Origin of the sequence: Simplicispira metamorpha (assembly GCF_004341365.1) — a bacterium.
GTDB classification, from domain to species: domain Bacteria; phylum Pseudomonadota; class Gammaproteobacteria; order Burkholderiales; family Burkholderiaceae_C; genus Simplicispira; species Simplicispira metamorpha.
This window is the reverse complement of record NZ_SLXH01000007.1, coordinates 1-114,347: the sequence shown is the minus strand read 5'-3', so window position 1 is coordinate 114,347 and position 114,347 is coordinate 1. Positions and strand designations below refer to the sequence as shown.

Annotated in this window: 95 protein-coding genes, 1 tRNA gene, 1 pseudogene and 1 riboswitch (1 of these 98 running past the window's edge); of the genes and pseudogenes, 64 read left to right on the top strand and 33 right to left on the bottom strand. The window is 65.8% G+C overall.

Translation table 11 applies throughout. The features are described from left to right. Positions 1–2,214: the 3' portion of an efflux RND transporter permease subunit gene (locus EV674_RS05685; protein ID WP_119012939.1), read on the top strand. It extends 942 nt beyond the left edge of the window; only the last 2,214 of its 3,156 coding nucleotides appear in the window; the start codon falls outside the window, past its left edge; its stop codon occupies positions 2,212–2,214. A 17-nt stretch (positions 2,215–2,231) separates the two neighbouring features. Next, positions 2,232–3,647 (top strand): efflux transporter outer membrane subunit, encoded by a 1,416-nt coding sequence (locus EV674_RS05680; RefSeq protein ID WP_119012940.1) that lies wholly within the window; start codon positions 2,232–2,234, stop codon positions 3,645–3,647. A 38-nt stretch (positions 3,648–3,685) separates the two neighbouring features. Here EV674_RS05680 and EV674_RS05675 read toward each other — a convergent pair whose 3' ends face one another. After that, entirely contained in the window at positions 3,686–5,641 is a 1,956-nt protein-coding gene (locus EV674_RS05675; protein WP_119013012.1) for an EAL domain-containing protein, read from the bottom strand. A gap of 187 nt (positions 5,642–5,828) precedes the next feature. Here EV674_RS05675 and EV674_RS05670 point away from each other — a divergent pair, with 187 nt between their 5' ends. Further along, entirely contained in the window at positions 5,829–6,452 is a 624-nt protein-coding gene (locus EV674_RS05670; protein ID WP_119012941.1) for a Crp/Fnr family transcriptional regulator, read from the top strand. Between the two features lie 265 nt (positions 6,453–6,717). Beyond that, positions 6,718–8,796 (top strand): sensor domain-containing diguanylate cyclase, encoded by a 2,079-nt coding sequence (locus EV674_RS05665; RefSeq protein WP_341539453.1) that lies wholly within the window; start codon positions 6,718–6,720, stop codon positions 8,794–8,796. A gap of 85 nt (positions 8,797–8,881) precedes the next feature. On the opposite strand, the gene EV674_RS05660 is transcribed toward EV674_RS05665, so the two are convergent. Further along, on the bottom strand, positions 8,882–9,190 hold the full coding sequence (locus EV674_RS05660) for a DUF4148 domain-containing protein (protein WP_119012942.1): 309 nt from the start codon (positions 9,188–9,190) through the stop codon (positions 8,882–8,884). A 326-nt stretch (positions 9,191–9,516) separates the two neighbouring features. Here EV674_RS05660 and EV674_RS05655 point away from each other — a divergent pair, with 326 nt between their 5' ends. The 6 genes from EV674_RS05655 to EV674_RS05630 all read left to right on the top strand — a co-directional run bounded on the left by EV674_RS05655 (position 9,517) and on the right by EV674_RS05630 (position 16,750). Further along, positions 9,517–11,142: an ABC transporter ATP-binding protein gene (locus EV674_RS05655; protein ID WP_119012943.1), complete on the top strand. Its 1,626-nt coding sequence runs from the start codon at positions 9,517–9,519 to the stop codon at positions 11,140–11,142. Continuing rightward, positions 11,129–12,211 (top strand): ABC transporter permease, encoded by a 1,083-nt coding sequence (locus tag EV674_RS05650; protein WP_119012944.1) that lies wholly within the window; start codon positions 11,129–11,131, stop codon positions 12,209–12,211. The genes EV674_RS05655 and EV674_RS05650 overlap by 14 nt, the downstream gene beginning before the upstream one ends. A 1-nt stretch (position 12,212) precedes the next feature. Beyond that, positions 12,213–13,133 carry an ABC transporter permease gene (locus EV674_RS05645; protein ID WP_119012945.1) on the top strand — a complete coding sequence of 307 codons (921 nt, stop codon included), beginning with the start codon at positions 12,213–12,215 and terminating at the stop codon, positions 13,131–13,133. Positions 13,134–13,184: 51 nt separating this feature from the next. Continuing rightward, a complete protein-coding gene (locus EV674_RS05640; RefSeq protein WP_119012946.1) occupies positions 13,185–14,336 on the top strand; it encodes a BMP family ABC transporter substrate-binding protein in 1,152 nt (383 codons plus the stop codon). Between the two features lie 104 nt (positions 14,337–14,440). Further along, positions 14,441–15,607: a BMP family ABC transporter substrate-binding protein gene (locus tag EV674_RS05635; protein WP_119012947.1), complete on the top strand. Its 1,167-nt coding sequence runs from the start codon at positions 14,441–14,443 to the stop codon at positions 15,605–15,607. Between the two features lie 90 nt (positions 15,608–15,697). Next, complete coding sequence (locus EV674_RS05630; RefSeq protein WP_119012948.1) at positions 15,698–16,750, top strand: adenosine deaminase; 1,053 nt, start codon at positions 15,698–15,700, stop codon at positions 16,748–16,750. Here EV674_RS05630 and EV674_RS05625 read toward each other — a convergent pair. Then, a complete protein-coding gene (locus tag EV674_RS05625) occupies positions 16,744–17,208 on the bottom strand; it encodes an HIT family protein (RefSeq protein WP_119012949.1) in 465 nt (154 codons plus the stop codon). The genes EV674_RS05630 and EV674_RS05625 overlap by 7 nt on opposite strands. A 270-nt stretch (positions 17,209–17,478) precedes the next feature. Here EV674_RS05625 and EV674_RS05620 point away from each other — a divergent pair, with 270 nt between their 5' ends. The 5 genes from EV674_RS05620 (at position 17,479) to EV674_RS05600 (ending at position 23,809) form a co-directional block, all read left to right on the top strand. Then, positions 17,479–18,600 carry a BMP family ABC transporter substrate-binding protein gene (locus EV674_RS05620; protein ID WP_119012950.1) on the top strand — a complete coding sequence of 374 codons (1,122 nt, stop codon included), beginning with the start codon at positions 17,479–17,481 and terminating at the stop codon, positions 18,598–18,600. 98 nt (positions 18,601–18,698) lie between these two features. Further along, positions 18,699–19,274, top strand: coding sequence for a dCTP deaminase (dcd, locus tag EV674_RS05615; RefSeq protein ID WP_119012951.1), 576 nt, complete (start codon positions 18,699–18,701; stop codon positions 19,272–19,274). A 118-nt stretch (positions 19,275–19,392) separates the two neighbouring features. Next, entirely contained in the window at positions 19,393–21,723 is a 2,331-nt protein-coding gene (locus EV674_RS05610) for an esterase-like activity of phytase family protein (RefSeq protein ID WP_119012952.1), read from the top strand. 53 nt (positions 21,724–21,776) lie between these two features. Continuing rightward, the gene (gene kynB / locus EV674_RS05605; RefSeq protein WP_119012953.1) at positions 21,777–22,403 is read left to right on the top strand and encodes an arylformamidase; all 627 of its coding nucleotides are present in this window, start codon (positions 21,777–21,779) and stop codon (positions 22,401–22,403) included. A gap of 212 nt (positions 22,404–22,615) precedes the next feature. Continuing rightward, positions 22,616–23,809, top strand: a complete 1,194-nt coding sequence (locus tag EV674_RS05600) for an MFS transporter (protein ID WP_119013014.1) — start codon at positions 22,616–22,618, stop codon at positions 23,807–23,809. Positions 23,810–23,871: 62 nt separating this feature from the next. Here EV674_RS05600 and EV674_RS05595 read toward each other — a convergent pair whose 3' ends face one another. The 3 genes from EV674_RS05595 to EV674_RS05585 all read right to left on the bottom strand — a co-directional run bounded on the left by EV674_RS05595 (position 23,872) and on the right by EV674_RS05585 (position 28,527). Beyond that, on the bottom strand, positions 23,872–25,080 hold the full coding sequence (locus tag EV674_RS05595; protein ID WP_119012954.1) for an FAD-dependent monooxygenase: 1,209 nt from the start codon (positions 25,078–25,080) through the stop codon (positions 23,872–23,874). Positions 25,081–25,111: 31 nt separating this feature from the next. Next, positions 25,112–28,042, bottom strand: coding sequence for an aconitate hydratase (locus tag EV674_RS05590; protein WP_119012955.1), 2,931 nt, complete (start codon positions 28,040–28,042; stop codon positions 25,112–25,114). Positions 28,043–28,239: 197 nt separating this feature from the next. Continuing rightward, a complete protein-coding gene (locus tag EV674_RS05585; protein WP_119012956.1) occupies positions 28,240–28,527 on the bottom strand; it encodes an H-NS histone family protein in 288 nt (95 codons plus the stop codon). Positions 28,528–28,831: 304 nt separating this feature from the next. On the opposite strand from EV674_RS05585, the gene EV674_RS05580 reads away from it, so the two are divergent. Further along, positions 28,832–29,674, top strand: coding sequence for a symmetrical bis(5'-nucleosyl)-tetraphosphatase (locus tag EV674_RS05580; protein WP_119012957.1), 843 nt, complete (start codon positions 28,832–28,834; stop codon positions 29,672–29,674). 100 nt (positions 29,675–29,774) lie between these two features. Here the strand turns inward: EV674_RS05580 and EV674_RS05575 are convergent, their stop codons facing one another. Further along, positions 29,775–31,250: a DEAD/DEAH box helicase gene (locus EV674_RS05575; RefSeq protein WP_119012958.1), complete on the bottom strand. Its 1,476-nt coding sequence runs from the start codon at positions 31,248–31,250 to the stop codon at positions 29,775–29,777. 194 nt (positions 31,251–31,444) lie between these two features. Continuing rightward, positions 31,445–32,326, bottom strand: a complete 882-nt coding sequence (gene ypfJ, locus EV674_RS05570; RefSeq protein WP_119012959.1) for a KPN_02809 family neutral zinc metallopeptidase — start codon at positions 32,324–32,326, stop codon at positions 31,445–31,447. A 222-nt stretch (positions 32,327–32,548) separates the two neighbouring features. Between ypfJ and EV674_RS05565 the strand changes: the two genes are divergently transcribed. After that, positions 32,549–34,228: a sensor domain-containing diguanylate cyclase gene (locus EV674_RS05565; protein WP_241524914.1), complete on the top strand. Its 1,680-nt coding sequence runs from the start codon at positions 32,549–32,551 to the stop codon at positions 34,226–34,228. On the opposite strand, the gene EV674_RS05560 is transcribed toward EV674_RS05565, so the two are convergent. Genes EV674_RS05560 through EV674_RS05550 form a run of 3 tightly spaced genes read right to left on the bottom strand, consistent with a single transcriptional unit; the run spans position 34,225 to position 36,731 of the window. Continuing rightward, positions 34,225–34,533, bottom strand: a complete 309-nt coding sequence (locus EV674_RS05560) for a YkgJ family cysteine cluster protein (RefSeq protein WP_119012961.1) — start codon at positions 34,531–34,533, stop codon at positions 34,225–34,227. The two genes, EV674_RS05565 and EV674_RS05560, sit on opposite strands and share 4 nt — an antisense overlap. A 57-nt stretch (positions 34,534–34,590) precedes the next feature. After that, positions 34,591–35,511 (bottom strand): ornithine carbamoyltransferase, encoded by a 921-nt coding sequence (argF, locus tag EV674_RS05555; protein ID WP_119012962.1) that lies wholly within the window; start codon positions 35,509–35,511, stop codon positions 34,591–34,593. A gap of 23 nt (positions 35,512–35,534) precedes the next feature. Continuing rightward, positions 35,535–36,731, bottom strand: a complete 1,197-nt coding sequence (locus EV674_RS05550) for an aspartate aminotransferase family protein (protein ID WP_119012963.1) — start codon at positions 36,729–36,731, stop codon at positions 35,535–35,537. Positions 36,732–36,985: 254 nt separating this feature from the next. Between EV674_RS05550 and EV674_RS05545 the strand changes: the two genes are divergently transcribed. Then, complete coding sequence (locus tag EV674_RS05545) at positions 36,986–37,312, top strand: DUF3579 domain-containing protein (protein ID WP_119012964.1); 327 nt, start codon at positions 36,986–36,988, stop codon at positions 37,310–37,312. Between the two features lie 232 nt (positions 37,313–37,544). Here EV674_RS05545 and rpsT read toward each other — a convergent pair whose 3' ends face one another. After that, a complete protein-coding gene (gene rpsT, locus EV674_RS05540) occupies positions 37,545–37,844 on the bottom strand; it encodes a 30S ribosomal protein S20 (RefSeq protein WP_119012965.1) in 300 nt (99 codons plus the stop codon). Between the two features lie 95 nt (positions 37,845–37,939). Here rpsT and murJ point away from each other — a divergent pair, with 95 nt between their 5' ends. From murJ to EV674_RS05525, 3 genes are all read left to right on the top strand, one after another. Then, positions 37,940–39,505 (top strand): murein biosynthesis integral membrane protein MurJ, encoded by a 1,566-nt coding sequence (murJ, locus tag EV674_RS05535; RefSeq protein WP_119013015.1) that lies wholly within the window; start codon positions 37,940–37,942, stop codon positions 39,503–39,505. 48 nt (positions 39,506–39,553) lie between these two features. Continuing rightward, entirely contained in the window at positions 39,554–40,408 is an 855-nt protein-coding gene (locus tag EV674_RS05530) for a SirB1 family protein (RefSeq protein ID WP_119012966.1), read from the top strand. Positions 40,409–40,608: 200 nt separating this feature from the next. After that, positions 40,609–41,751: an extracellular catalytic domain type 1 short-chain-length polyhydroxyalkanoate depolymerase gene (locus EV674_RS05525; RefSeq protein WP_119012967.1), complete on the top strand. Its 1,143-nt coding sequence runs from the start codon at positions 40,609–40,611 to the stop codon at positions 41,749–41,751. A 61-nt stretch (positions 41,752–41,812) separates the two neighbouring features. On the opposite strand, the gene EV674_RS05520 is transcribed toward EV674_RS05525, so the two are convergent. Continuing rightward, positions 41,813–42,895 carry an AI-2E family transporter gene (locus tag EV674_RS05520; RefSeq protein ID WP_119012968.1) on the bottom strand — a complete coding sequence of 361 codons (1,083 nt, stop codon included), beginning with the start codon at positions 42,893–42,895 and terminating at the stop codon, positions 41,813–41,815. A 26-nt stretch (positions 42,896–42,921) separates the two neighbouring features. Beyond that, positions 42,922–43,968: a phosphoribosylformylglycinamidine cyclo-ligase gene (gene purM / locus EV674_RS05515; RefSeq protein WP_119012969.1), complete on the bottom strand. Its 1,047-nt coding sequence runs from the start codon at positions 43,966–43,968 to the stop codon at positions 42,922–42,924. A 273-nt stretch (positions 43,969–44,241) separates the two neighbouring features. Between purM and hda the strand changes: the two genes are divergently transcribed. Genes hda through folK form a run of 4 tightly spaced genes read left to right on the top strand, consistent with a single transcriptional unit; the run spans position 44,242 to position 47,850 of the window. Continuing rightward, on the top strand, positions 44,242–44,931 hold the full coding sequence (gene hda / locus EV674_RS05510) for a DnaA regulatory inactivator Hda (RefSeq protein WP_119012971.1): 690 nt from the start codon (positions 44,242–44,244) through the stop codon (positions 44,929–44,931). 46 nt (positions 44,932–44,977) lie between these two features. After that, the gene (locus EV674_RS05505; RefSeq protein WP_119012972.1) at positions 44,978–45,679 is read left to right on the top strand and encodes a histidinol-phosphatase; all 702 of its coding nucleotides are present in this window, start codon (positions 44,978–44,980) and stop codon (positions 45,677–45,679) included. After that, complete coding sequence (gene pcnB / locus EV674_RS05500) at positions 45,676–47,268, top strand: polynucleotide adenylyltransferase PcnB (RefSeq protein WP_119012973.1); 1,593 nt, start codon at positions 45,676–45,678, stop codon at positions 47,266–47,268. The genes EV674_RS05505 and pcnB overlap by 4 nt, the downstream gene beginning before the upstream one ends. A 30-nt stretch (positions 47,269–47,298) precedes the next feature. Next, complete coding sequence (gene folK / locus EV674_RS05495) at positions 47,299–47,850, top strand: 2-amino-4-hydroxy-6-hydroxymethyldihydropteridine diphosphokinase (protein WP_374761676.1); 552 nt, start codon at positions 47,299–47,301, stop codon at positions 47,848–47,850. Positions 47,851–47,922: 72 nt separating this feature from the next. Here the strand turns inward: folK and EV674_RS05490 are convergent, their stop codons facing one another. Continuing rightward, positions 47,923–48,900 carry a Bug family tripartite tricarboxylate transporter substrate binding protein gene (locus tag EV674_RS05490; RefSeq protein ID WP_119012975.1) on the bottom strand — a complete coding sequence of 326 codons (978 nt, stop codon included), beginning with the start codon at positions 48,898–48,900 and terminating at the stop codon, positions 47,923–47,925. A 77-nt stretch (positions 48,901–48,977) separates the two neighbouring features. Here EV674_RS05490 and EV674_RS05485 point away from each other — a divergent pair, with 77 nt between their 5' ends. From EV674_RS05485 to EV674_RS05465, 5 genes are all read left to right on the top strand, one after another. Next, positions 48,978–49,337 (top strand): DUF2946 family protein, encoded by a 360-nt coding sequence (locus EV674_RS05485; RefSeq protein ID WP_119012976.1) that lies wholly within the window; start codon positions 48,978–48,980, stop codon positions 49,335–49,337. A 363-nt stretch (positions 49,338–49,700) separates the two neighbouring features. Continuing rightward, entirely contained in the window at positions 49,701–50,207 is a 507-nt protein-coding gene (locus EV674_RS05480; RefSeq protein WP_119012977.1) for a copper chaperone PCu(A)C, read from the top strand. Positions 50,208–50,289: 82 nt separating this feature from the next. Continuing rightward, positions 50,290–51,225 carry an MbnP family copper-binding protein gene (locus EV674_RS05475; protein WP_119012978.1) on the top strand — a complete coding sequence of 312 codons (936 nt, stop codon included), beginning with the start codon at positions 50,290–50,292 and terminating at the stop codon, positions 51,223–51,225. After that, entirely contained in the window at positions 51,222–52,415 is a 1,194-nt protein-coding gene (locus EV674_RS05470; protein WP_119012979.1) for a methanobactin export MATE transporter MbnM, read from the top strand. Before EV674_RS05475 ends, EV674_RS05470 begins: the two co-directional genes overlap by 4 nt. Further along, the gene (locus tag EV674_RS05465; protein WP_119012980.1) at positions 52,366–53,622 is read left to right on the top strand and encodes a hypothetical protein; all 1,257 of its coding nucleotides are present in this window, start codon (positions 52,366–52,368) and stop codon (positions 53,620–53,622) included. Before EV674_RS05470 ends, EV674_RS05465 begins: the two co-directional genes overlap by 50 nt. A 148-nt stretch (positions 53,623–53,770) precedes the next feature. On the opposite strand, the gene EV674_RS05460 is transcribed toward EV674_RS05465, so the two are convergent. Then, the gene (locus tag EV674_RS05460; protein WP_119013016.1) at positions 53,771–54,838 is read right to left on the bottom strand and encodes a CDP-6-deoxy-delta-3,4-glucoseen reductase; all 1,068 of its coding nucleotides are present in this window, start codon (positions 54,836–54,838) and stop codon (positions 53,771–53,773) included. 162 nt (positions 54,839–55,000) lie between these two features. Here EV674_RS05460 and EV674_RS05455 point away from each other — a divergent pair, with 162 nt between their 5' ends. Then, complete coding sequence (locus tag EV674_RS05455; RefSeq protein WP_119013017.1) at positions 55,001–55,987, top strand: NAD-dependent epimerase/dehydratase family protein; 987 nt, start codon at positions 55,001–55,003, stop codon at positions 55,985–55,987. A 23-nt stretch (positions 55,988–56,010) separates the two neighbouring features. Here the strand turns inward: EV674_RS05455 and EV674_RS05450 are convergent, their stop codons facing one another. Both EV674_RS05450 and EV674_RS05445 read right to left on the bottom strand, forming a co-directional pair. Next, a complete protein-coding gene (locus EV674_RS05450; RefSeq protein WP_119012981.1) occupies positions 56,011–56,751 on the bottom strand; it encodes a DUF4124 domain-containing protein in 741 nt (246 codons plus the stop codon). A 24-nt stretch (positions 56,752–56,775) separates the two neighbouring features. Beyond that, positions 56,776–57,309, bottom strand: a complete 534-nt coding sequence (locus tag EV674_RS05445; protein ID WP_132750374.1) for a hypothetical protein — start codon at positions 57,307–57,309, stop codon at positions 56,776–56,778. 251 nt (positions 57,310–57,560) lie between these two features. On the opposite strand from EV674_RS05445, the gene EV674_RS05440 reads away from it, so the two are divergent. Then, a complete protein-coding gene (locus EV674_RS05440; protein WP_119012983.1) occupies positions 57,561–59,288 on the top strand; it encodes an AMP-binding protein in 1,728 nt (575 codons plus the stop codon). A 111-nt stretch (positions 59,289–59,399) separates the two neighbouring features. On the opposite strand, the gene EV674_RS05435 is transcribed toward EV674_RS05440, so the two are convergent. Next, positions 59,400–60,359 (bottom strand): chemotaxis protein, encoded by a 960-nt coding sequence (locus EV674_RS05435; protein ID WP_119012984.1) that lies wholly within the window; start codon positions 60,357–60,359, stop codon positions 59,400–59,402. 191 nt (positions 60,360–60,550) lie between these two features. On the opposite strand from EV674_RS05435, the gene EV674_RS05430 reads away from it, so the two are divergent. Together EV674_RS05430 and EV674_RS05425 are read left to right on the top strand one after the other, a co-directional pair. Further along, positions 60,551–61,030 carry a hypothetical protein gene (locus EV674_RS05430; protein WP_119013018.1) on the top strand — a complete coding sequence of 160 codons (480 nt, stop codon included), beginning with the start codon at positions 60,551–60,553 and terminating at the stop codon, positions 61,028–61,030. Between the two features lie 72 nt (positions 61,031–61,102). After that, positions 61,103–61,271, top strand: a riboswitch (FMN riboswitch). Positions 61,272–61,393: 122 nt separating this feature from the next. Further along, entirely contained in the window at positions 61,394–61,933 is a 540-nt protein-coding gene (locus EV674_RS05425; RefSeq protein WP_119012985.1) for a 6,7-dimethyl-8-ribityllumazine synthase, read from the top strand. Positions 61,934–62,187: 254 nt separating this feature from the next. On the opposite strand, the gene EV674_RS05420 is transcribed toward EV674_RS05425, so the two are convergent. From EV674_RS05420 to EV674_RS05410, 3 genes are all read right to left on the bottom strand, one after another. Further along, on the bottom strand, positions 62,188–63,720 hold the full coding sequence (locus EV674_RS05420) for a methyl-accepting chemotaxis protein (RefSeq protein WP_119012986.1): 1,533 nt from the start codon (positions 63,718–63,720) through the stop codon (positions 62,188–62,190). A 242-nt stretch (positions 63,721–63,962) separates the two neighbouring features. Beyond that, positions 63,963–64,820, bottom strand: coding sequence for a MipA/OmpV family protein (locus EV674_RS05415; protein ID WP_119012987.1), 858 nt, complete (start codon positions 64,818–64,820; stop codon positions 63,963–63,965). 10 nt (positions 64,821–64,830) lie between these two features. After that, positions 64,831–65,655: an undecaprenyl-diphosphate phosphatase gene (locus tag EV674_RS05410; RefSeq protein WP_119012988.1), complete on the bottom strand. Its 825-nt coding sequence runs from the start codon at positions 65,653–65,655 to the stop codon at positions 64,831–64,833. Between the two features lie 197 nt (positions 65,656–65,852). Between EV674_RS05410 and EV674_RS05405 the strand changes: the two genes are divergently transcribed. From EV674_RS05405 to EV674_RS05395, 3 genes are read left to right on the top strand one after another with little or no spacing between them, the layout of a single operon-like run. Then, the gene (locus tag EV674_RS05405; RefSeq protein WP_119012989.1) at positions 65,853–66,401 is read left to right on the top strand and encodes a DUF6622 family protein; all 549 of its coding nucleotides are present in this window, start codon (positions 65,853–65,855) and stop codon (positions 66,399–66,401) included. A gap of 40 nt (positions 66,402–66,441) precedes the next feature. Further along, entirely contained in the window at positions 66,442–67,494 is a 1,053-nt protein-coding gene (locus tag EV674_RS05400; RefSeq protein ID WP_119012990.1) for a sensor histidine kinase, read from the top strand. Continuing rightward, the gene (locus EV674_RS05395) at positions 67,491–68,306 is read left to right on the top strand and encodes a LytR/AlgR family response regulator transcription factor (RefSeq protein ID WP_119012991.1); all 816 of its coding nucleotides are present in this window, start codon (positions 67,491–67,493) and stop codon (positions 68,304–68,306) included. Before EV674_RS05400 ends, EV674_RS05395 begins: the two co-directional genes overlap by 4 nt. Before the next feature lie 51 nt (positions 68,307–68,357). Here the strand turns inward: EV674_RS05395 and EV674_RS05390 are convergent, their stop codons facing one another. Beyond that, complete coding sequence (locus EV674_RS05390; protein ID WP_119013019.1) at positions 68,358–68,987, bottom strand: ABC transporter ATP-binding protein; 630 nt, start codon at positions 68,985–68,987, stop codon at positions 68,358–68,360. A gap of 102 nt (positions 68,988–69,089) precedes the next feature. Here EV674_RS05390 and EV674_RS05385 point away from each other — a divergent pair, with 102 nt between their 5' ends. Together EV674_RS05385 and EV674_RS05380 are read left to right on the top strand one after the other, a co-directional pair. Further along, complete coding sequence (locus EV674_RS05385) at positions 69,090–69,473, top strand: hypothetical protein (RefSeq protein WP_119012992.1); 384 nt, start codon at positions 69,090–69,092, stop codon at positions 69,471–69,473. Positions 69,474–69,623: 150 nt separating this feature from the next. Further along, positions 69,624–71,072, top strand: coding sequence for an ATPase domain-containing protein (locus tag EV674_RS05380; RefSeq protein ID WP_119012993.1), 1,449 nt, complete (start codon positions 69,624–69,626; stop codon positions 71,070–71,072). 151 nt (positions 71,073–71,223) lie between these two features. On the opposite strand, the gene EV674_RS05375 is transcribed toward EV674_RS05380, so the two are convergent. The 3 genes from EV674_RS05375 to EV674_RS05365 all read right to left on the bottom strand — a co-directional run bounded on the left by EV674_RS05375 (position 71,224) and on the right by EV674_RS05365 (position 80,354). Beyond that, complete coding sequence (locus EV674_RS05375; RefSeq protein WP_119012994.1) at positions 71,224–79,536, bottom strand: GH36-type glycosyl hydrolase domain-containing protein; 8,313 nt, start codon at positions 79,534–79,536, stop codon at positions 71,224–71,226. Between the two features lie 13 nt (positions 79,537–79,549). After that, a complete protein-coding gene (locus EV674_RS05370; protein WP_132750373.1) occupies positions 79,550–79,756 on the bottom strand; it encodes a hypothetical protein in 207 nt (68 codons plus the stop codon). 145 nt (positions 79,757–79,901) lie between these two features. Then, positions 79,902–80,354: a hypothetical protein gene (locus EV674_RS05365; protein ID WP_119012995.1), complete on the bottom strand. Its 453-nt coding sequence runs from the start codon at positions 80,352–80,354 to the stop codon at positions 79,902–79,904. 218 nt (positions 80,355–80,572) lie between these two features. Between EV674_RS05365 and EV674_RS05360 the strand changes: the two are divergent. The 10 genes and pseudogenes from EV674_RS05360 to EV674_RS05315 all read left to right on the top strand — a co-directional run bounded on the left by EV674_RS05360 (position 80,573) and on the right by EV674_RS05315 (position 91,435). Then, positions 80,573–81,353, top strand: a pseudogene (locus tag EV674_RS05360) (Crp/Fnr family transcriptional regulator). A gap of 62 nt (positions 81,354–81,415) precedes the next feature. Further along, positions 81,416–81,697, top strand: a complete 282-nt coding sequence (locus EV674_RS05355; RefSeq protein ID WP_119012996.1) for a DnaJ domain-containing protein — start codon at positions 81,416–81,418, stop codon at positions 81,695–81,697. Further along, positions 81,694–82,251, top strand: coding sequence for a hypothetical protein (locus EV674_RS05350; protein ID WP_119012997.1), 558 nt, complete (start codon positions 81,694–81,696; stop codon positions 82,249–82,251). The genes EV674_RS05355 and EV674_RS05350 overlap by 4 nt, the downstream gene beginning before the upstream one ends. A 13-nt stretch (positions 82,252–82,264) precedes the next feature. After that, positions 82,265–83,008 (top strand): hypothetical protein, encoded by a 744-nt coding sequence (locus EV674_RS05345; protein ID WP_119012998.1) that lies wholly within the window; start codon positions 82,265–82,267, stop codon positions 83,006–83,008. Positions 83,009–83,019: 11 nt separating this feature from the next. Next, complete coding sequence (locus EV674_RS05340; RefSeq protein WP_119012999.1) at positions 83,020–84,309, top strand: hypothetical protein; 1,290 nt, start codon at positions 83,020–83,022, stop codon at positions 84,307–84,309. An 18-nt stretch (positions 84,310–84,327) separates the two neighbouring features. After that, complete coding sequence (locus EV674_RS05335; RefSeq protein WP_119013000.1) at positions 84,328–86,682, top strand: glycoside hydrolase family 9 protein; 2,355 nt, start codon at positions 84,328–84,330, stop codon at positions 86,680–86,682. Positions 86,683–86,796: 114 nt separating this feature from the next. After that, on the top strand, positions 86,797–87,786 hold the full coding sequence (locus EV674_RS05330; RefSeq protein ID WP_119013001.1) for a TRAP transporter substrate-binding protein: 990 nt from the start codon (positions 86,797–86,799) through the stop codon (positions 87,784–87,786). A 94-nt stretch (positions 87,787–87,880) separates the two neighbouring features. Then, positions 87,881–88,396: a TRAP transporter small permease gene (locus EV674_RS05325; protein WP_119013002.1), complete on the top strand. Its 516-nt coding sequence runs from the start codon at positions 87,881–87,883 to the stop codon at positions 88,394–88,396. 21 nt (positions 88,397–88,417) lie between these two features. After that, entirely contained in the window at positions 88,418–89,701 is a 1,284-nt protein-coding gene (locus tag EV674_RS05320) for a TRAP transporter large permease (protein WP_119013003.1), read from the top strand. Between the two features lie 9 nt (positions 89,702–89,710). Further along, positions 89,711–91,435, top strand: coding sequence for an ABC transporter ATP-binding protein/permease (locus tag EV674_RS05315; protein WP_119013004.1), 1,725 nt, complete (start codon positions 89,711–89,713; stop codon positions 91,433–91,435). Between the two features lie 19 nt (positions 91,436–91,454). Here the strand turns inward: EV674_RS05315 and EV674_RS05310 are convergent, their stop codons facing one another. From EV674_RS05310 to EV674_RS05300, 3 genes are read right to left on the bottom strand one after another with little or no spacing between them, the layout of a single operon-like run. Beyond that, positions 91,455–92,282: an ABC transporter substrate-binding protein gene (locus EV674_RS05310; RefSeq protein ID WP_119013005.1), complete on the bottom strand. Its 828-nt coding sequence runs from the start codon at positions 92,280–92,282 to the stop codon at positions 91,455–91,457. Beyond that, on the bottom strand, positions 92,279–93,007 hold the full coding sequence (locus EV674_RS05305) for an ABC transporter ATP-binding protein (RefSeq protein ID WP_241524916.1): 729 nt from the start codon (positions 93,005–93,007) through the stop codon (positions 92,279–92,281). The genes EV674_RS05310 and EV674_RS05305 overlap by 4 nt, the downstream gene beginning before the upstream one ends. A 20-nt stretch (positions 93,008–93,027) precedes the next feature. After that, entirely contained in the window at positions 93,028–93,765 is a 738-nt protein-coding gene (locus EV674_RS05300; protein WP_119013007.1) for an ABC transporter permease, read from the bottom strand. Positions 93,766–93,814: 49 nt separating this feature from the next. On the opposite strand from EV674_RS05300, the gene EV674_RS05295 reads away from it, so the two are divergent. The 3 genes from EV674_RS05295 (at position 93,815) to EV674_RS05285 (ending at position 97,566) form a co-directional block, all read left to right on the top strand. Further along, positions 93,815–94,942, top strand: coding sequence for a substrate-binding domain-containing protein (locus EV674_RS05295; RefSeq protein WP_119013008.1), 1,128 nt, complete (start codon positions 93,815–93,817; stop codon positions 94,940–94,942). 213 nt (positions 94,943–95,155) lie between these two features. Next, positions 95,156–95,758, top strand: coding sequence for a TRAP transporter small permease subunit (locus EV674_RS05290; RefSeq protein ID WP_119014759.1), 603 nt, complete (start codon positions 95,156–95,158; stop codon positions 95,756–95,758). Between the two features lie 14 nt (positions 95,759–95,772). Then, positions 95,773–97,566 (top strand): TRAP transporter large permease, encoded by a 1,794-nt coding sequence (locus EV674_RS05285; RefSeq protein WP_119014758.1) that lies wholly within the window; start codon positions 95,773–95,775, stop codon positions 97,564–97,566. A gap of 103 nt (positions 97,567–97,669) precedes the next feature. Here EV674_RS05285 and ppc read toward each other — a convergent pair whose 3' ends face one another. After that, entirely contained in the window at positions 97,670–100,477 is a 2,808-nt protein-coding gene (gene ppc, locus EV674_RS05280) for a phosphoenolpyruvate carboxylase (RefSeq protein WP_119014761.1), read from the bottom strand. A 103-nt stretch (positions 100,478–100,580) separates the two neighbouring features. Here ppc and hemC point away from each other — a divergent pair, with 103 nt between their 5' ends. The 10 genes from hemC (at position 100,581) to galU (ending at position 111,700) form a co-directional block, all read left to right on the top strand. After that, positions 100,581–101,537: a hydroxymethylbilane synthase gene (gene hemC / locus EV674_RS05275; protein ID WP_119014757.1), complete on the top strand. Its 957-nt coding sequence runs from the start codon at positions 100,581–100,583 to the stop codon at positions 101,535–101,537. 8 nt (positions 101,538–101,545) lie between these two features. After that, entirely contained in the window at positions 101,546–102,352 is an 807-nt protein-coding gene (locus tag EV674_RS05270; RefSeq protein WP_119014756.1) for a uroporphyrinogen-III synthase, read from the top strand. Continuing rightward, complete coding sequence (locus EV674_RS05265; RefSeq protein ID WP_119014755.1) at positions 102,349–103,485, top strand: uroporphyrinogen-III C-methyltransferase; 1,137 nt, start codon at positions 102,349–102,351, stop codon at positions 103,483–103,485. Before EV674_RS05270 ends, EV674_RS05265 begins: the two co-directional genes overlap by 4 nt. Before the next feature lie 22 nt (positions 103,486–103,507). Next, the gene (locus EV674_RS05260) at positions 103,508–104,785 is read left to right on the top strand and encodes a heme biosynthesis protein HemY (protein WP_119014754.1); all 1,278 of its coding nucleotides are present in this window, start codon (positions 103,508–103,510) and stop codon (positions 104,783–104,785) included. A gap of 204 nt (positions 104,786–104,989) precedes the next feature. Continuing rightward, positions 104,990–105,574 (top strand): cytochrome b, encoded by a 585-nt coding sequence (locus tag EV674_RS05255; RefSeq protein ID WP_119014753.1) that lies wholly within the window; start codon positions 104,990–104,992, stop codon positions 105,572–105,574. 54 nt (positions 105,575–105,628) lie between these two features. Beyond that, positions 105,629–106,204 carry a YceI family protein gene (locus tag EV674_RS05250; protein ID WP_119014752.1) on the top strand — a complete coding sequence of 192 codons (576 nt, stop codon included), beginning with the start codon at positions 105,629–105,631 and terminating at the stop codon, positions 106,202–106,204. A 50-nt stretch (positions 106,205–106,254) separates the two neighbouring features. Beyond that, positions 106,255–106,833, top strand: coding sequence for a YceI family protein (locus EV674_RS05245; RefSeq protein ID WP_119014751.1), 579 nt, complete (start codon positions 106,255–106,257; stop codon positions 106,831–106,833). A 131-nt stretch (positions 106,834–106,964) separates the two neighbouring features. After that, positions 106,965–107,591: a VOC family protein gene (locus tag EV674_RS05240; RefSeq protein WP_119014750.1), complete on the top strand. Its 627-nt coding sequence runs from the start codon at positions 106,965–106,967 to the stop codon at positions 107,589–107,591. Between the two features lie 175 nt (positions 107,592–107,766). Then, the gene (locus EV674_RS05235) at positions 107,767–110,685 is read left to right on the top strand and encodes a valine--tRNA ligase (protein WP_119014749.1); all 2,919 of its coding nucleotides are present in this window, start codon (positions 107,767–107,769) and stop codon (positions 110,683–110,685) included. Between the two features lie 118 nt (positions 110,686–110,803). Further along, positions 110,804–111,700, top strand: coding sequence for a UTP--glucose-1-phosphate uridylyltransferase GalU (galU, locus tag EV674_RS05230; RefSeq protein WP_119014760.1), 897 nt, complete (start codon positions 110,804–110,806; stop codon positions 111,698–111,700). A gap of 16 nt (positions 111,701–111,716) precedes the next feature. On the opposite strand, the gene EV674_RS05225 is transcribed toward galU, so the two are convergent. The 3 genes from EV674_RS05225 to cysM form a co-directional block, all read right to left on the bottom strand. Continuing rightward, on the bottom strand, positions 111,717–111,944 hold the full coding sequence (locus tag EV674_RS05225; protein ID WP_119014748.1) for a sulfurtransferase TusA family protein: 228 nt from the start codon (positions 111,942–111,944) through the stop codon (positions 111,717–111,719). 27 nt (positions 111,945–111,971) lie between these two features. Then, positions 111,972–112,541 (bottom strand): NUDIX hydrolase, encoded by a 570-nt coding sequence (locus EV674_RS05220; RefSeq protein ID WP_119014747.1) that lies wholly within the window; start codon positions 112,539–112,541, stop codon positions 111,972–111,974. A gap of 72 nt (positions 112,542–112,613) precedes the next feature. Continuing rightward, positions 112,614–113,516: a cysteine synthase CysM gene (gene cysM, locus EV674_RS05215; protein ID WP_119014746.1), complete on the bottom strand. Its 903-nt coding sequence runs from the start codon at positions 113,514–113,516 to the stop codon at positions 112,614–112,616. 38 nt (positions 113,517–113,554) lie between these two features. Between cysM and EV674_RS05210 the strand changes: the two genes are divergently transcribed. After that, positions 113,555–113,639: transfer RNA gene (locus tag EV674_RS05210), tRNA-Leu, on the top strand. 184 nt (positions 113,640–113,823) lie between these two features. Next, a partial coding sequence (locus EV674_RS05205; protein WP_132750372.1) for a tyrosine-type recombinase/integrase occupies positions 113,824–114,347 on the top strand: 524 nt, incomplete at its 3' end.

Sequence of the window (114,347 nt, the reverse complement as noted above, 5' to 3'; positions counted from 1 at the left end):
AAGTACTTTCCGCCCGGCGTGACCTGGACAGTGCCTTTTGACAGTTCCGACTTCGTCAAGATTTCTATCCAGCAGGTGGCGATGACGCTGCTGGAAGCCATCGTGTTGGTGTTCCTGGTGATGTTTCTGTTCCTGCAAAACATCCGCTACACCATCATCCCTACCATCGTGGTGCCGGTGGCGCTGCTGGGTACCTTTGGCGCACTGCTGGCCATGGGGTTCTCGATCAACGTGCTGACGATGTTCGGCATGGTGCTGGTGATCGGTATCGTGGTGGACGATGCCATCGTGGTCGTTGAAAACGTCGAGCGCATCATGAGCGAAGAGGGGCTGCCGCCGCTGGAGGCCACGCGCAAGGCCATGGGCCAGATTTCCGGTGCCATCGTCGGTATTACCGTGGTGCTGATATCGGTGTTTGTGCCGCTGGCTTTCTTTGCTGGCTCGGTGGGCAACATTTACCGCCAGTTCTCGGCAGTGATGGCCGTGTCGATTGGTTTTTCTGCCTTTATGGCCTTGTCGCTTACGCCAGCGCTGTGCGCCACGCTGCTCAAGCCTGTGGTGGCAGGACATGCACATGCCAAAACCGGTTTCTTCGGTGGCTTCAACCGGGGCTTTGCGCGCACCGCCAAGGGCTACGAGGGCTGGGTGGCCAAGCTGCTGCGCCGGGGTGGCCGGATGATGGTGGTGTACGTGGCACTGATCGCTGCTGTGGGTGTTTTGTATATGCGCCTGCCGACCTCGTTCCTGCCCAACGAAGACCAGGGCAGTTTGCTGGTCAATATCCAATTGCCGCCAGGTGCAACGCTGGAGCGTACGCAGGCCGTCGTGGAAAAAGTGGAAGGCTTCATGCTCCAGCAGCCTGAAGTCAAGAGCATGGTGGCGGTGATGGGCTTCAGCTTCTCGGGCCAGGGACAAAACGCCGGGTTCTCTTTTGTGACGCTCAAGGACTGGAGTGAGCGCAAAGGTGCCGGCCAGACCGCTGAGGCTTTGGCTGGCCGTGCCATGGGGGCGTTGTCGGGTGTCCGCGATGCGTTTATTTTTGCGCTCAGTCCGCCACCCATTCCGGAGCTGGGTGTCAGCTCTGGCTTCACCTTCCGGCTGCAAGACCGCGGTGGCAATGGCCATGATGCTTTGGTGGCCGCACGCAACCAGATGTTGGGCATGGCCTCCAAGAGCAAGGTGCTTGCCGGTGTGCGTCCCGACGGTCTGGAAGATGCACCACAGTTGCAGGTGGATATTGACCGCGACAAGGCCAGTGCCCAGGGGGTTGGTTTTGCCGCCATCAACAACGCCATCTCTGCGGCGCTGGGCTCCGCTTATGTGAATGACTTTCCCAACGCTGGGCGCTTGCAGCGCGTGGTGGTACAGGCCGAGGCGCAGGCGCGCATGCAGCCTGAAGACATCCTCAAGCTGACGGTGCTCAACAGCCAGGGCAAGGCCGTACCGTTGTCGGCGTTTGCCAGCACCCGCTGGGTCAGCGGCGCCATGCAGACGGTGCGCTACAACGGCTACCCGGCCATGCGTATTTCTGGCGGTGCAGCCCCCGGTCACAGCACCGGTGAGGCCATGGCCGAGATGGAGCGCCTGGCAGCGCAGCTGCCCGCAGGCTTTGGTTTTGAATGGACGGGCCAGTCACGTGAAGAAAAACTGGCAGGCTCGCAAGCGCTGGTGTTGTATGGCTTTGCCATCCTGGCGGTGTTCTTGTGTCTGGCTGCACTGTACGAGAGCTGGTCGATTCCGCTGGCGGTGATTCTGGTGGTGCCGCTGGGCGTTCTGGGTGTGCTGCTGGGCATTACCGGACGTGGCATGGCCAATGACGTGTATTTCCAGGTCGGGCTGATCACCATCATTGGCCTGTCCGCCAAGAACGCGATTTTGATCATCGAGTTTGCCAAAGACTTGCAAGCGCAGGGCCGTGGCGTAGTCGAGTCTGCCTTGGAGGCCGCGCACCTGCGGTTCCGTCCCATCATCATGACCTCGCTGGCCTTCATTTTGGGTGTGGTGCCGTTGGCGATGGCCTCGGGCGCCAGCTCGGCCAGCCAGCGGGCCATTGGCACCGGCGTGATCGCGGGCATGGTGGTTGGTACCTTCCTGGCGGTATTTTTTGTGCCCACGTTCTTTGTGGTGGTGCGCAGCCTGTTCAAGGGCAGCGAGCGCCAGCGAAAAATGCACGCAGAGCATGCCAAGGCCGCAGGTATCGAGGCCCACCAATGACAACGAAGGTAAAGCCCATGCGCAATAGCAATGCCCGGATTCCCCGGCTCCTGTCCCTGAGTGTGCTGGCTCTGCTGGCGGGCTGCTCCATGGCACCCATCTACGAGCGTCCCCCGGCGCCTGTGGCCGCACAGTGGCCCGCATCCAGCGCCGATAACACCGCTGCCACCACAGCAGCGGCAGACATGGCTTGGCAGGATTTTGTGGGTGATGCCCGTCTGCGCGAGCTGGTCACGCTGGCGCTGGCCAATAACCGCGACCTGCGTGTGGCGCTGGCTGCCATCGAGCAGGCACGTGCCCAGTACCAGATTCGCCGCGCCGATCAGCTGCCCACCATCAACGCTGCGGTCGCAGGCAACCGCCAGCCCAGCAGCGATGGTGAGTCCATCAGCAGCGCCTATACCGCTGGCTTGGCCATGGCCTCATGGGAGTTGGATCTTTTTGGCCGGGTGGCCAGTCTGAAAGACGCTGCCCTGGCCCAGTTCCTGGCCACGCAAGAGGCGCGCAATGCGGTACAGACCAGCCTGATTGCCTCCGTCGTCAGCACCTGGTTGAGCCTGCAAACCAACAACGAACTGCTGGCCCTGACGCAGCGTACGTTGGCTACACGCCAAGACTCGCTGCGCCTGAACCGCATGCGTTTTGAGCAGGGCGTGACCTCGGCCCTGGATTTGCGCCAGGCTGAATCGCTCACTGCCGCAGCGCAGGCCACGCTGGCACAGCAGCGGCGCCTGCGGGCACTGGATGTGAACGCGCTCACGCAATTGGTGGGACAGCCTTTGCCTGAAGCCCTGCTGGCGGCGCCCGCCATCCCGGCAGCGCAGTCCCTGCACGATGTTCCGGTAGGCATGCCGTCGGATTTGCTGGAGCGCCGCCCCGACATCCGCCAGGCCGAGCAACAGCTGATAGCTGCCAACGCCAACATCGGCGCCGCGCGGGCCGCATTTTTCCCGCGCATTGCGCTCACGGCCAGCGCCGGAACGGCCAGTGGCGCGCTCTCGGGCTTGTTCCAAAGCGGCGCTTGGGGTTGGACGTTGGCGCCCCAGGCGGTACTGCCCATTTTTGATGCCGGGCGCAACCAGGCGGCGCTGGAGTCAGCACAGGCCGGGCGCGATATGGCATTGGCCCAATATGAGAAAGCCATCCAGGGTGCGTTCCGTGAAGTGGCCGATGCCCTGGCAGGCCAAGCCACGTTGGGCGAGCAGGTGCGCGCCCAGCAAGCCCAGGCCGATGCTGAAGCTGACCGTTTTCGCCTGGCCGATCTGCGCTACCGCAACGGCGTAGCCAGCTACCTGGATGTGTTGGATGCGCAGCGCGCCCTGTTTGCTACCCAGCAAGCGCTGGCCCAGACACAGCTGGCGCAGCAGCAAAACCGGGTGGCGTTGTACAAGGCGCTGGGAGGCGGTTGGAGCGCGCAGGCGCCGCAGCTGTAAGCAAGAGCCGGGGGGCTTCGGCTCTCCGGGTGGGCTGTTCAATAGGCAGTCAGCACTGGCGCAATCGGGCTGTGCGCATGTGCATGGCCGTGTGCGTGGCCGTGGCAGTGAAGGTGTGCAGGACTGCGGGTGGCAATGCTCTGGGGCGTTGGCGCCTGTGCGCTCTCGTGCACCACGATGGGCAGTGCGCGGTGTTTGGCATCGTGCTTGGCCAGCGCCGCCAGGTTCGCCACGTCTTCGGCCTGTAGTGTCTGATCTGGGGCAATGCAGGCAGCGCCCACCGACACCGTGGTGCACGGAAAAAATCGCTCCACGCCATACCGGTCCTCAGCGTGGATGCCCCCTGCGGCTTGGGCATCTGCATCAAACAGCAGCCGCGCCTGCTGGCCAAACTCCTCGACGATGGCCTGGCAGCGTGGCAGCCAGTCCTGGCTTTGGAACAGCACCAGAAAATCATCCCCTCCCACATGGCCGACAAAATCGCGCTCCGCGTTGGCGTGGGTGGTGATGACGCGCGCTAGCAGCCGGATCATTTCATCGCCGCGCCAATAGCCGTACTGGTCGTTGAATGGTTTGAAATGGTTCAAATCGGCATAGCAGGCGACAAAGCTCACCTGGTTTTCCAACAAGCGCGTGATGTGCAGGCTGATAGGGATATTGCCCGGTAAAAAGGTCAGGGGGTTGGCGTGGCGGGCTGCTTCGATGCGTGCCTCGGTCACGGTGCGCACCAATTGCTCGCCTGTGCCCAAGCCTATGTAGCGGCCATTGGCCGTGACGATGAAGCCATCGCTCAGGTAGCGCTGGTCTTGTGACGTCAGAATGCCCAGCAACTGCTCAACGTCGCAATCGCGCTCCACCACGCGCGGCTGCACATTCGCAAAGCCCAGGCAGGGTTTGCGGCCATGCACCTCCCGAAAGTACAGCGTGGCGTAGTGCGTCATGAACTGCTGGCGATTGATCAGTGCGACCGGGCGTCCATCTTCCACAATGGCCAGCGCATGCAGGTTTTCATGGTTTTGAAAGCAGGCGGCTACGGTGTCGTTGACGGTGTCGGGGGTGAGCGTGGGCGCCTGTAGCACCGGCACATGGCGCAGGATGCCGGGGCGCGCACTCTGGTGCGCCAGTTGCGGCAGCACCGCCACACGGCGATCTTGCAGTGCTGTGAGCGCCTCGGCAGGCAATACACCGACCGGCTGGATGTCTGGATAGCCCAGCAGCCAGCCCTGGCCGTAGGCGATGTCCAGGTCGCGCAATGCACGCAAATCAGCGGGTGTTTCAATGCCCTCTGCCACCAAGGTGGTGCCAAACACCTGGGCAATGCTCTTGATGGCTTGCACCATTTGCAGGTTCTGGGGCTGCGCACTGATGTTGCGCACGAAGTATTTGTCGATTTTGACGAAGTCGGGTTTGACCTCAGACCACACCCGCAGGCTGGAGCGCCCATCGCCAAAATCGTCCAGTGCCAGTCGCATGCCTGCACCATGCACGCACTGTACGGCTTGGCGCAGCCGGGCCATGTCGCTCACGCGCTCGTGTTCTGTGATCTCCAGCACCACCATGCGCGGTTGTACGCCGAAGGTGCGCACTGTACGCGCCAGCGTATCGGCACCACACAATGCCACGGCCTGTACCAGCGCATCGGCGCTGATATTGATGAATATCCGACCCGCTGCGCGGGCGGCGCCCCAGCCTTGCAGTGCGGTGTAGGCACATACCAGCTCAAAGTCTTGTAGCAGGTGCTCCTGGCGTGCCATGTCCAGCAAGACATCGGGTGTGTGCCAGGGCGATCCCTGCGGCCCCCGGATGAGTGCCTCGTGGGCGTATACCGTGCCCTCGCGCAGATCGGCCAGCGGCTGAAAAACGCAATACAACTGCCCCGACCGCACCAACTGGGCCAGTGGCCCTTGCCCTTGCTGTAGCGCGGGCGACAGCGCCGCCAGCACCCGTGGACAGGGTGGGCGCACGAAGGGCAGCGGGCGTCTGGTGCGGAGCATGGTCATTGCTGGCAGCGTAGCGATCCGCGGTGACAGTCGTATTACAGCAGTGCGTGTGTGGCCCCGCAGGTGCTGCGCGGGGCATCCTGTGGCCGGGTGTTTTGCACGGCAGTTTGGTGGCCGCCGCACATCGCACTTTTGATATTGCGCAAAACACAATTGCAACCACCCCTGCACAGTCGCCGTCATGTTGAACCACTTCGATTCTGGCCTCTCCATGGTGAGCGATGAAGCCGCTGCCGGTACCGTGTTGCGGCTGCGCCAGCAGCGGCTGACCTCTGTGCTGTACCTGGACAGTGGGCGGGTGGTCATGGGCGTGCGTGAAGGTGGCCAGATGCGCCACCAATTGGGCAGCGTCGAAGGGCCGTCCTGGCTGGATGCCGCTTCGGCCTTGTTGGGGCTGCCCTGTCCCGTGGACATGGTCGCTGAAACCCGGGTGCAATTGCGGAGCCAGCCTCTGGAGGTTTTTCTGCGCGAGGTGCAGGCCATGGCGCCAGCCATGCAGGGGTTGTTGCGCGATATGGCCAGTGGCTACCGCCAGCAAACCGAACTGGCCATCAGCCGCTTGGCCCAGGACGCAGAGGCGCGCTGTGCCCAGTGGTTGCTGCACCACGCTCAGCAAGATGGCAGTGGCGCCCTGAGCGTCACCTTGCAACAGCGCAAGCGCCTGATCGCGGCGCAGCTGGGCATCGCTCCGGAGACGTTCTCGCGCGTACTGCGCAGTCTGCGCGAACATGGGTTGATTGCAGGAACCGGCAACGTGCTGCGCTTGCCGCAGCCGGGCGTCTTGCAGAACATGGTGGGCGGTTGATGGGTCTGGTGGACTGAAGGTCATACCCCTTCTCAGGGTTTTTACCCCGGTTCAAGCGAGGGTTCCACCCAAGGTCGGGGTGCCAATGGCTGCGTATATTGGCCTCTTGCCTCCGGTAAGTCGCTGCCACCATGTCCATTTTTCCCGTTCTGGATGCCAGGCGCTGGCGTGTTTGCTGTCGCCTGTGCTGTCCGCCCCGTCCACTGCCCGTTCGCTCCAGGCGCAAGGCCTCCTGCGTGGGGTACGCATGAGTGCGCATGGGCCCGTGCGATCCGAGGGCGATGTGCAGCGCTGGCCACTGCCCGGCCCTTTGGTGTGGCAACTGGTGTGCCTGGCCTTGCTGGCGATGGTGCTCTCGGGTGTGGTTTCGGCGTGGCTGCTGGCCCGCTCCGCAGGCCAGCAAGCCCTGGAGCAACTGCAATCGCAGCAAACCGATGAAGTGGAAATGGTGGCGCGGCTGCTGGCCAGCAAAATAGAACAAAGCCAGAAAGTGCTGCGCACGCTGGCCGCAGGCATCACACCAGCCATGCTGGACTCGCCTGCGCTATTGCAGGGGCTGCTGCAACAAGGCCTGCCCGCAGTGCCATTTTTTGATGCGGTACAGGTGGCGCGCCAAGACGGCCAGTTGCGCGTGAACCTGCGCAATGGCCGTTTTGAGTCGCTGGCTGGGGTGGAGCCCGTCGAGCGCGATGCCTTGCGCCGCACGTTGGTGAGCGGCAAGCCCATGGTGTCCGAGCTGGTCGCCGGGCGTGCCAGCGAGGCGCGTGTCCTGTTCACCATGCCCTTGTTGCGAAGTGATGGCGCTGTGCTGGGGGTGGTGGCTGGGGCGTTGCGGCTGCAATCCCAGGGGCTGCTGCCCGCCTCCATGGCACCGCCCCAGCGCGGCCACTCGCGCCTGGTGGTGTTCACGCGCGATGGCACGATCTTGTTGCACTCCGATCCCGCCCGTACCCAGACCCTGGTGCGTGATGAGCCAGGTCTGGCCCAGGCCCATGCCCGGTGGCTGGCCGAGGCACAGCCCATCACGGGTGCTGGCAGTACACAGCGCCTGCCAGGTTACATCGTGAGCATGGCTGGCATCCCGCTGCCGCAGTGGATGGTGGCCCGGGTGACGGATTCGGGTGCGGTGCTGGCACCGCTGCAAGAGGCGCAGCGCCAGGCGTGGTGGCTGGCCACCGCCAGCATGGCGCTGTTGGGCGCGCTGGTCGTGTTGACCATGCTGTGGCTGGCGCAGCCTCTGGCGCATTTGTGTGAGCGTGCGCAGGCGCTCTGGCCCCCGGCGCCCGGGCCTGCGCCAGACTGGCCGCGCGCTGGTGGCGAGGTGGGCGCACTGGTGCAGGTGTTTCAGTACCTGGAGCAACAACGTGCCCATCACCAACAACAGCACCAGGCCTTGGCTGGGCGCTTTCAGGCCATTCTGGAGCACGCCTCGGTGGGCATTGTTATCACCCGGGGTGGGCGCCTGAAGGTGCTGGGCCGCCAAGCTTGCCAGATGCTGGGCTATACAGCGCAAGAACTGCAAGGCCAGCCAGCACGCATCCTTTATCCCTCTGAGGCGGATTACGCCGAACTGGGTGCGCGTGTACAGGCGGGGTTTGCGGCACATGGCGCTTTCGAGGGCGAAGTGTGCTTTCGGCGCAAGGATGCCAGCCCGGTGTGGGCACGGGTGCAAGGGCGGGCGGTGCAAGCCCACAGCATGCGGGGCGGCACGGTCTGGATTTTGGAAGACATCACGGCCCTGCGCGCGGCCCGCCAGCATGGCGCCTGGGCCGCCACACACGACAGCCTGACTCAGCTACCCAATCGCCAGGGTCTGGAGCAGCGCCTGCACCTGCTGCTGGCCGAGCGGGCACAGCGCCTGAGCGTTGCGCCGCCAGTGCCTTCCCCCGAGCCTGCGCCCGCGGGTCAGGGCTGCGATGGCGTGGTGCTGTTTCTGGATTTGGACCACTTCAGTGTGGTCAACGACGTGGCCGGCCATGGAGCGGGCGACGATGTATTGCGCCGCGTTGCGGGTCTGGTGCAAGCGCAGGTGCGCCAGATTGGCTGGGCTGCCCGCCTGGGGGGAGATCAGTTTGTGGTGGTTCTGCCCGGTTGTACGCTGGCGCATGCCCAGGTGGTGGCCGAGCAATTGCGCGCCACCGTGCAGGCCTGGGCCCCTGCCTACCAGGGCCGCAGCTTTGCCTTGGGCGTGAGCATCGGGCTGGTGGTGCTGGACACGGCACGCGACCAGGTGCAGTCCGTGCTGCATGCTGCGGACATGGCCTGTTATCAGGCCAAGCGCGCCGGGCGCAATCGCGTGGTGGTGGGGGACCGGCACAGCCCGCACGGCCCCGACACGCCGTGACCCGGCCCAAAACACAAAACCCCGCAGCGGCACGGGCCTTGCGGGGTTGGACGGATCACCTGCCGCAGCAGGCGCTCCCGTGTTATCAGCTGCGGATGCCCGAAGCCAGCGTGCCCGAGCGCACGGCAGTCACGGCTTCAGCGCGCACGGTATCGCGGCTCAGTGCGGTGCCCGCAGTGGCTGCCTGGGCGGCGGGGGCGCTGCCCACCACATCGTTCTTGAAGTGGGCGACGGCCTGCACCGCTTCGGCGTTCACTTCGGCGCGGGTGCGCTCGGATTGGGTCTGGGCTTGGTAGTTGATGCCGTAAACGGTGTCAAACTGGTCTTGTGCCTGGGCGCCCAGGCTGGAGAGAGCGGCGATGGCGGCGATGGAAAGGATGCGAGCGGTGTTCATGGCAGTGTTCCTGTGCAAAAAAAGTGACTTCAAAAATTGGTCGATGCCAGCCCGGGTAACGGGTTGCTTATCGAGTGAGTGAACTTTATTCCTTATTCGTTTAAAGAAAAACTATCCAGTCGCAAACTGACTGTTCCAGTTCTTGGTGCAATCAAGGGGGAACTTTTGCGACTGTGTCGTCAACTGGCATGGGCTGCACGGTACAGACCTGTTATCCAGCTGCTCTGTGAAAGCTATCAAAACGATAGCTGCTAGCGCACGACCACATTGCGCTAAAGCCTAATTTGGTTCATAAAGCCAAAGCAAACTGAGAGACAATCGCGCGCATGAGTTCTACCGTACCTCCTTGCGCGCCTGGGGCGTCGCCGCTGCCTGAGCCGCCACCGCCACGGCTACAGTTGACCGGCATCACCAAGCGCTACCCCGCCGTGGTGGCCAACAGCGGCGTCTCGCTGACAGTGCAGCCGGGCGAAATCCACGCCGTGCTGGGCGAAAACGGCGCTGGCAAATCCACGCTGATGAAGATCATTTATGGCGCTGTCCAGCCTGACGAGGGCAGCGTGCAGTTCAACGGCCAACTGGTGCAGGTGCGCAACCCGCAAGAGGCGCGTGCGTTGGGCATTGCCATGGTGTTCCAGCACTTCAGCTTGTTTGACACGCTCTCGGTGGCCGAGAACGTCTGGCTGGGGCTGGACAAAAGCCTGCCCCTGTCGGAGGTGACGCGGCGCATCAACGCCAAGGCCGCCGAGTACGGGCTGGACGTGGACCCGCTGCGCCCGGTACACACCCTGAGCGTGGGCGAGATGCAGCGCGTGGAAATCATCCGCGCCCTGCTCGCCGAGCCCAAGGTGCTGATTCTGGACGAGCCCACTTCGGTGCTCACGCCGCAGGCCGTCGAGAAGCTGTTTGTGGTGCTGCGCAAGATCGCCGCAGAGGGCTGCAGCATTCTCTACATCAGCCACAAGCTGCACGAAATCCGCGCGTTGTGCAGCGCCTGCACGGTACTGCGCGGTGGCCAGGTGACGGGCGTGTGCGACCCGCGCGAGGAGTCCAACGCCTCGCTCTCGCGCCTGATGATTGGCGCCGAGCCGCCCGCGCTGGAGTACCGCGCTGCGCACACGGGCGCACCGGTGCTGCGTGTGCAGGGCCTGAATCTGGCACGCGCCGACCAGTTTGGCGTGGATCTCATCGACCTGGACTTGGAAGTGTGTGCGGGCGAGGTGGTGGGTATTGCCGGTGTTTCGGGCAACGGGCAAAAAGAACTGCTGTACGCCCTCTCGGGCGAAGATTTGCGTCCAGCACCGGAGATGGTGCAGGTAGCAGGCCACCGCGCTGGCCGCCTGGGCCCGCGCGAACGGCGTGCGCTGGGCCTGCACTTTGTGCCTGAAGAGCGGCTGGGGCGCGGTGCCGTGCCCAGCATGGGGCTGGCGCACAACCTGCTGCTCACGCGCAGTGATGCCGTGGGGGCGCTGGGCTGGATCGACATGGGCAAGTTGCAGGCGCAGGCACAGCGCATCATTGAGCGCTTTCGCGTCAAGGCGGGCGGGGTGAATGCACCGGCGCAGTCGTTGTCGGGGGGCAACTTGCAAAAGTTCATCGTGGGCCGCGAAATCGACGCGCGCCCCCAGCTGCTCATCGTCTCGCAGCCCACCTGGGGCGTGGACGTGGGCGCGGCGCAGCAAATCCGCGCGGCCCTGCTGGCGCTGCGCGATGCGGGGTGCGCCGTGCTGGTGCTGAGCGAAGAGCTGGAGGAGCTGTTTGACATCAGCGACCGGCTGTACGTGATCGCCAAGGGGCACCTGTCGCCGCCGGTAGCGCGCGAGCAGGCTACGGTCGAGCGCATCGGCGAGTGGATGAGCGGCCTGTGGCACGCCGATGTGCAGGCCCACCTGGCCCGCAACCGCGATCAACTGAACGCACTGGACCAGGAGGCACACCATGCTCAGGCTTGAACCGCGTCCGCAGGCCTCGCGCCTGTGGAGCTATGGCTCGCCGCTGCTGGCGCTGGCGATTACGGTGCTGATCGGCATCGCCCTGTTTGCCGCCCTGGACAAAGACCCGGTGCGCGCTTTGCAGGTGTTTTTCTGGGAGCCGATCAAGTCGCAGTACGCCTTGGGCGAACTGGTGGTCAAGGCCACGCCGCTGCTGCTGATTGCGCTGGGGCTGGCGGTGTGCTTTCGCTCCAACGTCTGGAACATTGGTGCCGAGGGGCAGTTTGTCATGGGCGCCATTGCGGCCGGTGGCGTGGCGCTGCTGGCCGACAAGAATACCGGCGCCTGGATCGTGCCGGTGGTGCTGCTGGCCGGGGTGCTGGGCGGCATGGTGTGGGCGGGCCTGGTGGCCTGGCTGCGCGACCGCTTCAATGCCAACGAAATTCTGGTCAGCCTGATGCTGGTCTATGTGGCCACGTTGGTGCTGGGCTACCTGGTGTTCGGGCCCTGGAAAGACCCCATGGGCTACAACTTTCCGCAAACCAAGACGTTCGAGAAAGTGACGCAGATTCCGCGCCTGATGGCCGGTTCGCGCATGAACATCGGCTTGCTGCTGGCGCTGGCCGGTGCGGCGGCGCTGTGGGTGTTTTTGTTTCGCACCCGCGCCGGTTTTGCGCAGCAGGCCGGCGGCATGGCACCGGCGGCGGCGCGTTACGCGGGGTTCTCATCGCGCCGGGCGCTGTGGACGGCGCTGTTGGTGTCGGGCGCTGCGGCCGGTCTGGCTGGGGCGCTGGAAGTGGCCGGGCCGCTGGGCCAGCTCACGCCGTATGTGCCCACGGGCTACGGTTTTGCCGCCATCATCGTCGCCTTTGTCGGGCGGCTGCACCCGGTGGGCATGGTGTTTTCAGCCATCTTGATGAGCATGTTTTATATCGGCGGTGAGCTGGCGCAGTCGCGCCTGGGGTTGCCCAAGTCGCTCACGGGGGTGTTCCAGGGCCTGCTCTTGTTCGCGCTGCTGGCCTGCGACACCTTGATTGCCTACCGCATCCGCTGGGTGCGTACCCCCACGGCCCTGAAGGGAGGGCGCTGACATGGAATCTTATGCATTGCTGATGGGCGCCACCCTGAGCGCGGGCACGGTACTGGCGCTGGCCGCGCTGGGCCTGCTCATCAACGAGAAAGCGGGCATCGTCAACCTCGGGGCCGAGGGCATGATGCTGTGTGCTGCGCTGGCCGGGTTTGCCACCACAGTGGCCACGGGCAACGAGTGGCTGGGTTTTGCCGCCGGCATGGGCGCCGGGGCGCTGCTGGCGGGCATTTTTGGCTGGCTGGTGATTTGGCTGGGCACCAACCAGTACGCCACGGGGCTGGCGCTGTCTTTGTTTGGTGTGGGCTTTTCTGCCTTTGCGGGCCTGGGCTATGTGCAGGCCAAGCTGCCCGCGCTGGCCGAAGATGGCATTCCCTTTCTGCGCGATGTGCCGCTGGCCGGGCCCGCGCTGTTTGCGCACGACCCGCTGGTCTATGGCGCTATCGTGCTGGCGCTGGCACTGGCGTGGTTTTTGCAGCGCTCACGCGCCGGGCTGGTGCTGCGCGCGGTGGGCGAATCGCCCGCCTCGGCCCATGCGCTGGGCTACCGTGTGCGCTGGATCCGCTGGGCTGCCGTGGTGGCGGGCGGCGCACTGTGCGGGCTGGCGGGCGCTTTCATCTCTTTGGAATACACCCCGCTGTGGGTAGAGGGCATGGTGGCCGGGCGCGGCTGGATTGCGCTGGCCTTGACCACTTTTGCCACCTGGCGCCCGGCGCGCGTGCTGCTGGGGGCCTATTTGTTTGGCGGCGTCACCATGCTGCAGTTTCACTTGCAGGCCAGTGGCGTGGCGCTGCCCAGCCAGTTGCTGAGCATGTTGCCCTACCTGGCCACCATCGTGGTGCTGGTGCTGATCTCGCGCAACCCGGCCTGGATTCGCGCCAACATGCCCGCCTCGCTGGGCAAGCCTTTCTATCCCGGTGCCTGAGCCCGTGGCCATGGCCCTATTGCTTTTTTTGACCCTGAAGGACTACTGCACATGACCAATTTGCACAAACGCTGGCTGCTCCAAACGGCTGCCTGGGCCGCCGTAGCGGCGGCCACTGCCGCCCTGGCTGGCTGTGGCAAAAAAGAAGAAGCTGCACCTGCGGCTGCCCCCGTGGCTCCGGCCAGTGCCAAGAGCGAGCCTTTGAAAATCGCTTTCATGTACGTCAGCCCCATCGGGGACGGCGGCTGGACGTACCAGCATGAGCTGGGCCGCCGTGCCATCCAGGACAAGTTTGGCGACAAGATCGTGACCAGCTTTGTCGAGAGCGTGCCCGAGGGCGCTGACTCCGAGCGCGTGCTGCGCGATATGGCCAGCCAAGGCAACCAGCTGGTGTTTGCCACCAGCTTTGGTTACCAGGAGTTTGTGCAAAAGTCCGCTGCCGACCTCAAAGGCGTGAAGTTCGAGCACGCCACCGGCTACAAAACCGCCGACAACGTGGCCACCTACGACACCAAGACCTTTGAGGGTGCGTACCTGGCCGGTATCGTTGCGGGTGGCATGAGCAAAACCAAGACCATCGGCGTAGTGGCCTCCGTGCCCATCCCCGAAGTGGTGCGCAACATCAACAGCTTTGTGCTGGGCGCGCAAAGTGTGGACCCCGCCATCAAGGCCAAGGTGGTGTGGGTGAACGAATGGTTCAGCCCGCCCAAAGAGTCTGAAGCCGCCACCAGCCTCATCAACGGCGGCGTCGATGTGCTCTACCAGAACACCAACTCCCCCGCCGTGCTCAAAACCGCACAAGAGCGCGGCGTGCGTGCCTTTGGCAAAGATGGCGACATGAGCGCCTTTGCACCCCAGGCACACCTGGGCTCGGCAGTGATCGACTGGGCGCCTTACTACACCAAAGTCACCCAGGACACGCTCAACGGCCAGTGGCAAGGCGGCTCTTTCTGGTGGGGCGTCAAGGAGGGCGCTATCGACCTCGTGAAAATCGCCGACGACGTACCCCAGGAGATCAAAGACCGCGTGGCCAAGGCCAGGGCGGGCCTGAAGGACGGGAGCTTCCACGTCTGGACAGGCCCGGTGCAGGACAACACCGGCAAAGAAGTGCTGCCCGCAGGCAAGGTCGGTGACAACGCTTTCCTGACCGGCATTGACTTCTACGTCAACGGCGTTGATGGCAAAGTGCCCAGCGCCAAATAAGCACTGGTTATATTGGCGCAGCCTGTCCGTGCCATGTCGGGCAGACCTGCGCTGGCACCCCTCTACCTGTGGAACACAGACCCCCCTTTAAGGAAATTACCACCATGACCGATCTTCAAAAACGCTCCCTGCTCAAGGCAACAGCCCTGTCTGCTGTGGCCGCCGCCATGCTGGTGGCCTGTGGCAAGAAGGAGGAACCCGCTCCGGCGCCCGCTCCCGCCCCGGCGCCTGCGGCAGAGGCCCCCGCCCCCAAGCCCGAGCCACTGAAGATTGCCTTCGCCTACGTCGGCCCTGTGGGCGACGGTGGATGGTCGTATGCCCACGACAATGGCCGCAAAGCGCTGGAGAAAGAGTTTGGCGACAAGATCGTGACCACCTTCGTCGAGAGCGTGCCCGAATCCGCCGACGCCGAGCGTGTGCTGCGCGATTTCGTCGGCCAAGGCAACAAGCTGGTGTTTGGCACCACCTTTGGCTACATGGAGTCGATGGTGAAAGTGGCCGCAGACCACCCCGAGGTCAAGTTCGAGCATGCCACCGGCTACAAGAGCGCTGCCAACCTGCGCACCTACGACAGCCGCACCTACGAAGGCGCGTACCTGGCAGGCATCATCGCGGGCGCCATGACCAAGAGCAACACGCTGGGCGTGGTCGGCTCCGTGCCGATCCCGGAAGTGCTGCGCAATATCAACAGCTTCACGCTGGGCGCGCAGTCGGTGAACCCCAAAATCAAGACCAAGGTGGTGTGGGTGAACGAATGGTTCAGCCCCCCCAAAGAAACCGAGGCCGCCACCAGCCTGATCAACGGGGGCGCTGACGTGCTGTTCCAGAACACCGATTCGCCCGCTGTGCTCAAGACCGCCCAGGAAAAAGGCAAGCGCGCGTTTGGCTGGGATTCCGATATGACCGCCTACGGCCCCAAGGCCCACCTGGCATCGGCCATCATCAACTGGGGCCCCTACTACATCAAGGCCACCCGCGATGCGCTGGACGGCACCTGGAGCACCGGCCAGGCCTGGTGGGGCATGAAAGAGGGCGCCATTGACCTTGTCTCCATTGCCGACGATGTGCCCGCCGACACCAAGGCCAAAGTCGAAGCCGTGAAAAACGGCCTGAAAGACGGCAGCTTCGTGATCTGGAAAGGCCCCATCGCAGGCCAGGACGGCAAGCCGGTGCTGGACAAAGACGTGGTAGCTGACGATCAGTTCCTCTCTGGCGTCAACTTCTACGTCAAGGGCGTGGAAGGCAAGATTCCCGGCGGCGACAAGCAGTAAGCGCGCGCCCGTTCGCCGCGCCTGGCGCGGTGCAGCAAGGGCCGCCGCTGTGCGGCCCTTTTTTTGTCAGGCAAACACTGGAGGTTGTCGATGTTCAAAGTTCCCACCGTGAGCGCAGAACGCTTGCCCGCGCTCTTGCGCGCCATGCCCAAAGCCGAGTTGCACATTCACATCGAAGGCTCCCTGGAGCCCGAGATGATTTTTGCGCTGGCCCAGCGCAACGGCGTCAGCCTGCCCTACGCCGATGTGCAGGCACTGCGCAGCGCCTACGCCTTCACCGACCTGCAAAGCTTTCTCGACATCTACTACGCCGGTGCCAGCGTGCTGCTGCATGAGCAGGATTTTTACGACATGGCCCGCGCCTACCTTGCGCGAGCTGCTATGGATAACGTAGTGCGCGCCGAAATCTTCTTCGACCCGCAAACGCACACCGCCCGGGGCGTGTCCATGGCGGCGGTGGTCAACGGCCTGCACCGCGCTTGCGAAGATGCCCGCGCCGAGTGGGGCATCAGCGCTGCGCTGATCCTGTGCTTTTTGCGCCACCTGAGCGAAGAAGATGCCTTTGCCACGCTGGAGCAGGCGCTGCCGCTGCAAGACAAATTCATCGGCGTGGGCCTCGATAGCAGCGAAGTCGGCCACCCGCCCGAAAAGTTTGCCCGCGTGTTTGCCCGCTGCCGCCAGCTGGGCCTGCACACCGTGGCCCACGCCGGCGAAGAAGGCCCGCCCGCCTACATCTGGAGCGCACTCGATGTGCTCAAAGTGGAGCGCATCGACCACGGCGTGCAGGCCCTGCGTGACCCGGTGCTGGTGCAGCGCCTGGCCCAAGGCGGCGTGCCGCTGACGGTGTGCCCGCTGTCCAACCAGAAGCTGCGCGTGTTCCCCGATCTGCCTGCGCACAACCTGCCCCAGCTGCTGGAGGCGGGCCTGTGCGCCACGGTCAATTCAGACGATCCGGCCTACTTTGGCGGCTACATCAACGACAACTTCACGCAGCTTTTTGCCGCTACGGGCATGACTGCACGCCACGCCTACCAGCTGGCCAGCAACAGCCTGCAAGCGAGCTTTGCCCCCGAGGCCGACAAGCGTGCCTGGGCGCACCGGCTCAAAGAGTGCTTTGAGCGCTGCTACGAGCACGACTACTGAAGCGGGGCCGGGGCGCTGCTTTCCAGCGCCCCACGCAGCTGGGCGGCGTAGCCTTGCAGCACGCTGGCCAGCGGCTCTTTGCGCGGCCAGCTCAGGGCGATACCGTCGCCCTCGTGGCGCGGCACCACGTGCATATGAAAGTGGAAAACGGTTTGATCGCCCTCGCGGCCATTGGCTTGCAGCAGCGTCAGGCCTGGCGGGTCGAACACGGCCTGCACGGCGCGGGCCACGCGCTGGGCGGTTTGCATCACGGCGCCCGCCTCTTCGGGGGTCACGTCCAGCAGCGTGGCCGCATGGCGCTTGGTGGCCACCAGCACATGGCCGGGGTTGACCTGGCCGATGTCCATGAAAGCGATGGTCAAGGCATCTTCATAGACCGTGGCGGCAGGGATTTCTCCGGCCACCAGGCGGCAAAAGATGCACTGGCCTGGCAGCGAGGTGTCAACAAACATGGGCATGGGCGGTCTCCGGTAAAGCCTGTGGGGGGATTCGGGGCGGGTTCATCATAGTCAAAATGGCTTCCGGCCCTTATGGGGTAAGCGCTGGCAGCTATGGTTTTTAAAAAAAGAGAACCCTTGCAATCGGGCAGGGCGCTGGCCCGCAGTGGCGGTACGGGCTGCGCCCGCAGCGATAATTGGCAGCGATGCCCGCCTGTGGCGGCACCCTCACCCGGCGCGTAGCCCCAGCGCCGGGTGTTTTCTTTTCTGGGGGCCATGTAGAGGAACACCATGTACAAAAACCTCGCTGCCGCACTCGCGGCCGCTTGTTTTTTCTCTCCCGCTTTTTCGCAGACTGCTGCCACGGCAGCCGCCAGCGCACCGGCTGCGGCGCCCGTTGCGGCCCCGCTCAAGGTCGGTTTTGTCTATGTCACGCCGGTGCTGGAAGTGGGCTGGACGCGCCAGCACGATGCAGGCCGCCGCGCCGTCGAGGCGGCGCTGGGCGCCAGCGTGCAAACCACCCGCATCGAGAACGTGCCCGAAGGCGCCGACGCCGAGCGCGTGGTGCGCGAGCTGGCCGCCACGGGCCACGGCCTGATCTTCACCACCAGTTTTGGCTACATGGAGCCCACGCTCAAGGTGGCGCAGGATTTTCCGGGCGTGAAGTTCGAGTCGATTACCGGCTACAAGCAAACGCCCAATGTGGCCACCGCCAACGCCCGCTACTACGAGGGCCGCTACCTGGCCGGCATTGCCGCTGGGCGCATGGCCAAGAGTGGCGTGGCCGGTTACGTGGCGGGCTTTCCTATCCCTGAGGTGTTGCAGGGCATCAACGCCTTCACGCTGGGCATGCGCTCGGTGAACCCGCAGGCGCAGGTCAAGGTGGTGTGGCTCAACGCCTGGTTCGATCCGCCACGCGAGCGCGATGCGGCCATGGCCTTGTTCAACGAGGGCGTGGACGTGCTGGCCTTCCACACCGCCACCAACGCGGCCATGGTGGCCGCGCAAGAGCGCGGCAAGCTGGCCGTGGCCTACCACTCGGACATGCGCAAAGTGGGGCCGGACGCGCAAATCCTGGCCGTCACCCACGAATGGGGTGGCTACTACACCGAGCGCACCCGCGCCGCCTTGGCAGGCACCTGGAAAAGCCGCAACACCTGGGGCGGTGTGCGCGAGGGCATGATCCGCGTGGGCGACTTCGGCTCCAAAGTGCCCGCCGACGTGCAGCAGCAAGTGCTGGCCGCGCAAAAGGCCGTGGGGGCGGGCCAGCTGCACCCCTTCAGCGCTGCCACGGCGGCGGTGCGCGACAACACGGGCCGGGTGGTCATTGCCCGTGGCCAGACCCTGAGCGACGCGCAAATCCTGCAAATGAACTGGCTGGCCGAAGGCGTGCAAGGCCAGCTGCCGCACTGACCTGCGCGCCGCCATTTCTCAAGCAAAATACGGCTTTGGCGCTTGAAGGACAAGCGCTTGCAGCTATCAAAACCGTAGTAATTCAGACAGGAGCGCGCATGAGCATCAAGAGCGACAAATGGATCCGCCGCATGGCCGAGCAGCACGGCATGATCGAGCCCTTCGAGCCCGGGCAAGTGCGCCAGGCCGCCAACGGCAACAAGGTCATCAGCTACGGCACCAGCAGCTACGGCTACGACATCCGCTGCGCACCGGAATTCAAGGTGTTTACCAACATCCACAGCACCGTGGTCGATCCCAAAAACTTCGATGAAAAAAGCTTTGTCGATTTTGAAGGCGACAGCTGCATCATCCCGCCCAACAGCTTTGCGCTGGCGCGCACCGTCGAATACTTCCGCATCCCGCGCAACGTGCTGACCATTTGCCTGGGCAAAAGCACGTATGCACGCTGCGGCATCATCGTGAACGTCACGCCCTTCGAGCCTGAATGGGAAGGCTATGTGACGCTGGAGTTCAGCAACACCACGCCGCTGCCTGCGCGCATTTACGCGGGCGAAGGCTGCGCGCAGGTGCTGTTCTTTGAAAGCGATAAGGACGATGTCTGCGAGGTGTCGTACAAAGACCGGGGCGGAAAATACCAGGGCCAGCACGGCGTGACACTGCCGCGCGCCTGAGTCCGCCCCCCCCGCCGCCCACACAGGCAGACAGCGGCGCTGGCCCCACAGCGCAAACTGTCATGCACCCGACACAGAGGCCCCCTAGATTGGGGCCTTTGTTCTTGGGGGAGCTTTCATGAAGAAATCAGCGATTGCACTGGCGGTGGGTGTGGCCTTGTCCGGGCTGTTGGCAGCCTGTGGTGGTAGCGACGATGGCCCGGTCGATATTCCCTCGGTCAGCAATCCTGGCAAGTTCTTCAACCGCACGGCCACGTTTGCGGTGTGCGCGCAGGTCGGCTCCTCGTGCGAAGACAGCACGCCCACCGCCGCAGAAATCGTGGCCGCCAGCGAAGACGGCATGGCGCTGGTCTATACCAACAGCCTCAAAGGCGAAGTCGGCTTTGTCGATATCACCGACCCGGCAGCGCCCAAGGGCCTGGGCATGCTCGCCATGGGCGGCGAGCCCACCTCGGTCACGGTGCTGGGCGGCCACGCGCTGGTAGCGGTGAACACGTCGGCCAACTTCGTCAACGCCTCGGGCAAGCTGGTGGTGGTCGATATGGCCAAGCGCAGCATCGTCACCGAAATCCAGCTTGGCGGCCAGCCCGACTCGGTGGCGCGCAGCAAGGACGGCCAGTACGTGGCCGTGGTGATTGAGAACGAGCGTGACGAGAGCCTGAACAAGGGCGCGCTGCCCCAGGCGCCCTCGGGCTACCTGACCATCGTCGATACCGTGGGCGCCCCCGCCAGCTGGAAGACCCGCAAGGTCGAATTGCAAGGCCTGGCCGCGCTCTACCCCGAGGACGCCGAACCCGAGTACGTCTCCATCAACGACGACAACGTGGCCGTGGTCACGCTGCAAGAGAACAACCACATCGCGCTGGTCGATTTGCCCACGGGCAAAGTCACCCGCCACTTCAGTGCGGGCGCCGTCACGCTGACCCAGGTGGATTTGACCGATGCCCCGCGCCCCAACAGCGTCAACCTGACCGAAACCCAGGCCAACCGCCTGCGCGAGCCCGATGGCGTGGCCTGGGTTTCCAAAACCCAGTTCGCCACCGCCAACGAAGGCGACTGGAACGGGGGCAGCCGGGGCTTTACCATTTTCAACGCCGATGGGGCCGTGGCCTACGACGCAGGCAACACCCTGGAGCACCTGGTGGCGCGCATCGGCCACACCAACGACAAGCGCTCGGACGCCAAGGGCAACGAGCCCGAGAACGTGGCCTTTGGCCGCTTTGATGGCACCGATTACCTGTTTGTGGCCTCCGAGCGCTCCAGCGTCCTGGCCGTGTACGACATGGGCCAGAAAAACCAGCCCGTGTTCAAACAGGTGCTGCCCGCCGCGCTGGCCCCCGAAGGGGTGCTGGCGATTCCGTCGCGCAACCTGCTGATCGCCGCCAGCGAGAACGACGACCGCGCCACCAGCTCGACGTTGCGCTCGGCGCTGAACATTTACCAATACCAAAACGCGCCAGCGGCCTACCCGAGCATCCAGTCGGCCAACCGTGCCGACGGCACGCCCATTCCGTGGTCGGCGCTGTCGGGTCTGGCGGCGGCGCCTACGGGGTCTGTCGTGTACGCGATTGACGACAGCTTCTTCCGGGGCAACCGCATTTTTGAGATCGACACCAGCGCCAAGCCTGCCAAGCTGCAGCGCGAAATTCGCATCACCGACCCCAGCGGCAAGATTGCTGCCCTGGCCGCCGTGCTGCCCGCCGCCAAGGACGCCAACGCCTTCGACGCCACCGATCTGGCCGCGCTGGTCAATGCCGACGGCAGCGTCAACCTCGACCCCGAAGGCATTGCGCTGGCCTCGGGCGGCGGCTTCTGGATTGCTTCGGAAGGAAGCGGCACCGTGGGCGAGGCCGCCCGCCCGGTGCTGTCGGCCAACCTGGTGTTCAAGCTCTCGGCCACGGGCGTGATCGAAGACATCATCCAGCTGCCCGCCGAGGTCAACGCCAAGCAGCAGCGCTTTGGCTTCGAAGGCATTGCCGAATCGGGCGGCAAGCTGGTGGTGGCCTTCCAACGCGCCTGGGCGGGTGATGCCCACCCGCGCATCGGTGTGTACGACCTGGCCGCCAAGACCTGGCAGTTCATGTTCTACCCGCTGGACGCGGTGGCTTCGCCCAACAAGGGCTGGGTGGGCTTGTCGGAAATCACGGCTGTGGGCAATAACCGCTTCGTGGTGATTGAGCGCGACAACCAGGGCGGCCCCGATGCCCGCGTGAAAAAGCTCTACCGCATCGACCTGAACGGCGTGGCCGATGGCGCCACCCTGAGCAAAACCCTGGTGCGCGATGTGCTGCCCGACCTGCGCAAAACCCATGGTTTGGTGGTCGAGAAGATTGAGGGTTTTGCTGTGCTGGCCAACGGCGACGCGCTGCTGGTCAACGACAACGATGGCGTGGACGAAAACAACGGCGAAACCTGGCTGCACCACCTGGGCCCGCTGAACCTGAACTGAGGCGCACGCGCCGGTGGCACTGAACGCGGGGGGCATGCGCTATCTTCGGGGCCATGCAAAAGCTCTGGGACATTTCCCCTGCGGTTCACCCCGGCACCCCGGTGTTTCCGGGGGACGCGCCTTACCGGCAGCAGTGGTGTGCCACCCTGGCGCCGGGCTGCCCGGTCAACGTCAGCGCCATCACCATGTCGCCCCACGTGGGCGCCCACGCCGATGCGCCGCTGCACTACGACGCCCACGGCGCGGCGGCGGGCGAGATGGCGCTGGCGCCTTTTATCGGGCCTTGCCGCGTCATCCATGCCATTGCCTGCGGGCCGCTGATTGAATGGCACCACCTGGCGCACGCACTGGCCGAGCTGCCCCCGCGCGTGCTGGTGCGCACCTGTGCGCAAGCGCCCACGCAGTGGGATACCCGATTGATTGCCTACGCCCCCGCCACCATAGAGCGCCTGGCCGACCTGGGCGTGCTGCTGGTCGGGCTGGACACCGCCAGCATCGACCCCGCAGACAGCCACGACCTGCCCAGCCACCAGGCCGTGCGCCAGCGCGGCCTGCGCGTGCTGGAGAACCTGGTGCTCGACGAGGTGCCCGAGGGCGACTACGAGCTGATCGCCTTGCCGCTCAAGCTCATGCAGGCCGAGGCCTCGCCCGTGCGCGCAGTGCTGCGCTCGCTGGCCTGAGCGCCGATGGCCCCAGCCCTGCGCCGTGCTCCTTGGCGACAGCGCCGCGCCAACACAGGCGCTAAGCTCCAGTCCCCCAGGAGATTTGACCCGTGCCAGCGCCCACCCATCCCACGGCCTTTGTGGCTAGCGTTCCCCCCGACACCACCGCCACCCCCCCAGCGGCACCGGCCCCGCGGCGCGGTGCGCGCCAGCCGCTGGGGCTGTGGCCCATGCTGTTGGCGCTGTTGTCGGCGTTTGCCCTGAGCCAGTCGTACCGCACGGTCACGGCCATCATCGCCACGGGGCTGCAAAGCGACTTTGGCCTGTCCTCGTCGTCGCTGGGCGCGTTTGCCGGGCTGTTCGGGCTGGCGTTCGGGGTGATGCAGTTTTTCATGGGCATCGGCATGGATTTGTATGGCCTGCGCCGCACCGTGCTCAGTGCGTTTCCGCTGGCTATTGCGGGCGCGGCGCTGTCGGCCTGGGCGCCGCAGTATGGCTGGCTGATGCTGGGCCAGATGCTCATTGGCGTGGGCTGCGCACCGGCGTTTCTGGCCTGCACGGTGTTTATTGCGCGGCATTTTCCGGCGGGGCAGTTTGCCTTCATGTCGGGCGTGGGCCTGGGCGTGGGCGGGCTGGGGCTGCTGTTTACCGGCACGCCGCTGGCCTGGCTGGTGCAGCACACCAGCTGGCGCGTGGCGTTTGCTGTGCTGGCGGGTTTGTCGGCGCTGTCGTGGCTGCTGATCTGGCGCTGCGTGCATGAGCCCGCCCTGGCCACGCCCCCCGCAGAGCGTGAGCGCTGGGGCGCGGCAGTGCGCCGCTTTGGTGCGCTGTTCACGCTGCCGCACACCTGGGGCATCTTGCTGTTGGGCATGGTGGCCTACGCCGCGTTTTTGTCGCTGCGCGGGCTGTGGATTGGCCCGCTGCTGATCGAGCGTTACGGTTTTTCGCTGGTCGAAAGCGGCAACGCGGCGCTGGCCATGTCGCTGATTTCGCTGTTCAGCCCGGCCTGCTTTGGCCACTTTGACCCCGGCCCCACGCGCCGGCGCCGCTGGGTGGTGAATTTTTCGCTGCTGGTGGCGTCGCTGTACCTGGTGCTGGGATTGAGCACGCAGCACGCCACCCTGAACGTGGCGCTGGTGCTGTTGATTGCCACGCTGTCGGGCTATTCGGTGCTGCAATATTCGGACGTGCGCGCGTCTTACCCGCCCGACCTGACGGGCCGCGCGCTGTCGGTGTTCACTATGGCCATGTTTTTGGGCGTGGGGCTGATGCAGTGGCTCACGGGCGTGGTGGCGGGCTGGGCGCAGGCGCAGGGCCACGAGCCCTACCAGGCGGTGATGGCCACCATTGCCGCCATGCTGGCGCTGGGCTCGTGCGCGTTTCGCTGGCTGCCCGCATCGCCGATGTTGCAGCAGCAAAAGTAAGTGCCAAATCGGCCTCTGGCGCCCGCCGGATAAGCGCTAGCAGCTACCAATAAAGTAGCAATTTACAGCAGGCTGGCACTGGAGCCATCGCCCCGGTACAGCCAGGGCAAGTCCAGCAGGCGCGCGCCCAGCAGGCGCAGCGACAGGTCGCGCCCCCAGCGCACCAGGCCGGTGGCGTGGAAGATGCGCCCGTTGCGCTGCGATCGCGCCTGCACACGCGCGTTGCGCTCCCAGCGGTTAAGGGCGTAGCGGCGCAGGCGCAGGGGCACTTCCAGGTCGTGCATGGCCATGGCGTGCTGCAACTGGGCGGCATCTTCAATGGCCATGCCCGCGCCCTGGGCCAGGTAGGGGCGCATGGGGTGGGCCGCATCACCCAGCAGCGCCACCAGGCCCTGGGCCATTTGTGCTGCGCTGCGCAAAGGCGGGCGGTCAGACAGCGGCCACAGCCGCCAGCCCTGGCCTGCGCCCGGGGCGGCGCGCACCACGTCTTGCAGGGCGGTGCAGGTGCCCGCCAGTGCCTGGGCCAAGCCGCTGGCGTTGGCGCTGTGGTCCCAGTTTTGCAGGTCTTCGGGGGGCTGGCCTTGCACGATCACCACCAGGTTTTGCAGCGCACCACCACGCACCGGGTACTGCACCGCGTGCAGGCGTGGGCCCAGCCAGACGGTGATTTGTGCGGTGCGCAGGCGTTTGGGCAAAGCGCCCTGGCGGGCCAGCGCGCGGTAGGCGAGGTGGCCGGTCACGCGCGGCGGGCCGTCGGCCAGCAGCTGGGTGCGGGTGCGGCTCCAGAGGCCGTCGGCGCCGATCAGCGCGTCGCCCTCGACCTCTTTGCCCGCGCTGGTGCGCACCAGCACCACGCCGTCGCCCTGCGTGTAGCCGTCAATCGACAGGCCCAGGTTCAGTTGCACTTCGGCGCTTTCCTGCACGGCTGCCAGCAGCAGCGCCTGCAAATCGGCGCGGTGGATGGTGGCGTAGGCCGCGCCGTAGCGCTGCACGGCTTGCGCGCCCAAGGGCAGCACCGCCAGTTCACGCCCCGACAGCGCACAGCGCACCTGCAACTGCGTAGGAAAAGCGGCCACTGCCTGCAAGCGCTGCTGCAAGCCCCAGGCCTGCAAGCGGCGCACCACGTTGGGGCCGATCTGCACGCCCGCGCCCACCTCGCTGAAAGCGGCGGCACGTTCGTACAACCGCACATCCCAGCCCGCGCGCGACGCGCCCAGCGCTGCCGCCAGCCCACCAATGCCGCCACCGGCCACCAACACCTGTTTCTTCATGGGGGAATTGTGCCTTGCCCGGCGCTGGCGTTCAGGCGTCCAGCAATTGGTGCAGCACGTAGGGCAGGATACCGCCCGCGCGGTAGTAGTCCACCTCGATGGGGGTATCAATGCGCAGCGTGACCAGCACGTGCTGCTGCGAGCCATCGGCACGGCGGATGACCAGGGTGGCATCGCTTTGCGGCGTGAGGGCGGCCTCGGGCAGCACGTCGATGTCTTCGTCGCCCGTCAGGCCCAGCGTTTGCCACGAATCCTGGCCCTTGAACTGCAACGGCAGCACGCCCATGCCCACCAGGTTGGAGCGGTGGATGCGCTCAAAGCTCTTGGCCACCACGGCCTTGATGCCCAGCAGCTGCGTGCCCTTGGCGGCCCAGTCGCGGCTGGAGCCGGTGCCGTATTCCTCGCCCGCAAAAATCACCGTGGGCACGCCCTGCGCCATGTAGTGCGTGGCGGCGTCGTAGATGAACATTTTTTGCCCTTGCAGTGGCCCCTCGCCCTGGAACAGCGTCACGCCGCCTTCTTCGCGGGCGCCATCGGCCAGGGGTTCGAGCATCAGGTTCTTGATGCGCACATTGGCAAAGGTGCCGCGCACCATCACGTCGTGGTTGCCACGGCGTGCGCCGTAGCTGTTGAAGTCGGCCTTTTGTACGCCGTGCTGCTGCAACCACTGCCCCGCAGGCGAGCTGGGCGCGATGGAGCCTGCGGGCGAGATGTGGTCGGTGGTGATGGAGTCGCCCAGCAAGGCCATGATGCGGGCGTGGCGCACCGATTCAGTGCTTTTTGGGGCTGTAGCGCCCGACTGGTCTGCGCTTTCAGCTATATTTTTCATAGCGAAGTGGGCGAAGAACGGGGGCTCGGCAATGTAGGTGCTGGCAGGCCAGGTGTAGGTGGTGCCCGCCACGCCCTTGATTTTTTGCCACAGCTTGCCGGGGTCGGTCTGGATCTTGGCGTAGTTTTCGCGGAAGGCTTTGCCCTTCATCGCAAACTTCATGAGCTGGTGGATTTCATCGCTGCTGGGCCAGATGTCGCCCAGGTAAATGTCGCGCCCGCCTTTGCCGCGCCCCACCGGCTCGGTCATCAGGTCTTTGAGCACGGTGCCCGCGATGGCGTAGGCCACCACCAGCGGCGGGCTGGCCAGAAAATTGGCCTTGAGGTGGGGATGGATGCGCGCCTCAAAGTTGCGGTTGCCCGAGAGCACGGCGGCGCACACCAGATCGTTTTGCGTGATGGCCTCGTTCAGCTCAGGCGCCAGGTCGCCCGCGTTGCCGATGCAGGTGGTGCAGCCGTAACCGGCCAGCGCAAAGCCGAGTTTTTCGAGGTAGGGCAGCAGCCCGGTCTCGGTCAGGTACTCGGTCACGATGCGCGAGCCCGGTGCCAGCGAGGTCTTGATGTGCGGCGCCACCGTGAGCCCGGCTTTCACGGCCTTCTTGGCCAGCAGGCCCGCCGCCAGCAGCACGCTGGGGTTGGAGGTGTTAGTGCAGCTGGTGATGGCGGCAATCAGCACATCGCCGTGGCCTATGTGCAATGCGTTGTCGGTGGCAGCGGGCACTTCGCACACGGCCAGCGCAGGTTGGGCGGCCTGTGCCGTGGCCAGGGTGGGGCGGTTGGCCACCATTTCCACCACATCGCGCGGCGCACCGGGCCGGGGCGATGGTGCCTCTGCCGCCGGGCCTCCCTCGCCGCAGCCCACGCGGTGGCGCTGGGTCAGGCGCTCGGGGGGCTGGTTGAAACCATTCTGGGCGCCGGGCTGGCTGAACAGCGTCGTGAACTGCGCCTTGACCCGGCCCAGCTCAATGCGGTCTTGGGGGCGCTTGGGGCCGGCCAGGCTGGGGGTCACGCTGGCCAGATCGAGTGTGACGACCTGCGAGTAATCGATCTCGCCCGCCAGCGGCACACCGAACAAACCCTGGGCCTGGAAGTACGCCTCGAAGGCTTCGATCTCGGCTTTGGTGCGGCCCGTGCCTTTGAAGTAGGCGATGGTTTTTTCATCGACCGGAAAAAAGCCCATGGTGGCGCCGTACTCGGGTGCCATGTTGGCGATGGTGGCGCGGTCGGGCAGTGCCAGCGTGCGCGTGCCCTCGCCAAAAAACTCGACAAACTTGCCCACCACTTTGTGCTGGCGCAGCAGCTCGGTCACGGTGAGCACCAGATCGGTGGCCGTGACACCCTCGCGCAGTTGGCCGCTCAGCTCCAGGCCGACCACATCGGGCGTCAAAAAATACACCGGCTGGCCCAGCATGGCGGCCTCGGCCTCGATGCCACCCACGCCCCAGCCGACCACACCGATGCCGTTGATCATGGTGGTGTGGCTGTCGGTGCCGACCAGGGTGTCGGGGTAGAACACGCCGTCTTTGGTTTGGTGAACGCCCCGCGCCAGGTATTCCAGATTGACCTGGTGGACGATGCCAAAACCGGGCGGCACCACGCCAAAGGTGGCAAATGCCTGCATGCCCCATTTCATGAACTCGTAGCGCTCGCGGTTGCGCTGGAACTCCAGCTTCATGTTCAGGTCGAGCGCCTTTTTGCTGCCGTAGTGGTCCACCATGATGGAGTGGTCTACCACCAGATCCACGGGCACCAGGGGTTCGATTTTTTCGGGGTTATGGCCCAGCTTGGCGGCCACACTGCGCATGGCTGCCAAATCGGCCAGCAGCGGCACGCCGGTAAAGTCTTGCAGCACCACGCGCGAGACGACAAAGGGAATTTCGTCTTTGCGCTCGGCCTGAGGCTGCCATTGGGCCAGTTGCGCCACATGCTCGGGCAGGATTTTGCGGCCATCACAGTTGCGCAGTACCGATTCGAGCACGATGCGAATGGATACTGGCAAGCGCCGGATGCCGGGAAACTCCTGGGCCAATGCGGGCAGGGAATAAAAGTGCCCCCCTTTACCGGAGGGCGTTTTCAACTTTTTCAGGGTGGCGGCAAATGCATGCGCTGCGGGGCGATGAACGGAGGTGGCCATGGAAAACTCCTGGGAATAGGGTGGTAAGCCATTTTGGCACCCTGGCGCCTGGTGGCAAGTCAGACACCGCGCCGATTAACCACCAAAGCCCGCCAATAGACCGGGCTATCGCTGCAGATAGCCCACATTGCATGGCACACATGCCAGCATGTGCTTATCAAATGCCCATAAAAAATGTCCGCCGCGGCGGACATTTTTTAAATCACGAACTGGTCGCGATTTTGGTTCTGAATCCATTTTGGTGCTTTGCCACGGCCTGTCCAGGTTTGGCCAGTAGCCGGGTCACGGTATTTGGGGGCCACTTTGGCGCCGACGTTGGCATTGCGGGCCTTGGGTGCAGAGAAAATATCTTGCGATGTCAGGCCAAACTCATCCACCAAGGCACGCACCTGCGCGATGGCACCGGCCAATTCCTGGCGGCGTGCTTCCTGGATTCGGGTTTCAAGGAGTTCACGTTCTTTGAGCAGCTCTTTGTAAGAGGTCATGGTGGTCAAGGCAATCAGGATTTAAGAAGCCATTAGTATATTGGCGACTTTGATTTTTTGCATGACAGGTTAAATAAAATGACTGCCATTCAGGGTATATCGGCGTGGTGGGCAGTGCAAGACAGCCGCTCTACCCCAATCAGTCTGCTGCGCTCTTTGCGCAGGCGGGGTTGGTGCGTTGGCCTTGAATATCCGCACCTGCGGGCAAATGGCCGGTAATTGCCGGTAATAGCGCCCCCATAATCTGGCGCAGCGCTGCGCCAGCGCACCATATTCATTTTCCAGTACCCACCCAAGGAACACCATGGCGCTTTACTGTATTGGCGACGTGCAGGGCTGCGACGGCGCGTTGCAACGCCTGCTGGACCACATGGCCTTTTCGCCCAGCCGCGATACCGCCTATTTGCTGGGCGATCTGGTCAACCGTGGCCCCGATTCCGCCGCCGTGCTGCGCCGCTGCATGGCCGCCGATGGCGCGCTGCGCCCGCTGCTGGGCAACCATGACCTGCACTTGCTGGCCACGGCGCACGGCGTGCGCAAGCCCTCGCGCCGCGACACGCTCGATGGCGTGTTGCACGCCCCCGACAGCACCGCCTTGCTCGACTGGCTGCGCCAGCAACCGCTGGCGCACGCACACACGCACGCCAACCAGACCCTGCTGATGGTGCATGCGGGCGTGCTGCCCGCCTGGAGCGTGGCCGATACGCTGGCGCTGGCCGCCCAGGTGCAGACCGTGTTGCGTGGCCCGGAATTTGTCGCTTTTCTGCACCAGATGTACGGCAACACCCCCGACCACTGGCGCGCCGACCTGGCGGGCGCCGATCGCCTGCGCGTGGTCGTCAATGCACTGACGCGGCTGCGCTTTTGCAGTGCCGATGGGGTGATGGATTTCAATAGCACCGAAAGCGCCCAGGCCGCGCCGCCGGGGCTGCTGCCCTGGTTTGACGTGCCGGGTCGGCGCACGGCGGGCACGCTGGTGGCGTTTGGCCACTGGTCCACGCTGGGCTGGCTGGATCGCCCCGATGCCCTGGGGCTGGACACGGGCTGCGTGTGGGGCGGCTGCCTCAGCGCCGTGCGTTTTGGCGCCACGTTGGCCGAGCGCGAGCGGCTGCAAGTGCAGTGCCCGCAAGCGCAAAAACCCGGCTGAGGTGCCGGGTTGGGTTGCTACTTTTTTAGTAGCTGCTAGCGCTTATCGGGCGGGCGTGAGAGGCCATTTTGACCATAAAACCACCCCGCCCACCGCTGGCTCAGGAGGGAGCGTTCTGCTCTACTGGCTTGAACAGCGCGGCCACCTTGCGCTTGGGCTTGATGTTGGCCGACAGACCGCGCACCGCTGGGGCACTGCGGGCGGCTTCCCATTGGGCCAGCGCGGCTTCGGTGGGGGCCTCATAGGGCTTCTCGAAGAACGGATCGCGCGAGGCCACGGCGGGGCGGAAACCACCGCGCGATGCCGCACGCGGCGCTGAACCTTCGTAGCGCTCGGGGCGTTCTGCCCGTGCAGGGCGCTCGAAACGCTCTGTGCGTTCGCCCCGGTCGCTGCGGCCTTCGCTGGGGCGGCTGCTGGTGCGTTCGGGGCGCGCGTCATCGTAGGCCAGCGTTTCGATGTTGAGCTTGGTTTTGAGCAGCTTTTCGATGTCGGCCACCAGGCGCGCATCGCTGCCCGACACCAGCGTCACCGCCAGTCCCGAGGCGCCAGCGCGGCCCGTGCGGCCAATGCGGTGCACGTAGTCTTCGGCGTTGAACGGCACGTCAAAGTTGAACACCGCTGGCACGTCTTTGATGTCCAGGCCGCGCGCGGCCACGTCGGTACAGACCAGCAAATCGACTTCGCCCTGCTTGAAAGCATCAAGGGCTTTGAGGCGCTCGTCCTGGCTCTTGTCGCCGTGCAGCGCGGCGGTTTTCAGGCCCTCGCGCTCCAGGCTGCGCGCCAGGCGGCCACAGCCGAGCTTGCTGTTGACGAAGATGAATGCCTGCTTGATGCCGCGCGTTTTCAGCACCTGGTGGATGGCGCGGCGCTTGTCGTCGTCACCCGCGCTGTAAAAGCGCTGCTCGACGGTGGAGGCGGTTTCGTTGGGCCGCGCCACTTCGATGGTGACGGGGTCTTGCAGGTAGCTGCCCGCCAATCGCTTGATTTCTGGCGAGAACGTGGCGCTGAACAAGAGCGTGGTGCGCTGCTTGGGCAGGTAGCTGAGGATGCGCTGCAGGTCAGGCAAAAAGCCGATGTCCAGCATGCGGTCGGCCTCGTCGAGCACCACGTACTCGACCTGGTTGAGCACCGCGTTTTTGGCCTCGATGTGGTCGAGCAGGCGGCCCGGCGTGGCCACCAGCACCTCAACGCCTTTTTTCAGCTCCAGCGTTTGCGGCTTCATGTCCATGCCGCCAAACACCACCGTGCTGCGCAGCTTGGTGTATTTGGCGTACAGCGCGATTTGCTGGGCCACCTGGTCGGCCAGCTCGCGCGTGGGCAGCAGCACCAGCGCGCGCACCGGATGGCGCGCGGGCGAGGTGGAGCTGCTTTCGTGCTTGAGCAGGCGCTGCAATAGCGGCAGCGAGAAGGCTGCCGTTTTGCCGGTGCCGGTCTGGGCGGCACCCATCACGTCCTGGCCAGTAAGCACCACCGGAATGGCCTGCGCCTGGATGGGGGTCATGGACTCGTAGCCCATCTCGGCCACGGCGCGCGCCAGCGGCTCGGCCAGCGATAAATTGGAAAAAGAACTTGTCATTTAGCCCGGTATTGTCGCACCAGCACCGGTAAAACCCTTGGTTTTGCCGCCGATGCCGGGCCGCGCTCGCGTAAAAAAGACACTGCGATAGCGCCAATCAGCTATATTTTTGATAGCTAATTGCGCCTATCCCTATTGGCTTTGATGCCATTTTGACCAAAAACTGGCGTGGGCAGCAGCGCTGGGGCAAAGACCTACAAGCTGCGCGCAGAAAACGTGTCGCAGCGCTGCACGCTGCCGTGTTGCAGGCCGTTGTTGAACCAGCGCACGCGCTGTGCGCTGGAGCCGTGGGTAAAACTCTCGGGCACCACGCGGCCCTGGCTTTGCTGTTGCAGGGCGTCGTCGCCGATCTTGGCCGCAGCGTTCATGGCGGCCTCGATGTCGCCGTTTTCCAGAATTTGCCGTGCCGTCTGGGCATGGTGCGCCCAGACACCGGCAAAGCAGTCGGCCTGCAACTCCAGGCGCACCGAGAGCTGGTTGTACTGCACCTGGCTGATGCGGCCACGCTGGCTGTCGACCTTGTCGCTGATGCCCAGCAGGTTTTGCACATGGTGGCCGACCTCGTGGGCAATGACGTAGGCTTGGGCAAATTCGCCGGGTGCGCCCAGCTGGTGTTTCAGGGTTTCGTAAAAACCCAGGTCGATGTACACCTTCTGGTCGGCCGGGCAGTAAAACGGCCCCATGGCCGCTTCGCCGGTGCCGCAGGCGGTGGGCGTGGCCCCCCGGAACAGCACCAGGCGCGGTTCTTGGTAACGGGCGCCGCCCTGGCTGAAAACACCTGCCCACACGTCTTCGGTATCGGCCAGCACGGTGGAGACAAAGCGGGCCAGCCGGTCATCGGCGGGTGGGCGCTGCGCGGGCGCCTGCTGCACCTGCGCCGGGGGGGCGCCGCCACTGAGCAGGCCCAGAATGGTCAGCGGGTTCACGCCCAGAATCCAGCCCCCCAGCAGGGCAATGACGATGGTGCCAATGCCAATGCTGCGCCCGCCAAACACCGGGCCGCTGCTGCCACCACCACTGTCTGCACCACGCCGGTCTTCGACGTTGTCGGACTCTCGGTTGCCTTCCCATTTCATGCTGCACCTCCTGTGCGCGCCCAGCAGTGCAGGCGCAAGGGTGCGCAGTTTACGCGCTGCTTTGTGTACAGTGCCGCGCATGATTTTTCTACCCCTGTTGGCTTTTTCCTCTGCACACCGTGCCAGCAATTGCCGCCTGGTTCCTGCCGCTGCCAAGATGGCATCCGGCGTTCACCTTGGCGATGCCGCCTTGCTGCGGCGGCGACGTGCATGTGCGCAAACGTGAATATCCCTGCACGCCTGCGCCGCGCCAGCCTGCGCACCCAGATTGCGGTGGTGTTTGGCCTGCTGGTCATTGTTCTGGGCCTGTTGCTGTCCACGCTGCTGAGCGATATGCTGCGCCAGCACCTGCAAAAGCAGGCCGGTGTATCCCTCGAACTGGCTGCGCGCAACGCCGCCAAAATGCTGGCCAATGGCCTGCAAGACCGCAGCCGCGAGGTGCAGGTGCTGTCGCAATCGACGCCTTTGTGGGCGCATGGCTTGCAGTCGCCAATGGTTCACCAAGCCATGGCGCGCAGCCAGGCCATACACCCGCACAGCCTGTGGATAGGCGTGGCCGACCTGGACGGCGTGGTGCGCGCCGCCACGGGCGACATGCTGCTGGGCCAGAGCGTGAAAGAGCGCCCCTGGTTCAGTCAGGGCTTGCGTGGCGTGCATGTGGGCGATGTCCACCCGGCCAAACTCCTGGCCAAGTTGCTGCCGCCCAGTGCCAGCGGCGAGCCCCAGCGTTTTGTGGATTTTTCAGCGCCCATCGTGCGCGATGGCCAGACCGTGGGCGTGCTCGCCATCCACGGCAGCTGGGACTGGACGCGCGAAGTCATCGAGAGCCTGTTGCCCCCGTGGGCTGCCGAGCGCCAGTTGCAACTGTTCATTTTTGACAGCCAGGGCCAGGTCATCTACGCCCCCCAGGGCCAGACCGAGGCTTACCGCGCCAGCGGCCAGCGCCTGCCGGGGTTGCCATCGGGCACCAGTGTCGGCGCGGTGGCTTGGCAAGACGGGCAAAGCTACCTCACTGCCCAGGCCCATGTCAGTGCGCAGGGCCCGGCCAGCAGCCTGGGGTGGTACGTCGTGGCGCGCGAGCCACTGGCGCTGGCCTTTGCCGAAGCCCGCCGCGCCCAGGGCATTGCCATCGGTGTGGGGCTGGCGGTGGCGCTGCTGGGCGCTGCCATCGCCTGGCTGGCAGCGCGGCGCATCAGCATGGATTTGTACGCGCTGGCCAAGGCCGCGCACGAGATTAGTGCGGGCACCGCAGGCGCCAGCATCGTGCCAAGCCACAGCAGCCGCGAGGTGCAAATCCTCTCCAGCGCGCTCGACCACATGACGCGGCGGCTGCTGGCGCACAGCCACGAGATGGAAGAAACCGTGCGCCAGCGCACCCAGGAGCTGCAAAGGGCCAACCAGGCGCTGGAGATGCAGGCGCGCAGCGACCCGCTCACGGGCTTGCTCAACCGGCGCGGGCTGGAGGGGCAGTTTGATTTCGCCATCGCCCTGGCCCGGCGCAGTGGCCGGCCCTTGAGCCTGCTGACGGTGGATGTGGACCACTTCAAGCGCGTCAACGACACCCACGGCCATGGCGCAGGCGACCAGGTGCTCCAGGGCTTGGCGCGCACCTTGCAGCAGCGCTTGCGCCGCAGCGATGTGGCCGCACGGATTGGCGGGGAAGAGTTCGTGGCCTTGCTGCCTGACACGGGCCTGAAAGAAGCACAGGCCACTGCCGATGCCCTGCGCCTGGCCGTGGCTGCACAAGAGTACCCCCAGGTGGGCCACATCACGATCAGCCTGGGGGTGTCGGCTTTGCGGGGCGGCGACGAAGACGGCGCCAGCGCTTTGCTGCAACGCGCCGATGCCGCGCTCTACCAGGCCAAGGGCGAGGGGCGCAACCGCGTCTGTGTGCAGGCCTAAACGGGCTGGGTCAGCCCGTGGCGCAGGCGGGCCTGGCGGCAGGCGTCGCTGCCCGCCTCGAACTCGCGGCACGGTGAGGGGCGCCATTCGTAGATGCCGCAGGCCACCTTGTCGCCCAGCTTGCCGGTGAGGGCGGCGCAGCGCGGGCTGCGGTAGTCGGTGCCGCGCATGCGGTGCAGGTGCTCGGTGATGGGGTCGGCCAGCCCGCAGGGCACGCGCCCGCCGCAGCCCTCCAGCTCCTGCACGGCAAAGTCAACACGAAAACTGGCGCAGCAGGCGCCGCAGGTCAGGCAGGGGTGGGTCATGGGGACAAAAAAGCGGCCGAAGCCGCTGTGTGGGGGAGTGGAAGGGGCGCTGGTGGCTTATGCCTGCCGACCCAGCAGCAAATATTCCATGAGTGCCTTTTGCACGTGCATTCTGTTTTCTGCCTCGTCCCAGACCACCGATTGCGGGCCGTCGATCACGTCGGCCTCGACTTCTTCGCCCCGGTGGGCAGGCAGGCAGTGCATGAACAGGGCGTCGCTCTGCGCCACGGCCATCATCTCGGCGTCCACGCACCAGTCGGCAAAAGCCTGTTTGCGCGCTTCGTTCTCGGCCTCGTAGCCCATGCTCGTCCACACATCCGTGGTGACCAGATCGGCGCCCCGGCAGGCGTCCAGCGGATTGCTGAAAAATTGATAGCTGCTCGCGCAGGCCCCGCCTGCCCCAACGGCCAATTTCTCATCTACTTCGTAGCCGCGCGGTGTGCTCACATGCACCTTGAAGCCCAGCAGCTGCGCCGCCTGCAACCAGGTGTTGGCCATGTTGTTGCCGTCGCCCACCCAGGCCACCGTTTTGCCCGCGATGGAGCCCCGGTGCTCGATGAAGGTGAAGATGTCGGCCAGGATCTGGCAGGGGTGGAATTCGTTGGTCAGCCCGTTGATGACGGGCACGCGCGAGTCGGCGGCAAAGCGCTCGATTTTGGTTTGCTCGTAGGTGCGGATCATCACCAAGTCGACCATGCGGCTGATGACTTTGGCACTGTCTTCAATGGGTTCGGCGCGGCCCAGTTGGCTGTCGCCGGTGGTCAGGTGTACCACGCTGCCGCCGAGCTGGTACATGCCGGCCTCAAAGCTGACGCGGGTGCGGGTGCTGGCTTTTTCGAAAATCATGGCCAGCGTGCGGTCGGCCAGCGTGTGGTGCTTGTCGTACGCCTTGAACTTTTTCTTGATGACCGCAGCGCGCGCAAACAGGTAGGCGTATTCGTCGGCGCTGAGGTCGTTGAACTGCAGGTAGTGTTTCATCGTGGGTGTCTCGTGGGACGGGGTCATTCCGCCAGGAAAGCTTGCACCAGCGGCGCCAGCAGGGCGACGATCTCGTCGGCCTCGGCGGTGGTCAGGATCAGCGGCGGCACCAGGCGGATCACGCTGTCGGCGGTGACGCTGATGAGCAAGCCCGCATCGGCTGCGCGGCCCACCAGCACGCCGCAGGGCTTGGTCAGCTCCACGCCCAACATCAGGCCCTGGCCGCGCACTTCCTTCACGCCCGGCAGGCTGCCCAGCGCGCTTTGCAGTGCGGCTTTGAGGTGCGCGCCCACGGTGGCGGCGTTGGCCAGCAGACCGTCTTCTTCCATGATGCGGATGGTTTCCACGCCCGCCCGCATGGCCAGCGCATTGCCGCCAAAGGTGGAGCCATGGTTGCCCGGTTGCAGCACGGTGGCGGCCTTGGGGCCCGCTACCACGGCGCCAATCGGCACGCCCGAGCCCAGGCCCTTGGCCAGTGGCATCACGTCAGGCACGATGCCTGCCCACTGGTGGGCAAACCATTTGCCGGTGCGGCCCATGCCGCACTGCACCTCGTCAATCATCATCAGCCAGCCGCGCTCATCGCACAGCTGGCGCAGCTGCTGCAAATACTCGATGCGCATGGGGTTGATGCCGCCTTCGCCCTGGATGGTCTCGAAGAACACGGCGACCACATTGGGGTTGCCCTCGGTGGCTTGGCGGATGGCCTCGATGTTGTTCACCGGCACGCGGATGAAGCCTTCAACCAGCGGGCCAAAGCCGGTGTGGATTTTGGGGTTGCCGGTGGCCGACATGGTGGCAATTGAGCGGCCATGGAAGGCTTTTTCATAGACCACGATTTCGGGCTTGGCGATGCCCTTGTCCACACCGAATTTGCGGGCGATTTTCAATGCTGCCTCGTTGGCTTCCAGCCCCGAGTTGCAGAAAAACACGTTCTGCATGCCCGACAGTTCCACCAGCTTGGCGGCCAGCTGTTCCTGGCCAGGCACGTGGTAGTAGTTGGAGGTGTGGATCAGCTTGCTGAGCTGGTCTTGCAGCGCGGGCACCAGCCGGGGGTGGTTGTGCCCCAGGGTGTTGACGGCGATGCCGCCCAGTGCATCCAGGTACTGCTTGCCGTTGACATCCCAGACGCGGCTGCCCTGACCACGCTCCAGTGCAATCGGCACGCGGCCATAGGTGTTCATCACGTGGGGCGAGGCGGCCTCAATGAAAGCGGTCATGCAGCTATTCTCCAGACGGGGCAATGGCGGGCTACCAGCGTACCAACACGTGCAGCCCTGAAAAAAGGAAAACAGATTCTAGTGGCGTGAAGCGACTGCCTGGAGCGGATGGGGCGGTGATGCGCGCATCTGCTGCGGTCCGCATCCTGCGGGAACATAACTCTTATCTCTTATATAAGAGTTAGAATAGCCTGCTGCGGCGCAACAAGCAGTGATCCTGCGCAGACCGTCCCACTACCCTTCCCTCTACCCAGATGGCGCATCCTTCCACCTCTGAAGTTTTTATCCAGGGCATCACGCACGGCGGAAAAACCTTTCGTCCCAGCGACTGGGCCGAGCGGCTGGCAGGCGTCATGAGCAGCTTTCGCCCCGGTGGCGTGCGCCCTGGCAGCCATCTGAGCTATTCGCCCTGGTGTATTCCGAAGGTGATCAATGGTGTCAAGTGCGTGGTGGTCAACCGTGCATTGCAAGGCCATGAGCCCATGGCCTGGGACTTCGTGATGAACTTTGCCCGCGATAACGACCTGCAAGTGGTCGAAGCCTGTTTGCTGCCCGACGTGGCCGCGCCCGCACAGCGCTGAATACCGCCCGCTGCCCATAGAGCGCTGGAGCGCTGGGCCTGCAATCCAACAGCCTCTGGAGTGTCAACGCCGGCGCAGCGCAGGCTGGGGCGGCCTTGGTTTGTGCCCGAAGCAGCAGCCCGCCATCCACAACAAAAAAGCCGTCTTGCGACGGCTTTTTGCTTTTGCTGGCAGCGCACCCGTTACAAACGGCGAGCGGCCGGGGCCACTCGGGCTGTTTGCCTGAAGAGGGTCAGGCGGCCAGTGCCAGGGCTTTGACCTTGGCGGACAGACGGCTCTTGTCGCGAGCAGCCTTGTTCTTGTGGAAGATGCCCTTGTCGGCCACGTTGTCCACCACGGATTGCATCTTGGCGAACAGTTCAGCAGCCTTGGTCTTGTCGCCGCTCAGAACAGCCTTTTCGACGTTCTTGACAGCGGTGCGGTATTTGGAACGCAGCGAGGTGTTGGCTGCGTTGAGCTTGATGTCCTGGCGGACGCGTTTGCGGCCCGATGCCAGGCGGGGGTTCTTTTTCTTGGGTTTAGCGGATGCCATAGTGTGTATTCCTTGTGTTCGAGGATGATGCCAGCAAAGCCCACGATTGTAGCGCAGCGCGCTGTGCGGGCCGTGCAGCGCATACACTCGGCGCCGTGTCACTGCTCAAAGCTGCCTCCACCGTCTCCTTGCTGACCCTGGCGTCCCGCGTCACGGGCCTGGCACGCGACCTGATCATGGCCTCGATGTTTGGCGCCAGCGCGCTCACCGATGCCTTCAACGTCGCGTTTCGCATTCCCAACCTGTTTCGGCGGCTGTTTGCCGAAGGCGCTTTCAGCCAGGCCTTTGTGCCGGTGCTGGCGGCTGCCAAGGCGCAGCACGGCGAGGAGGCCACGCGCGCGCTCATCCACCATGTAGCCACCGCGCTGGCCTGGGCGCTGGTGCTGACCTGCGTGCTCGGGGTGGCGGGGGCGCCCGTGCTGGTGTGGATGCTGGCCAGCGGCCTGCGCCAAAGCGGCGAAGGCTTTGAGGCCGCCGTGCTGATGACGCGCTGGATGTTTCCGTACATCGGCTTCATGTCGATGGTGGCGCTGTCGGCGGGGGTGCTCAACACCTGGAAGCGCTTTGCCCTGCCTGCGGCCACACCCGTGCTGCTGAACCTGTGCATGATTGCCGCCGCCTGGTGGGGCGCGCCGCTGCTGGCCGCGCGCGGTATCGAGCCCATTTACGCCATGGCCGGTGGCGTGATGGCCGGTGGCGTGCTGCAACTGGCGGTGCAGGTGCCCGCTTTGCACCGCCTGGGTTTGCTGCCGCGCATCGGCCTGACCTGGGGCGCCTTGCGCACGGCCTGGCAAGACGCCAGCGTGCGCCGCATTCTGGGCCTGATGGCGCCCGCGCTGCTGGGCGTGGGGGTGGCGCAAATCTCGCTGATGATCAACACGCAGATCGCCTCGTACCTGGCGCCAGGCAGCGTCACCTGGCTGTTTTATGCCGACCGGCTGATGGAGTTTCCGACCGCGCTGCTGGGCGTGGCCCTGGGTGTGGTGCTGACGCCGCAGCTGGCTGCGGCCAAGGCGGCGGGCGATGCGCAGAAGTATTCGGCCATGCTGGATTGGGGCCTGCGCATCGTGGTGCTGCTGGCGCTGCCCTGCGCCGTGGGCCTGCTCGCGTTTGCCCAGCCGCTGGTGGCCACGTTGTTCCACTACGGCGCTTTGAAGGCCAGCGATGTGCAGCAAATTGCCCTGGCGTTGGCCGGTTACGGCGCCGGGCTGCTGGGGCTGGTGGCCATCAAGGTGCTGGCGCCGGGCTACTACGCCAGCCAGGACATCCGCACGCCCGTCAAGATTGCCGTGGTGGTGCTGGTGATTACGCAACTGCTCAACATCGCCCTGGTGCCCTGGCTGGCCCATGCCGGGCTGGCGCTATCGATTGGCCTGGGCGCACTGGTCAATGCGCTGTGGCTGCTGATCGGCCTGCGCCGGCGCGGCAGCTACCAGCCCCGGCCCGGCTGGTGGCGCTACGGCTTGCAGGTGAGCACGGCCAGCGCGCTGCTGGCGTCGTTTTTGCTGTGGGCCGACCGGCACTTTGCCTGGATTGCCTTGGGCGCCCACGGCCTGCAACGCGCCGCGCTGTTGGCCGCGCTGCTGTGCGCTGCAGCCGTGCTGTACTTTGCCGTGCTGTGGGCTACCGGCCTGAAGCTGCGCGAAACGCTGCGCCGCTGAAGCCCCGCGCCCTTGACGCCTGGCGGCTGCCCCTTTACAACCCCTGTCATGTTGCCCCGCTACACCGCACCCACGCCGCTGGAATACTTTGCCTCGCTGGTGCACAGCGACGCCGAGTTTGCGCTGCTGGAGGCGGCTGCCAGCATCGCCCAGGATGAATACCCCGAGCTGGATGTGCAGCAGCTGCTGTACGACATGGACAGCTTGCAGGCGCGCCTGCAACGGCGCATCGCCGCCGATGCCCCCTCGCTGCAACGCCTGCAAGTGTTGAACCAGTTTTTCTTTGGTGACCTGGGTTTTGCAGGCAACATCAACCACTACGACGATCCGGAAAACAGCTATTTGCACACCGTGCTGCACACCCGCCGGGGCATTCCCGTGACGCTGGGGCTGTTGTGGATGGAGCTGGCGCAGGGTGTGGGCTTGCAGGCGCGCGGCGTGGCGTTTCCGGGGCACTTCATGGTCAAGGCGCTGCTGCCCAAGGGGCAGGTGGTGATAGACCCGTTCACCGGGCAGTCGCTGTCGCGGGAAGATTTGTCAGAGCGGCTGGCGCCTTACCAGCGCAGCAGTGGCCTGAGCGATGGCGATGTGTCGCTGGGGTTGTACCTGCAAGCGGCCAAGCCGCGCGAGATCATTGCGCGCGTGCTGCGCAATCTGAAAGAGCTCTACCAGGCGCAGCAAGACTGGCCACGGCTGATTGCCGTCCAGAACCGCCTGGTGGTGCTGTTGCCGCTGGCCTGGAGCGAATGGCGCGACCGGGGCCTGGCGCACGCCGAAAGCGGCCATGCCGATCAGGCCATCCCCGACCTGGAGATGTACCTGGCGCATGCCCCCACCAGCCAGGATGCCCATGCTGTCCGTGCGCGCCTGCAAGCGCTGCGCCGTGCCCGTGGTTCCCTGTGAAAAAAGCCGATGGCCAGGGCGTGTTCTGAATACCCCTTGGATGGCGCAAAAATAACAGTAAAAACCGGCTCCAGAGCTTGCGTGGTAAGCGCCTATTGCTATTAAATAAATAGCAAAATACGCGCTTGCCCGGAAACTGCTAAGGTGTCCAGCTGTTCTCTTGCCAAGGGCGTTTTGCGGTTCGCAGCGCCCTTCATATCATGCCGCGTCGCTCTGCCTTGTTCTCGCTGTCTGCGCTCACACGGGCCTACCAGCGCAATCTTAAGACCCTGGCCCGCGTTACCCGGCCCGCCCGCGCCCAAGCCACCAAGGCCGTGAAGGCGGCGGTGAAATCTGCGGTCAAGGCGGCAGTGAAAGAGGCCATCCACGAGGCAGTCCCGCCTGCCAAGACGGCGCACCGTCAGCCCACGGGCGCGGTGGCGCGCCGCAAATCCCTGGCGCCCCAGGGCGACTGGATCGCCGGTGTGGCCACCGGCCCTGCTGGTGCGCGGCGGTTTCATTTGTACGTTCCGCCAGGTCTGGCCTTGCGCAGTGCTGAAAAGCTGCCGCTCATGGTCATGCTGCACGGCTGCGACCAGACTGGTGCGGACTTGGCCAGCAGCTCGCGCATGAACCGGTTGGCAGCGCGCCATCGCTTTCTGGTGCTCTACCCCGAGCAGGAGCGGCTGGCCAATGCCCGGGGCTGCTGGAACTGGTATGGCGCGCGCAGTGGCAGGCCGGACGCCGAGGCGGCCACGCTGCTGGCCGCAGTCCAGCAGGTGGCGCTGCACCACCCGGTCGATCTGGCGCGGGTGGCGGTGGCGGGCTTGTCGGCGGGCGCCTCGATGGCGGTGCTGATGGCGGCGCGTTACCCGGCGCATTTTTGTGCCGTGGCCATGCACTCGGGCGTTGCGCCCGGCACGGCAGATTCGGCTGCCACGGCGTTGGCCGCCATGCGAGGCCACCGCGCAGGGCAATTGCCTTTGCCCCATGCCAGCGCGGTATCGCCGGGCACCAGTGCTTTATCAGCGCCTTTGCCGCCCTTGCTGGTGCTGCATGGCGATGCCGATGGCATCGTGTCGGTGCGCAATGCGGCGCAGACGGCGCAGCTGTGGGCCCAGGCGCTGGGCGCCCGGGCTGGCACCGTGCGCGCCCAGCAGCGCGGCAAGCGCTACCCGATGCGCGTGACGCAATTCAGGGCCCGGGGCCGCACGGTGGTGGTGGTGCGAGAGATTGTCGGCCTGCGCCATGCCTGGAGTGGCGGCGCGCCCGGCCTGCACTTCAGCGACCCTGCCGGGCCCGATGCCTCGGCACTGGTCTGGGCATTTGTGGCGCGGGAATTCAAGAAATCAGCAGCCAAATAGGGCTTCAAGGCCCGCAGGATGGGCGCATCCAGCTATTGATTTGATAGTGGTTGATGGCCGCTTATACCAGCCCGGCTGCGTGCAGTTCTTTTTTCAGGTAGGCGTAAAACAGGGGCGCTGCCACCAGACCGGCGGGGCCGAACACCGCCTCGGCCACAAACATCACCGAGAGCAGCTCCCATACGCCCATGTGCGTGCGCTGGCCCACCACTTTGGCGTTGATCACGTACTCGGCTTTGTGGATCAGCACCAGAAAGCCCAGGCACGCCAGCGCCGCCACGGGCGACACCGACAGGCCCACAATCGTGATCACCACGTTGCACAGCAGGTTGCCCACAATGGGCACCAGCCCGGCCACAAAGGTCAGGGTGATGAGCACGGGGGTGTAGGGCAGGGCAATCTCCCACCACGGCAGCACGAACAGCAAAAACAGCGCTGTCAGCAGGGTGTTGAAAGCGGCAATCCAGAACTGCGCGGCCACGATCTGGCGAAAAGCCTCGCCAAAGCGTGCAATGCGCAACACCAGCGCCTGCGCCAGCGGCCCGCGTGCGGGGCCGACTTTGCGCACGGCAGCCAGGGCACCAATCAACAGCCCCACGTAGGCGAACAGCAAACCACCCAGCCAGACGCGCCCGGCCATGGCCAGTGCCCCTGCTTTGGCGCCCAGGTAGCTGGCAATCGTGCGCTGTATTTCGACGGCGCCCTCGGGCAGCTGCGCGGCAATGTCGGGGGGGAGCTTTTGGCGCAATTCCAGTACGGTGCGGGCCATGTAGTCCAGCAACTCGCGGTACTGCTGGGGGGCATCAACGATATAGCCGCGCGAGTGCGACAGGCCCAGCACCACCAGCGTCAGCGGCGAGAGCATGACCAGTGCCGCCGCCAGCACCTGCGCTGCGCGGGGGGGTGCAGCGGCAGTGGCACTTTGCCCGCGCCGCCCCAACCAGGCAAAGCGCGGCACCAGCCAGCGGGTCAGCAAAAAGCCCAGGCAAACGCACAGCAGGCCTGGCAGCAGGCCGCGCCACATCACCAGCAGCAGTGCTGCCCCCATGAGGAGATAGCTGGCAAAGACCACACCGCGTGGGCCGGGCCACGCCGCAAGGGGTGCAAGGTCGCGGGAGGTGTTCGAGGGCGGCGGGTGCCCCATCGTGCGTGCTCGCTGGCGAAAGCGCTTCAGCGCACGACGACGGCAGCACCGTCGCCGCGCGGGGCGATGGCACCTATCGTGTAAACCTGCTCACCGGCGGCGCGCAGCGTGGCGGCGGTGGCTTCGGCGTGCTCGGCGGGCACCACGACGACCATGCCGATGCCGTTGTTGAACGTGCGGTTCATCTCGGTGTCGTCAATGCCGGCGGTGGCTTGCAGCCAGGCAAACAGTTCGGTTTGTGGCCAGCTGCCTTTTTGCAGGTGGGCGGCAAGGCCCTCGGGCAGTACACGCGGGATGTTCTCCAGCAGGCCACCGCCCGTGATGTGGGCCAGCGCCTTGATGGGGTGTGCGGCCAGCGCGGCCAGCACGTTTTTCACGTACAGGCGTGTCGGCTCCATGATGGCTTGCTTGAACGGCTTGCCGTCCAGTGTGGCCGGGGCGCTGGCGCCCGCGCGCTCGATGCACTTGCGCACCAGGCTGAAACCGTTGGAATGCACGCCGCTGGAGGCCAGACCCAGCACCACGTCGCCCGCTTGCACGCTCGTGCCGGTGAGGATTTTGGATTTTTCGACCGCGCCCACGGCAAAGCCGGCCAGGTCGTATTCACCGGCGGGGTACATGCCCGGCATTTCGGCGGTTTCGCCGCCAATCAGCGCGCAGCCCGAGAGTTCGCAGCCACGGGCGATGCCACCGACCACGGCAGCGGCAGTGTCCACATCCAGCTTGCCGCAGGCAAAGTAGTCCAGGAAGAACAACGGTTCGGCGCCTTGCACCAGCACATCGTTGACGCTCATGGCCACCAGGTCGATGCCCACGGTGTCGTGCATGTTCCATTCAAAGGCCAGCTTGAGCTTGGTGCCCACGCCATCGGTGCCAGACACCAGTACGGGCTCCTGGTAGCGCTTGGGCACTTCGAACAGCGCACCGAAGCCGCCAATGCCAGCCATCACGCCTTCGCGCATGGTCTTTTTGGCCAGCGGTTTGATGCGTTCGACCAGGGCGTCGCCAGCGTCAATGTCAACGCCAGCATCTTTGTAGGACAAGGGGGTAGGGGTGGGGGCAGAAGAGCTCATGGCGGGTGCGACACGAACCAACGTGCCGACAGACTAAAATTTGCGCAGATTCTACGGGCTGCGCACCCAGTGCGGCCCCAAGATGGCCCCAGGCATCTGTGCGGTAGCAGGCGTGACAGCCAAAATGCCCGTCCTGCACGATGGCCCGCCAGCAACCCTGGTGCAGCACACGCTCCTGGTTTTTCCACTGCTTTCTCTCACCACGCCAGCCGCCTTCATGCCACGATTTGCCCCTTTTTCATGCGCTGCCATGCACCTGGCGGGGCCGCAGCCGTGAAGCAGCTGGCCCTGGACATCGGACTGGCGCCCGCGCCCACGCTGGAGCGGTTTTTTGCCGGGCCCAACACCGCTGCGTTGCAGCACCTGTGGCAAGCGCTGGGCGAATCGGCAGGCACTGAGCCCGTACCCACCTACCTGTGGGGCGAGGCTGGCAGCGGCAAATCCCATTTGCTCAAGGCCGTGCGCGAAGCCTTGCGCGAGCAGGGCGCCAGTGTCGGCTGGCGCGATGCCAGCAGCAAGTACGCTCCGGCCTTTGACGAGCGCTGGAGCGTTGTCATCCTGGACGATGTTCACCTCTACAGCACCTCGCAGCAGAACGTGGCCTTCAACTGGTTCATCAACGCCATGAGTCCGGCCAACGGCGTGCCGCGCTGGGTGCTGGCTGCGGGCACCCTGCCGCCGCCCGATTTGCCGCTGCGCGCCGACCTGCGCAGCCGCCTGGGCTGGGGCCATGTGTTCCAGCTGCACCTGCTGGGCGAGGCCGAGCGCCGCGCCGTGCTGCGCCAGGAGGCCGAGGCGCGCGGGGTGGCTTTGGGCGATGAGGTGATGGACTACATGCTGCGGCGCTTCTCGCGCGACCTGGGCAGCCTGATGCAGTTGCTCGACAAGCTCGACCAGCATGCGCTGCGCACCCAGCGGGCCATCACCATCCCACTGCTCAAGGACATGCTTGATACCGAGTGATGGCACCTGATCCTTTTTTCCACGCTACTGTTTTTTTTCGTACCGCATGACCCCTGACACCCCGGCATCTGCCCCCCGGTTGGCCCTGTTCGACCTCGACCACACCCTGTTGCCCATTGACTCCGACTTCGAGTGGGGCGAGTTCACCACCCGCATAGGCTGGACGGATGCGCAGGAGTTTGGCCGCCGCAACGCCGAATTTTTTGCCCATTACCAGGCGGGCACGCTCGATATCCGCGCCTACGTGCGTTTTGCCACCGAAGCCGTGCGCCAGCAAGGCCCCGAGGCCGCCGCCGCCGCCCACGCGCAGTTCATGCGCGAAGTGATCGCCCCGGCGATTCGGCCCCAGGCGCTGGAGCTGCTGCGCCAGCACCAGCAGGCGGGCGATCATGTTCTCATCATCACGGCCACCAACGAGTTTGTGACCCGCCCCATCGCCCAGGCGCTGGGCGTGGCCGAACTGCTGGCCACCGAGCTGGAGCGCGACACCAAAGGCTGGTTCACCGGCAACGTGCTGGGCGAGCCCAACATGCGCGAAGGCAAAGTGCGCCGCATGGAGCAGTGGCTGGCCCAGCGCCAGTGGGGCTGGGGCGATGTGCACAGCACGTTTTACAGCGACTCCACCAACGACATTCCCCTGCTCGAAAAGGTCAACACGCCCGTGGCCACCAACCCCGATGCGCGTCTGCGCGAACTGGCCGTGCAGCGCGGCTGGCGCATCCTCGACCTGTTTTCTGCCACACCATGATCAAGAAATTTATCGACAAACTCATCGCCAAAGCCACCCCGGCTGGGCGCCGCGCCAGTGCCTCGCCTTTTGGCAAGCGCGAGGAGGTGCCTGCCACCGTCCACGGTATTGACCCCGAGCGGGTGGACTACCGTGCCGTGGACGTGGTGCGCACGCTCAAGGATGCGGGCTTTGAGGCCTACATCGTCGGCGGCGCCGTGCGTGATTTGCTGCTGGGCTTGCGCCCCAAAGACTTTGACGTGGCCACCAACGCCACGCCCGAGCAGGTCAAGGGGCTGTTTCGGCGCGCTTTCATCATCGGCAAACGCTTTCGCATCGTCCACGTCGTCCACGGGCGGGGGCGCGAGAACGAAGTCATTGAAGTCTCCACCTTCCGCGCCCAGGTCGATAACGTGGCCGCCGAGCAGGTCGCTGGCAACGAAAAAACCAGCCGCAGTGCCCTGGCGGGCATGCAGCATGCCGTGGGCTCCAGTGGCCGCGTGCTGCGCGACAACGTCTGGGGCCCGCAGGATGAAGACGCCACCCGGCGCGACTTCACCCTGAATGCCATGTACTACGACCCCGAGACGCAGATCCTGGTCGACTACCACAAGGGCCTGGCCGACGCCAAAAAGAAAACCCTGCGCATGATTGGCGACCCGGCGCAGCGTTACCGCGAAGACCCGGTGCGCATCATCCGCGCCGTGCGCTTTGCCGCCAAGCTCAGTGCCCTGGGCTTTACGCTGGACGCCAAAACCGCTGCGCCGCTGGTCGACTCGCAGCGCCTGCTGGCCGATGTGCCGCAAAGCCGCATGTTTGACGAGATGCTCAAACTGCTGCAAACCGGCCACGCCATTGCCACCATCGAGCAGCTGAAAAAACTCGGCCTCTCGCGCGGCATTTACCCGCTGCTGGACGTGGTGGTCGAGCGCGCCGACACCGCCTTTGTGCGCGCTGCCCTTACCGACACCGACCGCCGCGTGGGCGAAGGCAAACCCGTAGCGCCCAGCTTTTTGCTGGCCTGCGTGCTGTGGCAAGACGTGCGCGAGGGCTGGGATCGTCGCCTGCAAGCGGGCGAGCACCCGCTGCCTGCGCTGCAAGAGGCCATCGACTCGGTGTTTGACCTGCGCATTGGCGACGTTTCCGGGCGCGGCAAGCTGGCCGCCGACATGCGCGAAATCTGGGTCATGCAGCCGCGCTTTGAAAAGCGCACGGGCCGCATCCCCGAGAGCATGGTGGCGCAGCTGCGCTTTCGCGCCGGGTTCGACTTTTTGCGCCTGCGCGCTGAAGTCAACGAAATCGATGAGGCGCTGGCCGAGTGGTGGCAAGAGTTCAGCACCGCCGATGAAAACCAGCGCTACGACCTGCTGGAGCAGGCCCGCGAAGAGCAAAAGGCCCGCCAGCGCGTCGCCCAGCCCGTGGTGCGCCGCGTACCCAAGGCCGCACCTGCGCGTGGCCCCGCCGCCGATGGCGCTGCGCCTGCTGATGACGCCACCGTGGCTGGCGAGTACGCCGACGCGGATGCACCGAAAAAACGCCGCCGCCGTCGGCGCAAGCCCGGTGGTGGCGAAGGTGGTGGGGCTGCGGGTACACCCGGCGGCGCCGATTGAGCCGATGGCGCTGCAACCCAGGCCCGCGCCGTGTTGACCCGCCCTGTACCGCCCCATCCTGTGGGCTCAGACGCTGACCCCGTCCCTGTCTGGATTGGCCTGGGCGCCAACCTGGGCGAGCGGGCCAGCGCCCTGCGCCATGCCGTGCAGGCCATGGCTGCGCTGCCGGGCACGCGCGTGCTGCGCACCTCCTCGCTGTACCGCAGCGCGCCCGTGGACGCAGGCGGGCCCGACTACCTCAACGCCGTGGCCGCCATCACCACCACGCTGGCGCCGCTGGCGCTGTTGGCCGCGCTGCAAGCCATTGAGCTGGAAGCGGGCCGCCAGCGCCCCTACCGCAACGCGCCGCGCACGCTGGACTTGGACATCCTGCTCTGGGGCGATGAGCGCATCGCCAGCCCCACGCTTACCGTGCCCCATCCGCGCCTGCACGAGCGCGCCTTTGTGCTGCTGCCGCTGGCCGAACTGGCGCCCGAGCGGGTCACGAGCGCGCAATTGCAGGCGGTGCAGGCGCAGGCCATTGCGCGCGCCCACGGCCCGGACTGGGTCGATAGCGCATCAGCACCGGATTCTTGCTCCTGAAAAGAGAGCTGTTGGCGCAATCCCTGTGCGGCTTAGAAGCCAAAAAGGCTTCAAACCGCACGGTGCGTGCCCTCAATCGACCGTAGCGCCGGAGGCTTTCACCACTTTCTCGTACTTGGCGCGTTCGGCGGCCATCAGGGCGTCGAACTGGGCTGGGGTGGTGGGCACGGGCTCGGCCATCAGGGCGGCGAAGCGGGTGTGGGTTTCAGGGGCCTTGAGCGCGGCGGTGAAAGCCTCGTTCAGCTTGTCAATCACGGCCTTGGGGGTGTCTGCCGGTGCCACCAGGCCCCACCAGGTGTCGATGGCAAAGCCTGGGAAGGTAGCGGACAGCGCAGGCACGCCCGGCAGCATGGGGCTGGCTTGCAACGACGTGATCGCCAGCGCCTTGAGCTTGCCTGCGCGGATGTTGGGCGCTGCGGCGGCTAGGTTGTCGATGTTGAAATCCACCTCGCCCGCCAGCAGCGCCAGCTGCGCCGGGTTGGCGCCCCGGTAGGGAATGTGCAGTGCGTAGATGCCCGCGCGCTGCTTGAACATCTCACCTGCCAGGTGGCCTGCGCTGCCATTGCCGCCGCTGCCGTAGTTCAGTTGCCCCGGGTGGGCCTTGGCGTAGGCGATCAGGTCGGCCACGGTTTTGATTTTCAGGCGCTCGGCTTTGTCGGCGTTCACCACCACCACGTTGGGTACGCGCACCATTTGCGTGATGCCAGCAAAGTCCTTGGCCGCATCAAACGGTATGCGCTTGTAGAGCCAGGGGTTGACGGCGTGCGTGGCCGTGGCCGCCAGGCCAATGGTCAGGCCATCGGGTGCGGCTTTGGCGACAAAGTCAGCGCCGATGTTGCCGCCCGCGCCGGGTTTGTTGTCCACGATGACGGTGCCCAGGGTGGCTTGTACACGCTCGGCCAAGGCGCGGGCGGTAACGTCCAGCGGGCCGCCGGGGGCATAGGGAACGACCAGGCGGATGGGCTTGCCAGCATCCTGCGCCAGCGCCAACGAAGAAGACAGTGTCAGCGCAGTAGCGGCGCACGAGAGGAGTAGGTGTCTGCGGTTCATGTCTGCCGATTGTGCAGCACCCCCCCCGATGGAGCCCGGTTGCCTTTTGCCATGCCCCATGTCCATAATCGCGCCCCATGCACGCCCTGCGCCACGCCCACCACCTTGTCCGCTGGATGCTGGTGTGGTTTGCGCTGACGCTGACGGCCGCGGTGGCCTCGCCGCTGGCGGGCATGCAAGGTGGCCTGGAGCTGGTTTGCACCACCGGCGGTGGCATGAAGCTGGTCGCCACCAACAGCGATGGGGCCGAAAGCGTCGGCAGCCTCACGTTGGACTGTCCGCTGTGCAGTACTGCCCATGCGCCCCCCCCGGCAACACAACCGCTGGCGCTGCTGCACCAGCCTTTGGCGTACCGGCTGAAACCCCAGGTGGCAGCCCGCATCGCCGCCCTGACCGCGCCGCCCCTGCCAGCGCGCGGCCCCCCGCACTCCCTCTGATTTTTTGCCAAACCGCAGGCTGGTTGCCTGGTGTGCGCTGCTGCCTGCTTTGCAGGTGTGGCCCGCACTGATGCCCCCTGCCTTGGCGCTGCCCCACGCCAGTGGGGTGCGTGTGCGCAGGCTGGCCCTGCCCGCACGCAGGTGGCCAGGCCGTGACCCTTCGGTCGCTGTGCCGGTGCCGCCGCATGGCTGGCAGGCGCCGTGGTGCCTGCGGCCTCTGCGCGGGGTTTGAACCGCTTCGCGTTTCTTGATTTTTTTTGCGGTGCTGGCCCGTGCTGGCGCGGTGCAGGGGTGCGTTGACTGCAATGGCAGCGGCCCCCGCACCGGCTGGTGCGCGCGCAAGCATGCGCCAAGGATTTTTGAATGACTTCACTCCACACGGTATCTCCCTTGTCCCGGCGCACCTGGCTGGTCGGTTCGGCTTTGCTGGGTTTGGCGCTGGCCTTGCCAGCGGCGGCGCACGACTTCAAGCACGGCACGCTGCGCATAGACCACCCCTATGCCACGCCCACGGGCGCGGGCATGGCCAATGGGGCGGTGTATTTCCGCGCCATTGAAAACACCGGTGCCGAACCCGACCGCCTGCTGTCGGCCAGCACGCCCATCGCGCAATCGGTGGAGCTGCACCGCATGCAGGTCGATGACGGCGTGATGCGCATGCGCCCCATCGAGGCGATGGATCTGCCTGCCAAAACCACGGTATCCCTGCGCCACGGCCAGCCCCTGCACCTGATGCTGATGGGCCTGCAACGCCCGCTGGTGCTGGGCGAACGCTTTGCACTCACCCTGCGTTTTGAGCGCGCGGGCGAGCGCGAAGTGATGGTTTGGGTGCAGCAGCCGCGCGCGGGCAGTGCCGCACACGCGCACTGAACCCCACCCATCCACACCACGCAAAACACACCAATGTTGCACTGGTGCAACAAATACCTTCTTTTTTGAGCGAAAGCTTTCCATGCAAAAAAACCTTTTGACCCGCCTGTCCTTCCTCGCCGCTGCTGCGGCCTTGACCGCCTGCGGCGGTGGCGGTGGTGACGACCCCGTGCCCGGCGCGCCGCAGAGCGTGGCCCTCGAATTCATGGCTGTGGCGGGCAACACGCCCGTGCAGTGCGGCAGCGTGGTGCCTGGCCTGGGCAGTGGCGCGGTGGATGCACAGATCAGGGACTTGCGCTTCTATATCTCCGAAGTCGCCTTGCTGCGCGCCGACGGCAGCGCTGTGCCGCTGACGCTGGCCGCCAATGACGACTGGAATCTGACGGCGGGCGAGCACCGCGTCACCCTGATCGACCTGGAAAACGGCACGGGCGCTTGCAGCGTGGGAACGGCCGCCACCAACGCGTTGGTGCGCGGCAGCGTGCCTGCGGGCAACTACGTCGGTGTGAAGATGACCATGGGCGTGCCCTTTGCGCTCAACCACACGCTGTATTCCGACGTGAACACCGCCAAACCGCCGCTGGATGTGGGCGCCATGGCCTGGTCGTGGCAGGCCGGGCGCAAGTTCTCCAAGATCGAGGTCACCGACCCCGCCGCTGCCCCAGGCACCTGGACGGCCAAGACCTTTACCGTTCACCTGGGTTCGACCGGCTGCACGGGCAACCCCGCTACCGGCGAGACGGTGCAATGCAAAACCCCCAACCGCATGGCCATCACGCTGCCAGCGTTTGACCCGGCCCAGCAAAAAATCGCTGTGGACCTGAAGGCGCTGCTGGCGGGTAACGACATCACCCGCAACCAGGCGGGCGCTGCGGGCTGCATGTCTGGCGGCACCGATCCGGAATGTGCCGGTGTCTTCCAGGCCCTGGCCATTGACTGGAAGGCCGATGGCACCGGCACGGGCCTGCCCATTGCGGGTGGCGCAGCGCAAACCGTCTTCCGTCCGGTGGCCCGATGACCACAGCGCAGTGCATACCCACTGTGCTGCGCCGGGCCTGCGGCAGCCTCCTCGTGGGGGCTGCCGTGCTGGCCGGGTGCGGCGGTGGCGGGGTGTCGGTGAACGACACCGTGCAGGCGCCCGGTGCGGGCCAATGGCGCTGGGAGCTGCCAGCCCATTTTCCCGTGCCCAAGGTGCCCGAGTCCAACCCGATGAGCGAGGCCAAGGTCGATCTGGGGCGCCACCTGTTTTATGACCGGCGCCTGTCGGGCAACGGCACGCAGTCGTGTGCCAGTTGCCACCACCAGGACAAAGCCTTCACCGACGGCCTGGGCACGGCCATTGGCTCCACCGGCATGGCGCACCCGCGCGGCGCGCAGGGGCTGGCCAACGTGGCCTACCACGCCACGCTGACCTGGGCCAACCCCTCGCTGGTCACCCTGGAAAAGCAGATGGAGGTGCCGCTGTTTGGCGACGACCCCGTGGAAATGGGCGTGAACGACCACAACCGCGCCGAGGTGCTGGCACGCCTGCACGCTGAGCCGGTGTATGCGGCCAAATTTGCGGCCGCCTTTCCCGAGGCTGCCCAGCCCATGGGCTGGGGCCAGGTCATCCAGGCCATTGCCAGCTTCCAGCGCACGCTGCTGTCGGGTCATAGCCGCTACGACCAGTATTTGCAGGGAAAGGCGCAGCTCACGGTGCCTGAAACGCGCGGCATGGCGCTGTTCTTTGGCGAGAAGGCCGAGTGCTTTCACTGCCATGGCAGCTTCAACTTCAACGACCAGATCGTGCATGCGGCCAGCCGCGTGGTGGAGACACCGTTCCACAACACCGGCCTGTACAACCTGGGCGGCACGGGGGCCTTCCCCGAGCACAACCGGGGCGTGTTCGAGCTGACCGCGCTGGTCAAGGACATGGGTGCTTTTCGTGCGCCCAGCCTGCGCAACGTGGAGGTGACGGCGCCCTACATGCACGACGGCTCGGTGGCCACGCTGGAGGCGGTGCTGGACTTTTACGCCGATGGGGGCCGCCGCATAGCCAGCGGCCCCTACGCGGGCGATGGCCGCCTGAACCCGCACAAAAGTGAGCTGATCAGCCTGATCGACCTCAACGCCCAGGACAAGAGCGACCTCGTCGCCTTCCTCAAAACCCTGACCGACCATGACTTTCTCCAGAACCCCCGCCATTCCGACCCCTGGCCGCGTCGCTGAAGCAGCGCACTGGCGCCGTGGCGCCGCGCTGCTGGCGGCCTGCCTGCCGCTGTGGGCGGGTGCGCACGGCACAGCCACTGAACCCGTGCCCGACGAGGTGGGCCTGCGCGCGGGCGTGGCCGCTGCCGTCACCTACCTGCGCGCCGATGCGGTGCTGCCCTCAGCGCGCCTGGAAGGCTTTGTGCTGCAAGGCGACGAGGGCGTGGACCGGCGCCGCTGGGGGCTGGAGCATGGCGTGCTGGACGTGGGCTGGCGCTTTCATCCGCAGTGGGCCGCTTATGCCGCCGTGGGCAAGCACGACAGCGATCGCCCCCACACCGAAGCCTTCTGGTTGCAGGCACGCCAGCCGCAGGGCGACGCCACCTGGCTGCTGAGCGCCGGGCGCCAGCGGCCCGCGCTGGGCGCGGTGCTGGAAACGGCGGGCCATTTCGACCGCTTCTCGCAGGTGCCGCTGGCCCAGCGCGCCACGCTCAACGGCAGCTGGATCGATGACGGCGTGCAACTGGGCTGGCGCGGCGAGGTGGCCGGGCGCCCCGTCGCGCTGGACGCTGGGCTCTGGCGCGGCCAGGTGTTTCCGGGTGCGCGCCAGGGCAGCGCCGTGCCCGCCCTGCACGTGGGCACCCAGGTGGGCGATGTGGCCATCGACGCCGTGGCCGCCCGCTTTGCCCCGCGCGGGCGCGGCACGCGCACCAGCAGCTTTGGCGCGGGCCACAGCCACGCCGCGCCCGTCTGCGACGCCAGCACCCGGGGCCAGGTGGCCTGCTTTGACGGCCACAGCGACCTGGCCGCAGCCAGCGCACGCTGGCAAAGCCCCGACTGGCCGCTGACGGTGTCTGCCGCAGGCTGGCTGCGCCGCGACCGGGGCGATGTGGCATCGGGCAACGGCAGCGCCCGCTACCACAGCACCCAGCGCGGCGGCTGGCTGGAGGGCGTCTGGCAGTTCCACCCGCAGCTGGAGGCCGGGCTGCGCGTGGAGCGCCTGCAAGCGCGCCACGCCTTGAGCGGGCCCGGCGCTGCCTTGCTGGCCAGCGAGTTGCGCCTGAACCGCTACCAGCCCGCACAGCGCACCGTCTGGATGCTGGGCTACACCCCGCGCCCGGGGCTGGACGTGCGGCTGGAGCTGGGCCGCGAGTCGGTGGCAGGCCAGCGCGTGCGCTATGCCATGCTGCGGGCGCTGTGGCAGTTTGACACCCAGCTCGCCCCCTGAGCCGGGGTCGGCCCCTGGGGCCTGTGCGGCTGTCCGTGCCGCTGCACAGGCCCATTTTCAAGCATCAAAAGTGCTTCCAAGCCTTGCAGGATAAGCGCTAGCAGCTATCAATTGTGATTGCCGCATGGGCGCGGTGCAGCGTTAGCGTTCAGGCGCTGGCGCCGTGTTTGTCGGCCTCGGAGGTGAAGGCGTCGGCAAAGAACTCTTCGGGCGGCAGGCCGCGCTGGGCGGTGTAGGCCGCGCGGGCTGACTCGACCACGATGGGCGCGCCACAGGCATAGACCTGGTGGCCCGACAGATCGGCAAAGTCGTCCAGCACGGCCTGGTGGACAAAGCCGGTGCGCCCGCTCCAGCCGTCTTCGGGCAGGGCGTCGGACACCACGGGCACGTAGCGCAGGTGCGGCATGTCGGCCAGGCGCTCGCGCACCCAGCTGTCCAGGTACAGGTCTTGCGGGCGGCGGCCGCCCCAGTACAGCGTGGCCGCGCGCGTACTGCCCAGAAACTGCAAGTGCTCGATCAGTGCCTTGAGCGGCGCAAACCCGGTGCCCGAGGCCAGCAGGATCAACGGTTTGTCCACGTCTTCACGCAGGAAAAAGCTGCCGTAGGGGCCTTCGATGCGCAGGATGTCTTTTTCCTTCAGGGCGCCAAACACGTGGTCGGTGAAGCGCCCGCCGGGCATGTGGCGGATGTGCAGCTCCACCCCCGGGTTTTGCGCCTGGGTGTGCGGCGCGTTGGCCATGGAGTAGGCGCGGCGCGCACCATCGCGCAGGATGAATTCGATGTACTGGCCCGCGTGGTAGCGGAAGGTGTCGTTGGCGGGCAGTTGCAGGCGCACCTGCATCACGTCGGGCGATTTTTTCTCCAGCGCGGCCACGCGCACCGGCATTTTCTTGATCGGAAAAGCGCTTTCGTCAGTGACCTGGCGCGACTCCAGCACCACGTTGCTCTGCGCCACGCCGCAGCAGGTCAGCACCCAGCCAGCCTGCGCCTCGGCCTCGCTCAGGGCCTTGGCCTGGTGCGGGCCGTGTACCACCTCGCCTTCGAGCTTCTGGCATTTGCACGAGCCGCAGGCGCCGTCTTTGCAGCCATAGGGCAGGCCCACGCCCGCGCGGATGGCGGCGGCCAGCAGCGACTCGCCCGCATTGGCAGAAAAAGTGCGCCCGCTGGGCTGAACGGTGATCTGGAAGGGGGTGGTGGAGGGCGCAGCAGTGGTCATGCTCTGGGTATCCTTGGGGGTATCAAACACAGTGAACGGGGGCGATTTTGCCCGCTGCACCTGATGGTTGGCTGATGCGCCGGAAAACCCCCTGGGGCCGTCTTGCCCGCATCGCACCCGTCCTGCTCGCCGTATTGGCACTACCCAGACTTGATCAACACCATGCGTACCGTATTTCTCTCCAACTTCCTGGGCGCGCTGCCAGCGCGTTTTCGCCGCCAGCGCGTGCTCATCGTGGGCTGTGGCGATGTGGGCCTGCGCGTGGCGCGGGTGTTGCAAGGCGCCGGTGGGGGCACTCGAACAGGCATTGCTGCCACCGCTGTATCCCATGCGCCGCGCGTGCGCGTGCTGGCACTGACCTCCAGCCCCGATCGTGTGGCGCTGCTGCGCGCTGCGGGCATCACCCCCTTGCAAGGCAACCTGGACGACAGCGCCACGCTGCGCCGCCTGGCTGGCCTGGCCACACGCGTGCTGCACCTGGCGCCGCCCCCGGGCGATGGCGCAGGCCCTGCGCAGCGGCACGACCCGCGCACCACGCGCTTGGTGCGCAGTCTGCGTCGGCGCAGCCTGCCGCAGGCGCTGGTGTACGCCTCGACCAGCGGCGTGTACGGCGATTGCAGCGGGGCCTGGGTGACCGAGGCCCGCCCGGTGGCACCGGCTACGCCCCGCGCCCAGCGCCGGGTGGACGCCGAGCGCAGCGTGCGCCAGCTGGGGCGCGCCGGGGTGCGCGCCAGCATCCTGCGTGTGCCCGGCATTTACGCCCCCGACCGCGTTGGCGGCACGCCCGAAGCGCGCCTGCGCAAAGGCACCCCTGTGCTGACCGCGCCCGACGATGTGTTCACCAACCACATCCACGCCGACGATCTGGCGCGCGCCTGCGCACTGGCGCTGTGGCGCGGCGCCGCTCAGCGCATTTACCACGCCAGCGATGACACCGTATTGAAGATGGGCGACTACTTTGACCTGGCCGCCGACCTGTACGGCCTGCCGCGCCCACCGCGCCTGCCGCGCAGCGCCGCTTCAACACAGTTGCCTGCCATGCTGCTGAGCTTCATGTCCGAATCGCGCCGCCTGGACAACACCCGCCTGCACCGCGAACTGCGCCTGCGCCTGCGCTACCCCCACGTCGCAGAGGGCCTGCGCTGCTGACCTGGCGGTGCGCTGGCGGTTTGTCAGCAGGGCGCCTGGCCGCCCGCAGAGCGGCAGGTGCCCTGCGGCCCTGGCAGGCGACCCGGCCCGGCGCGCGGGTAGCTGCGGCCCTGGGTGTCGGTGCAGCGAAATTCGGTGCAGTGCGTCAACCGGGGTGGCGGTGGCGGGCGCTGCTGCGGGTAGTGTGGTGGCGGCTGCACCACTACTGTGCGTGGCTGGGCGGCGCGCGCACGCTCGACGGCGGCGTAGCCCTCGGGGCCGAGGCAATCGAGATCCATTTGCCGCTGGGCTGCGTCCAGACGCGCCCGGCGCTCTGGCGGGGTCAGGGTGTTGGAGCTGGCCACCACGTCCAGGTTGCGGCGCGATTGCGCGCAGGCCGCTGAGCGGGCGTAATCCTGCGGGGCAGGGCGCCCGGCAGCCCCACTTTGCGCGTTGTCGTATTGGCGCTGGGCCTCGCGGGCGGCGTCGCGCTGGGCGGCCAGTGCTTCGGTTTGCAGGCGCTGCTGTTTTTGCTCCAGCGCCTGGGCTGCTTGCTGGCGCTCTTGCAGGATGTCTTCAGAACTTTTGCGCGGCTCTACTTCACGCGCGGCGGCGCCAGGCGTGCAGGCGCCGTCGGTGTAGGTGACTTGGCCGGTGCGCGCGTCGGTGCAGCGCACCACCTGCGCTTGTGCGCCCAGGCACAACGCGCTGGCCGCTACCAAGACCCAGGCCCTCGGGCGCAGCAGGTCAGCGCGCAGGGCGGCAAACGGTGTAAGCGTTGGCATCACTGTGGCCCGTGCGTGGGTTTGTCAGGGCATGTCTTCCTGGCGGGGCATCCAGCGGCCATTGCTGGGGTTGTAGCGGTCGTAATCGGTGCGTCGCTCGCCGCTGGGGGTGCGTCCTTCCTGGGCGCGACGTTCGCGCTCGGTTTGCTGGCGGCGCAGTTCGTCGCGCCGCTCGTTGGCCTGGTGGTTGCGCTGGTCGCGTTCGCGCCGGGCCTGTTCATCGCGCTGCTCGCGTTTTTGGCGGGCCTCGCGCTCTTGCTGGTCACGGCGCTCTTGCAGGGCGCGCTCGCGTTCCTGGCGCTGCTCCCGCTCACGCCATGCCTGGCGGTCGCGGTTTTGTTCCCAGCGCTCACGCTCTGCGGCGCGCGCGTCGTAGCCGGGGTGCGGCACGGGATAGACCGGGTAGGCGTTGGGGTACGTTTGGGGGTAGGTGCCGGGATAGGTGGGGTAGGCGGGCGCCGCGTCGTAGTACGGATCCGCAGGAACTGCAACGCAGCCCCCCAGCAATACGCCCACGGCGCTGGCGGCTAGCAAACGGACAAGAGAGGTGGTTGTCATAAGAGTCTTCCTGCGCACCCAATGGCTGGAGTGCGCCTGCAAGGGCCTGTCGAAAAACAAGGCCGGGATGGATGTGCCACATGGTCTTTGACGCGGCGCACCCGCCTGAGGTTTACCCGCAGAGGCTGTTTTGCCAGTGTTTTACGCAACTTTACGGGAGTGGTTTTGCAACCATTTTGGCTATTTTGGTGTGTGTGATGTCTGCACAATATTCTTTTTTGCGCACGCGCGCGACCCAGGAGACTTCAAAAATGACCGCATCCACTGCCCCCGACTGGAATATTGCGCCGCTGGCTGGCCTGTCACAGGTCAAGGGGCGCCAGGACGCCACGCTCTCGTCCCTGCCTATCGGCCAGTTTCTGCAAGCGACGGTGCAGCGTTTTGCTGATCGGCCTGCCGTGGTCTTTCGCGAGCAGGGCGTGCGCTGGAGCTGGCAAGAGTTCCAGGCCGAGGTCGATGCGCTGGCGGCGGGCTTTATTGCCCTGGGCCTGCGCGTGGGTGACCGCGTAGGCATCTGGTCGCCCAACCGCGCCGAGTGGCTGGTGACGCAATTTGCCACGGCGCGCGCCGGGCTGGTGCTGGTCAACATCAACCCGGCCTACCGCGTGGCCGAGCTGGAATACGCGCTCAATCTTTCGGGCTGCCGGGCCATCGTCACCGCCGAGCAGCTCAAAAGTTCCAAATACCTGGAGATGCTGCAACGCCTGGCGCCCGAGCTGGCCCGCTGCGCGCCGGGAGCGCTGCAATCGGCGCGCCTGCCTTCGCTGGAGATGGTGATCCGCCTGGGCGACGAACACACGCCCGGCATGCTCAACTACACCGGCGTGCTGGCGCAGGGCCGTGCCAGCGTCGATGCGCCAGCGCTGGACGCTCTGGGCGCAGGCCTGTCGTGCCATGACGCCATCAACATCCAGTTCACCAGCGGCACCACCGGCAACCCCAAGGGCGCCACGCTCACGCACCACAACGTGGTGAACAACGCGCGCTTCATCGCCGAGGCGATGAATTTCACCGAGAACGACAGCCTGTGCATTCCCGTGCCGCTGTACCACTGCTTTGGCATGGTACTGGCGGTGCTGGCCTGCGTGTCCACGGGCGCCACCATGGTGTTTCCGGGCGAATCCTTCGAGCCCGTGGCCACCTTGCAGGCCGTGAGCGAAGAGCGCTGCACCGCGCTGCACGGCGTGCCCACCATGTTCATCGCTGAACTCGACCACCCGCGCTTTGCCGAGTTTGATTTGTCGCGCCTGCGCACCGGCATCATGGCTGGCTCGCCGTGCCCCATCGAGACCATGAAGCGCGTGATTGCCGAGATGCACCTGTCCGAGATCACCATCGCCTACGGCATGACCGAAACCTCGCCTGTCTCCTTCCAGAGTTCCACCACCGACCCCCTGGAGCGGCGCGTCTCCACTGTGGGCCGCATCCAGCCCATGCTGGAGGCCAAGGTGGTGGATGCCGATGGCAACGTGGTGCCTGTGGGCGAGAAGGGCGAGCTGCTGGTGCGCGGCTACTCGGTGATGCAGGGCTACTGGGGCGACGAGGCCCGCACCCGCGAGGCCGTGCAGGGGGGCTGGATGCACACCGGCGACCTGGCCACCATCGACGCCGAGGGCTACTGCAACATCGTGGGGCGCGCCAAGGACATGCTCATTCGTGGCGGCGAAAACGTCTACCCGCGCGAAATCGAAGAGTTTTTGTTCCGCCACCCCAAGGTGCAGTCGGTGCAGGTGTTTGGCGTGCCCGATGCCAAATACGGCGAAGAAATCTGCGCCTGGATCGTGCCCAAGCCCGGCCAGACCTGCACCGAGGACGAGATACGCGACTTCTGCCGCGACCAGATTGCCCACTACAAAGTGCCGCGCTACATCCGCCTGGTGCAGGACATGCCCATGACCATCACCGGCAAGGTGCAAAAGTTTGTCATGCGCGAGCAGATGATCGCCGAGCTGAAACTGGTGGCCGCCCCCACCGCATAAGCCGGTGCAGGGCAAAATTGCTATTAAAAAAATAGCTGCTAGCGCCCTGTGTGCGGGCGCTAGCAGCCTTTTTGATGTTCAATTCGCGGCGCATCCTGGCGCCAGGGTGGATCAGTGTGGCAGTACCTTGCTCAAGGTGGCGGCCAGGTCTTCTGCGACAAACTTGGCCACATAGCCATCGGCGCCCACGCCGCGCACATGGTCTTCGTTGGCCGAGCCCGACAGCGAAGAGTGGATCACCACGGGCAGCTCTTTGAGGTTGGCGTCCTGCTTGATGTTGCGCGTCAGGGTAAAGCCGTCCATTTCGGGCATTTCCAGGTCGGTCAGCACCAGGCCCACTTTGTCCAGAATCGACTTGCCTTCGTCTTTGGCCTGTTGGGTCAGCACTTGCAGCCGATCCCAGGCCTCTTTGCCCGTCTTCAGCATTTCATAGGGCGCTTGCAGCGCTTGCAGCTCGCGCTCGATCAACGAGCGGGCCACGAAAGAATCGTCTGCCGCCAGGATGATGGCACCGGGGCGCAGGTTGAGCTTGCTGCGCGGGCGCTGTGCTTCGGCCTGGCTTTGCACGACGGGCGTGACCATCTGCAAGATCGCCTCCACGTCCAGCACCTGCGCCAGCCGGGTGCCGTCGGTGTTGCCATCCAGGCGGGCGATGCTGGTGACCAGTTTGCCCGCAGAGCCACTGCTTTCGGCGGACAGCACCTGGTTCCAGTCCAGTCGCACGATGTCTTCGACCGATTCCACGGCAAACGCCTGCGTGGTGCGGGCAAACTCGGTCACCAGCATGATGTTCAGCCCGGTCTGGGGCTTGCAGCCGACGATGGCGGGCAAGTCGAGCACCGGAATGACCTGGCCACGCAGGTTCACCACCCCCAGCGAATGCGCCGAACCGCCCGCAATGGGCGTGATGCTGGGCATGGCCACAATCTCGCGGATTTTGAACACGTTGATGCCGAACAGCTCGGACTGGCCCAGGGCGCTGTCGGTTCCCAGGCGAAAAAGCAGCAACTCGAACTTGTTGGAGCTGGTGAGGTTGGTACGCTCGTCAATCTCGTGCTGTACAGATTTCATGTGTATATCCTTCACGCGAAGAAGGCTCGCGCGGGCAAATTCTAGGTTCTGGCGCTCTCTCGTAGACAGAGGTGCCGCCAAAAGGAATATTTTGGCTGAAAAGGCGTTGCAAATCGGTGTAAAACCGCGCGCTCCAGCCGTTGTGATACCCCGTGTTTGCCCTAAGCTTGCGGCCTTTTGGGGTGATGGCCATGACCGACGACACCACGGGCACCACACAAGAGGCCCGCTTGTGGAGCGATGGGCGCTGGACAGCGCGCGTGATCAAGAACGAAGACGACGATGGCTGGGCCGTTGCCATGACACTGCATGGCCAGGCCGAACCCGCATTGGTCGGCCCCTGGACGATGGGGCGCGACAAGAAGAACCCGAAGCCGCTGGACGTGTCGGCCTTCAATACGCTGGTCAAGACCGCCAGCGAGGTGATCCGCCGCCACGAGCAGCAATTGCACGCACAACTGAACAAGAACGTCACCATCACCACCGCGCAGGGCCAGCGCTTGCGCGTGGCGCTGGCCATCGTGCCCGACGAAGAGGGCGCCACCGCCACGCTGAGCGCGCACGATGACCTGGGCGAAGAACTGGCGCGCGTGAGCGTGCCGCCCACCTTCAAGCTGACCATGGACAGCGCCACGGCCTGGGCCGAGGGCGGGTTTGAGCGGCTGCGCTGAGGGGCATGGACACAGGCCGCAGGGCGTGGCCCTAGAATCCGTGCGCCGGGCCCGGAGTTCATCCGGGCCCGGCAGCGTTCTCAGGGCGGGGCGAAATTCCCCACCGGCGGTATCTGTGGTCTGAAAAGCCCGCAGGAGCCCGCGAGCGCCTGCGGGGCAGTTTTTGACTGGTTCCGCAGGGTCAGCAGATCTGGTGCGATGCCAGAGCCGACGGTCACAGTCCGGATGAAAGAGATCGCGAAATCCATGGCTCCCTGGCGGGCGCCGGCTGGCGGGTGCTTGTGCGCCTGGGGGCCGCGCCATCGTGCCGGGCGCTGTGTTCGCGCGCGCCCTGATTCTGGCCCACCTGTCTTTGGAGACCCCATGAATCAGTTGTCCCCTTCCCCCGTTCTTGCCGCTGCCCCCGTGGCGGTTCACCGTGGCGCCCGTGTGGCCATCATCAGCGCCAGCTGGCATCCGGACATCGTGCATCAGGCACGTGATGCGGCACTGGCCGAGTTCAAGCGCAACGGCTTGTCGCCGGCACAGATAGCGCTGTTCGATGTGCCCGGTGCGTTCGAGATACCGCTCTTGGCACGCAAACTGGCGCGCAGTGGGCGCTACGACGCCATCGTGGCCTGCGCGCTGGTGGTCAACGGCGGTATCTACCGCCACGAGTTTGTCACTGCCGCTGTCATCGATGGCCTGATGCGCGTGCAGCTCGATACCGAGGTGCCCGTGATGTCCGCTGTGCTCACACCACGAGACTTTCACGACCATGAAGAGCATGTGAGGTTTTTCCGTGAGCATTTCGTGAAAAAGGGCACGGAAGTGGCGCAGGCTTGCTTGCAGACGATGGCGTACCTGCGGGCGCTGGCTTCGCCCACCATGGCGGCTGCACCGGCCACGGCGCCAGGCCAGTAGGAGCAGATGGTTTGCTATTGATTGGATAGCTGTTTGCGCTGTATCGGTGAGCGTCAGAGGCCTTTTTGGTTAGAGCGTGTTATGAACTTTGAAAAATTCTCTTTTGTGATAAGCACTTACGCACGTTTTTTCAAAAGTGGAAATCGTGGAATTCTTCAATAAAATCAATGACTTGCACAGAAGTTCATAACACGCTCTAAAAAGATCTGCTGCCGCTTGGGGCGCACGCCACAGGGTTTGCGCCTGGTCTTGGTTCAAGACGCTGCCAGGCGAAATACCGCTACCGCCTGTACCAGTTGCCCTGCCTGTGCCTTCAGGCCCTCGGCGGCCGCAGCGCTTTGTTCTACCAGCGCTGCGTTTTGCTGGGTGGCCTGGTCCATCTCGGTGATGGCCTCGCCCACTTGCGAGACGCCCAGGCTTTGCTCGCTGCTGGCTGCGCTGATCTGGCCCACGATATCGGTGACGCGGCGGATGGAGGTCACCACCTCGGTCATGGTGGTGCCTGCCTTGTCTACCAGCGTGGTGCCCTGCTCCACCCGTTCCACACTTGCGTGGATCAGCGCTTTGATCTCTTTGGCTGCCTCGGCGCTGCGCCCGGCCAGGCTGCGCACCTCGCTGGCCACCACGGCAAAGCCACGGCCTTGTTCGCCAGCGCGGGCTGCTTCGACGGCGGCATTGAGCGCCAGGATGTTGGTCTGGAAGGCAATGCCGTCAATCACGCTGATGATGTCGGCAATCTTCTTGCTGCTGTCGTTGATGCCTTTCATGGTTGTTACCACCTCGGCCACCACGCTGCCGCCTTGCACTGCCACTGCGGACGCATTTACCGCCAGCTGGTTGGCCTGGCGGGCGTTTTCGGCGTTGGCCTGCACGGTGGAACTCAGCTCCTCCATTGAGGCCGAGGTTTCTTCCAGCGCGCTGGCCTGCTGCTCGGTGCGTGCTGAGAGATCGTTGTTGCCATGGGCAATGTCGTTGCTGGCGGCGGCCACGCTGTGGGCGTTGTTGCGCACATTGCTCACCACGCGCGACAGGCTCATCTGCATGGCGTACAGGGCGTTGAGCAACTGTGCGATTTCGTCCTTGCCGCGCACTTCGGTAGCGACCGTGAGGTCGCCACTGGCCACCGCCTGTGACACGCGCACGGCGTGGTTCAGCGGCTGCACCACGGTGCGGCTGAAAGCCACTGCGCCGCCCATGCCAAGCGCACACACCACCAGCATCACCACCAGGCTGATGGTGGTAGCGCGTTGCGCCGTGGCGGCCGCGCGCGCTGCCACTTCGCTGCTGGCGGTGGCAATCAGCTCTCCGGCCTGGTCAATCAGCTGTGAGGGTTCGCGGTCCATGCCGGCGACGGCCTTGTCGCCCACCTGCGGGTCGTGGTCGGCCGCCTTGAAGGCCTCAAAACCCGTACGGTAGGCGGCCCCCATGCGTTCGTGTGCCTGGACAAACTGGGACACACGCTCACGGCCCTCGCCGGCAGGCAAGGTGGCCAGCAGCTTCTGCGCCTGGTCGCTGATGGACTTTTCCTGCACCTCAAATGCTGTCCAGTAGCGCATGAGCTGTGCTGGGTCTTTGCCGCGCAGAAGCACGTTCTTCCACTCCTGTACCTGCACTTTGAAGTCATTGAGCATGCTGGATGCCAATCGCTCATGCTCGAAGCTCTGCGCCACGGAGGTTTGATATGTGTTGAGCGCCTGGTTCAAGCGGCTGATACCAAACAGCGCCGCTGCCAACAGCAGTAGCAGCGACACGGTAAAGGCCAAGGGAAGTTTGAGGCTGAGCTTCATGGAGGGCGTTCTTGGGTTGAACAGACCGACGCGAGCACAGTGAGCGAAAGTCTCAAGGCCCAGGGGATCCGCCCGAGGTGTGGGTGGCAAACGAGGTGATTGGGGGGGAATGCGTGGATGGGCGCATGAGCATTTTGCACTCAGACACAGGGCAGCAGGGCCGCAGTGAGCGGCCCCGGAGTGTGCGCAAGCAGCTACTGATTCAGGAACGCTTGTTGGCCTGCTGCCCCTGTGCTGCTACGTCAGCGCCGGTAGGCCAGTCCGATGGATACGCTGTAGTTGTCGGGCTTGATGGCCAGCGGGCTGCGGCGGGCATCACCGCGCAGTTGCGAGTAGCGCACACCGCCCAGCAGCACCCAGTGGTGGTGCAGGTTGTGGCGCAGATCCAGGCCGACCTCGGTGCTGTGCATGCCGCCGCTGGGCGCAAACTGCGGCAGCGCCGTGGTCACGCCCGCTGCCGAGCCGGGCACACCGAAGTAGCTGCGCAGGTAGGTGGTATTGGCCAGGTGTGCGCCCGCCACCAACGCCAGCTCGGTGCCTGGCGCCAGGGTGAACTCGTAGCGTGCGGTGTTGTTGAGTGTGGCACCGCCCTGGCGCCCCAGCACATCCTGGCTCCAGGAGCTGCGCAGCGAGAACTGGCTGTTGACGTCATAGACCAGGCCCAAACGCACGCGCAGGGTGCGGCGCACATCGGGCAGGCCGCGCAGCAAGGGCTCTTCGCTGTTTTTGCGCCCGCCGTCAATGCGCAGCGAGCCGGTCAGGCGCAGGTTGCCGCCCTGGAACAGGCGCGTGCTCAGGCCCGAGGCGTCGCGGGCGTCGAGGTCGCGGTCCAGCAGGGCACCGCCGCCGCCGGTGCTGAGCGTGTAGCGCCCCACCGCCAGCCCGATCACCGGGCGCAGGCCGGTGCTGCGGTCGCTGCCGCCGCTGTAGCTGGCGCTGTTTTCCAGCGTGCCCCCCAGCACCCAGCTAAAGCCTGGCGATGGCTGCGCCGCAGCAGGTGCAACCGCGCCAGTGGCCTCCTGAGAGCAGACCGTGGCAGACAGTGCCAAACCCAGGGTGCCCAGCCCTGCGCGAAAGAGCGTATGTGTGGAAGATTTCATGCGCTGATTATTAACCCGACCATGCAATGGTGCCACTCCAGGCCGTCCACAGCACCACCACGCCAAAGACGATGCGGTACCAGGCAAAAGGCACAAAACTGTGCGAGCTGATGTAGCGCAGCAGCCAGCGCACGCACACCCAGGCGCTCAGGAACGAGAACACCAGCCCCACGGCAAACATGGGCAGATCGGCCAGTGACAACAGCGCCCGCTCTTTGTAGAGGCTGTACACCCCGGCGCCAATCAGCGTCGGGATGGCCAGGAAGAACGAAAAATCGGTCGCCGCCTTGCGCGACAGGCCCAGCAGCATGCCGCCGATGATGGTGGCGCCGCTGCGGCTGGTGCCAGGCACCATGGCCAGGCACTGCACCAGGCCCACTTTGAGCGCATCCAGCGCGGTCATGTCATCGACCGAATACACGCGCGTGGCCGTGGGCGGGCGCCGCTCGGCCCACAAGATGACCAAGCCGCCCAGGATGAAGGTGCTGGCCACCACCTCCGGGGTGAACAGATGCGCCTTGATGAGCTTGCCAAAAATCAGCGCCAGCACCACGGCGGGCAAAAAGCCGATGACCACATTCAGTGCAAAGCGCTGGGCCTGGCGCTGGTGGGGCAACTCGATCAGCGTGGCGCGGATCTTTTGCCAATACACCAGGATGACGGCAAAGATGGCGCCGGTCTGGATGGCAATGTCAAACACCTTGGCCTTGGCGTCGTCCATGCCCAGCAAAGCCCCCGCCAAAATCAGGTGCCCGGTGGATGAGATGGGCAAAAACTCGGTCAGTCCCTCGACCACGCCCATGATGGCGGCCTTGACCAGCAAAACAATGTCCACGCGCGTCTTTCCCCGTTGGCTGCGGCAAATAAAAGCGCGGATTATCCGCCCGCCCACCTCCGGTCACACCGCCACTGCGGCATTTCGCGCCACAGCACGGCATTGCGTCGCACAGCCATCGCCACTGCCGTCCTGCCCGGGCACAGTGGGCGCTGTTCAGGCGCTGCCTGCTTGTCTGCCCCCACCAGGAGTCCACCATGCTGCTCGATATCGCCCTGCACCAGCCGCACGTGCTGTTGTCCATCGTCCGTCGCACACCGCTTTGGGTTTGGGGCCTGCTGGTGTCCCTGTTGTGGCTGGGCCTGGGCCAGATGCTGCCGCGCCGTGCGGGGCTGCGCCGTGTTTTGTGGATGCCCGTGGCCATGGCCTTGTTTTCTGCCTACGGCCTGGCTTGGGCCTTCAGCGGCCGCTACGGTGTTGGCGCGGTGGCTGCCTGGCTGCTGGCTGCACTGGCGATGGCCACCACCAGCCTGCTCTGGCGGCCCCAACCACCCGCCAGTACGCACTACGACACGGCTGAAGGCCGCTTTCACTTGCCCGGCAGCAGTGTGCCGCTGGGGTTGATTCTGGGCATCTTCTTCACCAAGTACGTCGTGGGTGTGGAGCTGGCCCTGCAACCCCCACTGGCCCATGACAGCACCTTCACGCTGCAGGTGGCCACGCTCTACGGCGTGTTCAATGGCCTGTTGGCGGCGCGCGCTGCTCGCCTGTGGCAACTGGCCCGGCAGGCGTCTGCGCCGTGCTGACCCTGCCGCACAATGGCACTTCCCCCCCCCGCACACCGGTATGCAGCACTTCGACACCGCTCCTTTTCTGCGCCACGGCCTTGTTTCTGCCTTGCTGTGCTGCGCCATCGCCCTGGCACTGACTGTCTCTGGCCAGGGTGCCTGGGATGTGCAACTGGCGTACTCGCTGGGCATTGGCCTGGTGTCCTGGCTGGTAATTGATCTGGGCCGCGCCTGGCTCACGCGCGCCAGCCACGCGGCCTGGCCCCCTGGCTGGCGCGGGCTGCTGCTTGTCGCGGGAGGTATCAGCGCGGGGTATGTGCTGGGCTCGCTCATCGGCAAGGCCTACAGCGGCAGTGCCCAGTACCTGCCGCACCAGCAGGGCACGGTGTGGCCCCTGGCCATCACCATCGCAGCGGGCGGGGGCGTTTCATTCTTCTTCTACAGCCAAGGCCGTGCCCGCCACCTGCAAGCACGCATGGCCCAGACCCAGCGTGATGCCGCTGAGGCACGCCTGCAACTGCTGCAAGCGCAGCTCGAACCCCACATGCTGTTCAACACCCTGGCCACCTTGCGGGTGCTGGTGTCCACCGATCCGGCACGCGCCCACACCATGCTGGACCACCTGATCGCCTACCTGCGCGCCACGCTGGGCGCCTCGCGCGCCGTGCTGCACCCGCTGGCCGAGGAATTCGACCGCCTGCGCGACTACCTCGAACTCATGGCCGTGCGCATGGGCCCGCGCCTGACCTATCAGCTTGACTTGCCCGATGCCCTGCGCACGGTGCCCGTGCCTGCCTTGTTGTTGCAGCCGCTGCTGGAAAACGCCATCCGCCATGGGCTGGAGCCGCAGTTGGCAGGTGGCCATATCGCCGTGCAGGCCCGTACCGTTTCCGGCGCCACAGGCCCGTGTTTGCAGTTGCAGGTGGACGACACCGGAGTGGGCCTGAGCGCAGGCGCCCCGGGCACCGCCCACGGCTTTGGCCTGACCCAGGTGCGCGAGCGGCTGGCCACACTGTACGGCGCCCAGAGTGCTCTTGAATTGATAGCTGCTAGCGCAGGTGGCGTAAGCGCCAGAGTCACTTTTCCTTTGAAATCTGGCCCACCCGCATGACCCCGCCCCGCGCCCTGATCGCCGAAGACGAACCCTTGCTGGCCGACGCGCTGCGCCACGCCCTGGGCCAGGCATGGCCCGCGCTGGACATTGTGGCCACGGTGGGCGATGGCCTGTCTGCCGTGCGCCAGGCGCTGGCGCTGCGCCCCGAGGTGCTGTTCTTCGACATCCGCATGCCCGGCCAGAGCGGGCTGGATGCCGCCGCCGAGCTGGCCGATGCCTGGCCCTGCGCAGAAGCGCCTTTTCCGGCCCTGGTGTTCGTGACGGCCTACGACCAGTACGCCGTGCAGGCATTCGAGGCGCAGGCCATGGACTACCTGCTCAAGCCTGTGCAGCCGCAGCGGTTGCAAAAAACTGTACAAAAACTGCAATCAGCCCTTGCCAGCCGTGCGCCAGCAGCTATTGATTTGGAAGCAACCATGGCGCAGCTGCGCCAGTTGCTGGCGGCCACGGCCCAGGCCCCTGCGCGCGCTAGCGCCGCAGCGGTGCCGCTGACCATGGTGCAGGCCAGCAGCGGCGCACACATTCATTTGGTGGCCGTGCAGGACGTGCTGTACTTCGAGGCGGCAGACAAGTACGTGCGGGTGCTCACCGCCGAGCGCGAGTACCTGATCCGCACCCCGCTCAAAGAGCTTGCGGCGCAGCTCGACGCGCAAGCGTTCTGGCAGATACACCGCGGCACCCTGGTGCGTGCCAACGCCATCACCACGGTATCGCGCGACGAAGCGGGCCGGCTGCACGTCCATCTGCGGGGCAGACCCGAGAGCCTGGCGGTCAGCCGCCTGTATGCCCACCGCTTCAAGGCCATGTAGCGCCCCACGCTGCGGCCCGCTGACAACCGGCCAGTGGGAAGGGCCGGTCGGTCAACCGGGCAATGCAATCACCTCGTCCCACGGCACGGCTTCCAGCACCTCGTAGTGCGCTACCACCAGGGCGCGACCCGGCTGGCGGGCGGCGTCGCCCAGGGCGTGTTGCAGGTACCGCACCGAGGGGCGATCCAGCCCGGCGACGGGCTCGTCCAGCAGCGTCAGCGGCGCGCCCGAGGCCAGCGCCGCCGCCATCAGCACCTTGCGTTTGCTGCCCACCGACAACTGGTGCAGCGCCTTGCCCAGGTGCGGCGCCAGCGCAAAGCCCTCGATGTGCGCGGCCAGGGCGGCATCGCTCCAGCCGCTGTACTGGGGGCGCAGGGTCTCGAACCAGGTCTGTGGTGCCAGGGCATCGAGCGCATCCGAGCGCGGGTCTTGCCAAAACACCTGGCGCTGGTAGGCCTGCGGGGCCTGTGCCCAAGACACCCCCGCCAGCACCAGCGTGCCCGCATCGGCAGCCACCGCCCCGGCCAGCAGGCGCAGCAGCGTGGTTTTGCCGCTGCCCTCGCCGCCCAGCACCAGCGTGGCGCCCGCGCCCACATCCACCGACCAGTCCTGAAAAACCGTGTGCTGCGGATAGCCAAAGCACAAGCCCTCTGCCCGCAACAGCGGCGCTGCGTTGTCCATGAAAACTCCTTGTGTGGTGTTGAAAAAATCATGCCCCGGCACCAGCGCAGGGGCTTTGCCGGACAATGCGCGCCCCGCCATCCACCTTTGCTGACCAGCCCTATGCGACATGACCTGCGTTACCTCGATTTTGACTACAGCGAAGACGGCGAAGGCACCGGCACCTGGGATGCGCTGGCCTCGGTCACGCCCGCGCACTGGAGCGCCCTGCGCGCCGAGCTGCTGCTGGTGCTGGACTGGGCGCACCAGCGCTTTGGGGGCCAGCGCGGCCCCATCGAAGAAGGCGGCGATTGGGATTACGACCTGCAAACCCTGCAAGAAGGTGACTGCGCGCTGCACCTGCACTACGAGCCCTGCGAGGGATCGGCGGGCCAGCTCCATGCGCACAGCACCGCGCAGCCGCCCGAGCGCTACACGGTGAGCCTCTCGCTCAGTGGCGGCGCGGCGTTTGGGGCCGCTTTGCGCTCGCAGTTCGGGCTCGACTGACGCGCCGCGCGCTCTGGCGGTGCCTGTGTGGGCCATCGCACAGACCGGGCGCGGCAAACAGCGCACTGTGGGCGCCTTCTGGTCTTTTGGAGCCCCTGCCATGTACCCACCACGCCACGCCGCACTGCCCACCGGACACAGGCGGCTGCCATGAGCACCGGCACCAACCGCCTGCCGTGCCTCGATACCGGGGTGGCCGGACTGAACGCGGTGCTGGGCGGGGGCCTGCCTGAGCTGTCTTTCAACCTCATTGCGGGCCCGCCGGGCTGCGGCAAAACCACGCTGGCGCACCAGATGATGTTTGCCATGGCCACCCCCGAACGCCGCGCCCTGTACTTCACGGTGCTGGGCGAGCCGCCGCTGAAGATGCTGCGCTACCAGCAGCAGTTTGACTTTTTCGACCTGGACCAGCTCAACCGCTCCATCCGCTTTGTCAGCCTGGCCGAGGAGGCCGCAGGCGGTGATCTGAACCGGGTGCTCGATCACATCGTGGCCGAAGTGCAGGCCCACGAACCGGCGCTGGTTTTCGTGGACTCGTTTCACTCCGTGGTTCAGACGCCGCCGCATGGCGAGCCCGCACCCATGGGCACGCAGCATTTCGTCCAGAAACTGGGCGTGCTGATGGGCAGCTGCCAGGCCACGACGTTCCTGATCGGTGAATACTTCAGTGAATCAGAGTCCAACCCGGTCTTTACCGTGGCCGACGGGCTGATCTGGCTGCGCCAGTGCGTGCAGGGCAACTCGGTGGTGCGCAAGATGGAAATCATGAAAATGCGCGGCCAGGCCACCCTGCCGGGCCTGCACACGTTTCGCATCAACAGCACGGGCGTGCAGGTGTTTGCCCCGTCGCCGCACCAAAACCCCAGCCCGCCCCTTCCTGCGCAGGCGCGCAGCGACCGGGTGACCATGGGCGTCCCCGGTCTGGACGCCATGATGGGCGGTGGCCTGCCCCGGGGCTACTCGCTGCTGGTGGCGGGGCCGTCGGGCTCGGGCAAAAGCATTCTGGCCTCGGCCTTCCTGGCCGAAGGTGTGCGCCAGGGCGAAACCGGCGTCATCGCCGCTTTTGAGCAACGCCCCCACCGCTGGCGCGACACGGTGCTGACAGCGCTGATCGATAGCGGCCAGGTGGGCGTGGTGGACACCCGGGTGGATATGTTGTCGGTGGACGAAATCGCGCAGCTGCTCATCACCGAAATCCACCACCTGCGCGCCAGCCGGGTGGTGATCGATTCGCTCTCTGGTTTTGAGCTGGCGCTGGCACCCACGTTCCGCGACGATTTTCGGGGGGCGCTGTCGCGCATGATGGCCGCGCTGGCCAGCACCGGTGTCACGGTGCTGATGACCTCGGAGCTGGAAGACCGCTACAACGACCTGCGCTTCAGCCCGTATGGCGCCGCCTTTCTGACCGACGCCATCATCGTGCAGCGCTATGTCGAACTCGACAGCCGTTTGCAGCGCGTGATGGCCGTGGTCAAGGTGCGCCAGAGCAGCCACTCCAACGCCCTGCACCTGTTCCACATCGACGCGCAGGGCCTGCAAATCGGCGCCCTGGTGCCCGACCGAGAAGGGCTGCTGGGCGGCCAGCCCTCGCGCCGCTGAGATGCACCACCGGGCCACGGCCCCGGCGGAAGCACCGCAGCAGGCATATTTTTTATGCGTCAAATATGCCTCCAGTGCTTGCTGGTATTGCGCAATCAGCTACCAAATCAATAGCAATTATCTGCGCCAAGGCCCGCTTGCGCAGGCCCTCTCAAGCGCTGGCTGGCGGGTTATGGGGGGGCGCTTGCAGCACCACATGGGAGCTGGCGTCACCGGCCTCTGGCAACACCAGCCACTGGCCCGCCTGCAGCCGCTGGGCGCCTTGCGCCAGGGCCTGCTCCAGCTCGGTCGTGGCCTGGGCATTGCAAACGATGAAGCGGTGGGTGCGCCCGTTGCGGCGCAGCGTCAGTGTGGCCATCGGCCAGTGCGATGGCAGGCCCGGCACGATGCAGACGCTGCCTGCGCGCACGCGCAGGCCGCAAATGGATTCGATGGCGGCGCGGTGCATCCACGCCGCCGCACCGGTGTACCAGCTCCAGCCGCCGCGCCCCACGTAAGGCGCGTGGGTATAGACGTCAGCGGCCATCACATAAGGCTCCAGCCCGTAGGCCGGGCTTTGCTGGGGATCGGCCCAGCGGTGTGCCGGACTGAGCTGCGCAAAGGTGCGAAAGGCCCCGTCGGCATCGCCCAACTGGGCCTGGGCCATCAGCTTCCAGACCCCTGCGTGCGCGTACTGGCCGCCGTTCTCGCGCACGCCGGGCGGGTAGGCCTGGATGTAGCCCGCATGGGGCACGGACTGCTGCAGCGGCGGCTCCAGCAGGCGGTTGAGGCCGTGGGCATCATCCACCAGCCAGCGCGCCACCGAGGCCATGGCCATTTGCTGGCGCTCGGGCGGGGCGACGCCCGAGAGCACGCTCCAGGCCTGCGCGATCAGGTCGATGCGGCACTCCAGGGCGCTGTGGGTGCCCAGGGCCGTGCCATCGTCGAAAAAAGCGCGCTTGAACCATTGCCCGTCCCATGCCGGGCCTTGCAGCGCGGCGCGCCAGCCCTGGGCGGCGCTGTGCCAGCGGGCCACGCGCTGGTTGTCGCCGCGCGCCTGCGCCAGGGGAGAAAAGTCTTCCACCAGGCGGCACAGGAACCAGCCCAGCCAGACCGACTCGCCCCGCCCCTGGTCGCCCACATGGTTCATGCCGTCGTTCCAGTCGCCGCTGCCCATCAGTGGCAGGCCGTGCAGGCCCACGGCCAGGCTGTGGTCGATGGCGCGGGCGCAGTGCTCGTACACGCTGGCCTCGTGCGCGCTGACCTGGGGTTCGTAGTAGGCATCCTGGGCGCCAGCGGGCAGGGGTGGGCCGTCCAGAAAAGGCACGGATTCTTCCAGCAGCGCAGCGTCGCCACTGACTTGCACGTAGTGCGCGGCAGCGTAGGGGAGCCAGAGCAAATCGTCGCTGCAACGGGTGCGCACCCCGGCACCGCCGGGCGGGTGCCACCAGTGCTGCACATCGCCTTCCACAAACTGGCGCGAGGCGGCCAGCCGCAGTTGCTGGCGCAGCAGCTGGGGCGCCGTCACGGCCAGGGCCATGGCGTCCTGGAGCTGGTCGCGGAACCCGAAGGCACCACCCGCCTGGTAAAAGCCCGCCCGCGCCCACAGCCGGCACGCCACCGTCTGGTACAGCAGCCAGTGGTTGGTCAGGGCATTGAACAGCGGGTCGGGCGTGTCCACGACCACGGCGTCCAGCAGCGCCGCCCAGCGCTGGCGCACCATTGCCTCGCGCGCCAGAACACCTTGCTCCAGGCACACACCGGCCAGCGCCAGCGCGCCCGCCCGGGTGGGGGCGTGCCCCAGCACAAAGACGCAGCCGTGGATCTGGCCCGGCTGTAGCGTGGTCGAGGTGCTGGCCGCTGCGCAGGGGTCCAGCCCCGGGCCAGCGCGTGCCCCCAGGCGGTCAGGAAAAACGCGCTGGCCGCGCGCATCAAACAGCTCGCGCCGGTCGCATGTCCAGTCGCGCAGCCGGGCGCCAGCGGGGCCGTCGCTGTGCAAAACCAGAAAGGCGGTGCTGCCGCCCCAGCCACCGTGGGCATCGCATTGGGTGGCCAGCAGCACGTCGGTGGGTGCGCTGGCGCTGCCGGGCAGGCGCTGCATCGCTGTGTCCACCGATTGGCGGTCGGTGCGCTGCGCGCCCAGCAGCCACTCCAGCGTGCCGATGGTGCGCAAATGCACCACCCGTGGCCCCAGGTTGCACAGCACGATGCGCACCTGCTTGAGCGACTGCACCGCATCCACACACCAGGTGGCGCTGATCTCCACGCCCCCGCGCCGGTGGCGAATGGTGGTGGTGCCGCGACCATGCTCAACGCCGTACTCGGTCTCGGCGCAGCCTGCGCCAGCGCCCAGGTTCCAGACCTCGTGGGTGTGCAGGTCTTGCACATAAAAGTTCTCGCCGCCGGGATCGGCCACGGGGTCGTTGGACCAGGCGGTGAGCTGTTGCAGGCGGCTGTTGCCCGCCCAGCTGTAGCCCGCACCCGCCTCGGAGATGTGCGCGCCAAAGTCGGGGTTGGCCAGCACGTTGATCCAAGGCCGGGAGGGGCGCCGCGTGGCCGATACCGAGAAGCGAAAGCTGCCACTGGCGCTGTCGAACTGGCCCTCGGGGGGCTGTTCGGCCACAGCATCCACCCACGGCGCCAGGCCAGCGCCGCTCTTGCCCGTGCGTTCGGCCAGGCTGGCGTCGTGCCACTGCACCAGTTCTGCCACATGGTGCGACAGGGGCCTGCCGTCGGCGCTCAAGCGTACGCGCGCCAACCGGCGCAACGTGGCCTGCTCCAGCGGCGCCAGATCACCCAGGTGCAGCACCTGCAAGCCGCAGGTGCGCGCTGGCACTGCCGCCGCCACGTCGGCGGTGTAGCTATCGCGCTGCGCCAGCAATTGCATTTGCACGGGCATCAGGTAAGACCAGGGCTCGGCATTGAGGATGACCACGTCGCACGCCAGCGCACCCCACGTCCACAGCCGCAGCCCCTGGGTCAGGGCGTGAACCAGCCGCACACCGTGCAGGGCCGCGATATCGACCACGATCAGGGGCCGCTCGCCTGAGAGGCCAAAGCGCCACAGGGTGCGCCGGTCGCATGACAGCTCGCAGGTGGCCGTGCCAGTGGGCGCTTCGGGGCGGGAATGCAGCAGGGCCAGCACGGTGCTCAGGGTTTGCAGGGCCTGGCGCTCTTCGCCGGGCAGGGCCCAGTCGCGCTGCCGTGCCTGGGCAAAGGTGGCCGACATCAGCGTGGAGCGCTCGATGACCGAGGGCTGGCGGTAGCGGTCGACCAGCGTTTCCAGCGCCGCCCGTTGGGTTGCGGCGGCGGTGGCAAACGTGGTCTGAACGCTGGCGTGGGCGGGCACCGTGATCTGTATGTACAGCGATGCCACCGGATCGAGCCCTGTGTGCGCCTGCGCTGCGCCCGGCTGCGCCGCTCCGTGGTGCGCCCGGGGGTGGGCGGCATCGCGGTTGCGCCCCAGCCAGGCGGCCCGGTCGGCTTGTGCCCGCACCCGCACCAGCGGCTGGTTGGTATGGGCAATGAAATGCACGGCGTGCACAGCGTCCTGGCCATCCACATGGGGTTTGCGCACCAAGTACAGCGCCTGGTCGGCGCCATCCCAGTCTGCGCTGACAAACAGGTTGGCGAACGCCGGGTGGGCCTCATCGGTACGGCTGCCCAGAAGAGACACCTCCCACATCGACACCACATCGACGGTCATCGTTTGCGCCGAGGTGTTGTGCAGCTCCACGCGGCGCAGCTCGATGTCGTCTTCGGGGCTGACCCAGACGGTGCAGCAGGTGTGCAGATCGCTCCAGCGGGCGCTCAGGCAGGCGTGGTCGCTGTGGAACGACGCCTGGTAATGCGCCTGCGCATCGGGCGCGGGATGCTGCGTCAGGGACACGGGGGCAGCACGGCCACTGGCGGTGTGGCGGCGCAGGTAGAAGAAAGTGCCATACGCATCGCGCAGCGCATCGTCGCGCCAGCGGGAGACGTCAGCCCCGGCAAAGCGGCTCCAGCCCGCGCCGTTGGCCCGCAGCGCCACGCTGTAGCGGCCATTGGACATGAGCAGCGTGGGCTGCAAGGCGCTCTGGCCGGGCACGATGTCGCGCACCGCAGGCGCAGGCGCCAAGGCCGGTTGGCGGATGCAGTGCGGTATGGGCTCCGGCGCTGGCAGTCTGGAGACTTCGCGTGGTACGCGCTCTTGCAGCAGTGGCGCCACCGCTTCCCAGCGTGCATCCGCCATCGTCCAGCGCCGAGGCGCTCCATCGAGCAGCACGTTCGCCAGCGCCACCAGGGCCATGCCCTGGTGGTGCGACATGAAGGCATGGACGGGGGTGCAGGCGCTGCCTGCGGTCTGGCGCTCGGGGGTGAAGTCCAGCGCTTCAATGAAGCCCATATCGGCACGCGCTTGCAATTGCTCCAGCCGACGCAGGTTGGCCACGGCGGCACCCGGCGCAAACATGGCGGCCAGAAGGGTGGCGTAGGGCGCCACCACCAGTTCGTCGGGGGGAGTGCGCCGCAGCGCCAGGCGCGCTACGCCCTGGGGTGCGTATTGGTAGGCCAAAGTGTGGTCGGTGGCGGCGTAGGCCGATTCAGACAGCCCCCAGGGCACACAACGCTCGTGGCCAAAGCGCTGCTGCGCGTGTATGGCGGCATGGGCAGCGCTGGCCAGCGCGCTGCCAGCGGGTTCATCGAGCACCAGCGCAGGCATCAGGTACTCGAACATGGAGCCCGACCAGGAGCGCAGGCCCGCCTGGCGGCCCGCCGCATAGAACGGACGCCCCAGCGCAATCCAGTGGGCGACTGGCACATCGCCCTTGGCAATGGCCCACAGGCTGGCCAGGCGGGACTCGGAGGCCAGCAGGTCGTAAAAGCCCTTGTCCAATTGCTGCTCGTCCACCTGGTAGCCGATGTGCAACAGCCGCCTGCATGGGTCGTAGAGGAAGCCGAACTCGGGCGCCTCGGCGAGTCGGCGGCACTGCACAGCCAATAAATGCAGGCGCTGCGCCTGTGCGGCGTCGCAGGTGGGGGGGCCTGCGTCGGCTGCTTCGGTGCAAGCGCCCGCCAGCGCCAGCAGGTGGCCACACAGGTTGCCGCTGTCCACGCTGGAGACGTAGGCCGGTGGCAAAGGCGCCAGGGTGGCGGTGTCATACCAGTTCAGAAAATGCCCCCGGTGGCGCTGCAAGGTGGCCAGGGTGGCCAGGGTGGCCTCGCAGCGTTGCAGCAACTCAGCCGTGCTGATCCACCCGAAGTGCCGCGCGCAGGCCACCGACAGCAGGTACAGGCCGATGTTGGTGGGCGATGTGCGCTGCGCCACCATCATGTGCGGCACGGTCTGCACGTTGTCGGGTGGCAGGTGGTGGCTTGGTGCGCCCACGTGGCGCTCGAACAGGCGCCAGGTGTCGCGCGCCACGCCCTGCAAATAGGCACGGTCTGCCACGCTGGGCGCACTGGTGCAGGCTGTTTTCCAGGGCCGACTGCCCGCCCATATCCACAGCGCAGCGCCCGCCCACAGCAGGCACACCGCTGTGGCCAGCAGTGGCCATGGCGTGCCAACCCACCACAGCCCGCTCCAGAGCGCCAGTGCAGCCAGGGCCACGGGGGCGTGCCGCCGCGCCAGTCCCTGCAATGTGTGCTGCACGCTGGCCTGCGCACTGGCGGCGGTGGTCCAGCGCAGCAACCCCCGGCGGCTGATGGTGGTGCGCCACAGGGCCGTGGCGATGGCGTGGGCCAACAGCAGGCCCTGTTGCAACAAGGTGGCCAGGTTCCAGCACGCGCTGCCCAGAGCCCGGGCCACATCGGCCAGGGCCAGCCTGAAAAACCGCCCCAGTGCCACGTCGTCATGGGACGGCGCCAGCCCGGCCACGGCGCCCAGCAGGGGGCCGGCGGCAAAAGCAGCGGCCACCAAAGCCAGTGCCCCCCAGGGCGATACCGCCCCACTGGCCAGACTGGCCCACAACAACAGCACCGACATCGGCGCCACCAGGGAGCGGCGCAGGTTGTCCAGCATCTTCCAGCCGTGGATGGTGCGCAGGCCAAAGCGGCGCCATTGCAGCAGCACCGGCCAGAGCTGCCAGTCGCCGCGCGTCCAGCGGTGTACGCGCGAGGAGGCCACGTCGGCGTGCAGCGGCGCATCCTCCATCAGGGTGATGTCGCTGACACCACCGCAGCGCGCCACCGAACCTTCCAGCAAGTCGTGGCTGAGGATCTGGCCCGTCGGCAATCTGCCCGACAGCACTGCGTGGACTGCGGCCACGTGCAGCAGGCCTTTGCCAGAAAAAGTGCCCTCGCCAAACACATCCTGGTACACCTCGGATGTGGCGGCGCTGTACGGGTCTACACCGCATTGCCCGGCAAACAGCCAGTGAAAAGGGGTTGCGGCCTGCGGTGCAGGCAGCGGTGTGGTCAGGCGCGGCTGCAAGATGCCGTGGCCCGCCACCACGCGGCGCCGGGCCGTATCAACGCGCGGCTGGTTGAGCGGGTGCGCGGCCACCCCCACCAAGGCGCGCAAGGCACCAGGGGGCAGGCCGGTGTCGCTGTCGAGCGTGACCACGTAAGGCGTTGTCCGTGTCAGGCGCGAGCACGCCCCCAAATCCATGAACGGCCAGGCCGTATCGGCGGCCAGCACCTGCACCAATTGCTCCAGCTTGCCACGCTTGCGCTCCCAGCCCATCCAGCATTGCTCGCTGTCCGACCAGCGGCGTTCGCGGTGCAGCAGCAAAAACCGCCGCCCCAGCGCCAGCGGGGCAGCGCTGTGGCGCAGCTCCAGGGCCTCCAGGGCCGCTTGCGCGGTTTGCAGCAGCGCCGCATCGCCCGGGGTGTGCGGCGTACTGGCGTCGGCAAAATCACTGAGCAAGGCAAACTGCGCCTGCGGCTCCCGGTTGGCCAGGTAGTGCAGTTCCAGCTGGCGCACCAGCGCCTGCACACCAGCGCCATCGCCCAGCATGCAGGGGATGACCACCAGCACGCGATGCTCTAAAGGGATGCCCTCTGCCAGCGCCAGACGGGGCAGGCGTTGTGGTGGCAGCGACTCGCTGATCAGGCGGTTGACCACGGCCATCACCGCTTCGCTGGCGGGCCAAAAAGCCAGCAAGGCCCACGCCAGCCACATGCCCTCCGAACCCTGCAAGCCAGACTGCTGCGCCAGAAACCAGGCCGTCAAACCCAGACTGCCCAGAACCACCGTGCCCATATACGCCGACAGGGCCCAAGGCTGCCATTGCACCCGCCAGGGCCACTGCATTGCACGCCCCAACCCCAGTGCCCGGTGCAGTGCCGGTGCCCCGGGGCCCTGGAGCCAATACCCGGGCGCTTCCTGGGGCGATGCGGCCACAGGCTGCGCTGGCGCTTCTGTCGCAAGGGGCGGCGGTGCGGGGGGAGATTGCATCAGCGCCAGCAGGGCATCGGCCACTGCCAGTTCGCTGTGGCCGCTGCGCCGGGCCAGGCGCTCGATGGCGTGCAGGCTTGCATCTTGGGTGTCCTCGCGCTCCGCCTGGAACAGGGGCGAGGCGCCCATGCGGCGCACCAGCACGCTGGTGCCCGCAATCAGCTGACGCCAGTCGGTGTCGGCCAAACGGCGCAGCGAGGTGATGGCATTGCGCACGCTCAGGTCATCGGCGGCCTGTTCGGCCTGCTGTTGCACCTGCGCGCTGGCGGGCTCGGGGCACAGCGCTGCAACTGCCTGGCGCACTGCGTCCAGTGTGCTGTCGGACACACCGGGTGCAGGCGTGCCGGTATCGGTGCGCAGCCGTTGAAGGATCTGCAACGCAAAAATGCGGCCCACGCCCCGCAAACGCATCACCTCCATCACGGCCTGCACATCGGTGATGGGAGAGCGGCTGCTGGCACACAGCCCGTCGCACCACTGATTGGCCCACGCATAAGCAGCCTGGGCCGTGGCCAGGCGCTCGGACAGGCGGCGCAGGTTTTCAATCAGCACCACGCGCAAGGTGGTGGGCAAGGCCCACAGCTCGCCCAGGGTGAGTTCGCGCGTCTCCTGGTATGCGTTCAGGAAATGGGCCAGCAAAGACGCGTCAAAGGCGCTATCGGTGTGGGCCACAAACGCCCACGCCACGCCGTACACGCGCGGCAATCCTTCCAGGTGCGCCTCTACCAGCACTGGCAAATCGCGAAAGTAGCGCCGGGGCAAACCGTCGTGGATTTCTTTGACCTGCGCCATCACGACGCTGAAGTTGTCCATCAGCCAATCGCCTGCCGGGCTGACATGGTGGCCCGCACTTTCCTGCAAGGCGATGTAGGCGTGCGCCTCGCGCAGAACGCGGATGTTGTCTTGCAAGCGTGGAAAAAACGGCGCTGCACGGGCATTGACCCGGGCCGGGTGCGCCTGCCCCAGGCTGCGCCCGTGCTGGGCAAAGCGCGTGGCGCCGAAGATCTCTGCCCGGATGGGCGTCTCCACAGCGCCGCGCGCAGGCTCCAGAAGGGCCAGCGCCTCGGAACCCACAGAGGGCACCCAGCGCAGCTGGGGCGATTTTTTCACGCTGGCATGGCGCTCAAAGCGGCCACCCCGCGCTGACCCAGCCCAGCACGGTTACCAGCACCATGCTGGTGACAAACCGTTGGCCCCAAAATCCGTGGAGCACTTCGGCAACGCACCCTATGCGGTGCCGCAGTCCTCCGGACTGCACACACTGGCGCAGGTGCTCGGGCAACTGCGCCGGACTGACTACAGACAAAGATGGCGGCGACTGGATGGACATGGCAACTCCTTGGGCTGTGGCAAAGGTGGCAGGATTGCGCACTGCTTTGATGCTAGGAGCAGCTGCTTGTGGCGCCTGTCGGACAAGGTGCCGGGTCGGTGAACGCCTGTACGGGCAGTAACCAACCGTAGGCCCGTGCCTGTGCTCACCATGAAGCACTCGCGTTCGGGGTGTGGCGGTGCAGGTAAGCGTAGGTAATTGCATCGGCCAGACTGTCACAGTGAAAAGCGCCATAGGCGTACATCCCTGCCTCAAAGACGATGCCCAGTGCTGCCATGCACTGCCTGTCCAGCGCACCCGGTGGCGCAGCCGGTACGGACTCCATCGCCTCCGGTACTTGCGCCAGCGCGGTGCCTGCCACCTGGAACTGTGCTGGCGGTTGCAATGCCGCGACCAGTTGCGCATGGCGACCCCGGGCCAGTCCATCGGCCCACCGCACACGCACTGGGGCAGGCGCATAGCCCACCCCCGGGCGGGCCCAGGCAGACTGCGCCAAGGCAGCGGGCGGCATATAAACCGGTGCTTTCCCGGCCAGGATGGCGTCCTGTGGCACAGGCACGCGCCGACAGGGTTTTGGGTGTTCAAACAGTGTGTACATAGCAACCTCTCCGGGATACAAAACCGACGAATTGGCGAGCCGAGACAACGGCCCCCCACCGCAGCAAGATAGGTGCCCAGCCCCGGGCCGTCTGTACGCCAGGTCACATTGCCAGCACACAACGGCGCAGGCCACACCTATACTCATTGCGGTGATTCGCCACAGACGACGGTCACCGTCCCCGTGGTTCCACAGGGCCGACTGCACCGGAGACTCGCATGGCCCCTCCCTCTGACCCGCGCACCAATCGCCTGCTGGCGGCATTGCCCCCCCCCTATTTGGAAACGCTGGCTGGCGCAGTTGGAGCGCATCCCCATGCCCTTGGAAACCGTGCTGTACGAATCGGGGGCCAAGCTGCGCCATGTGTACTTTCCCACCACGTCCATCGTCTCTTTGCTCTATGTGATGGAGAACGGCGCTTCCACAGAAATCGCCGTGGTTGGCTATGAGGGCATCGTCGGCATCTCGTTGTTCATGGGGGGCGATTCCACCCCCAACCGTGCGGTGGTGCAAAGCGCTGGCGAGGGCTACCGGTTGCCCGCGCCAGTGATGATGCAAGAGTTCAACCGCGCTGGCCCCGCCATGCACCTGCTGCTGCGCTACACCCAGGCGCTGATCACGCAGATGTCGCAAACGGCCGTGTGCAACCGCCACCACTCCCTGGACCAGCAGCTGTGCCGCTGGTTGCTGCTGAGCCTGGACAGGCTGCCCAGCAACGAGCTGGTGATGACGCAAGAGCTGATTGCCAACATGCTGGGCGTGCGCCGCGAAGGCGTGACCGAGGCGGCCGGGCGCCTGCAAAAGGCCGGGCTCATCCACTACCGGCGCGGCCACATCACGGTGCTCGATCGCCCCGGGCTGGAACTGCGCACCTGCGAGTGCTATGGCGTGGTCAAGCGCGAGTACGACCGCCTGCTCGGGCCCGACCCAGCGCACGCAGCCAACCCAATTCCATGGCGCTACACGGGCGCTGCACCCCACCGCGAAATATCGGGATAATTCGGGCTCCAGCGCCCGCTGCAAAAGCGCTGCAAGCTATCATTTTTATACTCCACCATCCCATGACAGACCACTACGCCGCCCTCGGTCTGGGCAGCGATGCGTCGCTGGCAGACATCAAAAAAGCCTTCCGCCAGAAGGCCTCGCTGCACCACCCCGACAAAAACGACGCTGCCGACGCCGCCGAGCGCTTTCGGGCCGCGCAGCAAGCCTACGAGGTGCTGTCCGACCCCGTACAGCGCCAGGCCTACGACGACAACCGCCGCCGCAACCTGCTGGACGATCCGCTGGAGACAGCGCAGCAAATCTGGCAGTCCTATTTCAAAAACATTCTTCCGCCATGAACCTGTCCCCTTTTTTCCGCAACCTGCGCTCGGCTTACCAGGCCGAACTCGATGACCTGACCCAAGACTCCGAGGGCAAAAACGTGCTGCGCAAACGCCTGGCCGACAAGCGCAAGGAAATCGGTTTTCTGGCGCAGATGATCGAGCTGAGCCCCGAAATGGTGGCTGTGGTGTTCCACCAGGGCTTTCGTTTCACCACGCCTGCCGCGCTGGACAAGCTGGTGGGCTTGCAGCCCAATGCCTTCCCCGACTGGGCTGCGCTCAGTGGCGCCGTCACCCTGGAGCCCTGGGCGCACAGCCTGGCTGAAGTGGTGCTGCGCGAGCCTGGCGGCAACCGCTTCATGGCAGTAGCCGCGGGCCTGGAATATCTGCAACACCACCCGCGCATGGCCCAGGCGCACCACGCTGAAACCGACGATGCCCCTGAAGAAGATGGCGATGACGACGCCACCCCGCTGAGCGCCGACGACGACACCGGCCCGCAAAACGACCACACCCGCGAAGAGGCGGGCGCCGACTGGCTGGCCGACCAAGGCTTTGACCGCAAAGACTAAAGAGACCTGCCCCATGAGCCACCTTGCCCTCATCACCAAAACCCAAAGCCTGATTGCCGCTGGCGACATCGTGGGCGCCGAATACGCGCTGGCCGAGCTGGCCGACACCGAAGGCGACCACGCCCTGATGGAAGTGCTGGAGCAGCTGCCGCCCAAAGACATCCTGGCCGTCATCCGCGAGTACGACGACTCGAAAAACTCGGTGGTCAACCTGCTGGTCACGCCCGAGCAGTTTGCCCGTGCCCTGGTGCTGGAGAAACAGTACAAAGACCTCACCCACAGCCACCTGCGCGGCATGGTCAACGCCATCATCTTCCGCAGCGATGCCCAGCCGCTGGAGTTTCTGGAGGCCATTGGCAACATCGAAGGCGGCAGCGAAGCCCTGGCCAACTACTTTGCCGAAAAATGGAGCCGCATCGAGGCCTTTGCCCGCACCGGCCACTTTGACACCTTCGAGGACGATGGCGCCATGCTCAGCGACGAGGAGCTGCGCGCCTCGGCTCACGTGCGAGCACACATCACGCAGGAAGAAGTGGCCGACAGCGACTGGATGGAGCTGGCCTGGCTGCTGCGCTACGAATGCCGCGACCTGTTCATTGAAATGCTGCTGGTGCTGCGTGCCAAGGCCCGCGCCCATGACCTGGGGCTGGACGAAGAAGATCTGCCCGAAGATGACGGCAAGGTCGAGACCAGCGACACCGACCGCGGCAAGGCCACACCGGCCGCCCGCGATTCGGACGAGGAATCGGCCATTTGAGGGGCGCCGCCATGTCCACACCCTCTTTGGTTTCTGCCACGGCGCTGTCGCTGCACGACGCGCGACCGCTGTTTGAGAAAGCCCTGGCCTATGGCGTCCAGCACGGCATCATCGGCGCCGACAAGCTGCGCGCCATCAATACCGAGGCACCCAAGGGCATGGTGCAGATTGCCCGCTACTTTGGCAGCGAGCACCTGCGCCCCGAACTCGAAAAAGCCCGCGATCGCATCGTCAATCTGGTCAGCCTGTACCTGCAAGAGACCACGGGCGGCGACCTGGCCGCAGCGGCGCAGGCACTGCGCGACCACAGCCTGCTGTCGCGCTCCAAGGGCGGCTCGGAGCTGTTGAAAAAGCTCATCGCCATGCCGCAAAACAGCCACTTCGGCATGCACGAGCGCGAGGGCTTCACGGACGAGCACATACCGCAGCTGGCCAAGTGGTCGCTCAAAAGCCACGCGGAGTACCGTGCCGAACTGGCCCAGCGTTTGCCCGTGCAGCACACCATCGAGGCCGCGCTGTGGCTGGCCGAGCGCTTCGGTCTGGGCGCCGACGACCTGGAAGAAGCAGGCACCGATGCCGAGGCCGTCATCCGCACCGCCCTGCTGCTGCACAGCCTGGCGCCCAAGGCGCAGGAGTGGCCTGATACGGTGGCGTTTGACGCCTTGGTGGGCAAGCTGCGCACCCACACCGGGGCGCTGGCGCTGCCCTTGCCCGCGCAATTCCCCGCCGGACTGCGCGATGCCGTAGCGCCCGTGCGCGCCAGCGTACTGGCCGACCTGCCGCGCCTGCGCGATGCCAGCCAGAATCTGCACGCCCTGCTGCGCACCCCGGCCTTCAGCGGCCACTACTTCTGGCTGGAAGACCCGCTGGCCGAAATCGACCACTACCACCACAGCCTGGATGACGCGGAACACCACGGTCACAGCACTGCAACGCCCCCGGGCAGCGGCAGCAAGACTTGGCAGCGCGTCACCCAGGGCCAGCGCGATGAGCACGCCCTGCTCACGCTGTTTTTGTACCTGGCGGTGGGCGCGCCCAAGCGCTATGTGCCTGCCGACAAAACCGTGCTGACCGAGAAGGCCGTGCTGGCCTTGCTGCGCTCCATCCAGCAGCGCGGCCTGCACCCTGAGCAGGCCACAGCCTTCATCCGCCAGCACGCGCCCGCTGCCCACCAAGAGGCCTACTGCACCCTGTGGCAACACTTTGTGCAGGAGTCGCGCCAGACACTGTGCGGCGACCACTACGGCCAGCGCCAGGAAGCCCTGGCCCTGCTGCGCCGGGAGTGCCATGTGCTGGGTTGACAGCCGGAGTACCTTGATATGCCCACTTTCCAGATGCCCGCTGCCCTTGGCTCCTCACTGACCCTGGCAGCGTGCTGGTGTGCTCTCTCGGGGGCAGCGCTGGCGGCGCCCGTCACGCTCTCGCCCTTCATCAAGCTGGACCAGTTCGGCTATCTGCCGGGCATGCGCAAAGTGGCCGTGATTGCAGACCCGCAGGCGGGGGCCAATGCCAGCCAGCGCCTGCCGCCGGGCACGGGCACAGCGCCGTACCAGGTGCGCCGCTGGGCAGATGATGTGGTGGTGTTCAGCGGCCCCGTGCAGCTCTGGAACGGCGGCGCCACCCACGCCCAGTCGGGCGACCGGGGCTGGAGCTTCGATTTTTCCGGGTTGCAGGCCAGTGGGTCGTACTACCTCTACGACCCGGTTCAGCGGGTGGGTTCCGGGCGCTTCGAGATCAGCGAGCAGGTATATGCCCCGGTGCTGCGCCACGCCATGCGCACCTATTTTTACCAGCGCCTGGGCCACGCCAAGGTGCCACCCTACGCCGATCCCCGCTGGACAGACGCCAGCAGCTACGACGGTGCAGGCCAGGATCGCTTTGCCCGCAGCCGCTGGGCCAAAAACGACGCGGCCACGGCCCGCGACCTGCATGGCGGCTGGATGGACGCGGGCGACACCAACAAATACACCACGCTGGCACAAAGCGCCGTGCTGCAACTGCTGGACGCCTACCGCTTTCATCCGCAGGCGTTTGGGGACGACTTCGGCATTCCTGAATCGGGCAATGGCGTCAGCGACCTGCTCGATGAAGTGCGCTGGGAGCTGGATTTTCTCCAGCGCATGCAGGACGCCACCGGCACCCACGGGTTGCTGCTCAAGGTGGGCACCGACAACCACAACGGCACCTCGCCCCCCAGTGCCGACACCCGTGCGCGCTACTACCTGCCGGAATGCACCAGCGCCACGCTGGCGGGCAGTGCCATGTTTGCCGCTGCCGGGGTGGTGTACCAAAGCGTGCCATCGCAACGGGCCTATGGCAGTGCCCTGACCGCCCGCGCCGAGGCTGCCTGGGCGCGTGCCCAGCACACCACGGCCGATTTTTCGGCCTTCGAAACCGCCTGTGATGATGGCGACATCAAAGCCGGCGACGCCGATGTGGACGCTGCCGGACAGCGCCAGAGCGCGCTGCTGGCCGCCATTTACCTCTATGAAGCCACGGGCAAATCCACCTACCGGGATTTTGTGGAGAGCCAGTACACCCGCATTGCCCCGACCAGCAGCACCTGGTGGGGGCCTTACAACCAACCCGTGCAGGTGGCGCTGCTGCGCTATGCCAGCATGGGCGGTGTCAGCGACAGCGTGGCCCAGGCAATCCGCGCCCAGAAGGCGGGCCAGAACAGCGTCATGTCTGTCCAGGACGACCAGGCTGGCACCGACCTCTACCGCGCCCACGTGCCTGATGCCCAGTACCACTGGGGGCACAACGCTGTGCGCGCCAACGTGGGCAATCTGAACCTGGACTTTCCCGGTTTTGGTATCCACAGCGACAACGCGGCGCAGTACCGTGCCATTGCCCACCAGCACCTGCACTGGCTGCACGGTGCCAACCCGCTGGGCCTGGTGATGTTGTCCAACATGTCGGGCGCGGGCGCAGAAAAGTCGTTGCAAGAGATTTACCACACCTGGTTCGACCACGGCACGGTCTGGGACAACGCCCAGACCTCGCCCAGCGGCCCGCCGCCGGGTTACGTCAGCGGTGGCCCCCACCGCAGCTACACCGGCACCGTGGCGGGCATCAACAACCAGCCGCTGCAAAAAGCCTACAAAGACTGGAACACGGGCTGGCCCGAAAATTCCTGGGAGCTGACCGAGCCGGCCATCTACACCCAGGCGGCCTACGTCCAGTTGCTGGCGCGCAGCACACTGCCGGTAGTGGCCGCGCAGCAACCACCGCCCAGTGCGGGCCCCGGCCTGGTGCTGTATGACGATGCCTTGGCCAGCGACTGGGAAGACTGGTCGTGGGGCGCACAGCCGGACTTTGCCCACACTGCCACCGTCAAGGTCGGGCGTTATGCGGCCCGTGTGGACTTCAAACCGTGGGGTGGGCTGTCGCTGCGCCATGCCAGCGGCATGGCGGCCACGCCAGCCACCCGCCTGGATTTTTGGGCGTATGCCGCCCAGGCCACCGAGCTGCGCGTCAGCGTGCAGGCGCAAGACGGTGCGGCCAGCGCTGCCCCCGGCACCCGGGTGACACTGCCCGCCCAGCAATGGACGAACGTGGTGCTCTCCGGAGAGCAACTGGGCCAACCGGCGCTGTTCAAACGCATCAACATCCAGCTCAACCACGCCAACGGGCGCACGGTGTATTTCGACCAGATCCAGATCACGCCCTGAAACCGTTGCCAGCGGCGCGGCAACACGCGCGCCTGCTCCCTCGCACACCGGCTACCGCTACTTACAATGGCGCCTCTTTTTTCAGCATTGCCGCTTTTACCCAAGGACGACCCCATGACCACTTTCCGCCGCACCTTCGTTGCCAGCTGCATCACCGCCGTGCTGGTCGCATCGACCGGTGCCGCCCTCGCGCAGCAACCGCGCGAGGTCAAGATCGGCTACGCACTGGCCGTCAACTCGCACTATGGTGCTGGCGCACAGGCCTGGGCCGACTCGGTCGAAAAAGCCACCAACAACGCCTTCAAGTTCAAGCAGTTTCCTTCCAGCGCGCTGGGCGGCGAGCGCGAGCTGATCGAGGGCCTGCAACTGGGCACCGTGGAGGCCGTGATTGTCTCGACCGGCGCACTGAGCAACTTTGTGCCTGACGTGGGCGTGGTGGACATCCCTTTCCTGTTCCGCGACACGCAGCACGCCCGCAACGTGCTCGATGGCCAGTTCGGCCAGGACTTGCTGACCAAGTTCAAAACCCGTGGCCTGATTGCGCTGGCCTGGGGTGAGCAAGGCTTTCGCCACCTGAGCAACAACAAGCGCGCCGTGACCAAGCCCGACGACCTCAAGGGCCTGAAAATCCGCGTGACCGAGAACCCCGTCCACATCACGGCCTTCCGCACCCTGGGCGCGTCGCCCACGCCCATGTCGTGGCCCGAAGTGATCGGTGCGCTGCAACAAGGCACGATCGATGGCCAGGAAAACCCCGTGTCGGTGTTTGTCTCGGCCAAGCTGTGGCAGGTGCAAAAGCACCTCACGCTGACATCGCACGTCTATGCGCCCATGGCGCTGATCGTCTCGCCCGCCTTCTTTGGCAGCCTGACCGATGCGCAAAAAACCGCGTTCATCCAGGGCGCCAAAGCAGGCGCACTGGCTTCGCGCCAGTTCGTTGATGCGGTGGAGAAAAAAGCCGTGGACGAGATCAAGTCCCATGGCGTGCAGGTCGTCACCAACGTGGACAAGGCCGTATTCCAGGCCGCAATTGCCCCAGCCTACAAGCAGTACGCCACCAAGTTTGGCCAGAAGACCCTGGACCAGATCACGCAAACCAAGTAAGCACCCTCGCTGCACTGGCACGCACCGCCCGGCACTGTCCGGGCGTTCCTTTTGGCCTTTTGACTGTGGCGCCTGTACGGCGCCTGCCCCATTTATGTTGAACCGCGTCGAGCGCATTCTGGTGGCCGCCAACCGCTGGATGCTGATCCTGTTGCTGCTGGCCATGTCCTGCATCGTTTTTGCCAACGTGGTGCTGCGCTACACCACGGGCGACTCCATCGTCTGGGCCGAAGAGGTGGCGCGCCACCTGATGGTCTGGGTCACTTTTCTGGGCGCTGGCATGGTGCTGCGCTTTGGTGGCCATGTGGCCATCGACAACCTGCACGGCGCGCTGGGCACCCGGGGGGCGCGGGTGGTGCGCGCCATAGTGGCCGCAGGCATCGCGGTGTTTTGCCTGGTGATGACGTACTTTTCCATCCTCTACGTCTGGGCCACGCGCTTTCAAACCACCGCCGCCACCGACATCCCCATGGCCTGGATTTATGCCGCCATGCCAGCGGGCTTCATGCTGATGTTCGTCCACCTTTTATTCGTTGTGCGCAGCTACATCCTGGAGGGCCGCTTTGCCGAGTCGCCCGAGATGGATGCCCAGGCAGCGGCATCGCTCTGACACCGCAGGCAGTACCACACCATGACACTGACTCTTTTCATTGCCGCCATCGTGCTGATGGCGCTGGGTTTTCCTGTGGCGTTTGCGCTGGCCATGTCGGCGGCGCTGGCGGTTTTTGTGGGCGGGCGCTACCCGCAGCTGGTGGTTTTCAAGGAGATGTTTACCGGCATCGACAGCTTTCCGCTGATGGCTGTGCCGTTCTTCATCCTGGCGGCTGAGCTGATGTCGGGCGGCGCCCTGACGGCGGTGCTGCTGCGCTTTGCGGCGCAATTTGTGGGTCACCTGCGCGGTGGCCTGGGCTATGCCAACGTGCTGTCGCTGACGCTGTTCTCCGGTATCTCGGGTTCGGCGCTGGCCGACGCTGCGGGCCCCGGCTCCATGATGGTCAAGATGATGGACAAGGCCGGTTACTCGCGTGCCTATGCCGCCGCGCTGACCTCCAGCACCGCCATCGTCGGGCCCATCATTCCGCCGTCCATCAGCATGATCATTTATGCCATGCAGGACGAGCAGGTGTCGGTGGGCGGGCTGTTCATTGCCGGTTTTGTGCCGGGCCTGCTGATTGCCCTGGCCATGGCCTTCGTCAACTGGCGCGTCTGCAAAAAGCGCGACTACCGCTCGACCGAGCCGCGCCCCTCGGCGCGCGAGATGCTGGTCAACAGCGTCAAGGCCATTCCGGCGCTGATGCTGATCGTGCTGATTCTGGTGGGCATCCGTTTTGGCATCTTCACACCCACCGAGGCGTCGGTGGTGGCGGTCTTTTATGCGCTGGCATGCGGCAAGTGGGTGTACCGCACGCTGGAGTGGAAGGCGCTGCCCGACATCATCTCCCGCTCGGCGCTGCTGACGGCCTCGGTGCTGCTGGTCATGGCCACCTCGGCAGCCTTTGCCTGGGTGCTGACAGTGGAGGGCGTGCCCCAGCAACTGTCGCAAACCATCGTCAGCTGGAACCTCTCGCCCGTGGCCTTTCTGATCGCGGTGAACCTGCTGCTGCTGGTGTTTGGCATCTTCATGGAGCCGCTGCCGGGCGTGATGATTCTGGTGCCCATCCTGGCGCCGATTGCCTCGGCGCTGGGCATTGACCCGACGCACTTTGCCATGGTGGTGATCGTCAACCTGACGCTGGGCATGATCACTCCGCCTGTGGGCGGCCTGCTGTTTGTGACGGCGGTGTCCACCCGGGTGTCGATGGCCGCCCTCACGCGCGAACTGCCGCCATTTTTGGTGGCGCACTTTGTGGTGCTGGCGCTGCTAACCTTTGTGCCCGCCATCTCCACCTGGCTGCCGCACACGCTGGGTTTTTAGAAAGCTGCCATGACCGCCGACGCTGCCACCGGTTTCAATACCCGCCTGTGGCGGCGCTTTGTGCAGATAGCGCTGCCCTACTGGCAGTCGCCCGAGCGCTGGCGCTCGCGTGGCTTGCTGGCGCTGCTGATAGTGCTGCTGCTGGGGCAGACGGCCTTCAACGTGTGGTTCAACCACGAGACTGGTGAATTCACCTCGGCCCTGGCAGCGCGCGATGCCGACCGCTTTTGGGCGTCCATCCTGCGCTACACGCTGATTTTGCTGGCCGCCGTACCGATTTACGCCCTGTACTACTACGTGCGCGACACGCTGGGGCTGCGCTGGCGGCGTTGGCTGACGCAGCACTTTCTGGAGCGCTACTTCCACCAGCGCGCCTATTACCGGCTCAACGCCATGGCCGGCATAGACAACCCCGATCAGCGCATTGCCGAAGACATCAACAGCTTCACGCAGCAATCGCTGTATTTTTCGATGATCGTGTTGGGGGCGGTCATCCAGCTGATGGCGTTTGCCAGCGTGCTGTGGGCCATCTCGCCAGGGCTGGTGTATTTTTTGCTGGGCTACGCCGTGTTCAGCACGGTGTTCACGGCCACGGTGTTTGGCCGGCCACTGATCGGGTTGAACTACCGCCAGCTGCAGCGCGAGGCCGATTTCCGTTTCAACCTGGTGCGCGTGCGTGAGCACGCCGAGCCCATCGCCTTTCACCACGGCGAAATGCGCGAAATGTCTGCGCTACAGCGTATTTTTGCCGCGCTGTACGCCAACTACCAGCAGGTGCTGCGCTGGCAATTCAAGCTCAACCTGTTCCAGTACACGCACAGCTTTCTGACCATCGTGCTGCCCAGCGTGATCATTGCCAACCAGGTGCTCAGCGGCGCGCTCGAAGTGGGCAGTGCCATCCAGGCCGCTGGCGCCTTTGCCGCCATCTTGAGCGCGCTGACGGTGATCGTCGAGCACTTTGAGGGCCTGAGCCGCTTTTCTGCTGGCGTCGATCGGCTCCATGCGTTTGCCCAGGCGCTGGATTCCCAGGCCGAGCTGGATGCGCCCGAGCAGCCGCCCGCCACGCACATCCGCACCGTGCACGGTTTTGAATTGAGCCTGGTGGGGCTGACCGTGTTCACCCCCAACCGCGAACACCTGCTGGCGCGAGACGTCACGCTCACCGTGCACCCGGGGGCCGGGCTGGTCATCGTCGGGCCCAGCGGCGCGGGCAAAAGCTCGCTCTTGCGGGTGCTGGCGGGCCTGTGGAATACCGGCACCGGCGACATCGTGCGCCCCGCCGAGCCCGATATGCTGTTTCTGCCGCAAACGCCGTACCTGCCGCTGGGCGACCTGCGCTGCCAACTGCTCTACCCGAACACCGAACGCGAGATTTCAGATGAAGAGCTGGCCCAGTGGCTGGAGCGGGTCAACTTGCCCACGCTGGCCGCGCGTTTTGGTGGCCTGGGTGCCACGCTGGACTGGGCCAAGGTGCTGTCGGTGGGCGAGCAGCAGCGCCTGGCGTTTGCCCGCGCCCTGCTGGCCAAGCCGCGCTACCTGCTGCTGGACGAATCCACCAGCGCCCTGGACGCCGCCAATGAAGAACGCCTGTACAGCCAGTTGGCGGGCTTGTCGATCACCCCCATCAGCATCAGCCACCGCGCCACCGTGCTGGCCTACCACCAGCAGGTGCTGGAGCTGCCCGGCGATGGCCGTTGGAGCTTGCACCCGGCGCGCGGCTACCGCTGGCCCTGAGCGGCCAGGGCGTGGCCCGTTATTTGCCCGCGTTCGGAAAGAACAACTGCTCGCCACCGATCTGGTAGCTGGCAATGGTTTTCTGCCCGGCGGGCGAGACGATCCAGTCCACGAACTTCTGCGCTTCTTGCACCTTGACGTGGGGGTGTTTGGCCGGGTTGACCACCATCACGCCGTACTGGTTGAACAGGCGCGTGTCGCCCTCGACCAGCACGGCCAGGTCGGCGCGGTTCTTGAAGTTGAGCCAGGTGCCCCGGTCGGCCAGCACGTAGGCGCCGCTGGAGGCAGCGATGTTCAGCGCCGGGCCCATGCCGCAGCCGCATTCCTTGTAGCCCTTGCCCTTGGCCGCATCGGGGCTGGAGAGCTTCCAGTAGCGCAGCTCGGCGGCGTGTGTGCCGCTCTTGTCGCCGCGCGAGACGAATTCGGTGTTGCTGGTGGCGATTTTTTGCAGGGCGGCCACGATGTCTTTGCCGCGCGTGCCTGCCGGGTCCTGCTTGGGGCCGATGAGGATGAAGTCGTTGTACATCACGGGGTAGCGCTGCACGCCCCAGCCGTCGGCCACAAATTTTTCTTCGGCCACCTGGTCGTGGACGAAGAGCACGTCGGCATCGCCCCGGCGCGCCATGTCCAGCGCCTGGCCGGTGCCCACTGCCACCACTTTGACGTCAATGCCGCTGGCCGCCTTGAACGCGGGCAGCAGGTGCGAGAACAAGCCCGATTGCTCGGTGGACGTGGTGGACGCCATGTGGATGCTTTGCGCCCAGGTGGTGCTAGATGCTATCAATACAATAGCTGTAAGCGCTTTTTGTGTAAGGGCTAGCGGCTTAAAACACTGGTAATTCTTCATACTTTTTCTCCTTGAACAAACAACGCGGCGGCCTGGGGCAAGGGGCCATTGAAAAAATCGTGCACCGGCAAATCGGCCAGCACGCAGCCATGCTCCAGGTACACCACGCGACTGGCCAGGCGCTTGACCTGGCCCAGGTTGTGGCTGCTGAACACGGTGGTGACTGGGTGCGCGGGGCCAGCGCTGGCGTGGCTGGCGGCAAAGTCGGCCATCAGCGCCTCGACCTCGCGCTTGGCGTGGGGGTCGAGGCTGGCGGTGGGCTCGTCCAGCAGCAGCACATCAGGCCGCAAGGCCCAGGCGCGGGCCAGGGCCAGGCGCTGCTGCTGGCCACCCGAGAGCGTGCGCGCGTTTTGCTGTGCCACGGCCTGCAAGCCCACGCGCTGCAACGCCGTACGTGCCTGCACCTTGGCATCGCGCCAGGCGGTGCCGCGCAGCCACAGCCCCAGCACGATGTTGTTTTGCACGCTGGTGCGCAGCATGTGCGGGCGCTGAAACAGCATGGCCTGGCGCAGTGCGCCGTCCTGCTGCACCTGCCCACTGCTGGCGGGAACCAGCCCGTGCAGCACGCGCAGCAAGGTGCTTTTGCCACTGCCATTGGAGCCCACCAGCGCCACGCGCTCGCCTTGGGCAATGCGCAGCGTCACGCCAGAGAGCGCGCTCACGCGGCCATATTGCACGCCCACGGCCTGCAAGTTCCACACCACGGCAGGTGCCGGGCTGTGCATGGGGGGGGGCAGGTCGGCCCTCATGCGGCCACCCCCAGCGTGGCATCCAGGGCTGCGCCATCGCGGCGCTCGCGCCAGCGCCGCAGCAGGGCAATCAGCACGTTCAGCGCCAGCACCACCACCAGCAAAATCAGGCCCAGCGCCAGGGCCAGGGGCAAGTCGCCCTTGCTGGTTTCCAGGGCGATGGCGGTGGTCATGACGCGGGTAAAGCCGTCGATGTTGCCGCCCACGATCATCACGGCGCCCACCTCGGAGATGGCGCGGCCAAAGGCGGCGATCAGCACCGTCAGCAGCGCGTAGCGCTCATCCCAGGCCAGCAGCACGCCGCGCACCAGGGTGCCTGCGCCCAAAGAGCGCAACTGCTCGCCGTGGGCGCGCTCGGCGTCTTCAATGCTCTGGCGCGTCAGTGCCATCACCACGGGCAGCACCAGCACCATCTGCGCCAGCACCATGGCCTTGAAGCTGAACAGCCAGCCCCACGAGCCCAGCGGCCCCCCGCGCGAGAGCAGCAAATACACCCCCAGCCCGACCACCACCGAGGGCACCGCCAGCAGCGTGTTGAGCAGCGCCAGCACCGCGCCGCGCCCGGCAAAACGCGCCACGCCTAGCCACGCGCCCAGCACCAGCCCGGCGCCACAGGCCAGCAAGCAGGCCGTAGCGCTGACCGAGAGGGAGCGGCCCACGATGGCCCACAGGGCGGTATCGGAAGAGGCGATCAATTGCAGCGCCGTCGCAGCGCTATCGAGGATGGTGGACATGGGTCGGCTATCGTATGCACCGCAACAATGTCCAGCGATATGACTTTCCGTGCATAGGATCCAGCTCCACTACACCATCAGCCGCGACGCGGGCGACGCCCTGGCCCGCAACCCCCTGCCTGAACTGCTCCAGGCAGTGGCCCGCGAGGGCTCCATTTCGGGTGCGGCGCGCGCGCTGCAACTGTCGTACCGCCATGTCTGGGGCTCGCTCAAGCGCTGGGAAGACCAGCTCGGCGGCGAGCTCATCGTCTGGGGCAAGGGCCAGTCGGCGCAGCTCAGTCCGTTTGGCACCAAGCTGCTGTGGGCCGAGCGCCAGGCCCAGGCGCGGCTGGCGCCGCAGATCGAAGCCCTGCGCGCCGATCTGGAGCGCGCCTTCGCCGTGGCCTTTGATGCCAATGCCCATGTGCTCACCCTCTACGCCAGCCACGACGATGCGCTGGCTGCGCTGCGCGCCTGGGCCGCCACGCCGGGCAGTGACGATGCGGTGCATCTGGACATCCGCTTCACCGGCAGCGTGGACGCCATCCGCGCCCTCAATGAGGGGCGCTGCACGCTGGCGGGTTTTCACACGCTGGAGCAGCCCGACGCCGACTCGCTGGCCGCGCGCACCTACCGCCCCCTGCTGCAGCCCGGCCTGCACAAGCTCATTGGCTTTGCCCGGCGCACGCAGGGGCTGATCGTGGCGCCGGGCAACCCGCTGGGGCTGCATTCGCTGGGCGATGTGGCGCGCAGCGGGGCGCGGTTTGTCAACCGCCCGCTGGGCTCGGGCACCCGTGTGCTGCTGGACGACCTGCTGGCCCGGGCGGGCCTGGTGCCCGAGGACATCACCGGCTACGCGCAGCACGAACCCTCGCACGGGGCGGTGGCGCAGGCGGTGGCGGCGGGCAGCGCCGATGTGGGCGTCGGCATTGAACTGGCGGCGCGCATGCGCGGCCTGGACTTTGTGCCACTGGTGCAAGAGCGCTACCACCTGGCCTGTCTGCAATCGGCGCTGGAGCAGCCCGCCATGCAGGCCTTGCGTGCATTGCTGCAAACCAGTGCCTGGCAGCAGGAGATGGCCAGCATGGCGGGCTATGCGCCGCTGCACTGCGGCGAAGTGCTGTCCATGAGCCGGGTGCTGCCGTGGTGGAAGTTTGCCCGGCGCAAGCCGGAAAACAAGGGTCAAAAAGCACTCTAAGGCATATGTAGCAAGCGCCAGCAGCTATTTTTTTTGAGCCTTAAAATCGCCCCCTTTGCGGGATAACACCGTCACGCCAGCGCTTGATTTGCGTCAGACTCTGGCCCCAGTGGCGCACACCTATCGCGCACTACTCACCAGGCCCGTGGCACCCCCGCGGGCCTTTGGCGTTTGCCACCCAATCTTGTTATCGCTGGATTTCTCGGAGAGCACATGCAAGCCTTACTCAGACTATCGCGGGCCATTGACTGGCTCAACAGCCAGGTGGGCAAATATGTCCTCTGGCTCATCCTGGCCTCCACCGTCATCAGCGGCATCAATGCGGTGGTGCGCAAGGTCTTCAACTACAGCTCCAACGCGTTTCTGGAAGTGCAGTGGTATCTGTTCGCAGCGGCCTTTTTGCTGGCGGCGGGCTACACCTTGCTGCAAGGCGAACACGTCAAGGTGGACGTGGTCTCGAGCCGCTTGTCCAAGCGCGCGCAAATCTGGATCGACATCCTGGGCTTTGGGCTCTTTCTCACGCCCGTGTGCCTGGCCGTGCTGTGGTACGGCGTGCCATTCTTTGTGCAGGGCTACCAGTCGGGCGAAATGTCCAGCAACGCGGGCGGCCTGATCCGCTGGCCGGTGTACGCCATGATTCCACTGGGCTTCACGCTCTTGCTGCTGCAAGGCTGGTCAGAGCTGATCAAGCGCCTGGCCTTTTTGCAGGGCCTGATTGACGACCCCACCGCCAAGAAAACCGAGAAAACGGCCGAAGAAGAACTGGCCGAATCCATCCGCCGCCTGGCCGAGGCCGCCAAAAGCAACGCCCACTGAGCACCGAGCCCACCATGGAATTTCTCACCCACAACATCGCGCCGATCATGTTCGGCGGCCTCATCGTCTTTTTGCTGCTGGGCTTTCCGGTGGCCTTCAGCCTGGGCGCCTGCGGGCTGTTCTTTGGCTTCATCGGCATTGAGCTGGGCCTGCTGCCCGAGGCGCTGATGCAGGCGCTGCCGCTGCGCGTGTTCGGCATCATGCAGAACGAAACGCTGCTGGCCATCCCGTTCTTCACGCTCATGGGCCTGATCCTGGAGCGCAGCGGCATGGCCGAAGACCTGCTCGACACCATCGGTCAGCTGTTTGGCCCCATTCGCGGCGGCCTGGCGTTTGCCGTGATTTTTGTCGGCGCCTTGCTGGCGGCCACCACCGGCGTGGTGGCGGCCTCCGTCATCTCGATGGGCCTGATCTCGCTGCCCATCATGCTGCGCTATGGCTATGACCGGCGCATTGCCACCGGCGTGATTGCGGCCTCGGGCACGCTGGCGCAGATCATTCCGCCCTCGCTGGTGCTCATCATCCTGGCCGACCAGCTGGGCCGCAGCGTGGGCGATATGTACAAAGGCGCTTTCTTGCCCGGTTTCATGCTGACAGGTCTGTACGCCGTCTTTGTGATGGCCTTGGCCATTTTCAAACCCACCTGGGTGCCAGCACTGCCGCCCGAGGCACGCACCATCCGCGAAGACAACGGCAAGGCGGGCTTGCCCTCCTTGCTGGTGCTGACCGCGCTGTGTACCGCAGTGGCTTTGTACCTGTCCAAGCACATGGTGGCCGTGCACTCCTGGTGGCAGGGCGAGGCCGTAGAGCAGGTGGCGCTGGACGAAACCGTGGTGGTGTCCATGTGCGCAGGCGTGACGCTGGCGTTTGTGGTGGCGGTGATCAACAAGGTTTTGCGCCTGGGCCTGCTCTCGCGCATGGCCGAGCGCGTCACGTTCGTGCTGATTCCGCCCCTGCTGCTGATTTTCCTGGTGCTGGGCACTATTTTCATGGGTGTGGCCACGCCCACCGAAGGCGGCGCCATGGGCGCGCTGGGGGCTTTCGTCATGGCCAAGCTGCGCGGGCGCCTGAGTGGCTCGCTGCTCAAACAGGCCCTGAACACCACCACCAAGCTGTCGTGCTTTGTGGTGTTCATCCTGATCGGCTCCACCATTTTTGGTCTGGTGTTCCAGGGGCTGGACGGCCCGCGCTGGGTCGAGCACCTGCTGGGCAACCTGCCTGGCGGTCAAACGGGCTTTTTGATCGTGGTGAACATCATGATCTTCTTCCTGGCGTTCTTCCTGGACTTCTTTGAGCTGTCGTTCATCGTGGTACCGTTGCTGGCGCCGGTGGCGGACAAGCTGGGCATTGACCTGATCTGGTTTGGCGTGCTGCTGGCCGTGAACATGCAAACCTCGTTCATGCACCCGCCATTTGGTTTTGCGCTGTTCTTCCTGCGCAGCGTGGCGCCCACCCAGGCCTACACCGACAAAGTGACCAAGAAGCTGGTGCAGCCCGTCACCACCATGCAGATTTACTGGGGCGCCGTGCCCTTTGTGCTGATCCAGATTGTCATGGTCGGCCTGATCATTGCCTTCCCCGGCATTGTGTCGAGCAACATGGACAAGGCGGCGGTGTACGACATGGACCAGATTCGCCTGCAAATGGAGGCCGAAATGCAGCCCTCCGAGCCGCCGCAAGACGAATTGGCGCCCGAACCCCAGGACGGGGCAGACCCGGCCAGCCCCGCGCCCGAGGCCGATGGCGCCAGCGCCGAGGACGACCCGCTCAAGGCCGCCCAGGACGCCATCAACGCCGAGAAGAAGTAACGCTGCTGTAGCCGCCAGACAACCTGTCTGCGGCGGCACTGCACAAAAAAGGCCCTGCGATGCAGGGCCTTTTTTTTACGCCCCGCGCTGGGCCGTGCGGGGCTCAGCCCGTGTTGCGCAACCCGGCGGCAATGCCGTTGATGGAGATGTGGATACCCGTCTGCACCCGCTCGTCGCCCTGGCCTGCGCGCCAGCGGCGCACCAGCTCCACCTGCAAATGGTGCAGGGGGTCGATGTACGGAAAGCGGTGTTTGATGGAGCGTGCCAGCGCCGTGTTGTGCGCCAGGCGCTGCTTGTCGCCGGTGATGCGCACCAGGGCGTCGGTGGTGCGGTGCCACTCGGCCTCGATGGCGCCAAACACTTTTTTGCGCAGCGCGGCGTCCTGCACCAGCTCGCTGTAGCGCGAGGCCAGCGCCAGATCGCTCTTGGCCAGCACCATGTCCATGTTGGACAGCAAGGTGTTGAAAAACGGCCACTGGCGGTACATCTTGCGCAGCAGCGCCAATTGCGCCTTGGGGTCTTTGCCGGGGGCATGCAAGAACGCCTCGACGGCGGCGCCAAAGCCGTACCAGCCCGGCAGCGTCAGGCGGCACTGGCCCCAGCTGAAGCCCCAGGGGATGGCGCGCAAATCCTCAATCTTCTGGCTGGGCTTGCGCGAGGCCGGGCGCGAGCCGATGTTCAGCTCGGCCACCTCGCGGATCGGCGTGGAGTTGAAGAAATAGTCGGTGAAACCGGGGGTTTCATAGACCAGCGCGCGGTAGGCCGCCATGCTGTCCTGCGACAGCTGCGCTGCCGCCGACAAAAATGCGGGCGTGGCCGGCTTGGTGGGCTGCAACAGCGTCGCCTCCAGCGTGGCGGCGACCAGCGTTTCCAGGTTGCGTCGGCCAATTTCGGGGTTGGCGTATTTAGAGGCAATCACCTCGCCCTGCTCGGTCAGGCGGATTTGTCCGCGCACCGTGCCCGGTGGCTGCGCCAGGATGGCCTGGTAGCTGGGGCCGCCGCCCCGGCCCACCGTGCCGCCCCGGCCATGGAACATGCGCAGCCGGATCGGCGTGGCCCCGACGCCCTGCGAGAGTTCATCAAACAGCGCCACCAGTGCGATCTCGGCGCGGTACAACTCCCAGTTGCTGGTGAAGATGCCGCCGTCCTTGTTGCTGTCGGAGTAGCCCAGCATGATGTCTTGTTCGCCGCCGCTGCGGCGCACCAGCGCGGCCACGCCGGGCAGGGCATAGAAGGCGCGCATGATGGGCGCGGCGTTGCGCAGGTCTTCGATGGTTTCGAACAGCGGCACCACGATCAGGTCGGCGTGGGCCGGGGGGGCTACGTCCTCCAAAGTGCCGCGCACCAGGCCCACCTCTTTTTGCAGCAGCAGCACTTCGAGCAAGTCGCTCACGGTTTCGGTGTGGCTGATGATGTAGTGGCGAATGGCCTGGGCGCCGTAGCGCTGGCGCATCTGCAAAGCGGTTTCAAAAATGGCCAGCTCACTCTGGGTGTGCTCGCCATAGGCGGCGCCCATCACGCGCAAGGGGCGTGCGTCTTGCAACAGGCGCATGAGCACGGCGCATTTCTCGGCCTCGTCCAGCGTGGCGTAGTCGGGGGTGATGCGGGCCACGGCCAGCAGTTCTGCCACCACGCGCTCGTGCTGGTCGGAGCTTTGGCGCAAATCCACGGTGGCCAGGTGAAAGCCGAACACCTCCACCGCACGGATCAGCGGGTGCAGGCGCTCGGTGGCCAGCGCGGCGCCGTGGTGGGCCTGCAATGAGGCGTCGATGGTGCGCAGCTGCGCCAAAAATTCTTCGGCGTTGGCGTAGGCGTTTTGTGGCGCCACGGCGTGGCGCGCAGCCTCGCCGCCGCTGAGCGCTTGCAGCGTGGCCGCCAGGCGCGCGTAAATGCCGGTGAGCGCGCGGCGGTAGGGCTCGTCCAGCCGGTGCTCGTTGGTGTCGGGCGAGCTGGCGGCCAGGGCCTGCATCTCGGGCGATACGCCCACCAGGCGCGCCGACAGCGACAAATCACCGCCCAGCAAATGCACTTCGGTCAGGTAGTGGCGCAGCGCCACTTCGCTTTGGCGGCGCAGTGCCTGCACCAGCGTGTCGGCGCCCACGTTGGGGTTGCCATCGCGGTCGCCGCCAATCCACTGGCCCATGCGCAAAAAGCTGTGTACCTGCTGCACGCCCAGATCGCGTTCCAGGTCGGCGTAAATGCGCGGAATCTCACGCAAAAAGGTCGCCTCGTAGTAGCTCAGGGCGTTTTCGATCTCGTCGGCCACGGTCAGCTTGCTGTAGCGCAGCAGGCGCGTTTGCCACAGCTGGGCCACGCGGGCGCGCAGCTGGGCTTCGTTGGCGGCCAGGGCGCGCGGCGTCAGGGCATCTTTGGCGCTGTTGTAGAGCTGGGCGCGTTCGATCACATCGTCGCGCACGGTCAGCAGCTGGGCGATGTCGCGTTCGGCATCCAGAATGCTTTTGCGCTGCACCTCGGTGGGGTGGGCTGTGAGCACGGGGGCCACGTAGCTGCTGGCCAGTGTGTCTGCTATTGTTTTGGGAGCTATTCCCGCCCAGCGCAGGCGGGCCAGGGCCACTTCGATGCTGCCTTCCTGGGTGTCGCCTGCGCGCTCGCGGATGGTGCGGCGGCGGATGTGGTGGCGGTCTTCGGCCAGGTTGGCCAGGTGCGAAAAATAGGTGAAGGCGCGGATCACGCTGACCGTCTGGTCGGCCGTCAGCCCTTTGAGGAGTTTTTTCAGGGCGCGCTCGGCCTCGTGGTCGGCATCGCGCCGGAAGGCCACAGACAGCTGGCGCACTTGCTCGATCAGGTCGAACGCGGCCACGCCCTCTTGCTCGCGGATGACGTCTCCCAGAATGCGCCCCAACAGGCGGATGTCTTGGATCAAGGGCAGGTCTTTGTCGATTTTTTTCACGCTCACGCAGTGTCTCCTGGGGTATCGCAGCAGCGGGGGAGGGGAGGGTGGCTGCGACGGCGCAAGATGCTAGCATTCCCCGCTTCCTTTGCTACCCGAGACGATGCCCGTGAACCCGCACCCCTCCCCCCTCGTGATCGCCACGCGCGAAAGCCGCCTGGCCCTGTGGCAGGCCGAGCATGTGCAAGCCCTGCTGCGCGCGCGCGGCCACACCGTGTCGCTGCTGGGCATGACCACGCTGGGCGACCAGATTCTGGACCGCAGCCTGAGCAAAGTCGGTGGCAAGGGCCTGTTCGTCAAAGAACTGGAAACCGCGCTGCAAGATGGCCGCGCCCAGCTGGCCGTGCATTCGCTCAAAGATGTGCCCATGGAGCTGCCCGAAGGCTTTGCCCTGGCCTGCGTGATGGAGCGCGAAGACCCGCGCGATGCCTTTGTCTCGCCCACCTTTGCTTCGCTGGCCGAGCTGCCCCACGGCGCGGTGGTGGGCACCTCCAGCCTGCGCCGCCAGGTGCTGTTGCAGGCGCTGCGCCCCGATCTGCGCATTGAGCCCCTGCGCGGCAACCTGGATACGCGCCTGCGCAAGCTCGATGAGGGCCAGTACGACGCCATCGTGCTGGCGGCGGCAGGGCTCAAACGCCTGGGGCTGGATGCGCGCATCCGCACCATTTTTGATCCCACCGAGATGCTGCCCGCTGCGGGCCAGGGCGCTTTGGGCATTGAGGTGCGCACGGCCCGCTACGACCTGATTGAGGCACTGGCGCCGCTGGCGCACTGGCCCACCTGGCTTACCGTCACTGCCGAGCGTGCCGTCAGCCGCAGCATGGGCGGCAGTTGCTCCATGCCGCTGGCTGCCCATGCGCGTCTGGAGGGCGATCAACTGCACCTGGACGCCGCCTGGGGCGACCCCGAAGGCCGTATCCCCTTGGTGCGCGCCCACGCCGCAGGCACCGTGCTGACGCTGGAGCAGGCCAACGCCCTGGGCCAGGCCGTGGCGACGCAACTGCGCGCAGGCGGTGCCATCGGCGTGGCGGGCGCCGCCGACAGCGCCAGCGCGGGCTGACGCGGCCCATGCCGGTGCCGCGCACCCTCGTCACCCGCCCCGAGAGCGAGGCCGCGCCCTGGGTGGCCGCGCTGCAAGCGCGCGGCCTGCGGGCCCAGGCCCTGCCGCTGATCGCCATTGCCGCCCCCACCGATGCCGCCGCGCAGCAAGCCCTGCACACCGCGCGCCAGCACATCGCCCGCTATGACGCCGTCATGGTGGTCAGCGGCAATGCGGCGCAGCACTTCTTTGATCAAAAAACGGCTCTGGCCCTTTCTGGGTGCGCGCAAGCAGCTATCAAAACAAGAGTGTGGGCGCCCGGCCCCGGCACCGCCCGCACGCTGCAAGCACTGGGCCTGGATGCCGCCTGCATTGACCAACCCGCCGCCGATGCCGTGCAGTTTGACTCCGAAGCCCTGTGGGCGCAGGTGCAGGGCCAGATCACGCCCGGCGCGCGCGTGCTCATCGTGCGCGGTGCCCAGGCGGGCGATGCCCCCGCAGGCAGTGGCCGCGATTGGCTGGCGCAGCAACTGCGCACAGCAGGCGCCGCAGTGGACTGGGTGGCTGCCTACACACGCGCGGCACCGCAATGGACGCCCGCACAGCACGCCCTGGCACAGCAAGCGGCCAGCGACGGCACGCTGTGGCTGCTGAGCAGCTCGCAGGCCATTGCGCATTTGCGCGCCGCCTTGCCTGCGCAAAGCTGGCAGGCCGCCCGCGCCCTGGCCACGCACCCGCGCATCGCGCAGGCCGCGCGCAGCGCCGGATTTGGCAGCGTGCAGGAATGCCGCCCCACCCTGGAGGACGTTGCCGCCTCGATAGAATCGGCGCCATGAGCTCCGCGCCTTCCCCCGACTTGCCCGCCGCCGCCCCCCCTGAGGCGGCGTTTGCTGCGGCAGCGTCGGCAGCGGCGCCCGCACCCTCGGACGCCCCCGGCACTGCACCGGCCAGCAAGGTTGTCCTCTACACCATGGCCGCCCTGGCCACCGTGGCCGTGGCAGGCCTGGCCAGCAGCGCCCTGCTGTGGCAAAAACTCAGCACCATCCAGGAACAACTGGCGCGGCAAAGCGCTGATGCGGGCACGCAGGCCATTGAGGCGCGCACCATCGCCTTGCAAGCCCAAGAACAAGCACGCGATACCGCCACGCGCGTGACCGTGGCCGAAACGCGCCTGAACGAAGTCGCCTTGCAGCGCAGCCAGCTTGAAGCACTGATGCAAAGCCTGTCGCGCTCGCGCGATGAAAATCTGGTCGTCGATATTGAATCGGCCCTGCGCCTAGCGCAGCAGCAAGCCCAGCTCACCGGCAGCCTGGAGCCGCTGGTGGCCACCCTCAAAAGCGCCCAGCAACGCATAGAGCGTGCCGCCCAGCCCCGCCTGGCGCCGCTGCAGCGTGCCCTGGAGCGTGACCTGCAACGCATCACCAGCGCCAGCGTGACCGACACCGCCGGGCTGCTGGCCCGCCTGGACGATCTGGTGCGCCAGGTGGACGACCTGCCCGTACAAAACGCCGTGGCCCAGGCCGCCGCCACGCGCCGCCTGCAAGCGCGCCACGCCACCCACGATGCCGCACAGGCTGCGTCCGGGGCAGCGCAGGCTTGGTGGCAAACCGCCCTGCAACGCAGCTGGGAGGTGGTGCGCGACGAAGTGCGCGGTCTGGTGCGCGTGAGCCGCATCGACCAGCCCGAAGCCATTTTGCTGGCGCCCGACCAGGCATTTTTTCTGCGCGAGAACCTCAAGCTCAAGCTGCTCAATGCGCGCCTGGGCGTGCTGGCGCGCCAGTTTGATTCGGCCCGCGCTGATCTGGCTGCGGCCAGTGCGGCCATCAACAAATACTTCGACCCGGCATCGCGGCGCACCCAAAGCGCGGCCACGGTGCTGCAACAAGCCCAGGCGCACCTGAAAACCGCTGAACTGCCGCGCCTGGACGAAACCCTCTCTGCCCTGGCCACGGCAGCGGCCGGGCGCTAACGCGCGCAAGGAAATCTGCCCCATGCGTGCAGCCCTCTGGCTCCTGGCCCTGTTTGGCATCGCGGTGGCTTCGGCCCTGTTTGCGGGCAACAACCAGGGCACCGTCACCCTGTTCTGGCCGCCCTACCGGCTGGATTTGTCGCTCAACATGGTGCTGCTGCTGCTGGCACTGGGCTTTGTCACGCTCTATGCCGCACTGCGCGCCCTGGCCGCACTGCTGGCGCTGCCACACGAAGCGCGCCGCTGGCGTCTGCAACAAAAAGAGCGCGCCATGCACGCTGCCTTGATGGACGCGGTGGCCCAGTTCATGGCCGGGCGCTTTCTGCGCTCGCGCAAAGCTGCCCTGGCCGCGCTGGCCCAGGAAGGCGCACTGGCCCAGGCGGGCGAGGCCGTGCCGCATGGCCGCCAGCTGCGTGCCCTGGCCCACCTGGTGGCCGCCGAAGACTCGCAGGCCCTGCAAGACCGCACCCAGCGCGAGCACCACCTGGAGCGCGCCCTGGAGCACGCCCCCCAACACGGCACCGCCCACGAACAGGAACTGCGCGAAGGCATACAAATGCGCGCCGCCCGCTGGGCGCTGGAAGACCGCGATGCCCGCACCGCGCTGCAATGGCTGGCCAGCCTGCCCCAGGGCGCCGCGCGGCGTACGCTGGCGCTGCGCATCAAACTCAAGGCCAGCCGCCACGCCCACCAGACGCAAGACGCCCTGGACACCGCCCGCCTGCTGGGCAAGCACCGGGCGTTTTCTGCGGCGGCCGCGCAAAGCATCGTGCGCGGGCTGGCCATGGAGCTGATCGACGGGGCGCACGACCCCGCGCAGTTGCAGCAAGTCTGGCAATCGCTGGAAAACAGCGAGCGCGCCATGCCCGAGCTGGCCGTCCACGCTGCGCAGCGCCTGGCCAGCCTGGGCGGCGAGCGCGCGCTGGTGCGCCACTGGCTGCTGCCCGCATGGCAGCAAATGGTGGACAACCCCGGCGCGCTGGCCGGGCCCCATGCCCTCAAGCTGGTGCGCGCCCTGGAGGCCGGGCTGGACGCGCTCGATGCCCCCTGGTTGGCGCGCATAGAAACCGCCGCCCAGGCCAACCCGCGCGATGCCCGTTTGCAGTACCTGGCGGGCATGGCCTGCCTGCAACGCCAGCTGTGGGGCAAAGCCCAGCAGTTGCTGACCCAGTCCACCCAGCAATTGCAAGATGCCAGCCTGCGCCGCAGCGCCTGGCAACGCCTGGCCGAACTGGCCGAGCAGCGCGGCGACAGCCACGCCGCCGCACAGGCCTGGAAAAGCGCCGCCCTCGCAGACTGACGCCTGCACCAGCGCCCCCCCAGGCAGCAGGGGCGCACACCTGCCATGCACGGAATTTGAACTTTTCGGCCCGCAGTGCATTCAATTTCTTTGAAGCAAAACGTCAATTCCATTGGAACTGGAAGAAGCGTCTGCTTTCTACACTGCCTCTAACCACGAATATTTGCCGCGTCCCGAGCGCTGGCCATTGGAACCACACACACCATGCCATCCACTTCCACCCCGCCATCCACCACGGCGCGCTACAGCACCACCGCCATCGTCCTGCACTGGCTGCTGGGGCTGTCGCTGATGGCGCTTTTGGGTGTGGGCCTGTACATGACCGGCCTGCCGTTTTCGCCCCAGCGGCTCAAGCTCTACAACTGGCACAAGTGGGCGGGGGTGGCGATTCTGGCGCTGTCGCTGGCACGGCTGCTGTGGCGCCTGATGCACCGCCCGCCCGCCTTGCCCCATGCTGTGGCCGTGCGCATGCCCGGCTGGCAAAAAGCGCTCCACCATGGCACCCACCACCTGCTGTACGTGCTGTTCTTTGCCGTGCCGCTGACGGGCTGGGCCTACAGCTCGGCAGCGGGTTTTCCTATCGTCTTTCTGGGTGTGCTGCCGCTGCCCGACTTCGTGGCAGCAGACAAGGCGCTGGCCGAAGCCATCAAGCCTTGGCACGCCTACAGCGCCTACGCCCTGGCCACGCTGGCCGCACTGCACATTGCAGCGGCCCTCAAGCACCACGCCATCGACCGCGACGGCCTGCTGGCACGCATGTGGCCTGCGGGCAAGCGCACCGCGCACTGAACCAACTGCCGCCACCGTACTCAGACCCCCTCTTTACCTGCGTTGACCTTGCCCATGACCATCTTCTCTTTTGCTCCCGCCGTTGTGCTCAGCAGCCTGGCGCTGCTGGTGGCTGTGCCCGCCCACGCCCAGCAAGCATTGCAGCCTGCCCAAAGCAGCATCCAGTTCACCGCCAAGCAAATGGGCGTGCCGCTGGAAGGCCACTTCAAAAAATTTGGCGCACAAATCGCCTTTGACCCGGCCAAGCTGGCCACCAGCCGCATCGCCTTTACGGTGGACACCGGCAGCGCCACCCTGGGCTCGCGTGAAACCGATGCCGAGCTGCCCAAGCCCACCTGGTTCAACGTGCCCCAGTTTCCGCAGGCCACCTTCCAGTCCAGCAGCATCAAGGCGCTGGGCGGCGGCAAGTTTGACGTGGCGGGCAAGCTCACCATCAAAGGCCAGAGCCGCGATGTGACCGTGCCCGTGACGCTGACCCAGAGCGGCGCCACCACCACCGCCAGCGGCACGCTGGCCCTCAAGCGCCTGGCCTACAAGATTGGCGAGAACGAGTGGGCCGACACCTCCATGGTGGCCGACGATGTGCAAGTGCAATTCAAGCTCGCGCTGACCGGCGTGGGCAAGCTGTGATTTTTCCGATTTCTGTGGTTTCCATTCCCTTTGTTTCAGGAGTTTTTTTGATGCGCCAATCCCTTTTCGCCCTCGCCGCCATTGCCGCCACCCTGGCTACCAGCGCTGTGCAAGCTGCCCCCGCCGCTTATGCCATCGACCCCACGCACACCTTTGCCACCTTCGAGATCAGCCACTTTGGCGCCTCCGTGAACCGGGGCCGTTTTGACAAGAAGGAAGGCACTGTGCAGTTCGACAAAGCGGGCAAGAGCGGCAAGGTGGACATCACCTTTGACGTGGCCTCGGTCAACACGGGCACCGCCGCTTTCGACAAGCACCTGCAAAGCGCCGACATTTTTGACGTGGCCAAGCACCCCACGGCCAAGTTTGTCTCGGACAAGTTCCACTTCGAGGGCGACAAGGTCAAGTCCGTGGAAGGCCAACTGACGCTGTTGGGCAAGACCCAGCCCGTCACGCTCAAGGCCAACCAGTTTGCCTGCTACGACAGCCCCATGCTCAAGCGTGAAGTGTGCGGCGGCGACTTTGAAGCCACCATTGACCGCACCGCTTTCGGCCTGAACTACGGCGTCGATTGGGGCTTCCCGAAGAACGTGCGCCTGGTGGTGCAGATCGAAGCCGTCAAGCAATAAGCGCCTTTGCGCGCTTTCCCGCGCCAGCCAGCCCCACCGGGCTGGCTTTTTTTATGCCCGCTGGCAGCAAAAATTTCTTTAAGGTAAACTGATTACGTTTAGTGAAACCAACATCCCACCAGGAGACTTTGATGACCACTGCCGCCAAGCCCGATCTGGCCAGCCTGCCGCCCGCAGCCCCCGTCCAGCAGTTGCACCACTTCGCCTACAAGGCGCGTGATGCCGAAGAAACCCGCCACTTCTACGAAGACATTCTGGGCCTGCCGCTCTACCACATCATCCAGAGCGACTACGTGCCCTCTACGGGCGAATACTGCCCCTACACGCACTTCTTCTTCCGCCTGCAAGACGGCTCGTTCATCGCGTTTTTTGACATCGGTGACGACGTCAAGGCCGAGCCATCGCCCAACACGCCGCTGTGGATCAACCACGTGGCCTTCCGCGTCAACACCGTGCAAGAGCTGGAAAACACCAAGGCGCGCCTGGAAGCGCACGGCGTGGAAGTGCTGGGCGTGACCGACCACCACATCTTCAAGAGCATTTACTTCTTCGACCCCAACGGCATCCGCCTGGAGCTGGCCGCGCAAGTGGCCGATGCCGAGCAAATGGCCAAAGACAGCACCGTGGCCCACGAGCGCCTGAACGCCTGGACGGCACGCAAAGAGCAATGGCGCAAAGAGCGCGCCGAAGGCAAGGTGGACACGCTGCTCAAGCCCGAGACCAACGACCGCCCCGAGTTTGTGCCAGGTGCCGCCTGATTGCTATTTTTTTGATAGCTGCTTGCGCTTACCGCACAAGCGCTGGAGGCCAATTTGGCTTCAAATCTTGGCGCCCCAGAGGGCCGCGCGGACAGGCCGGTAAAATCGCCTGATACCGTCACCCGCCAACCAGACGGCATCCCTTGCAGGATGCCGTTTTCATTTGCCAAATCCCATGAGCGACACCCTCTCCCAACCCGGCCTTGCCAGTCTGTCCAAATCGTTTGAGCCCGCCGCGCTCGAAGCCCACTGGGGCCCCGAATGGGAGCAGCGCGGCTATGGCCGGGCAGGCGAGCGGGGCACCGGCACCGCCAGCGCCCAGGCACACGCACAAGGCCACGACTTTGCCATCCAGCTGCCGCCGCCCAACGTGACCGGCACGCTGCACATGGGCCATGCGTTCAACCAGACCATCATGGACAGCCTCACGCGCTACCACCGTATGCGCGGCTTCAACACCGTCTGGGTGCCGGGCACCGACCACGCTGGCATTGCCACGCAAATCGTGGTCGAGCGCCAGTTGCAAGAGCAGGGCATCAGCCGCCACGACATGGGCCCCACGCCCCCCGAGGCGCGCAAGAACTTCGTCTCCAAGGTCTGGGAGTGGAAAGAGCAATCGGGCAACACCATCACCACGCAAATGCGCCGCATGGGCGACAGCGTGGACTGGAGCCGCGAATACTTCACCATGGACGACAAGCTCTCCAAGGTCGTGACCGACACCTTCGTCAAGCTGTATGAGCAGGGCCTGATCTACCGGGGCAAGCGCCTGGTCAACTGGGATCCCAAGCTGCAATCGGCTGTATCCGACCTGGAAGTGGAGAGCGAAGAAAAAGACGGCTCGCTGTGGCACATCGCCTACCCGCTGAGCAGTGGTGAGGGCCAGCTGGTGGTGGCCACCACCCGCCCCGAAACCATGCTGGGCGACGTGGCCGTGATGGTTCACCCCGAGGACGAGCGCTACGCCCACCTGATCGGCCAGATGGTGAACTTGCCGCTGTGCGACCGCCAAATCCCGGTGATTGCCGACGACTACGTAGACAAAGAATTTGGCACCGGCGTGGTCAAGGTCACGCCCGCGCACGACCAGAACGACTACGCCGTGGGCCAGCGCCACCAGCTGCCCATGGTGTGCGTGCTGACGCTGCAAGCCACCGTCAACGACAACGCCCCCGAAAAATACCGGGGCATGGACCGCTTCGTGGCCCGCAAGGCCGTGGTGGCCGATTTGGAGGCACTGGGCCTGCTGGTCGAAGTGAAAAAGCACAAGCTCATGGTGCCCATTTGCACCCGCACCGGCCAGGTGATCGAGCCCATGCTCACCGACCAATGGTTTGTCGCCATGCGCAAAGTGGGCGAGGGCGACGCCACGGGCAAGTCCATCGCGCAAAAAGCCATTGATGCGGTCGATTCGGGCGCTGTGAAGTTTGTGCCCGAGAACTGGATCAACACCTACCACCAGTGGATGAACAACATCCAGGACTGGTGCATCTCGCGCCAGCTGTGGTGGGGCCACCAGATTCCCGCCTGGTACGACAACGAGGGCAACGTGTACGTCGCCAAGAACGAGGCCGAGGCCCAGGCCCAGGCGCCCGGCAAAACGCTGCGCCGCGATGAGGACGTGCTCGATACCTGGTATTCCTCCGCCCTGGTGCCGTTTTCCACCATGGGCTGGCCCGAAGCCGCGCAGAGCGCCGCCCCCGGCACCGACGGCCTGAGCGACTACGACCTCTACCTGCCCAGCACCGTGCTGGTCACGGGCTACGACATCATCTTCTTCTGGGTGGCCCGGATGATCATGATGACCACGCACTTCACGGGCCGCGTGCCGTTCAAGCATGTGTACATCCACGGCCTGGTGCTGGACGCGCAGGGCAAGAAGATGAGCAAGTCCGAGGGCAACGTGCTCGACCCGGTGGACTTGATCGACGGCATCTCGCTCGAACCCCTGCTGGACAAGCGCACCCAGGGCCTGCGCCGCCCCGAGACGGCGCCCAAAGTGCGCAAAGACACGCAAAAAGAGTTTCCCGATGGCATCCCGGCCTATGGCGCCGATGCGCTGCGCTTTACCTTCGCGGCGCTGGCCAGTTTGGGCCGCAGCATCAACTTTGACAGCAAGCGCTGCGATGGCTACCGCAACTTCTGCAACAAGCTCTGGAACGCCTCCCGCTTCGTGCTGATGAACTGCGAAGGCCACGATTGCGGCCTGGCCGCGCACGACGCCGCCGCCTGCACGCCTGGTGGCGATTACCTGGACTTCAGCCAGTGCGACCGCTGGATCACCTCGCAACTGCAAAAGGTGTCTGCTGACGTGGCCAAGGGCTTTGCCGAGTACCGCCTGGACAACGTGGCCAACACCCTTTACGACTTCGTCTGGAACGAGTTCTGCGACTGGTACCTGGAAATCGCCAAGGTGCAAATCCAGACCGGCACCGAAGCGCAAGCCCGCGCCACGCGCCGCACGCTGATCCGCACGCTCGAAGCCATCCTGCGCCTGGCCCACCCCATCATCCCGTTCATCACCGAAGAACTGTGGCAAAAGGTGGCGCCCGTGGCCGGACTGGCTGGCGAATCGGTCAGCATTGCCGCTTACCCCGAGGCCCGGCCCGAGAAAATCGACGAGGCCGCCATGGCCCACGTCGCGCGCCTGAAATCGCTGGTGGACGCCTGCCGTACGCTGCGCGGCGAGATGAGCGTCTCGCCCGCCGCGCGCCTGCCGATGTTCACCGTGGGCGACAGCGCCTTTTTGCGCAGCGCCGCACCCGTGCTGCAAGCGCTGGCCAAGCTCAGTGAGGTGAAGGTGTTTGACGACGAGGCCGCGTGGAGCCAGGCCGCCCAGGCCGCGCCCGTGGCCGTGGTGGGCGAGGCGCGCCTGTGCCTGCACATGGAAGTGGACGTGGCCGCCGAGCGCGTGCGCCTGGCCAAGGAAATCGCCCGCATCGACGGCGAAATCACCAAAGCCAGCGCCAAACTGAACAACGAAGCCTTTGTGGCCAAAGCCCCCGCCGCCGTCATCGACCAGGAGAAAAAGCGCGTGGCCGACTTTGGCGCCACCCTGGAGCGCCTGCGCGGCCAGCTGGCGCGCCTGGGCTGACATTTCCAACCATCAAAAATAATAGCTGTCAGCGCTCATCCATCCAGGGTTTCGGCATGAAAACCATGCCAAACCCTTGATGGACGTGCGTGAGCAGCACACTTTTCAGGAGCACAACATGCACGCCAGTCCCGTTCGCAAAGCCGTTTTTCCTGTCGCTGGCCTGGGCACGCGCTTTTTGCCCGCCACCAAGGCATCGCCCAAAGAAATGCTGCCGGTGGTGGACAAGCCGCTGATCCAGTACGCCGTCGAAGAAGCCTACGCCGCAGGCATCCGCCACATGATCTTCGTCACCGGGCGCAGCAAGCGCGCCATCGAAGACCATTTCGATACGGCCTACGAGCTGGAGTCCGAGCTGGAGGCGGCGGGCAAAGAAGCGCTGCTGACGCTGGTGCGCTCGCTCATGCCCTGCGACATGCACTGCGCTTTTGTGCGCCAGCCGCGCAGCCTGGGCCTGGGCCACGCCGTGCTGTGCGCCGAGCCGCTGGTGGGCAACGAGCCCTTTGCCGTGCTGTTGGCCGACGATTTGATGGTGGGCGAAAGAGGCCATGGCAGCAGCAGCCCCGGCGTGATGGCACAGATGACCGCCGCGTTTGCCAAGCAGGGCCGATCGATGCTGGCGGTGCAGGAAGTGCCGCTGGAGCAGGTCAACCGCTACGGCATCGTGGCGGGTGAGCCCGCAGGCGGCCCGCTGATACGCGTGGAGTACATCGTGGAAAAACCCACCCCCGAGAAAGCCCCCTCGCGCATGGGCGTGGCTGGGCGCTACATTCTGACGCCCGCCATTTTTGAAGAAATCCGCAGCCAGCCCAAAGGCGCGGGCGGCGAGATTCAGCTCACCGATGCCATCGCCCGCCTGATGGCGCACGAGGCCGTGTACGCCTTCCAGTACGCGGGCAAGCGCTACGACTGCGGCAGCAAAGAGGGCTTTCTGGAGGCCACCGTGGAGCTGGCCTTGCAGCACCCGCAAGTGGGCGCGCATTTCCGCGAGTACCTGAAGGGATTGGCGCTGTAAGCTGCGCCCGCCCGCTTCAGCGCCGGCGCAGCACGTGGATGTATTCCTCGCCCACGGTTTGCTGCTCTACCAGCTCGTTGCCGGTTTGCTTGGCAAACGCCTGGAAGTCGCGCAGTGAGCCGCTGTCGGTGGCCAGCACCTTGAGCAACTGGCCGCTGGCCATATCGGCCAGGGCCTTTTTGGCCTTCAAGATGGGCAGCGGGCAGTTGAGCCCGCGTGTGTCGATTTCCTTGCTGATGTCCATGGTGTGTCCTGGGCCGGTGTGGCCAACTTATTCGGTGCCGGTGCGCAGGGGCGGGGCCGCATCCACCGCCTCGCGCCGGAAAAAATCCACAAACTGCGGCTCGTGGCCGCGTGCGCGCAGCCATTCGGCCAGCGCGTAGCCGGTGCCTGCGGGCCAGTACTGCACGCGCGCGGGCTCGATCAGGCGGTACTCCAGCAGCTCGGGCGAGAGCCGCACCTGGCCGTGGGCTACGGCGTGGTAGGCAATGATGACCTGGTTCATGCGCTGGAAGTCGTACACGCCGATGAGCTGCAACGCGCTCACTTGCAGGCTGGTTTCTTCGGCAATCTCGCGCGTGATGCCCTCTTGCGGCGTCTCGCCCGCCTCCATGAAGCCGGTGATCAGCCCGAACGCCTTGCCCGGCCAGGCGGCGTTGCGCGCCAGCAGCACTTTGCCGTCCAGCTCGACGATGGCGGCCAGCACCGGCGTGGGGTTGTTCCAGTGCGTCCAGCCGCAGGTGCCGCAGCGCAGGCGCTCGACCTCGCCGCCATCCTCGGTCTGCACGATGCGCGCCAACGGCGCAGCGCAGTGCGTGCAAAAGCGTGTTTCGTACTGCATGGGATGATTATTTTGATAGCTGCCAGCGTCCGCCCCGTAAGGGTTGGAGGCACTTTGGACTGCACATTTGCATCAGGCCGGAAATACGCCGGTAGAGAGGTAGCGGTCACCCCGGTCGCAGACCACAAAGGCGATGGTGGCGTCGTGCTCGCGCGCGGCGATTTGCTGCGCCACCCAGCAGGCACCTGCCGCCGAGATGCCCGCAAAAATGCCTTCCTCGCGCGCCAGGCGGCGGCACATTTCTTCGGCATCGTCCTGGCTGACCAGCACCAGCTCATCGACGGCGCGCGGGTCGTAAATGGCGGGCATGTAGGCCTCGGGCCACTTGCGGATGCCCGGAATGCGCGAGCCCTCTTGTGGCTGCGCGCCCACCACGACCACGTTGGGGTTTTTTTCCTTCAAAAAGCGCGATACGCCGGTGATGGTGCCCGTGGTGCCCATGGCCGAGACAAAGTGTGTGATGCGCCCGCCGGTTTGCTCCCACAGCTCGGGGCCGGTGGTTTCATAGTGGATGCGCGGGTTGTCGGGGTTGGCGAACTGATCGAGCACCCGGCCCTTGCCCTGCTTGACCATGCTGTCGGCCAGGTCGCGCGCGTATTCCATGCCGCCGCTTTTGGGCGTGAGCAGCAGCTCGGCGCCAAAGGCTTTCATGGTCTGTGCGCGCTCGATGGACAAATCCTCGGGCATGACCAGCACCATGCGGTAGCCCTTGATGGCGGCGGCCATGGCCAGCGCAATGCCGGTGTTGCCCGATGTGGCTTCGATCAGCGTGTCGCCGGGGCGGATATCGCCGCGCTCCTCGGCCCGCTGGATCATCGACAGCGCAGGCCGGTCTTTGACCGAGCCCGCCGGGTTGTTGCCTTCGAGCTTGCCCAGAATCACGTTGTTGCGCGCCGCGTTGTCCTGCGCACCGATACGCTGCAAGGCCACCAAAGGCGTGCGGCCAATGGCATCTTCAATAGTCGGATATTTCATGCGCGTACTGTGCCATAATTCGTGACTTCACAAATACCGCCCGGGTGGTGAAATTGGTAGACGCAGGGGACTCAAAATCCCCCGCCGCAAGGCGTGCCGGTTCGATTCCGGCCCCGGGCACCATATGACGGTATCAGGCCATGTCAGGCCACATCAAAAGCCCCTTGCTCCATAGGCAACGGGGCTTTTTCTTTGCTCCAAGCCGTGTCACGGGGCATCATGGCATCCCAACATTTTGTTGGTAGTTCTGTTGGTATTAGGCGCATACCGGCAAACCACATACCAACAAACCACCCAAGGATGCACCGTGGCCCTGACCGACACCTTCACCAAGACCGCCAAGCACAGTGGCAAACCGGCAGGCGATAAGCACAGCGACGGTGGGGGCTTGTACCTGCACGTCACGGCTGCGGGCAAATACTGGCGCATGGCCTACCGAATGCACGGCAAGCAAAAGACGCTGGCCGTTGGTGTCTATCCGGCGGTGTCGCTGGCCCAGGCCCGCGAAGCCCGCAAGCGCGCCAAGGAGCAATTGGCCCAGGGCACCGACCCCAGCACCGCCAAGCGCGAAGAAAAAGCCGCCCGCGCTGCCCAGGCGGAAAACACCTTCGAGGCCGTGGCGCTGGCATGGCTCAAGGCGACGGCGGCGCAGCGCACCGAAGGCACCAGCGAGCGCGCCCACACTTGGCTCCACCGTGACGTGTTCCCGACCCTTGGGCGCAAACCCATGGCAGATATTGGCCCGCGTGATGTGCTGGCCGTGCTGAAAAAGATTGAGGCGCGCGGCGCAGTGGATACCGCCAGGCGCGTGGGGCAGACCGTGGGGCAGGT

Excerpts from the sequence above, each read along its gene's own strand:
- EV674_RS05680 (WP_119012940.1), top strand. The coding sequence starts at position 2,232 with ATGCGCAATAGCAATGCCCGGATTCCCCGGCTCCTGTCCCTGAGTGTG.
- EV674_RS05675 (WP_119013012.1), bottom strand. The coding sequence starts at position 5,641 with ATGCTCCGCACCAGACGCCCGCTGCCCTTCGTGCGCCCACCCTGTCCA.
- EV674_RS05670 (WP_119012941.1), top strand. The coding sequence starts at position 5,829 with ATGTTGAACCACTTCGATTCTGGCCTCTCCATGGTGAGCGATGAAGCC.
- EV674_RS05660 (WP_119012942.1), bottom strand. The coding sequence starts at position 9,190 with ATGAACACCGCTCGCATCCTTTCCATCGCCGCCATCGCCGCTCTCTCC.
- EV674_RS05655 (WP_119012943.1), top strand. The coding sequence starts at position 9,517 with ATGAGTTCTACCGTACCTCCTTGCGCGCCTGGGGCGTCGCCGCTGCCT.
- EV674_RS05650 (WP_119012944.1), top strand. The coding sequence starts at position 11,129 with ATGCTCAGGCTTGAACCGCGTCCGCAGGCCTCGCGCCTGTGGAGCTAT.
- EV674_RS05645 (WP_119012945.1), top strand. The coding sequence starts at position 12,213 with ATGGAATCTTATGCATTGCTGATGGGCGCCACCCTGAGCGCGGGCACG.
- EV674_RS05640 (WP_119012946.1), top strand. The coding sequence starts at position 13,185 with ATGACCAATTTGCACAAACGCTGGCTGCTCCAAACGGCTGCCTGGGCC.
- EV674_RS05635 (WP_119012947.1), top strand. The coding sequence starts at position 14,441 with ATGACCGATCTTCAAAAACGCTCCCTGCTCAAGGCAACAGCCCTGTCT.
- EV674_RS05630 (WP_119012948.1), top strand. The coding sequence starts at position 15,698 with ATGTTCAAAGTTCCCACCGTGAGCGCAGAACGCTTGCCCGCGCTCTTG.
- EV674_RS05625 (WP_119012949.1), bottom strand. The coding sequence starts at position 17,208 with ATGCCCATGTTTGTTGACACCTCGCTGCCAGGCCAGTGCATCTTTTGC.
- EV674_RS05620 (WP_119012950.1), top strand. The coding sequence starts at position 17,479 with ATGTACAAAAACCTCGCTGCCGCACTCGCGGCCGCTTGTTTTTTCTCT.
- dcd (WP_119012951.1), top strand. The coding sequence starts at position 18,699 with ATGAGCATCAAGAGCGACAAATGGATCCGCCGCATGGCCGAGCAGCAC.
- EV674_RS05610 (WP_119012952.1), top strand. The coding sequence starts at position 19,393 with ATGAAGAAATCAGCGATTGCACTGGCGGTGGGTGTGGCCTTGTCCGGG.
- kynB (WP_119012953.1), top strand. The coding sequence starts at position 21,777 with ATGCAAAAGCTCTGGGACATTTCCCCTGCGGTTCACCCCGGCACCCCG.
- EV674_RS05600 (WP_119013014.1), top strand. The coding sequence starts at position 22,616 with ATGCTGTTGGCGCTGTTGTCGGCGTTTGCCCTGAGCCAGTCGTACCGC.
- EV674_RS05595 (WP_119012954.1), bottom strand. The coding sequence starts at position 25,080 with ATGAAGAAACAGGTGTTGGTGGCCGGTGGCGGCATTGGTGGGCTGGCG.
- EV674_RS05590 (WP_119012955.1), bottom strand. The coding sequence starts at position 28,042 with ATGGCCACCTCCGTTCATCGCCCCGCAGCGCATGCATTTGCCGCCACC.
- EV674_RS05585 (WP_119012956.1), bottom strand. The coding sequence starts at position 28,527 with ATGACCTCTTACAAAGAGCTGCTCAAAGAACGTGAACTCCTTGAAACC.
- EV674_RS05580 (WP_119012957.1), top strand. The coding sequence starts at position 28,832 with ATGGCGCTTTACTGTATTGGCGACGTGCAGGGCTGCGACGGCGCGTTG.
- EV674_RS05575 (WP_119012958.1), bottom strand. The coding sequence starts at position 31,250 with ATGACAAGTTCTTTTTCCAATTTATCGCTGGCCGAGCCGCTGGCGCGC.
- ypfJ (WP_119012959.1), bottom strand. The coding sequence starts at position 32,326 with ATGAAATGGGAAGGCAACCGAGAGTCCGACAACGTCGAAGACCGGCGT.
- EV674_RS05560 (WP_119012961.1), bottom strand. The coding sequence starts at position 34,533 with ATGACCCACCCCTGCCTGACCTGCGGCGCCTGCTGCGCCAGTTTTCGT.
- argF (WP_119012962.1), bottom strand. The coding sequence starts at position 35,511 with ATGAAACACTACCTGCAGTTCAACGACCTCAGCGCCGACGAATACGCC.
- EV674_RS05550 (WP_119012963.1), bottom strand. The coding sequence starts at position 36,731 with ATGACCGCTTTCATTGAGGCCGCCTCGCCCCACGTGATGAACACCTAT.
- EV674_RS05545 (WP_119012964.1), top strand. The coding sequence starts at position 36,986 with ATGGCGCATCCTTCCACCTCTGAAGTTTTTATCCAGGGCATCACGCAC.
- rpsT (WP_119012965.1), bottom strand. The coding sequence starts at position 37,844 with ATGGCATCCGCTAAACCCAAGAAAAAGAACCCCCGCCTGGCATCGGGC.
- EV674_RS05530 (WP_119012966.1), top strand. The coding sequence starts at position 39,554 with ATGTTGCCCCGCTACACCGCACCCACGCCGCTGGAATACTTTGCCTCG.
- EV674_RS05525 (WP_119012967.1), top strand. The coding sequence starts at position 40,609 with ATGCCGCGTCGCTCTGCCTTGTTCTCGCTGTCTGCGCTCACACGGGCC.
- EV674_RS05520 (WP_119012968.1), bottom strand. The coding sequence starts at position 42,895 with ATGGGGCACCCGCCGCCCTCGAACACCTCCCGCGACCTTGCACCCCTT.
- purM (WP_119012969.1), bottom strand. The coding sequence starts at position 43,968 with ATGAGCTCTTCTGCCCCCACCCCTACCCCCTTGTCCTACAAAGATGCT.
- EV674_RS05505 (WP_119012972.1), top strand. The coding sequence starts at position 44,978 with ATGACCCCTGACACCCCGGCATCTGCCCCCCGGTTGGCCCTGTTCGAC.
- pcnB (WP_119012973.1), top strand. The coding sequence starts at position 45,676 with ATGATCAAGAAATTTATCGACAAACTCATCGCCAAAGCCACCCCGGCT.
- EV674_RS05490 (WP_119012975.1), bottom strand. The coding sequence starts at position 48,900 with ATGAACCGCAGACACCTACTCCTCTCGTGCGCCGCTACTGCGCTGACA.
- EV674_RS05485 (WP_119012976.1), top strand. The coding sequence starts at position 48,978 with ATGCACGCCCTGCGCCACGCCCACCACCTTGTCCGCTGGATGCTGGTG.
- EV674_RS05480 (WP_119012977.1), top strand. The coding sequence starts at position 49,701 with ATGACTTCACTCCACACGGTATCTCCCTTGTCCCGGCGCACCTGGCTG.
- EV674_RS05475 (WP_119012978.1), top strand. The coding sequence starts at position 50,290 with ATGCAAAAAAACCTTTTGACCCGCCTGTCCTTCCTCGCCGCTGCTGCG.
- EV674_RS05470 (WP_119012979.1), top strand. The coding sequence starts at position 51,222 with ATGACCACAGCGCAGTGCATACCCACTGTGCTGCGCCGGGCCTGCGGC.
- EV674_RS05465 (WP_119012980.1), top strand. The coding sequence starts at position 52,366 with ATGACTTTCTCCAGAACCCCCGCCATTCCGACCCCTGGCCGCGTCGCT.
- EV674_RS05460 (WP_119013016.1), bottom strand. The coding sequence starts at position 54,838 with ATGACCACTGCTGCGCCCTCCACCACCCCCTTCCAGATCACCGTTCAG.
- EV674_RS05455 (WP_119013017.1), top strand. The coding sequence starts at position 55,001 with ATGCGTACCGTATTTCTCTCCAACTTCCTGGGCGCGCTGCCAGCGCGT.
- EV674_RS05450 (WP_119012981.1), bottom strand. The coding sequence starts at position 56,751 with ATGCCAACGCTTACACCGTTTGCCGCCCTGCGCGCTGACCTGCTGCGC.
- EV674_RS05445 (WP_132750374.1), bottom strand. The coding sequence starts at position 57,309 with ATGACAACCACCTCTCTTGTCCGTTTGCTAGCCGCCAGCGCCGTGGGC.
- EV674_RS05440 (WP_119012983.1), top strand. The coding sequence starts at position 57,561 with ATGACCGCATCCACTGCCCCCGACTGGAATATTGCGCCGCTGGCTGGC.
- EV674_RS05435 (WP_119012984.1), bottom strand. The coding sequence starts at position 60,359 with ATGAAATCTGTACAGCACGAGATTGACGAGCGTACCAACCTCACCAGC.
- EV674_RS05430 (WP_119013018.1), top strand. The coding sequence starts at position 60,551 with ATGACCGACGACACCACGGGCACCACACAAGAGGCCCGCTTGTGGAGC.
- EV674_RS05425 (WP_119012985.1), top strand. The coding sequence starts at position 61,394 with ATGAATCAGTTGTCCCCTTCCCCCGTTCTTGCCGCTGCCCCCGTGGCG.
- EV674_RS05420 (WP_119012986.1), bottom strand. The coding sequence starts at position 63,720 with ATGAAGCTCAGCCTCAAACTTCCCTTGGCCTTTACCGTGTCGCTGCTA.
- EV674_RS05415 (WP_119012987.1), bottom strand. The coding sequence starts at position 64,820 with ATGAAATCTTCCACACATACGCTCTTTCGCGCAGGGCTGGGCACCCTG.
- EV674_RS05405 (WP_119012989.1), top strand. The coding sequence starts at position 65,853 with ATGCTGCTCGATATCGCCCTGCACCAGCCGCACGTGCTGTTGTCCATC.
- EV674_RS05400 (WP_119012990.1), top strand. The coding sequence starts at position 66,442 with ATGCAGCACTTCGACACCGCTCCTTTTCTGCGCCACGGCCTTGTTTCT.
- EV674_RS05395 (WP_119012991.1), top strand. The coding sequence starts at position 67,491 with ATGACCCCGCCCCGCGCCCTGATCGCCGAAGACGAACCCTTGCTGGCC.
- EV674_RS05390 (WP_119013019.1), bottom strand. The coding sequence starts at position 68,987 with ATGGACAACGCAGCGCCGCTGTTGCGGGCAGAGGGCTTGTGCTTTGGC.
- EV674_RS05385 (WP_119012992.1), top strand. The coding sequence starts at position 69,090 with ATGCGACATGACCTGCGTTACCTCGATTTTGACTACAGCGAAGACGGC.
- EV674_RS05380 (WP_119012993.1), top strand. The coding sequence starts at position 69,624 with ATGAGCACCGGCACCAACCGCCTGCCGTGCCTCGATACCGGGGTGGCC.
- EV674_RS05370 (WP_132750373.1), bottom strand. The coding sequence starts at position 79,756 with ATGTCCATCCAGTCGCCGCCATCTTTGTCTGTAGTCAGTCCGGCGCAG.
- EV674_RS05365 (WP_119012995.1), bottom strand. The coding sequence starts at position 80,354 with ATGTACACACTGTTTGAACACCCAAAACCCTGTCGGCGCGTGCCTGTG.
- EV674_RS05355 (WP_119012996.1), top strand. The coding sequence starts at position 81,416 with ATGACAGACCACTACGCCGCCCTCGGTCTGGGCAGCGATGCGTCGCTG.
- EV674_RS05350 (WP_119012997.1), top strand. The coding sequence starts at position 81,694 with ATGAACCTGTCCCCTTTTTTCCGCAACCTGCGCTCGGCTTACCAGGCC.
- EV674_RS05345 (WP_119012998.1), top strand. The coding sequence starts at position 82,265 with ATGAGCCACCTTGCCCTCATCACCAAAACCCAAAGCCTGATTGCCGCT.
- EV674_RS05340 (WP_119012999.1), top strand. The coding sequence starts at position 83,020 with ATGTCCACACCCTCTTTGGTTTCTGCCACGGCGCTGTCGCTGCACGAC.
- EV674_RS05335 (WP_119013000.1), top strand. The coding sequence starts at position 84,328 with ATGCCCACTTTCCAGATGCCCGCTGCCCTTGGCTCCTCACTGACCCTG.
- EV674_RS05330 (WP_119013001.1), top strand. The coding sequence starts at position 86,797 with ATGACCACTTTCCGCCGCACCTTCGTTGCCAGCTGCATCACCGCCGTG.
- EV674_RS05325 (WP_119013002.1), top strand. The coding sequence starts at position 87,881 with ATGTTGAACCGCGTCGAGCGCATTCTGGTGGCCGCCAACCGCTGGATG.
- EV674_RS05320 (WP_119013003.1), top strand. The coding sequence starts at position 88,418 with ATGACACTGACTCTTTTCATTGCCGCCATCGTGCTGATGGCGCTGGGT.
- EV674_RS05315 (WP_119013004.1), top strand. The coding sequence starts at position 89,711 with ATGACCGCCGACGCTGCCACCGGTTTCAATACCCGCCTGTGGCGGCGC.
- EV674_RS05310 (WP_119013005.1), bottom strand. The coding sequence starts at position 92,282 with ATGAAGAATTACCAGTGTTTTAAGCCGCTAGCCCTTACACAAAAAGCG.
- EV674_RS05305 (WP_241524916.1), bottom strand. The coding sequence starts at position 93,007 with ATGCACAGCCCGGCACCTGCCGTGGTGTGGAACTTGCAGGCCGTGGGC.
- EV674_RS05300 (WP_119013007.1), bottom strand. The coding sequence starts at position 93,765 with ATGTCCACCATCCTCGATAGCGCTGCGACGGCGCTGCAATTGATCGCC.
- EV674_RS05290 (WP_119014759.1), top strand. The coding sequence starts at position 95,156 with ATGCAAGCCTTACTCAGACTATCGCGGGCCATTGACTGGCTCAACAGC.
- EV674_RS05285 (WP_119014758.1), top strand. The coding sequence starts at position 95,773 with ATGGAATTTCTCACCCACAACATCGCGCCGATCATGTTCGGCGGCCTC.
- hemC (WP_119014757.1), top strand. The coding sequence starts at position 100,581 with ATGCCCGTGAACCCGCACCCCTCCCCCCTCGTGATCGCCACGCGCGAA.
- EV674_RS05270 (WP_119014756.1), top strand. The coding sequence starts at position 101,546 with ATGCCGGTGCCGCGCACCCTCGTCACCCGCCCCGAGAGCGAGGCCGCG.
- EV674_RS05265 (WP_119014755.1), top strand. The coding sequence starts at position 102,349 with ATGAGCTCCGCGCCTTCCCCCGACTTGCCCGCCGCCGCCCCCCCTGAG.
- EV674_RS05260 (WP_119014754.1), top strand. The coding sequence starts at position 103,508 with ATGCGTGCAGCCCTCTGGCTCCTGGCCCTGTTTGGCATCGCGGTGGCT.
- EV674_RS05255 (WP_119014753.1), top strand. The coding sequence starts at position 104,990 with ATGCCATCCACTTCCACCCCGCCATCCACCACGGCGCGCTACAGCACC.
- EV674_RS05250 (WP_119014752.1), top strand. The coding sequence starts at position 105,629 with ATGACCATCTTCTCTTTTGCTCCCGCCGTTGTGCTCAGCAGCCTGGCG.
- EV674_RS05245 (WP_119014751.1), top strand. The coding sequence starts at position 106,255 with ATGCGCCAATCCCTTTTCGCCCTCGCCGCCATTGCCGCCACCCTGGCT.
- EV674_RS05240 (WP_119014750.1), top strand. The coding sequence starts at position 106,965 with ATGACCACTGCCGCCAAGCCCGATCTGGCCAGCCTGCCGCCCGCAGCC.
- EV674_RS05235 (WP_119014749.1), top strand. The coding sequence starts at position 107,767 with ATGAGCGACACCCTCTCCCAACCCGGCCTTGCCAGTCTGTCCAAATCG.
- galU (WP_119014760.1), top strand. The coding sequence starts at position 110,804 with ATGCACGCCAGTCCCGTTCGCAAAGCCGTTTTTCCTGTCGCTGGCCTG.
- EV674_RS05225 (WP_119014748.1), bottom strand. The coding sequence starts at position 111,944 with ATGGACATCAGCAAGGAAATCGACACACGCGGGCTCAACTGCCCGCTG.
- EV674_RS05220 (WP_119014747.1), bottom strand. The coding sequence starts at position 112,541 with ATGCAGTACGAAACACGCTTTTGCACGCACTGCGCTGCGCCGTTGGCG.
- cysM (WP_119014746.1), bottom strand. The coding sequence starts at position 113,516 with ATGAAATATCCGACTATTGAAGATGCCATTGGCCGCACGCCTTTGGTG.